The 105,064-nt window shown below is 44.9% G+C and carries 104 protein-coding genes (1 of these 104 cut by a window edge); 69 read left to right on the top strand and 35 right to left on the bottom strand.

The window, feature by feature from the left end; genetic code table 11:
• Positions 1 to 273: 273 nt before the first annotated feature.
• From DFP81_RS05100 to DFP81_RS05090, 3 genes are read right to left on the bottom strand one after another with little or no spacing between them, the layout of a single operon-like run.
• On the bottom strand, positions 274 to 1,131 hold the full coding sequence (locus DFP81_RS05100; protein WP_220342816.1) for an ABC transporter permease: 858 nt from the start codon (positions 1,129 to 1,131) through the stop codon (positions 274 to 276).
• A 2-nt stretch (positions 1,132 to 1,133) separates the two neighbouring features.
• Entirely contained in the window at positions 1,134 to 1,943 is an 810-nt protein-coding gene (locus DFP81_RS05095) for a taurine ABC transporter ATP-binding protein (RefSeq protein ID WP_115896670.1), read from the bottom strand.
• Between the two features lie 24 nt (positions 1,944 to 1,967).
• Complete coding sequence (locus tag DFP81_RS05090) at positions 1,968 to 2,969, bottom strand: taurine ABC transporter substrate-binding protein (RefSeq protein ID WP_115896669.1); 1,002 nt, start codon at positions 2,967 to 2,969, stop codon at positions 1,968 to 1,970.
• A 532-nt stretch (positions 2,970 to 3,501) separates the two neighbouring features.
• On the opposite strand from DFP81_RS05090, the gene DFP81_RS05080 reads away from it, so the two are divergent.
• The 7 genes from DFP81_RS05080 to DFP81_RS05050 all read left to right on the top strand — a co-directional run bounded on the left by DFP81_RS05080 (position 3,502) and on the right by DFP81_RS05050 (position 12,335).
• Complete coding sequence (locus tag DFP81_RS05080; RefSeq protein ID WP_115896667.1) at positions 3,502 to 5,154, top strand: electron transfer flavoprotein-ubiquinone oxidoreductase; 1,653 nt, start codon at positions 3,502 to 3,504, stop codon at positions 5,152 to 5,154.
• A gap of 282 nt (positions 5,155 to 5,436) precedes the next feature.
• Positions 5,437 to 6,183 (top strand): electron transfer flavoprotein subunit beta/FixA family protein, encoded by a 747-nt coding sequence (locus DFP81_RS05075; RefSeq protein WP_115896666.1) that lies wholly within the window; start codon positions 5,437 to 5,439, stop codon positions 6,181 to 6,183.
• Complete coding sequence (locus tag DFP81_RS05070; RefSeq protein WP_115896665.1) at positions 6,183 to 7,130, top strand: electron transfer flavoprotein subunit alpha/FixB family protein; 948 nt, start codon at positions 6,183 to 6,185, stop codon at positions 7,128 to 7,130. Before DFP81_RS05075 ends, DFP81_RS05070 begins: the two co-directional genes overlap by 1 nt.
• Positions 7,131 to 7,188: 58 nt before the next feature.
• Positions 7,189 to 8,046, top strand: a complete 858-nt coding sequence (purU, locus tag DFP81_RS05065) for a formyltetrahydrofolate deformylase (RefSeq protein ID WP_115896664.1) — start codon at positions 7,189 to 7,191, stop codon at positions 8,044 to 8,046.
• A gap of 52 nt (positions 8,047 to 8,098) precedes the next feature.
• Positions 8,099 to 10,552: a GcvT family protein gene (locus DFP81_RS05060; RefSeq protein ID WP_220342815.1), complete on the top strand. Its 2,454-nt coding sequence runs from the start codon at positions 8,099 to 8,101 to the stop codon at positions 10,550 to 10,552.
• Positions 10,553 to 10,634: 82 nt separating this feature from the next.
• On the top strand, positions 10,635 to 11,477 hold the full coding sequence (locus DFP81_RS05055; RefSeq protein ID WP_115896662.1) for a tetrahydrofolate dehydrogenase/cyclohydrolase catalytic domain-containing protein: 843 nt from the start codon (positions 10,635 to 10,637) through the stop codon (positions 11,475 to 11,477).
• A gap of 267 nt (positions 11,478 to 11,744) precedes the next feature.
• Positions 11,745 to 12,335, top strand: coding sequence for a helix-turn-helix domain-containing protein (locus DFP81_RS05050; protein ID WP_181903043.1), 591 nt, complete (start codon positions 11,745 to 11,747; stop codon positions 12,333 to 12,335).
• Between the two features lie 104 nt (positions 12,336 to 12,439).
• On the opposite strand, the gene DFP81_RS05045 is transcribed toward DFP81_RS05050, so the two are convergent.
• Positions 12,440 to 14,869 (bottom strand): GcvT family protein, encoded by a 2,430-nt coding sequence (locus DFP81_RS05045; protein ID WP_181903042.1) that lies wholly within the window; start codon positions 14,867 to 14,869, stop codon positions 12,440 to 12,442.
• A gap of 138 nt (positions 14,870 to 15,007) precedes the next feature.
• Between DFP81_RS05045 and DFP81_RS05040 the strand changes: the two genes are divergently transcribed.
• The 7 genes from DFP81_RS05040 to DFP81_RS05010 all read left to right on the top strand — a co-directional run bounded on the left by DFP81_RS05040 (position 15,008) and on the right by DFP81_RS05010 (position 21,921).
• Entirely contained in the window at positions 15,008 to 15,904 is an 897-nt protein-coding gene (locus DFP81_RS05040; RefSeq protein WP_115896659.1) for a LysR substrate-binding domain-containing protein, read from the top strand.
• A gap of 18 nt (positions 15,905 to 15,922) precedes the next feature.
• Complete coding sequence (locus DFP81_RS05035; RefSeq protein WP_115896658.1) at positions 15,923 to 16,840, top strand: LysR substrate-binding domain-containing protein; 918 nt, start codon at positions 15,923 to 15,925, stop codon at positions 16,838 to 16,840.
• Between the two features lie 548 nt (positions 16,841 to 17,388).
• Positions 17,389 to 18,165, top strand: coding sequence for an ETEC_3214 domain-containing protein (locus DFP81_RS05030; protein WP_147299433.1), 777 nt, complete (start codon positions 17,389 to 17,391; stop codon positions 18,163 to 18,165).
• On the top strand, positions 18,162 to 19,097 hold the full coding sequence (locus DFP81_RS05025; RefSeq protein ID WP_115896656.1) for an LPP20 family lipoprotein: 936 nt from the start codon (positions 18,162 to 18,164) through the stop codon (positions 19,095 to 19,097). The genes DFP81_RS05030 and DFP81_RS05025 overlap by 4 nt, the downstream gene beginning before the upstream one ends.
• A gap of 15 nt (positions 19,098 to 19,112) precedes the next feature.
• Positions 19,113 to 20,153: a hypothetical protein gene (locus tag DFP81_RS05020; RefSeq protein WP_115896655.1), complete on the top strand. Its 1,041-nt coding sequence runs from the start codon at positions 19,113 to 19,115 to the stop codon at positions 20,151 to 20,153.
• A 14-nt stretch (positions 20,154 to 20,167) separates the two neighbouring features.
• Positions 20,168 to 20,743, top strand: coding sequence for an LPP20 family lipoprotein (locus DFP81_RS05015; protein ID WP_115896654.1), 576 nt, complete (start codon positions 20,168 to 20,170; stop codon positions 20,741 to 20,743).
• Positions 20,744 to 20,820: 77 nt separating this feature from the next.
• Entirely contained in the window at positions 20,821 to 21,921 is a 1,101-nt protein-coding gene (locus tag DFP81_RS05010; RefSeq protein ID WP_115896653.1) for a transglycosylase SLT domain-containing protein, read from the top strand.
• Positions 21,922 to 21,986: 65 nt separating this feature from the next.
• Here the strand turns inward: DFP81_RS05010 and DFP81_RS05005 are convergent, their stop codons facing one another.
• Positions 21,987 to 22,565, bottom strand: coding sequence for a TetR/AcrR family transcriptional regulator (locus DFP81_RS05005; RefSeq protein ID WP_115896652.1), 579 nt, complete (start codon positions 22,563 to 22,565; stop codon positions 21,987 to 21,989).
• An 87-nt stretch (positions 22,566 to 22,652) separates the two neighbouring features.
• Between DFP81_RS05005 and DFP81_RS05000 the strand changes: the two genes are divergently transcribed.
• The gene (locus DFP81_RS05000; protein WP_245959088.1) at positions 22,653 to 23,771 is read left to right on the top strand and encodes a zinc-binding dehydrogenase; all 1,119 of its coding nucleotides are present in this window, start codon (positions 22,653 to 22,655) and stop codon (positions 23,769 to 23,771) included.
• Positions 23,772 to 23,847: 76 nt separating this feature from the next.
• Here the strand turns inward: DFP81_RS05000 and DFP81_RS04995 are convergent, their stop codons facing one another.
• The 3 genes from DFP81_RS04995 to DFP81_RS04985 all read right to left on the bottom strand — a co-directional run bounded on the left by DFP81_RS04995 (position 23,848) and on the right by DFP81_RS04985 (position 25,471).
• Positions 23,848 to 24,483: an OmpA family protein gene (locus DFP81_RS04995; RefSeq protein WP_245959087.1), complete on the bottom strand. Its 636-nt coding sequence runs from the start codon at positions 24,481 to 24,483 to the stop codon at positions 23,848 to 23,850.
• Positions 24,484 to 24,591: 108 nt separating this feature from the next.
• Positions 24,592 to 25,014 (bottom strand): VOC family protein, encoded by a 423-nt coding sequence (locus DFP81_RS04990; RefSeq protein ID WP_115896651.1) that lies wholly within the window; start codon positions 25,012 to 25,014, stop codon positions 24,592 to 24,594.
• Between the two features lie 88 nt (positions 25,015 to 25,102).
• Positions 25,103 to 25,471: a hypothetical protein gene (locus DFP81_RS04985; RefSeq protein ID WP_245959086.1), complete on the bottom strand. Its 369-nt coding sequence runs from the start codon at positions 25,469 to 25,471 to the stop codon at positions 25,103 to 25,105.
• Between the two features lie 32 nt (positions 25,472 to 25,503).
• Here DFP81_RS04985 and DFP81_RS04980 point away from each other — a divergent pair, with 32 nt between their 5' ends.
• Positions 25,504 to 26,526 carry a nucleoid-associated protein gene (locus tag DFP81_RS04980; RefSeq protein WP_115896650.1) on the top strand — a complete coding sequence of 341 codons (1,023 nt, stop codon included), beginning with the start codon at positions 25,504 to 25,506 and terminating at the stop codon, positions 26,524 to 26,526.
• Between the two features lie 26 nt (positions 26,527 to 26,552).
• Here the strand turns inward: DFP81_RS04980 and DFP81_RS04975 are convergent, their stop codons facing one another.
• Together DFP81_RS04975 and DFP81_RS04970 are read right to left on the bottom strand one after the other, a co-directional pair.
• Complete coding sequence (locus tag DFP81_RS04975) at positions 26,553 to 27,200, bottom strand: HAD family hydrolase (RefSeq protein ID WP_115896649.1); 648 nt, start codon at positions 27,198 to 27,200, stop codon at positions 26,553 to 26,555.
• Between the two features lie 176 nt (positions 27,201 to 27,376).
• Positions 27,377 to 27,556 carry a hypothetical protein gene (locus DFP81_RS04970; RefSeq protein WP_115896648.1) on the bottom strand — a complete coding sequence of 60 codons (180 nt, stop codon included), beginning with the start codon at positions 27,554 to 27,556 and terminating at the stop codon, positions 27,377 to 27,379.
• 150 nt (positions 27,557 to 27,706) lie between these two features.
• Between DFP81_RS04970 and DFP81_RS04965 the strand changes: the two genes are divergently transcribed.
• Positions 27,707 to 28,177, top strand: coding sequence for a DUF2947 family protein (locus tag DFP81_RS04965; RefSeq protein WP_115896647.1), 471 nt, complete (start codon positions 27,707 to 27,709; stop codon positions 28,175 to 28,177).
• 138 nt (positions 28,178 to 28,315) lie between these two features.
• Here the strand turns inward: DFP81_RS04965 and DFP81_RS04960 are convergent, their stop codons facing one another.
• Positions 28,316 to 29,056 (bottom strand): tRNA-uridine aminocarboxypropyltransferase, encoded by a 741-nt coding sequence (locus DFP81_RS04960; protein ID WP_115896646.1) that lies wholly within the window; start codon positions 29,054 to 29,056, stop codon positions 28,316 to 28,318.
• A gap of 271 nt (positions 29,057 to 29,327) precedes the next feature.
• Between DFP81_RS04960 and DFP81_RS04955 the strand changes: the two genes are divergently transcribed.
• A complete protein-coding gene (locus DFP81_RS04955; protein WP_115896645.1) occupies positions 29,328 to 30,089 on the top strand; it encodes a DUF1499 domain-containing protein in 762 nt (253 codons plus the stop codon).
• A gap of 61 nt (positions 30,090 to 30,150) precedes the next feature.
• Positions 30,151 to 30,735 carry a TetR/AcrR family transcriptional regulator gene (locus DFP81_RS04950; protein WP_115896644.1) on the top strand — a complete coding sequence of 195 codons (585 nt, stop codon included), beginning with the start codon at positions 30,151 to 30,153 and terminating at the stop codon, positions 30,733 to 30,735.
• Between the two features lie 6 nt (positions 30,736 to 30,741).
• On the opposite strand, the gene radD is transcribed toward DFP81_RS04950, so the two are convergent.
• Positions 30,742 to 32,499: a DNA repair helicase RadD gene (gene radD / locus DFP81_RS04945; RefSeq protein WP_115896643.1), complete on the bottom strand. Its 1,758-nt coding sequence runs from the start codon at positions 32,497 to 32,499 to the stop codon at positions 30,742 to 30,744.
• Positions 32,500 to 32,603: 104 nt separating this feature from the next.
• Here radD and DFP81_RS04940 point away from each other — a divergent pair, with 104 nt between their 5' ends.
• From DFP81_RS04940 to DFP81_RS04895, 10 genes are all read left to right on the top strand, one after another.
• Positions 32,604 to 33,305 carry a 2OG-Fe(II) oxygenase gene (locus tag DFP81_RS04940; protein ID WP_115896642.1) on the top strand — a complete coding sequence of 234 codons (702 nt, stop codon included), beginning with the start codon at positions 32,604 to 32,606 and terminating at the stop codon, positions 33,303 to 33,305.
• Positions 33,306 to 33,419: 114 nt separating this feature from the next.
• Positions 33,420 to 34,418, top strand: coding sequence for an oxygen-dependent tRNA uridine(34) hydroxylase TrhO (gene trhO / locus DFP81_RS04935; protein ID WP_115896641.1), 999 nt, complete (start codon positions 33,420 to 33,422; stop codon positions 34,416 to 34,418).
• Between the two features lie 171 nt (positions 34,419 to 34,589).
• On the top strand, positions 34,590 to 36,863 hold the full coding sequence (gene dnaX, locus DFP81_RS04930) for a DNA polymerase III subunit gamma/tau (protein WP_115896640.1): 2,274 nt from the start codon (positions 34,590 to 34,592) through the stop codon (positions 36,861 to 36,863).
• Between the two features lie 12 nt (positions 36,864 to 36,875).
• Positions 36,876 to 37,202: a YbaB/EbfC family nucleoid-associated protein gene (locus tag DFP81_RS04925; RefSeq protein WP_115896639.1), complete on the top strand. Its 327-nt coding sequence runs from the start codon at positions 36,876 to 36,878 to the stop codon at positions 37,200 to 37,202.
• Positions 37,203 to 37,211: 9 nt separating this feature from the next.
• Positions 37,212 to 37,805 (top strand): recombination mediator RecR, encoded by a 594-nt coding sequence (recR, locus tag DFP81_RS04920; RefSeq protein ID WP_115896638.1) that lies wholly within the window; start codon positions 37,212 to 37,214, stop codon positions 37,803 to 37,805.
• A 1-nt stretch (position 37,806) separates the two neighbouring features.
• Positions 37,807 to 38,961, top strand: coding sequence for a ribonuclease D (gene rnd / locus DFP81_RS04915; RefSeq protein WP_115896637.1), 1,155 nt, complete (start codon positions 37,807 to 37,809; stop codon positions 38,959 to 38,961).
• A gap of 21 nt (positions 38,962 to 38,982) precedes the next feature.
• On the top strand, positions 38,983 to 39,276 hold the full coding sequence (locus DFP81_RS04910; protein ID WP_115896636.1) for a YcgL domain-containing protein: 294 nt from the start codon (positions 38,983 to 38,985) through the stop codon (positions 39,274 to 39,276).
• Between the two features lie 2 nt (positions 39,277 to 39,278).
• Positions 39,279 to 39,758: a YcgN family cysteine cluster protein gene (locus DFP81_RS04905; RefSeq protein ID WP_115896635.1), complete on the top strand. Its 480-nt coding sequence runs from the start codon at positions 39,279 to 39,281 to the stop codon at positions 39,756 to 39,758.
• Positions 39,759 to 39,810: 52 nt separating this feature from the next.
• The gene (locus tag DFP81_RS04900) at positions 39,811 to 41,667 is read left to right on the top strand and encodes a VWA domain-containing protein (RefSeq protein WP_115896634.1); all 1,857 of its coding nucleotides are present in this window, start codon (positions 39,811 to 39,813) and stop codon (positions 41,665 to 41,667) included.
• Between the two features lie 16 nt (positions 41,668 to 41,683).
• Entirely contained in the window at positions 41,684 to 42,469 is a 786-nt protein-coding gene (locus tag DFP81_RS04895) for a class II glutamine amidotransferase (protein ID WP_115896633.1), read from the top strand.
• A 110-nt stretch (positions 42,470 to 42,579) separates the two neighbouring features.
• Here DFP81_RS04895 and cysK read toward each other — a convergent pair whose 3' ends face one another.
• A complete protein-coding gene (gene cysK, locus DFP81_RS04890) occupies positions 42,580 to 43,545 on the bottom strand; it encodes a cysteine synthase A (RefSeq protein WP_115896632.1) in 966 nt (321 codons plus the stop codon).
• A 195-nt stretch (positions 43,546 to 43,740) separates the two neighbouring features.
• Here cysK and hrpA point away from each other — a divergent pair, with 195 nt between their 5' ends.
• The 3 genes from hrpA (at position 43,741) to DFP81_RS04875 (ending at position 49,695) form a co-directional block, all read left to right on the top strand.
• Complete coding sequence (gene hrpA / locus DFP81_RS04885) at positions 43,741 to 47,616, top strand: ATP-dependent RNA helicase HrpA (RefSeq protein WP_115896631.1); 3,876 nt, start codon at positions 43,741 to 43,743, stop codon at positions 47,614 to 47,616.
• Positions 47,617 to 47,628: 12 nt separating this feature from the next.
• Positions 47,629 to 48,807: an MlaA family lipoprotein gene (locus tag DFP81_RS04880; RefSeq protein ID WP_245959085.1), complete on the top strand. Its 1,179-nt coding sequence runs from the start codon at positions 47,629 to 47,631 to the stop codon at positions 48,805 to 48,807.
• A gap of 186 nt (positions 48,808 to 48,993) precedes the next feature.
• Positions 48,994 to 49,695 (top strand): aspartate/glutamate racemase family protein, encoded by a 702-nt coding sequence (locus DFP81_RS04875; RefSeq protein ID WP_115896630.1) that lies wholly within the window; start codon positions 48,994 to 48,996, stop codon positions 49,693 to 49,695.
• 19 nt (positions 49,696 to 49,714) lie between these two features.
• Here DFP81_RS04875 and DFP81_RS04870 read toward each other — a convergent pair whose 3' ends face one another.
• The 4 genes from DFP81_RS04870 to DFP81_RS18195 all read right to left on the bottom strand — a co-directional run bounded on the left by DFP81_RS04870 (position 49,715) and on the right by DFP81_RS18195 (position 53,060).
• Positions 49,715 to 50,239 (bottom strand): sugar O-acetyltransferase, encoded by a 525-nt coding sequence (locus DFP81_RS04870; protein ID WP_245959084.1) that lies wholly within the window; start codon positions 50,237 to 50,239, stop codon positions 49,715 to 49,717.
• 89 nt (positions 50,240 to 50,328) lie between these two features.
• Positions 50,329 to 51,279 (bottom strand): transaldolase, encoded by a 951-nt coding sequence (gene tal / locus DFP81_RS04865; RefSeq protein WP_115896629.1) that lies wholly within the window; start codon positions 51,277 to 51,279, stop codon positions 50,329 to 50,331.
• A 5-nt stretch (positions 51,280 to 51,284) separates the two neighbouring features.
• Positions 51,285 to 52,322, bottom strand: a complete 1,038-nt coding sequence (gene dusA / locus DFP81_RS04860) for a tRNA dihydrouridine(20/20a) synthase DusA (protein WP_115896628.1) — start codon at positions 52,320 to 52,322, stop codon at positions 51,285 to 51,287.
• A gap of 579 nt (positions 52,323 to 52,901) precedes the next feature.
• The gene (locus DFP81_RS18195; RefSeq protein WP_181903041.1) at positions 52,902 to 53,060 is read right to left on the bottom strand and encodes a hypothetical protein; all 159 of its coding nucleotides are present in this window, start codon (positions 53,058 to 53,060) and stop codon (positions 52,902 to 52,904) included.
• On the opposite strand from DFP81_RS18195, the gene DFP81_RS04850 reads away from it, so the two are divergent.
• From DFP81_RS04850 to DFP81_RS18590, 8 genes are all read left to right on the top strand, one after another.
• The gene (locus tag DFP81_RS04850) at positions 53,060 to 53,269 is read left to right on the top strand and encodes a hypothetical protein (protein WP_115896626.1); all 210 of its coding nucleotides are present in this window, start codon (positions 53,060 to 53,062) and stop codon (positions 53,267 to 53,269) included. The two genes, DFP81_RS18195 and DFP81_RS04850, sit on opposite strands and share 1 nt — an antisense overlap.
• Positions 53,270 to 53,493: 224 nt before the next feature.
• The gene (locus DFP81_RS04845; RefSeq protein WP_115896625.1) at positions 53,494 to 53,718 is read left to right on the top strand and encodes a hypothetical protein; all 225 of its coding nucleotides are present in this window, start codon (positions 53,494 to 53,496) and stop codon (positions 53,716 to 53,718) included.
• A gap of 11 nt (positions 53,719 to 53,729) precedes the next feature.
• Positions 53,730 to 54,272 (top strand): hypothetical protein, encoded by a 543-nt coding sequence (locus tag DFP81_RS04840; RefSeq protein ID WP_115896624.1) that lies wholly within the window; start codon positions 53,730 to 53,732, stop codon positions 54,270 to 54,272.
• Between the two features lie 140 nt (positions 54,273 to 54,412).
• Positions 54,413 to 55,357: a hypothetical protein gene (locus DFP81_RS04835; RefSeq protein WP_115896623.1), complete on the top strand. Its 945-nt coding sequence runs from the start codon at positions 54,413 to 54,415 to the stop codon at positions 55,355 to 55,357.
• 269 nt (positions 55,358 to 55,626) lie between these two features.
• Positions 55,627 to 56,490, top strand: coding sequence for a hypothetical protein (locus DFP81_RS04830; protein ID WP_115896622.1), 864 nt, complete (start codon positions 55,627 to 55,629; stop codon positions 56,488 to 56,490).
• Positions 56,491 to 56,744: 254 nt separating this feature from the next.
• Positions 56,745 to 57,533, top strand: a complete 789-nt coding sequence (locus DFP81_RS04825; RefSeq protein WP_115896621.1) for an outer membrane protein — start codon at positions 56,745 to 56,747, stop codon at positions 57,531 to 57,533.
• 140 nt (positions 57,534 to 57,673) lie between these two features.
• Positions 57,674 to 57,952, top strand: a complete 279-nt coding sequence (locus DFP81_RS04820) for a phage tail protein (RefSeq protein ID WP_115896620.1) — start codon at positions 57,674 to 57,676, stop codon at positions 57,950 to 57,952.
• The gene (locus DFP81_RS18590) at positions 57,903 to 58,034 is read left to right on the top strand and encodes a DUF3892 domain-containing protein (protein ID WP_425453661.1); all 132 of its coding nucleotides are present in this window, start codon (positions 57,903 to 57,905) and stop codon (positions 58,032 to 58,034) included. Before DFP81_RS04820 ends, DFP81_RS18590 begins: the two co-directional genes overlap by 50 nt.
• A gap of 95 nt (positions 58,035 to 58,129) precedes the next feature.
• Here the strand turns inward: DFP81_RS18590 and DFP81_RS04810 are convergent, their stop codons facing one another.
• Positions 58,130 to 59,215, bottom strand: coding sequence for a PDDEXK-like family protein (locus tag DFP81_RS04810; protein WP_181903040.1), 1,086 nt, complete (start codon positions 59,213 to 59,215; stop codon positions 58,130 to 58,132).
• Between the two features lie 417 nt (positions 59,216 to 59,632).
• Here DFP81_RS04810 and DFP81_RS04805 point away from each other — a divergent pair, with 417 nt between their 5' ends.
• From DFP81_RS04805 to DFP81_RS04790, 4 genes are all read left to right on the top strand, one after another.
• A complete protein-coding gene (locus DFP81_RS04805; RefSeq protein ID WP_245959083.1) occupies positions 59,633 to 61,756 on the top strand; it encodes a methyl-accepting chemotaxis protein in 2,124 nt (707 codons plus the stop codon).
• A 267-nt stretch (positions 61,757 to 62,023) separates the two neighbouring features.
• Complete coding sequence (locus tag DFP81_RS18190) at positions 62,024 to 62,191, top strand: hypothetical protein (RefSeq protein ID WP_181903039.1); 168 nt, start codon at positions 62,024 to 62,026, stop codon at positions 62,189 to 62,191.
• Positions 62,172 to 62,417, top strand: a complete 246-nt coding sequence (locus DFP81_RS04795; RefSeq protein ID WP_115896616.1) for a hypothetical protein — start codon at positions 62,172 to 62,174, stop codon at positions 62,415 to 62,417. The genes DFP81_RS18190 and DFP81_RS04795 overlap by 20 nt, the downstream gene beginning before the upstream one ends.
• A gap of 35 nt (positions 62,418 to 62,452) precedes the next feature.
• Entirely contained in the window at positions 62,453 to 62,869 is a 417-nt protein-coding gene (locus DFP81_RS04790) for a hypothetical protein (RefSeq protein WP_115896615.1), read from the top strand.
• Between the two features lie 202 nt (positions 62,870 to 63,071).
• Here the strand turns inward: DFP81_RS04790 and DFP81_RS04785 are convergent, their stop codons facing one another.
• The 4 genes from DFP81_RS04785 to DFP81_RS04770 all read right to left on the bottom strand — a co-directional run bounded on the left by DFP81_RS04785 (position 63,072) and on the right by DFP81_RS04770 (position 68,116).
• Entirely contained in the window at positions 63,072 to 63,335 is a 264-nt protein-coding gene (locus DFP81_RS04785) for a hypothetical protein (protein ID WP_115896614.1), read from the bottom strand.
• 153 nt (positions 63,336 to 63,488) lie between these two features.
• Entirely contained in the window at positions 63,489 to 64,259 is a 771-nt protein-coding gene (gene trmJ, locus DFP81_RS04780; RefSeq protein WP_115896613.1) for a tRNA (cytosine(32)/uridine(32)-2'-O)-methyltransferase TrmJ, read from the bottom strand.
• A gap of 36 nt (positions 64,260 to 64,295) precedes the next feature.
• Positions 64,296 to 65,594, bottom strand: a complete 1,299-nt coding sequence (locus tag DFP81_RS04775; RefSeq protein WP_115896612.1) for a J domain-containing protein — start codon at positions 65,592 to 65,594, stop codon at positions 64,296 to 64,298.
• A gap of 83 nt (positions 65,595 to 65,677) precedes the next feature.
• Positions 65,678 to 68,116 (bottom strand): EAL domain-containing protein, encoded by a 2,439-nt coding sequence (locus tag DFP81_RS04770; RefSeq protein ID WP_115896611.1) that lies wholly within the window; start codon positions 68,114 to 68,116, stop codon positions 65,678 to 65,680.
• A gap of 162 nt (positions 68,117 to 68,278) precedes the next feature.
• On the opposite strand from DFP81_RS04770, the gene moaC reads away from it, so the two are divergent.
• From moaC to DFP81_RS04755, 3 genes are read left to right on the top strand one after another with little or no spacing between them, the layout of a single operon-like run.
• Positions 68,279 to 68,761, top strand: coding sequence for a cyclic pyranopterin monophosphate synthase MoaC (gene moaC, locus DFP81_RS04765; RefSeq protein WP_115896610.1), 483 nt, complete (start codon positions 68,279 to 68,281; stop codon positions 68,759 to 68,761).
• Complete coding sequence (locus DFP81_RS04760; protein WP_115896609.1) at positions 68,754 to 69,008, top strand: MoaD/ThiS family protein; 255 nt, start codon at positions 68,754 to 68,756, stop codon at positions 69,006 to 69,008. Before moaC ends, DFP81_RS04760 begins: the two co-directional genes overlap by 8 nt.
• A gap of 1 nt (position 69,009) precedes the next feature.
• A complete protein-coding gene (locus DFP81_RS04755; protein WP_115896608.1) occupies positions 69,010 to 69,456 on the top strand; it encodes a molybdenum cofactor biosynthesis protein MoaE in 447 nt (148 codons plus the stop codon).
• Between the two features lie 26 nt (positions 69,457 to 69,482).
• On the opposite strand, the gene DFP81_RS04750 is transcribed toward DFP81_RS04755, so the two are convergent.
• Complete coding sequence (locus DFP81_RS04750) at positions 69,483 to 70,730, bottom strand: tyrosine-type recombinase/integrase (protein ID WP_115896607.1); 1,248 nt, start codon at positions 70,728 to 70,730, stop codon at positions 69,483 to 69,485.
• Positions 70,731 to 71,287: 557 nt separating this feature from the next.
• Here DFP81_RS04750 and DFP81_RS04745 point away from each other — a divergent pair.
• The 3 genes from DFP81_RS04745 to DFP81_RS04735 all read left to right on the top strand — a co-directional run bounded on the left by DFP81_RS04745 (position 71,288) and on the right by DFP81_RS04735 (position 72,584).
• Positions 71,288 to 71,536, top strand: coding sequence for a hypothetical protein (locus tag DFP81_RS04745; protein ID WP_115896606.1), 249 nt, complete (start codon positions 71,288 to 71,290; stop codon positions 71,534 to 71,536).
• 385 nt (positions 71,537 to 71,921) lie between these two features.
• Positions 71,922 to 72,203, top strand: coding sequence for a hypothetical protein (locus tag DFP81_RS04740; RefSeq protein ID WP_115896605.1), 282 nt, complete (start codon positions 71,922 to 71,924; stop codon positions 72,201 to 72,203).
• A 90-nt stretch (positions 72,204 to 72,293) separates the two neighbouring features.
• Positions 72,294 to 72,584 carry a DUF3783 domain-containing protein gene (locus DFP81_RS04735; RefSeq protein ID WP_115896604.1) on the top strand — a complete coding sequence of 97 codons (291 nt, stop codon included), beginning with the start codon at positions 72,294 to 72,296 and terminating at the stop codon, positions 72,582 to 72,584.
• Between the two features lie 6 nt (positions 72,585 to 72,590).
• On the opposite strand, the gene DFP81_RS04730 is transcribed toward DFP81_RS04735, so the two are convergent.
• Positions 72,591 to 74,003, bottom strand: coding sequence for a M48 family metallopeptidase (locus tag DFP81_RS04730; RefSeq protein ID WP_115896603.1), 1,413 nt, complete (start codon positions 74,001 to 74,003; stop codon positions 72,591 to 72,593).
• 33 nt (positions 74,004 to 74,036) lie between these two features.
• Here DFP81_RS04730 and DFP81_RS04725 point away from each other — a divergent pair, with 33 nt between their 5' ends.
• Both DFP81_RS04725 and DFP81_RS04720 read left to right on the top strand, forming a co-directional pair.
• The gene (locus DFP81_RS04725) at positions 74,037 to 74,282 is read left to right on the top strand and encodes a sulfurtransferase TusA family protein (RefSeq protein WP_115896602.1); all 246 of its coding nucleotides are present in this window, start codon (positions 74,037 to 74,039) and stop codon (positions 74,280 to 74,282) included.
• A 10-nt stretch (positions 74,283 to 74,292) separates the two neighbouring features.
• Entirely contained in the window at positions 74,293 to 75,357 is a 1,065-nt protein-coding gene (locus DFP81_RS04720; RefSeq protein WP_115896601.1) for an AI-2E family transporter, read from the top strand.
• Between the two features lie 68 nt (positions 75,358 to 75,425).
• On the opposite strand, the gene DFP81_RS04715 is transcribed toward DFP81_RS04720, so the two are convergent.
• Positions 75,426 to 77,051, bottom strand: coding sequence for an alpha-amylase family glycosyl hydrolase (locus DFP81_RS04715; protein WP_115896600.1), 1,626 nt, complete (start codon positions 77,049 to 77,051; stop codon positions 75,426 to 75,428).
• A 172-nt stretch (positions 77,052 to 77,223) separates the two neighbouring features.
• Here DFP81_RS04715 and DFP81_RS04710 point away from each other — a divergent pair, with 172 nt between their 5' ends.
• Positions 77,224 to 78,378: an MFS transporter gene (locus DFP81_RS04710; protein WP_115896599.1), complete on the top strand. Its 1,155-nt coding sequence runs from the start codon at positions 77,224 to 77,226 to the stop codon at positions 78,376 to 78,378.
• On the opposite strand, the gene DFP81_RS04705 is transcribed toward DFP81_RS04710, so the two are convergent.
• Positions 78,329 to 79,249 (bottom strand): LysR family transcriptional regulator, encoded by a 921-nt coding sequence (locus DFP81_RS04705; RefSeq protein WP_115896598.1) that lies wholly within the window; start codon positions 79,247 to 79,249, stop codon positions 78,329 to 78,331. The genes DFP81_RS04710 and DFP81_RS04705 overlap by 50 nt on opposite strands.
• Before the next feature lie 93 nt (positions 79,250 to 79,342).
• Here DFP81_RS04705 and leuC point away from each other — a divergent pair, with 93 nt between their 5' ends.
• The 5 genes from leuC (at position 79,343) to hpf (ending at position 85,016) form a co-directional block, all read left to right on the top strand.
• Positions 79,343 to 80,770 (top strand): 3-isopropylmalate dehydratase large subunit, encoded by a 1,428-nt coding sequence (gene leuC / locus DFP81_RS04700; RefSeq protein ID WP_115896597.1) that lies wholly within the window; start codon positions 79,343 to 79,345, stop codon positions 80,768 to 80,770.
• 31 nt (positions 80,771 to 80,801) lie between these two features.
• Entirely contained in the window at positions 80,802 to 81,452 is a 651-nt protein-coding gene (leuD, locus tag DFP81_RS04695) for a 3-isopropylmalate dehydratase small subunit (protein ID WP_115896596.1), read from the top strand.
• Between the two features lie 80 nt (positions 81,453 to 81,532).
• Positions 81,533 to 82,624, top strand: a complete 1,092-nt coding sequence (gene leuB / locus DFP81_RS04690) for a 3-isopropylmalate dehydrogenase (protein ID WP_115896595.1) — start codon at positions 81,533 to 81,535, stop codon at positions 82,622 to 82,624.
• Positions 82,625 to 82,698: 74 nt separating this feature from the next.
• Positions 82,699 to 83,817: an aspartate-semialdehyde dehydrogenase gene (gene asd, locus DFP81_RS04685; RefSeq protein WP_115896594.1), complete on the top strand. Its 1,119-nt coding sequence runs from the start codon at positions 82,699 to 82,701 to the stop codon at positions 83,815 to 83,817.
• An 806-nt stretch (positions 83,818 to 84,623) separates the two neighbouring features.
• Entirely contained in the window at positions 84,624 to 85,016 is a 393-nt protein-coding gene (gene hpf / locus DFP81_RS04680; RefSeq protein WP_115896593.1) for a ribosome hibernation-promoting factor, HPF/YfiA family, read from the top strand.
• 179 nt (positions 85,017 to 85,195) lie between these two features.
• Here the strand turns inward: hpf and acnB are convergent, their stop codons facing one another.
• Together acnB and DFP81_RS04670 are read right to left on the bottom strand one after the other, a co-directional pair.
• A complete protein-coding gene (acnB, locus tag DFP81_RS04675; protein ID WP_115896592.1) occupies positions 85,196 to 87,796 on the bottom strand; it encodes a bifunctional aconitate hydratase 2/2-methylisocitrate dehydratase in 2,601 nt (866 codons plus the stop codon).
• 255 nt (positions 87,797 to 88,051) lie between these two features.
• Positions 88,052 to 89,782, bottom strand: a complete 1,731-nt coding sequence (locus DFP81_RS04670) for a formylglycine-generating enzyme family protein (protein WP_115896591.1) — start codon at positions 89,780 to 89,782, stop codon at positions 88,052 to 88,054.
• An 88-nt stretch (positions 89,783 to 89,870) separates the two neighbouring features.
• Here DFP81_RS04670 and DFP81_RS04665 point away from each other — a divergent pair, with 88 nt between their 5' ends.
• Both DFP81_RS04665 and DFP81_RS04660 read left to right on the top strand, forming a co-directional pair.
• Positions 89,871 to 90,482 (top strand): MiaE family protein, encoded by a 612-nt coding sequence (locus tag DFP81_RS04665; RefSeq protein WP_115896590.1) that lies wholly within the window; start codon positions 89,871 to 89,873, stop codon positions 90,480 to 90,482.
• Between the two features lie 105 nt (positions 90,483 to 90,587).
• Positions 90,588 to 90,899: a hypothetical protein gene (locus tag DFP81_RS04660; protein WP_115896589.1), complete on the top strand. Its 312-nt coding sequence runs from the start codon at positions 90,588 to 90,590 to the stop codon at positions 90,897 to 90,899.
• Positions 90,900 to 90,975: 76 nt separating this feature from the next.
• Here the strand turns inward: DFP81_RS04660 and DFP81_RS04655 are convergent, their stop codons facing one another.
• The 4 genes from DFP81_RS04655 to queC form a co-directional block, all read right to left on the bottom strand.
• On the bottom strand, positions 90,976 to 91,761 hold the full coding sequence (locus DFP81_RS04655) for a UDP-2,3-diacylglucosamine diphosphatase (RefSeq protein ID WP_115896588.1): 786 nt from the start codon (positions 91,759 to 91,761) through the stop codon (positions 90,976 to 90,978).
• Positions 91,761 to 92,264 carry a peptidylprolyl isomerase gene (locus DFP81_RS04650; protein WP_115896587.1) on the bottom strand — a complete coding sequence of 168 codons (504 nt, stop codon included), beginning with the start codon at positions 92,262 to 92,264 and terminating at the stop codon, positions 91,761 to 91,763. Before DFP81_RS04650 ends, DFP81_RS04655 begins: the two co-directional genes overlap by 1 nt.
• Positions 92,265 to 92,311: 47 nt before the next feature.
• Positions 92,312 to 92,962: a 7-carboxy-7-deazaguanine synthase gene (gene queE / locus DFP81_RS04645; RefSeq protein ID WP_115896586.1), complete on the bottom strand. Its 651-nt coding sequence runs from the start codon at positions 92,960 to 92,962 to the stop codon at positions 92,312 to 92,314.
• A gap of 127 nt (positions 92,963 to 93,089) precedes the next feature.
• Complete coding sequence (queC, locus tag DFP81_RS04640) at positions 93,090 to 93,749, bottom strand: 7-cyano-7-deazaguanine synthase QueC (protein WP_115896585.1); 660 nt, start codon at positions 93,747 to 93,749, stop codon at positions 93,090 to 93,092.
• 98 nt (positions 93,750 to 93,847) lie between these two features.
• On the opposite strand from queC, the gene DFP81_RS04635 reads away from it, so the two are divergent.
• The 5 genes from DFP81_RS04635 to cysS all read left to right on the top strand — a co-directional run bounded on the left by DFP81_RS04635 (position 93,848) and on the right by cysS (position 99,092).
• Positions 93,848 to 94,846, top strand: coding sequence for a helix-turn-helix domain-containing GNAT family N-acetyltransferase (locus tag DFP81_RS04635; RefSeq protein WP_245959082.1), 999 nt, complete (start codon positions 93,848 to 93,850; stop codon positions 94,844 to 94,846).
• On the top strand, positions 94,843 to 95,601 hold the full coding sequence (locus DFP81_RS04630; RefSeq protein ID WP_115896583.1) for an AzlC family ABC transporter permease: 759 nt from the start codon (positions 94,843 to 94,845) through the stop codon (positions 95,599 to 95,601). The genes DFP81_RS04635 and DFP81_RS04630 overlap by 4 nt, the downstream gene beginning before the upstream one ends.
• Positions 95,598 to 95,924, top strand: a complete 327-nt coding sequence (locus DFP81_RS04625) for an AzlD domain-containing protein (RefSeq protein ID WP_115896582.1) — start codon at positions 95,598 to 95,600, stop codon at positions 95,922 to 95,924. Before DFP81_RS04630 ends, DFP81_RS04625 begins: the two co-directional genes overlap by 4 nt.
• Positions 95,925 to 96,030: 106 nt before the next feature.
• Positions 96,031 to 97,704: a glutamine--tRNA ligase/YqeY domain fusion protein gene (locus tag DFP81_RS04620; protein ID WP_115896581.1), complete on the top strand. Its 1,674-nt coding sequence runs from the start codon at positions 96,031 to 96,033 to the stop codon at positions 97,702 to 97,704.
• Positions 97,705 to 97,709: 5 nt separating this feature from the next.
• Positions 97,710 to 99,092, top strand: a complete 1,383-nt coding sequence (cysS, locus tag DFP81_RS04615; protein ID WP_115896580.1) for a cysteine--tRNA ligase — start codon at positions 97,710 to 97,712, stop codon at positions 99,090 to 99,092.
• A gap of 49 nt (positions 99,093 to 99,141) precedes the next feature.
• On the opposite strand, the gene DFP81_RS04610 is transcribed toward cysS, so the two are convergent.
• The gene (locus DFP81_RS04610) at positions 99,142 to 99,579 is read right to left on the bottom strand and encodes a universal stress protein (protein WP_115896579.1); all 438 of its coding nucleotides are present in this window, start codon (positions 99,577 to 99,579) and stop codon (positions 99,142 to 99,144) included.
• A 59-nt stretch (positions 99,580 to 99,638) separates the two neighbouring features.
• Between DFP81_RS04610 and DFP81_RS04605 the strand changes: the two genes are divergently transcribed.
• The gene (locus DFP81_RS04605; RefSeq protein WP_115896578.1) at positions 99,639 to 100,121 is read left to right on the top strand and encodes a hypothetical protein; all 483 of its coding nucleotides are present in this window, start codon (positions 99,639 to 99,641) and stop codon (positions 100,119 to 100,121) included.
• A 4-nt stretch (positions 100,122 to 100,125) separates the two neighbouring features.
• Here DFP81_RS04605 and DFP81_RS04600 read toward each other — a convergent pair whose 3' ends face one another.
• Positions 100,126 to 100,908, bottom strand: a complete 783-nt coding sequence (locus tag DFP81_RS04600) for a DNA topoisomerase I (protein WP_115896577.1) — start codon at positions 100,906 to 100,908, stop codon at positions 100,126 to 100,128.
• A 205-nt stretch (positions 100,909 to 101,113) separates the two neighbouring features.
• Between DFP81_RS04600 and topA the strand changes: the two genes are divergently transcribed.
• From topA to DFP81_RS04585, 3 genes are read left to right on the top strand one after another with little or no spacing between them, the layout of a single operon-like run.
• Positions 101,114 to 103,744 carry a type I DNA topoisomerase gene (gene topA, locus DFP81_RS04595; RefSeq protein ID WP_115896576.1) on the top strand — a complete coding sequence of 877 codons (2,631 nt, stop codon included), beginning with the start codon at positions 101,114 to 101,116 and terminating at the stop codon, positions 103,742 to 103,744.
• The gene (locus DFP81_RS04590) at positions 103,741 to 104,211 is read left to right on the top strand and encodes a DUF6586 family protein (RefSeq protein ID WP_115896575.1); all 471 of its coding nucleotides are present in this window, start codon (positions 103,741 to 103,743) and stop codon (positions 104,209 to 104,211) included. Before topA ends, DFP81_RS04590 begins: the two co-directional genes overlap by 4 nt.
• Positions 104,212 to 104,213: 2 nt before the next feature.
• Positions 104,214 to 104,480 (top strand): hypothetical protein, encoded by a 267-nt coding sequence (locus DFP81_RS04585; protein WP_115896574.1) that lies wholly within the window; start codon positions 104,214 to 104,216, stop codon positions 104,478 to 104,480.
• Positions 104,481 to 104,525: 45 nt separating this feature from the next.
• Here the strand turns inward: DFP81_RS04585 and lexA are convergent, their stop codons facing one another.
• Positions 104,526 to 105,064, bottom strand: partial view of a transcriptional repressor LexA gene (lexA, locus tag DFP81_RS04580; RefSeq protein WP_115896573.1) — the 3' portion only. It continues 82 nt past the right edge of the window; the window shows 539 of its 621 coding nt (coding positions 83-621); the start codon falls outside the window, past its right edge — the gene reads right to left on this strand; the stop codon is at positions 104,526 to 104,528.

Raw genomic sequence — 105,064 nt, 5'->3', positions numbered from 1 at the left:
AGTATATATCCATGACGAGTTGGAGGAATGCGGCGAGTCCGTTAGCCAGTCACGCGATGCCAAACAAATGGTTCGATGAACAAGGTTTAGTAAATCTTGAAGAAGTGAAAACGGGGTATGTGTTCAGCGTACATGCTGAATGGACGTTTACATGAGCCGTATACGAGGTCCGTACGTACGGTTCTGTGAGAGGGATGAGGCGGTAACGCCTCACCCTACTCGATTCGTGATGCTGGTCAGCCGCAATTGGGCGTTTGAATCTTCTCTATGCGCTTAGGATTTGCCTTTCCAAGGCACCAATTTTGCTTCGATTTTGCGCATGATAATGTCAATGCTATAACCGATAAGACCGACAATGATGACACCCAATACGACAATATCGGTGGCTAAAAATTTACTGGCGACCATGATCATATAACCTACACCAGAGTTTGCTGCCACCAGTTCGGCAGCCACCACAGTGCCCCAGCAAACGCCCATGGCAACGCGCATGCCAGTGAAAATTTCTGGCAAAGAGTTGGGCAGTATAACGTGTTGCAGAATTTGTCTTTTGTTGGCACCTAAGGAATGGGCAGCATGGATTTTATTCAGTTTGATGCTACTGACTCCTGCACGGGCAGCGATTACCATGATCCATAGAGCGGCAAAGAAGATCAGCAAAATTTTAGAGCGCTCGCCAATACCAGACCAAATGATCACCAGTGGGATAAACGCAAGCGGAGGAATAGGGCGGAAAAACTCGACAATCGGGTCAAACCAACCACGAACCTTTTCTGATAACCCCATGGCAAATCCCAGAGGAATACCCACAAGACAACCTAAACTAAAGCCAATCAGAATGCGGTAAAGGCTAGCCCAAATATGCTCCCATAAAGTGAAACCGCGATAGCCGTCCTGAGAAATACTGATAAATTGTTGCCATACCGTACTAGGCGCGGGCCAAAAGATCGGGTTGATATAGCCTAAAGTGCTGCCAAAGTGCCACACAATAGCAAGGGTAATAACCGAGACGATGCTCCAAAAACGGCCTTTACCTATGGCTTCTGTATCACCAAAGGTGGAGGTTTTTTGATTGTTAATACCCGACTTACTCAAGCCTGAGTAATGTTTGAATGATTTAATTAAAGACATGTTCATAGTCCAACCGCCTGATTATTTCCCATGATTTCTTCTTCCATCCCCCAAATCATCGATAACACCTCTTCCCGTTTGGCAATGAACTCCGCTGAGGTTTTAACGTCTCTAGGGTCTTTTGTGAGTCCTTCTTCGGCAAAGGGCAGGTAGTATTCTTGCTTGATCCGGCCAGGTCTTGGAGCCATGACAAATAAGCGTTCTCCTAAAAACAGAGCTTCTTCAACACTGTGGGTAATAAGGATGATGGTTTTGCCTGTTTCCTTCCACAGCTTGAGAACGAGGCTTTGCATCTTTTCTCGTGTTAGTGCGTCCAAAGCGCCAAGCGGCTCATCCATTAAAATGATGTCAGGGTTATTGGCCAGACATCGGGCGAGAGCAACGCGCTGTTGCATACCGCCAGAAAGCTCGTAGATAGCTTTGTCGCCGAAGTCTTGCAAGCCCACTGTTTCTAACAAGTCGTCTACTGTGTGGCGAATTTTCTCACTGGCGACGCCTGCCATCTTAGGGCCGAAGGCAATGTTTTCGGCGACACTCATCCATTCGAATAAGGCGCCTTGTTGAAACACCATGCCGCGATCGGGACCGGAATGGGTGAGTTTGGTATTGCCATTTAGTACCGCGCCTGACGTTGGTGCTAGAAAGCCCGCGATAATATTTAATAGGGTGCTTTTACCGCAGCCAGAAGGCCCGAGGATCGCAAGTAGCTCCCCTTGTTTGAGGTTAAAGCTCACGTCTTGTAAGGCTTCAACTCGATTGCCATTAGGCTCATCGAAGGTCATTGAAATATGATTTGCGTTCAATTCAGACATTATGAATCCCTTATGCTGGTTGAATTAGTGAACGTTTTTGAAGTAGCTAGCGTCGATCGTGGCGCTGTAATCGGCCAAGGCTTTGGGGATTTGTTTTTGCTGAACAAAAAAGTCGGCAACTTCTTTGGTAAAGGTCTGTACGCCCCCGCCCATCCAGTAAGGTGAGACTTGTTCGTCTTTAACAGGGAAGGTAAAAAGATCGAGAATTTGATTCGTGTCTGTTAGTGATAACCCCGACGCTTTGGCAATAATGGGTTGTTGCGTTTGAGGCGATTCTTTATAGGCTTTATTGGCGTCGTTGGTAACCTGTAAAAATTCGCTTACCAGTTCAGGATATTGCTTCGCAAAGCTATTGTTGACTGAGATTACATCAAAAGAGCGGATGCCTGCCGCTTCTTGTTCTTTGGCGCTCATGAGTACCTCGCCATATTGCTTCATGCGGCGTAACGCGCCACCCCAGCCACAGGCCATGGAGACATCTCCGCGGGCGAGAGCGGCGGCGCCATCGGCAGGCGCCATGTCTAGTAGGTGAACTTTTTTGCTGTTAACTTCGAGCTGCTTCAGGGTTTTAAGCATTTTGTAATGGGACACTGTGCCAAAAGGCACCGCGATGTTTTTACCTTCCAGTTGTTTGGCATTGGCGCTGGTAATGTGGGCGTCTTTTCCAACTACGCAATTATCATTTTCAGCGTAAGACACCGCAATACCCACCATGGTAATAGGTAGGCCTTTGGAGACCGCAATAGTAAAAGGCACCAGCCCTTGAGAGTAGGCCATGTCGACACCACCTGACGCCATTGCGGCGGACATTGCTGTGCCAGAATCAAAGGCGTGCCATTCGACTTCTACGCCCATTTCTTTGCTGTATGTGTCATTTACTTGAGCGACTTGGTTTGCCGTAGGCCATTCTAAGAAATAGCCAATGGACACCTTGTTCGGTTTATCGGCGGCCAGTGCTAGGCAAGCAGAGGAGGCGACAGTGCCCACTGCCAGAGTGCTTATCAGTGTTGAAACTATCTTCTTCATAACAACCTCATTAAAACTTTCTGTTGGTGTGAGCGTCGAATAACGCTGCAAGGGTCTACTTTGCTTTTTAGCGTCCTTGTTTGGCCTCTAAAAAGGCGTCATCAAAATGACTTAAATCGATACTGCCGTGTAAAAAATATCCCTACAAATGATTAAAAATGCGCGTCTGTTAGAAAAACTAACACTAGAGTTGCGTGTTTTTTGTGCAAAACATGGCTTTTATATGCCACTTGATTGCGCACGTTTTGATCGGCAGTGGCTGCGCCTTTCAACTCGGTGCTTCGGCCGAAAGAGGTGCTGGTGTTATGGCTTTGTTTTGGTGCAAGCCATAATGCTGAGTTCCGTATGCTTGACTGGCTGCAAGGGGGAAGTGGGGGTAAAAAAATACAATAACTTGTGTTCACCCTTCTTCTCTAAATGTGAGAAAAGTAAAATTTCGTCTAAATGAAATTTTATATTGTAATTTCATTTTCTGTGTGTAATTTTCCTGTTAAGTTTTTTTATATGTGCAGTTTGATGATTAGGGGTTGGTATGACACGAGAAAGCATGGAATTTGATGTGGTTATTGTGGGAGCAGGACCTGCGGGCTTATCGACCGCTTGCCGATTAATGCAGCAGGCGAACGCAGCGGGTGAAGAGCTGATGGTCTGTGTGGTGGAAAAAGGCGCTGAGGTAGGAGCACACATTTTATCTGGTGCTGTGGTGGAGCCTAGAGCGTTGAACGAGCTGTTTCCTGATTGGCAAGCATTAGGTGCGCCGTTGACCGTTCCTGTGCTAGAAGACCAAATTTATTATTTAAACAGCGCTAAAAAATCAATCAAAATCCCCAATGCTTTAGCGCCTAAGCCGATGCATAACCAGGGTAACTATGTTGCCAGTGTGGGCAACCTTTGTCGTTGGTTGGCAGAACAAGCGGAGCAATTAGGGGTGGAGGTCTTTCCAGGCTTTGCGGCGGCTCATGTTATCTATGATGAACAAAGCGGCCGTGTGGCGGGTATTGGCACCGGTGATATGGGGGTAGATGCGGATGGCAATGCAAAAGACACTTACATGGCAGGCATGGATCTACTGGCGAAATACACGGTATTTACCGAAGGGTGTCGTGGCCATCTGGGCAAAGAGCTGATCAAAAAGTTTGCTTTAGATGAGGGGAAAGACCCTCAGCATTATGGCCTTGGTATTAAAGAGTTGTGGGAAATTGATGAGAGCCTGCATCAGCCAGGTTTGGTGCTCCATGGCACAGGCTGGCCACTGAGCGAGTCCAGTTCCACGGGCGGTTTCTTTTTATATCACAGTGATAATAACCAAGTAGTGGTTGGTTTGATTACCGACCTTAATTACAGCAATCCTAATCTAAGTCCTTACGATGAATTTCAGCGTATGAAGCATCACCCTTTGATTGCTCAGTATTTATCTGGAGCCAAACGTTTGTCTTACGGGGCGCGGGCAATTGCGAAAGGTGGTCTACATTCTTTACCGAAAATGACCATGCCAGGGGCTTTGCTGCTGGGGTGCGACGCAGGAACGTTAAATTTTTCTAAAATCAAAGGCACTCATACTGCTATGAAATCCGGCATGTTGGCCGCAGAAGTCTTATTTCCTGAGCTGATGAAAAAAGACCAAGGCGGGCATGACCTGGTTCAGTATGATGAGCATTTAAAACAATCTTGGTTATATGATGAGTTGTATAAAGGGCGAAATTTTGGCTCTGCTATGCATAAGTTCGGCACCTTTGTTGGTGGTATGTATAATGTTTTTGAACAAAATATCGTCAGTTTGCCTTTCACTATTCGTGACCCAAAGCCAGATTACTTGTGCTTAAAGCCAGCCAGCGAATGTTCGCCTATTGAGTACCCAAAACCAGATGGCAGACTGAGCTTTGATAAAAGTTCGTCGGTCTTCTTGTCAAATACCAACCATGAAGAGAGCCAGCCCTGCCATTTGCATTTGCAGGATGCCTCTGTGCCAGTGCTGCACAACCTGCCGACCTTTAATGAGCCAGCGCAACGCTTTTGTCCAGCAGGGGTATATGAGGTGTTGGAGAGCGAGGATGGGAGCCCACGTTTTCAAATTAATGCGCAAAACTGTGTGCACTGTAAAACCTGCGATATTAAAGACCCTGCGCAAAACATTACTTGGCGAGTACCTGAAGGCGGTGGCGGGCCTAATTATCCGAACATGTAGTCTGCTGATATAAGTAAACCGATTATCACAGATGAAATCTGCTGTTTGCTTTCATTGGCTGGCGTTTCTTGCGAGCCAATGAAAGTATCGCCTTATTTACCTGCCTTTTTTTAGCGCTTTATGCGTCTACGCCCCTTTGTATTTCAGTACTTTTTGCCTTGTTTAATATTTATTCGATAAAACTATTGACACAAAAAAATATATAAACAATCATGTAAATGAAATTATTAAAGTAAATTTCATTTACATGATTTTTGTTTTCTTCTTAGCTGGAGCGAAAAAATGAAAGTGCTAGTCGCCGTTAAACGAGTTGTGGATGCCAATGTGCAGATTCGAGTGAAGTCAGATAATTCTGGTGTCGATGTATCGAATGTCAAAATGTCGATTAACCCTTTCTGCGAAATTGCAGTAGAAGAGGCGGTTCGACTAAAAGAGTCAGGAGTGGCCGAAGAAGTGATTGTGGTCAGTGTGGGCGCCGATGCTTGCCAAGAGCAATTGAGAACGGCACTGGCGCTAGGAGCAGACCGCGCGATTCAAGTGCAAACCGAGGCGGACCTGGAGCCTTTGGCGATCGCGAAATTGCTAAATAAAGTCGTTGAGCGTGAAGACATTAGCCTTGCCATTTTGGGCAAACAATCCATTGATGGTGATAACAATCAAACTGGCCAAATGTTGGCGGCGTTAGCTGGGATGTCTCAAGGCACTTTCGCATCCAATCTAGAGATTGAAAATGGCGAAGCCATTGTGACCCGTGAAATTGATGGCGGGCTGCAAAAGGTAGCGCTGAAATTACCTTCTTTAATTACTACTGATTTACGCCTAAATGAACCGCGTTTTGCTTCATTGCCCAATATTATGAAGGCCAAGCGTAAGCCATTAGTGCAAATCACACCTGAAGAATTGGCCGTGGATATTTCTCCAAGGCTAACCACCTTAGAAATCAATACTCCGGCGGCGCGAGCGGTAGGGGAGCGGGTGGCGACTGTGAGTGAGCTTGTCGAGAAATTAAAAGTCGAAGGAGTATTGTAATGACCATTTTAGTAATCGCAGAACACAATAACCAAGCGCTAGCACAAGCGACGGCAAATACGCTAACAGCAGCACAAGATTTGGCCAGTAAAACCAATAGTGAAGTGGTGCTGCTCGTTGCAGGGCAAGCTTGTCAAAGTGTGGTAGAAGAAGCGGCAAGCACGCAAGGTGTTGCGAAGGTATTGGTTGCTGATTGTGCTGCGTTAAAACAACAACTTGCTGAGAATGTAGCGCCACTTGTGGTGGATTTAGTGAAACAAGAAAACATTACACATGTGCTGCTTTCTTCCACTGCCGCGGGCAAAAATATTGCTCCTCGCGTAGCCGCATTGCTTGATGTGGCGCAAATTTCGGATCTGATTGAAGTAATAGATGCAGACACTTTTGTACGTCCAATTTATGCCGGTAATGCTCTGGCGACGATCAAAAGTAGCGATGGGGTGAAAGTTTTGACGGTGCGCAGTACGGCGTTTGAAGCAGTCGAATTTAGCGCTGGTGACGCGACTATCCAGTCGTTACCAGAAGCGGCTGAGCAAGGTTTATCGCGCTTTATTAGCGAAGAAGTAGTGGCCTCAGATCGACCTGAGTTGACCTCTGCTAAGGTGATTATTTCAGGCGGCCGTGGCATGAAAAACGGCGATAATTTTGTCTTGCTGGAAAAAGTGGCCGATAAAATTGGTGCCGCAGTAGGGGCCTCTCGTGCGGCGGTAGACGCAGGTTTTGTCTCGAATGATATGCAAGTGGGTCAAACTGGGAAAATCGTGGCGCCGGATTTGTACATTGCAGTGGGCATTTCAGGTGCGATCCAGCATTTGGCCGGTATGAAAGATTCCAAAATCATTGTGGCCATTAATACAGATGAAGAAGCGCCTATTTTTAATGTCGCTGATTACGGCTTGCAAGCGGACCTTTTTGACGTATTGCCAGAATTTGAAGCCGCCCTTTAATTACTTAACTTATTAGCAATAGGGGCATTTTAACAATGCCCGATTCGGAGAGCATGAGATGTCGGACCGCACCTATCGTATTGTTTTAGATTGTCCTGATCGTATTGGTATTGTGACACGCGTTGGTGAAGTGATTACCAATAATGGCGGCTGGATTAAAGAAGCAGCTCACTATTCAGACGAAGAAAACAATTGGTTTTTCTCTCGCTTTGAAATTAAAGCAGAATCACTGTCGTTTAGTGCGGAAGTGTTAGCGCAAAAATTTGCTAGCTTGCAAAAAGAATTCAGTATGAATTTGCAGGTACTTGATACCAGCCGTCCTAAAAAAGTGGTGTTGATGGCGAGTAAAGGCAGCCATTGTTTATCTGATTTGCTAGACCGCTGGAAGAGTGGAGATTTGGAGTGTGACATCCCTTGTGTCATTTCCAATCATGAAGACATGCGTGGCATGGTTGAGTGGTATGGCATTCCTTATTTTTGTGTGCCAATCGACCCTAGCAATAAATCCGTTGGGTTTGCTGAAGTAGAGCGCTTGGTGACTGAGCATGAAACCGATTGTGTGGTGTTAGCGCGTTATATGCAAATTCTGCCACCTTCCTTATGCCAGACTTTGAAGCACAAGGTGATCAATATTCATCACAGCTTCCTGCCTTCTTTTATTGGTGCTAAGCCCTACCATCAAGCCGCTGAACGTGGTGTTAAGCTGATTGGTGCTACTTGTCATTATGTGACGGAAGACCTTGATGAAGGGCCAATCATTGACCAAGACGTGGTTCGTGTTAAGCACAGCGATAAAGTTGAAGAACTAGTTCGACGGGGTAAAGACGTTGAGAAAGTTGTCTTGGCGCGTGGCTTGCGAGCGCATTTAGAAGATCGTGTCTTAGTGCGTGGCAACAAGACCGTTGTATTCAACTAAGTGAATGGATTTATTAGGCGCTTTACCAACAGGGTAAAGCGCTTGGAGAAAGATGATGACTAAAACATTACCTAGTTCTGCTCAAGTTGTAATCGTTGGCGGCGGCGTTATCGGTTGCAGCGTGGCGTACCATTTAACCAAGCTTGGTTTTACCGATGTGGTACTGCTCGAAAGAAGACAGCTTACCTGTGGTACCACTTGGCATGCGGCGGGTTTAGTGCCGACCTTACGTGCCACATACAATATGTCTATGTTGGCGAACTACAGCGCCACCTTGTATGAACAGTTACAAGCGGAAACAGGCCAAGGAACTGGGTTTGTTCGTAATGGCTCGTTGACCATTGCGACCAATAAAGAACGCCTTGCAGAACTAAAACGTGGCGCATCTATGGCCAAGGTTGCAGGTTTTCCGTGTGATGTTATTTCTCCAGATGAAGCCAAAGCCTTATGGCCGCTGATGAATGTGGACGATGTGCTAGGTGCGATTCATTTGCCGATGGATGGTATGGCAAGCCCGGTGGATGTTACCCAAGCATTGGCCAAAGGGGCACGCCAAGGCGGCGCTAAGATTATCGAAGGCGTAAAAGTCTTGGATATGAAGGTAAAAGACGGCAAAGCGGTGGGTGTAATTACCGAGCAAGGTGATATAGACGCTGAGTATGTGGTGAATTGCTCGGGCATGTGGGCCCGTGAATTTGGTAAAAAAGCTGGCGTTAATGTGCCATTGCATGCGGCAGAACACTTTTACGTGGTGACAGAAAGCATGCCCGATTTACAACGTGGCTTGCCGACCATGCGAGACATGGATGGCTTTTGCTATTACAAAGAAGACGCAGGCAAGCTATTAGTAGGGATGTTTGAACCGAATGCTAAGCCTTGGGGCATGGAAGGCATTCCAGAAAACTTTTTCTTTGATGAATTACCAGAAGATTTCGATCATCTTGAACCCTATTTAGAAGCGGCCATGCACCGATTGCCGATTCTTGAAAAAACCGGTTTGCAGGTGTTTTTTAACGGCCCTGAATCCTTCACGCCAGACGATCGTTATCACCTGGGTGAGGCACCAGAGGTGCGTAACTATTTTGTTGCCGCTGGGTTTAACTCAGTGGGCATTCAGTCCGCAGGTGGTGCTGGTAAAATGTTGGCAGAATGGATTCATAAAGGACATGCACCACAAGATTTATGGGACGTAGATATTCGTCGTAATATGCCTTTCCAAGGCACTCAGAAGTACTTACAGGAGCGTACCACTGAATCGTTGGGGCTATTGTATGAAACACATTTCCCTTTCAAGCAGTTTAAAACAGCGCGCGGTGTCAGGCGCTCGGTATTGCATGAGCAGCTTAAAGCTCAAGGGGCGGTATTTGGCAGTGAAAATGGTTGGGAGCGCGCTAACTGGTTTGCCAAAGAAGGCCAAAAAGCCGAGTACGGATACTCTTTTGGTCGTCAAAACTGGTTTGAGAACAACCAAGAAGAACACCAAGCGGTCAGAACATCGGTGGGTGTGATTGATCAGAGTTCTTTTTGTAAATATAAGATAGAAGGCCCGGACGCTGAGGCGTTTCTTAACCGTATTTGTTGTAACAATGTATCGGTTGCCGTAGGCAAGATGGTTTACACCCAATGGCTCAATGAGCGTGGTGGAATTGAAGCCGATGTAACGGTAACTCGCTTGGCTGACGATCAGTATTTGGTGGTTTCTGGGGTGGCTTGTCAGACCCGTGATTTAGACTGGTTGCGCCGTCATAAACAGGCTGATACCGCGGTGGTTATCACAGATATGACGTCAGCTTATGCCGTGGTAACCGTGATGGGGCCGAAGTCTCGAGACACTCTTGCCAAATTGACCAAGGCGGATTTATCCCACGAGGGTTTCCCATTTGCCACGTCGCGTGAAATTGAGCTGGGTTATGCGATTGTTCGAGCGTCGCGTATTACTTATGTGGGTGAATTGGGGTGGGAATTGTATATTCCGACTGAGTTTGCGCCAAGCGTGTACGAGCTAGTATTTGAAGCGGGGGCTGAGTTTGATATCCGCCCTTATGGCTACCATACGATGAACTCATTGCGGATGGAAAAATGCTACCGCCACTGGGGTCATGACATCACAGACGAAGATACTGTGTTGGAAGCAGGGCTGGGCTTTACCTGTGATTTTGAAAAAGCAGGTGGTTTTATTGGTAAGGAAGCGGTGCTTGCGCAAAAAGCCCAAGGGCCGCTGAAAAAGCGCTTTGTGGCTTTCTTATTTGATGATGCAGAACCGCTTTGTTATCACGAGGAGCCGATTTATGCCGGTGGCGTTATTGTTGGCCGTACCACGGCAGGTATGTTTGGTCATACGGTCGGTGCGACTGTGGCTATGGGCTATATCGAGTCGGAAGCCGGTGTGACGAAAGACTGGTTAGAAGCGACCAGCTTTGAAATTGAAGTGGAGTGTGTGCGTTATAAAGTGACGCCTTCGCTGCGTTCTTTCTATGACCCAGCAATGGAAAATATTAAGCGCTAATACTTGGCGCTCCAAGGGCTGCTTGCAGCTCTTTGTTTTTTCTTTGATCGATAGACGATCACTTACAAGACAGGGATAAATGATGGCAGCATTGATATTAGATGGTAAAGCGCTAGCAAAGCACAGAGAATCTCAATTGAAAAGCGCGGTAGAGGCACTCACTAAGGCTGGGTCAGAAGTCCCTACCTTAGCGACCATTTTGGTGGGAGGCGATCCTGCCTCGGCAACCTATGTGCAAATGAAACAAAATGCGTGTCAGCGTGTGGGCATGGACTCGGTGAAAATTGAGATGCCAGAAGAGACCAGTACTGAGCAGTTATTGGCGCAAATCGAGATGTTAAATAAAGATCCTAAAATTTGCGGGATTTTATTACAGCACCCAGTACCAGCTCAAATAGATGAAAGAGCGTGCTTTGATGCGATTGCCATTGAAAAAGATGTAGATGGTGTCACCACGCAAGGTTTTGGTTTGATGTCGATGGGGGAGTTGGCATTTGGTTCGGCGACCCCAGCGGGCATTATGACCTTGCTGCACCATTACGATGTGCCTTTAGCAGGTAAACATGCGGTGGTGGTAGGGCGCAGTCCTATTTTAGGTAAACCGATGGCGGCAATGCTATTAAATGCCAATGCGACCGTGACAGTTTGTCATTCGCGTACTGAAAACCTTGCTGCACTAGTCGGCCAAGCGGATATTGTGATTGGAGCTGTAGGTCAGCCAGAATTAATAAAAGCCGAGTGGATCAAAGATGGTGCTGTGGTAGTTGACGCGGGTTATCACCCTGGTGGAATTGGCGACATAGATAAAACCGGCTTGGCCGAAAGGGTTATGGCGTTAACGCCAGTGCCAGGCGGAGTCGGCCCCATGACGATTAATGCTTTGATCAGTCAAACCTTAGAGTCTGCAAGGATAGCGGCACAATAAGGTGTTCTTTACAGTAGCCTGCTATTCGCGCTGCTGTGCTAAAAAACAAAGCCGCTATCATAAGATACGCGGCTTTGTTGTTTGTTAATAATCGATACGAAATAACGGCGTCTTACGTTTTGGGATGTTATCGGTTACTCTTATCCGTTTTTCATCAAGGTGAATTTCTCGTTTCGCTCTGCTCTTATTTAGCGAATGAAATTACCTACTTTAATACCTCGCCTTGGTGAAAGGGATTATTTTAAATACGGGCTAGTATGGGCGATTATGACAAATAAAATACGCAATGAAGCAGACGCTGAAAACCTAAGAATTGGTCATCAAATACGTGATTTACGTAAAGCCAAAGGCATTACCCTGGTTGAAATGGCTGAGCGTATTAAGCGCTCTGTTGGCTATGTTAGCCAAGTTGAACGAGGCGTTTCTGCCTTGCCAATACCGATTTTACAGGCCATTTGTAAAGTGCTCGATGTGCAAATGAGTTGGTTTTTTCATACCGACTTGGAAGCCCCATTAGAAGAAGTGAATCACATTGTACGTGGTGATTCGCGGCGCAGTTTAAACTTTGCGGGAACAGGCATTAGAGAAGAGTTGCTGTCACCACGTTTATCTGGCCAATTGCAGATGATTTTAACCACCTTTTCACCAGGCGCAGGCACGGTTGCGCGTGAGAGAAAAGGGGAAGAAGGTGGGTTATTACAGGCCGGCACTATAGAGCTCGGCATTGGTGAAAAGCGTTTTTTATTGAGTACTGGGGATAGCTTTATTTTGACCGGAGATGAACCCCATTGGGTACGCAACCCATCCGATAGTGAAGACGCTGTGGTGGTGTGGACTATTTCAGGTGGCGGCTATTAGCAGGTTTGTGCTGCTTTCGTTGGATTAACCCGCTTAATTAGCTCAGAAAAGAAAAGGCCCATCAGCGTTACTGATGGGCCTTTTTTAGTGTGCTGTAAGTTGGGTTAGTCGTCTGCTTTTAAACGTTGTGAATCAGCATCATAAGGCGCTTTGCTTAGGCAAGTTACTGGGTAATGGTCGCCAAGGATTTTTACCGTAAGAGATGACGTTAAATAGTCACTTTGGATATAGGCCAAAGCGAGGCTTTTTTGGCAGCGATGGCCGTAACCACCAGAGCTGACTTGGCCAACTACTTGATCATTGTGGTAAATAGGCTCCATGCCATTGGCGGCATCTAAGTCAGTAGCGTGCACTTCAATGAGCGTCATCTTCTGCTTAATACCGGCTTCTTTTTCAATGCTTAGTGCTGCTCTGCCTTCAAACTCACCTTTGCCCATTTTTACAAAGAAACTTAGGTTGGACTCTAGAATGCTAAATTCAGTGTTTAAATCATGGCCCCACATGGCGTAGCCTTTCTCAAGGCGCATTGAATCCATAGCGCGCAGTCCAAAGTTGCCAATATTAAACGCTTTTCCTGCCTCCATTAACGCGTCGTAGAGGGCAACTTGATGCTCAATCGGGTGATGTAATTCCCAGCCTAGTTCGCCGACAAAGTTCATACGAAGAGCACGTGTTGGCACCCCAGCCACCTGTATTTCTTGACCCGTGAACCAAGGGAATGCCGCGTTGCTTAGGTCTGTTTCAGTCAGCTGTTGTAGCACTTTTCGCGCATCTGGTCCTGCCAGAACAAGCGTGCCATAGTCACGGGTGATGTTGTTTAAGGTGACAGAGCCGTCGTTAGGTAATCGGCAGCGCAGCCAATCTTCAATCAGCAGTTCACCGGCAGCAGGTGCCATCATGTAATAGCTGCCGTTTTCGAGCTTGGTAATGGAGAACTCCCACGCAATGCCGCCATCGTTGGTCAATGGATGTGCAAGGGCAATGTTGCCGGTTTGTGTTGGGATGCGATTGGGAGAGAAAGATTCAATCCAGGCATGAGCGCCAGCCCCTGCAATTTCAAACTTAGTGAAAGGTGATAAATCTAATACGCCAACATGTTGCTGAACCAGTTGGCACTCAGCGGCAACTGGCTCGAACCAATTGCCACGGCGAAAACTGTGTTGCTCTTGCGCAGTGCTGCCTTCAGGGGCAAACCAGCTGGCACGTTCCCAGCCGAAATAGGCGCCAAAGACGGCATTTTGTTCTGCTTGGCGTTGGTAAATAGGTGTTTGTTTTTGTCCGCGTTTTGCTGGACGCATGGCATATTCATTGGGAAAGCCAAGTTGATATTCGTTAGCGTACACTTCTGTGCCTTTAGCGACTGTGTATTCGTGGGTTGCGTAGTCGCCAAAGCGACGAGGGTCAAGCTCAAAAAGGTCTAGCTCAGGGTGCCCATCGACTATCCATTGCGCCATGAAATGCCCAGCGCCGCCACCTTGCACTATGCCGAAGTTAAAGCCGGTACAGACAAAATAATTGTCATATCCGTGAACAGGACCAATCAAAGGGTGACCGTCTGGGGTGTAGGTAATAGGACCATTCACTGTGGTTTTAATGCCGGCATTAGCAACAATGCCAACTTGCTCCATGGCGGTACACATAATGTCTTCAATGCGGTCTAAAGAAGGTTGTAATAGTTCTTGACCAAAGGCTGTTGGTACGCCGTCCACCGCCCATGGAATACCGTCTTTTTCGTAGGGCCCTAAGATGAAGCCTTTGCCTTCTTGGCGCAGGTAATAAGATACATCTGGGTCACGCAGCATAGGTAGCATGGTGTCACGGGCTTCTAATTCTGGCACATTATCGGTGACAACAAATTGGTGTTCCATTGAGCAAACCGGCAGACGATGACCAATCATTTCGGCTACTTCGTTACAGCGAAAACCTGCGGCGTTGACTATCTTGCCGGCATCGATGACGCCTTTTTCAGTGGTGACTGTCCAGCGCCCATTGGCTTGTTGTTCGATGGATTTTACGGGGTTATTTCGCACAATAGTGGCCCCGGCAGCCCTTGCACCAGCGGCCATGGCGTTGGTCACACTGGTTGGGTCTATGTGGCCATCTGCTGGGTCCCATAGCCCACCGACTAAGCCAGTTGTATCTAGAAAAGGAAACAGTTCTTGCAAGCGCTCGTTGTCGACTATTTCTAAGTCTAAGCCGGCCATATCTGACATGGCGGCCACACGCTGGAACTCATCCATGCGCTCTTGAGTGTGTGCTAAACGGATAGCTCCAGTTTGATGGTGGTCAACTTGTTGGCCAGTTTCAGCCTGTAAGCGACTATAAAGATCGATACTGTATTGTTGCAGCTTCATGATGTTATAGCTGTTGCTAAAGTGGGGTAGATTTCCCGCTGCATGCCACGTAGACCCTGATGTTAGCTCCAATTTTTCGGTGAGCATAACATCCTTTAAGCCCATTTTAGTTAGATGATACAAGGTGCTCACGCCTGCAATACCACCGCCAATAATAAGAACGTCCGTCGTACTTTTCATAGTCTCTATTCTCATGTTGAGGCTCACAAATTGGAGCTTGTGTGTTGGGATAAACTGATGCTATAAAACAGTAAGCATTACCACAAACGATAAAAATTGTGACTTTAGATAAGCTGAACTTATTCGAAATGAGGGAATATGCATAAAGGATTAACCAACAACATACAGCTGAATTGGCTACGAACATTTGAGGCCGCAGCGCGGCAGTTAAGTTTCACCTTGGCAGCCGAAGAGTTGAACATGAGCCAGTCTGCGGTCAGCCAACAAATTCAGCTGTTGGAACATCATTTAGCGCAGAAATTGTTTGTCAGGGCGAATCGCGCCATACAGCTATCGGATGCAGGTCGTGCCTTCTTGCCTCTCGTGCAGGACTCCATGACATTATTAAATACTGGCGCCGCACAAATCTTCAGCCCAGTAAATGTCTCTGTGGTGGAAGTAAACGTTAACGAATCTTTTGGCGTGCTTTGGCTAGCCGCGCATATGGCGAAATTTCACGCTATTTACCCTCAAGTAGCGGTTCGTCAACTGGGCACGAATTGGGAAAGTGATTTTGAGCGCTCTACGACTGAACTTGAGATACGTTATGGCTTAGGAGATTGGCCTGGTTTTGAGACTCATCCCCTAATTACCCCTAATTTGCGCCCTTATTGCAGTGCGGAGAATGCAAAGCGTTTGCGTAGCCCTGAGGATCTGGCTTGTTTGCCATTGTTGGAAGTGATTGGTGCCAAACAAGGTTGGGACACTTGGCTAAACCAAGTGGGGCTGTCTGAGTTACTGGATTTGCCGCGCCACTATACGGATAGTCATGCTTCTGCAGCCAGTATGGCGGCCAATGGTTTTGGTATTTGCCTAATGTACGATGAAATGATGCAAGAGGGGGTTTTAGCTCAGCAGCTGGTGGCTCCCTTTATGGAAAGCATTGAAACCAAGGGCAATTATTATTTGTGTTACCGAAAGGGCTTGCCCTTGTCTGCCGCGTCGACTGTGTTCTGCGATTGGTTGCTAAGTGAATCTTTTGTTGGCCCTCAATAGTGCTTGGAATTTGTCAGTATGAAAAGACGATTACCTTCGTTAAATGCGTTACGAGCCTTTGAAGTGACGGCACGGTTGTTGAGTTTTCAGCAAGCGGCAAATGAACTTAATGTCACTCATTCGGCGGTTAGTCATCAGATAAAAAAGCTAGAGCAGGATTTAGCTGCGGATCTGTTTGTGCGGATGGGGCGTCGAGTCGCTTTAACCTCCCATGGTGAGCGCTATTACCAAGATGTGCATGATGCTTTGCAAATTATAGAGCGCAGCACGGAAGAAATTTTTGGTGAGCCTGATCATGGGAAATTGGTGGTGCAATTTTACATGGGAATTGCATCAAGGTGGTTAGTGCCGCGGTTAGGGCATTTTCGGCAACAGTATCCGAGTTTGAATGTGGAGCTGTTTAGCCCTTATTTTAGTTGGGAGTTCGAGAAAGGGGCTTCTGATTTAGGGGTGATTTATAGTGAAGAACAAGATCGTCATTTATCTTATCAGTATTTATTTAAAGGCAGCTTGGTGCCAGTCTGCAGTCCAGCTTTATTTGACGAGCAAGGCTGTGATTCGTTAACTAAATTATTAACCAAGCCTTTACTGCATGTTTCTGAATCCCCTAAGAATTTGGCGCACTGGTTGCACCAGCAAGGCGTCATGTCTATGGAGCAACTGGAAATTAAAGAGGGCTATGATAATTATCAATTGGCTTTAGAAGCGGCAATTGCTGGGCAAGGGGTGGCTTTCGTTCCGGCATTTTTCTGCTCTGGTGATATTGCAGGCGGTAAGCTGGTGGTGCCTCTGGATCGGACGGTGCCCGAGATCGGTTGCTGGTATGTTGTTTGCTCCGCCACTTCAAGGGCAAATTCAAGAGCGAATTACTTTGTTAGTTGGTTACACAAAATGATTGATCAGGATGCCATTTTGCAGCAATACCTGCAAAGGTAAACATCACCTTTTATGCCGTTTTTTGTTTTAAATCACTTTGTAGACTGTTGAATTCACCTTTATCGGTTTTTACTTCAGGTAGGGTGTTTTTTTATATAAGATAGAACTGAGTTTTAATTTTTTTTGAAAGGCACTTCATAAGACTTCTTTGTATTAGTGTCTTTTTATATCTCTTGTCTATTGTTTTTTCTTATCTATTATTTTTTCTTATCTATTATTTTTCCTTATCTATTATTTTTCCTTATCTATTATTTTCCCTTTTCAATATTTTTACTCTTTACTCATTAACATAATTTTTTGCCGATATGAGTTTTATTGTATAACGGCATGTATTTTTGGTTAAAAAATGCACAGCTCGTTTTTGCTGGAGGTTTTCAGCAGAATGATAATTTTTTGATTTTTGGTTGAAAAATCATCAGAGCATCATGTTTGTTAGTAAAGAAATCGTCATTACGCCTAAAATTTCTCTACTTATTTGTTGATCTGTATGAGTTTTTTGTAGTTAAATGGCCTTTCTTTACAAAAGTAAACGGAATTTTTACAAAAAGATGGACCACTCACCAAGCACAAAAGCTCCTTTTTATAAGCGCGTACAGGCCATTGCCGTTTTAATTGCTTCTGTCATGATTTCCTTCGGATCTTGGGGTGACACTAAAGAGCTGCTTACTGAACTTTACGATAGTGGTATCAGTCTCTTTACTAATAATGTCGAGTTTTCTCATTTAAACAGTGTGAAAGTAGGTGGTAATCTAGAGTTTATAGAGAAAACTTACGGTATCGCGAAAGTAATAAAGCTGTCTAAAACAAAAGACGGGGTTGAATATCGTTATTACACAGACCGCAAATATGTATTAGCGGTTGCCACTAAAAAATCCCGAATAATTGCTTATCAAGTAGTGAGTTTACGCACTTCATTTGACCCATCTGTACCTTTTTCTGATTTTACCTTAGGTTCTTTTTCCTATTCTGAATACGCCAACAATATTGATGATTATCGTCTAGATAACGCCAATATCACCTATTTCCTAGAGTCTCATTCCTTAGGGCGTGCGGGGTTGTTTTTGAATCTGCATTTAGCTTATGTGGGTTATGCGGCGGATTATTCTGCCGCGTCAACTGCGCATGTCACAAGCCAGCAAGCGGTGGCTTCGTTGGACCAGGCGGTTTTAGAGTCAAACAATAAAGCGCTAAACACTGCGCTGCAAACGCTTCGCAACAAGGTACGGCCAAATGTATATGTGGTAGGCGATGTTGATGCGTCTACCGCGGCGGATATGTTGCTGACCCGCTATGAATACGCAGTTTATTTTAAGGATCAACTATGAGAGTTATTGCCATTTTAGCTTTGGGTTTATTGCTCACGGCTTGTCAAACGTTGCAACCTACCACCCCGGATTGGTGGACTTCACCCATGGCGGATAGCGAGCAATGGATTTACGGTGCGGGTGAGGGCTACAGCCTGACCCAAGCGAATCAGCAAGCACTGGCCAATATTGCCGGAAAGCTGAAAACTGAGATCAGTGCTTCGCTTTCACATCGCACCCAAGAGACCACTATGGCGTTGGATGAATACGCCGACCGCCAGCTTAAATCGACTGTGGCAACCGTATCTTTGAGTCATTATGAAACCCTGAAAACAGCGATTTTCGAAGGAAAAACACTAACTTTGGTTCGAGTGGATCGTGCGGCTTTGGCGAAAGAGTGGTTACGCCAATATGATGCCACTGCCAATGATGTCCAGCGAATTATTAGAAATAAAAGTGACAACCCGTTTCAATGGTGGTTAACGGCGAAGGCGTTAGTTGCTGATGCTCGTTCTGCTGATCAGTTGGCGGTGATGTGGTCTGGTTTGATGAGCCAAGAAAAAACCAGTCATTTAGAAGATCAGCTTAATGCAACAATCGACAAAAGAAAGCCGAGCGTTAGGTTAAGTGGTACCCAATCCAGTATTAATCAGGCGATTCGATCCAGCTTGTTGGAAGACGGTTTGCGTTTAGGTCAGTGTCGCTTTTGTGATGTCACCCTTAAATATCAAACTCAGTTTAGTAGCGACACATTATTTGGACAAAATGTGGTCAACATGACGTTTGTTGGCACACTAACAGATCGTGACGGCGAGGTGTCTACAACTCGTTGGCAGGTGAGAGCTTCTTCTGCTTCAGGGGCGTCTGCGGGCAAGAAAGCCACGCAGATACTGGCTGTGCAGAAGCTAAAACGAGAAGGTCTATGGAAGGCCTTCGGTATGGAAACTAACTAGGTAGAGTCCTTAACTATGTTCAAGAAAAAACTTTTTGCGATGGCCGGTGTAGTCGGTGCGATGGCCCTTGCGGGTTGTACTCCAGAATTGGCGAAAACTCAGTTAACGTCAGCGCCTATGGCTGAACTTGCACCAACAAAACAACAGTTAGCAGAGCAGCTTAAAGGCCAGGGCAGTAAAATTATTGTCGCTCCTGTTGAGTATAGCACTCCTAACGGCAAATTCTTTGTCACTGAAGTCTATGATGACTTGACGCAACGAGTAATGAAATCTGGTAATACTGTTGTGGATCGTGAATTGGCGCTTAAGCTTAAGGATGAACTGATTGCGGCTGAGAAGTCTGGCAAGTTCCGTACTAGCGGACCCTCTGTTGCTGATGTTGCCTTGATGAGTAAAATTGTTAACCTGAACAGTAGTAAGTCTTTCCATAAAGCGCGCTCTTGGGTAGATGATAAGGGTGAACGCCATCGCGTTGAGGCTTACTGTAGTTTTTCTGCTAAAGCTAAAATGTATGTGCGTGCTTATACCATGCCTTCAATGGAGCTAATTAATACCTACGAATATGAAGGATCAGAAAACTTCAGTTCTGAGACAACCAATTCACGTTGTCCTATCTCTGATACCCAATTGCGTAGCTTATACAGTGAAACCTTGGCTGATGCCGTTAAATCAGGTTCTTTCCAGACGCTAAATGACCTTGCGCCAGAAGCTTATGTTATTGAGCGTCGTGATGAAATTGGCAAGCCTGGTGAAAGTGCTTTGTTCCGTATCACTATCAGTAAAAAACAAGGTGCAGTAGAAGGAGCAACCGTTAACTTCTACCACAAAGAAAAGCAAATCACTCCGATTACCAATGAAACACGCATTCAGCAGGTATTGATCGGTGAAGGTGAAGTGACCAAAGATGTTGATACAACTGGCGCTTATGTTTACGTGAGTGATGAAGAAGTGATCAATAAAATCAAGATAGGTGATGTTGCAAAATTGTCTCATGGCAAATGTGATGTGACTGAAACTGAAGTTTTGGGTTCTTGCATTAAAATCCCTGGTTTATAAGTAGGTCGAAATAGATGAAATTATTTAAAGTTGCTTTTCTTGCTGCCTCTGTTACTGCGGTTGCAGGTTGCAGCATGATTCCTGATACGTTTTCAGATTGTTCGTACCCAGACACACCGGGCGAGTCTGCACCTTCTTGGATTTGTAGCCAGCCTGTTGAAGGCCTTGAGCTACAAGCGGTGGGTTATTCTAAAAAAATGGCAGCAGGCCCAGGTATGATGCGCGATGTTGCCGCAACAGAAGGGCGCGCTCGCTTAGCTGGTGAGTTCTCTACTGACGTTAGTAGTCGTATGGCTCGAGTGACGCAAGACAGCACGGTTAATGGTGAGAACACCAACTCTGATGTGGCAGAGCGAGTGCAAAAAACTCTGGCGGCGATGACTCTGCAGCGTGCACGTGTTTACCGTACGCAGTTTAGTCCAGCGGGCAACTTATACTTGCTTGTAGGTTTGGATAAAGACGCTTACAACATGAATGTTGAAGCGGTTGCGAAATCGGCTATCGGCGAAGATTCTCCTGCGTTATACCAGAAGTTCTTGGCGGATGAAGCGGATAAATCGCTGGATAACATCCAAAAAAATATGAACTGATCGTCAGTTAATGAGAAAAGGGGCTTCGGCCCCTTTTTTTAGCTTGAATGGCAGGTTTACGTTTTAAGGTGTAAAAAATGAAAAAAATTTATCTTATATTACTTATGTTCGCGACGGTATCTGTGCAGGCGCAGAGCTATGCAGAATGGAAGCAGAGCAGACAAGAAGGCTATAAAGTCTATGCGCAAAACTACTTGGCTCGTTATGCTGGGTATCAAGAAAAGGTGACTAAACAGTGGGGGGATTATGCGCGAATGTCCAGTGCCCATGATTATGTGTTGTATAAGGAAGACCTTCATCAGCGCGTGGTCTTAGACTATGAGCATAATCAGATTTTGATTGAATCGCTTAATGGTAAGGACCTTGATGTTAAGCAAGCGCTTACTGAATTGGCGGAAACATCCGTTGGTGGTGCTCTGTCTAATGACCCTGTTTTGAGTAACGTTAAAGGACAGAAGCAAGCTGAAAGTTTGTTGCATACCATAACGGGTACAGATGATGTTGCCGAGGTGATGTCGAAAGTTGATGTAGCGCAAGCTGATATAGGTGATGCGACGAGTAAGCGTATTCAGCAGGTTAAAATTAGCTTGCCGACACAGATGGTGAGAGACAGAGCGGCGCCTTTTGTGCCCACTGCCACTAAGATGTCAGAAGAGTTTAGTGTGGATCGCAGCTTAATTCTTGCGGTAGCACAAACTGAGTCGAGTTTTAATCCGTTGGCCCAGTCGCCGATCCCGGCTTTTGGTTTGATGCAGATAGTACCTAATTCTGCGGGTAAAGATGTCAACGTAAAAATCAATAATAAGAATCAGAGCCCTGATGAGGAAACACTATTTCAACCGGATGAGAATATCCGTTTTGGGGCTGCCTACTTGCATATTTTGGACAGCCGCTATCTAAAAGATATTAAGAATGAAAAAAGCCGTTTGTATTGCACTATTGCCGCTTATAACACGGGGGCTGGTAATGTAGCGAGCGTATTTCATCCAGACAACAAGCGCTCGTTAAGCTTGGCGGTAGAGGAAATAAATAAGCTATCACCTGAACAAGTGTATCAAAAGCTTGAGCGTGAATTGCCATACCAAGAAACTAGGACTTACCTGAAGAAAGTCACAACCGCTTTAGGCCAATATCAGCAGCTGGAAGTAGCGAACAAGGCTCAGGCGAGCGCGCTGTAAGGAAGAAAGTTGTTTTATCGCAGTGTGCGATGTTGGGAGATAAAAAAGGGTCTAGCAAAGTTATGCTAGGCCTTTTTTGTTTCTTTGATGGTGTTGTTTTTCAGTGTGTTTTCTGCGCATTGATAGGCCTGTTGGCAAAGTTCGTTTGCCGTTTGCAATGCAGATAGCGCAGTGACGCCTTCTAGTAAAATCATTAGCGTGTTCGCTGTGGTTGTATCGCTAAAACCATCTTTTGATAACAGGCGTACAAACGTCGCTCGCATACGCTGTTTATGATTTTCTACGTAGTTTTCGATGGCGCTGTTTTTACCGCGATACTCAGCGAGCGCGTGCATAAAAAAACAACCGCAGCTGGCGCGGGTCTGATACCAATCTTGTAGTGCTTGGAAAGGTAGTAGAGCATAAAGCTTGGGCAGGGGGAGGCGCTGGTTAGCTGCTTCCAGCTGGTTTAACAAATGCCAATAACTGGTTTCTCTTCGCTCTAATATACACAAGATGAGCTCTTCTTTGCTGGCGAAGTGTTTGTATAGGGTTCGTTGTGTAGTGCCAGCGGTGTTGGCAATTTTTGCCACGCCAGTACGGTGAAAGCCTTCGTTATAAAACAGCCATTCTGCACTGTTTAATATGTCTTCATGTTTTGACAAAGCATCCTCGCAATGAAAGTATAGTGATCACTGTACTTCTATTCTAGCTCATAATCTAAAGGTTGTGGGGAAATGCGAGGTGTTATTGTGTTAAAAACAGAGGTTGTAACCGGTCAAAAAAATCTGCCGACGATGATGAAAGCGGTGGTAACAAAGGCTCAAGGTGGTTTTGAGCAATTGGTGTATCAAGATGTGCCAGTGCCTAAAATAATGCCAGGGCAGGTGTTAGTGCGAGTGCTGGCGGCAGGGGTAAATAATACAGAAATCAATACTCGTATGGGATGGTACTCTTCGAGTGTGGTGCAAGCGACAAATCAGATGGCAGATAATTGCGCTCCGCAAGTATCGTTAACGGATGGGGGGTGGGGAGCGCCAACACCATTTCCCTTAATACAGGGCACGGATTGTTGTGGGGAAGTGGTTGCTGTTGCCGAGCAGGCAAACGAGTCCTTGCTTGGTGAGCGCGTGCTGGTCCGACCTTGTACTCGAGTGAATGGTTTTGATGATTTGGAGGCGGTTTGGATGGCGTCAGATTTTGATGGCGCGTTTGCAGAGTTTGTGGTTGTTAATGCCACTGAAGTCTTGCCGGTTGACAGTCATTGGAGTGATGCGGAGCTGGCCAGTATTCCATGTGCTTACGGAACCGCTGAGAATATGCTGCAGCGGGCGCAAGTAAAAGCATCCGATGTTGTTTTGGTAACAGGAGCTTCTGGTGGTGTGGGGTCGGCAACGGTGCAGTTGGCAAAGCGCCGCGGAGCCTTTGTTATTGCTGTTTCTTCTGTCTCTAAGCATGAGCTGCTTTTGTCTTTGGGGGTGGATAAAGTGCTGGCACGAGAGGACGATCTGCTGGCTGCTCTGGGTGAGAATTCAGTCGATGTGGTGGTGGATAATGTGGCGGGGGCTTCGTTTGGTAAGGCTTTTGCTTTGTTGAAGCGAGGTGGTCGTCTCGTCACTTCTGGGGCCATTGCGGGGCCAATCGTTGAATTGGACTTGCGCCAGCTGTATCTAAAAGATGTGACATTGATTGGTACAACTACTTGGGATGAGTCGGTTTTCCCCAATTTAATGGGTTATATTGAAAGAGATGAGATCAAGCCTTTGGTTGCGCAATGCTTTTCATTGGCGGACATCGTTCAGGCGCAAAAAGTATTTTTGAAGAAACAGCATGTTGGCAAGATTGTGCTGATACCCGAGGGGCGTGCTTAGCTGTCTTAGCGGCGGCTTGTGGCACTAGAATGCGCTGTGTTTTCCCGCTCACGCAAAGGTGAGCGGGCTAAATGGGTTATTTGCGGAGGCTGTAAAGTGCGGTGTTGTGCTTTGTGTCCACGCTGTAAATTGTCCAGCGTTTAACATCTGCAGTTTGTTCGGCGAATACATTCGCCAATACGCGGCGGTTATTTGCTCGCCCTTCTGCTGAATCATTGCTGGCAATAGGGTCGCTTTCACCGTGGCCGATGGCTTGAACGCGCTTTGGTGATATTCTGAAACTGTCGATTAATACATCGGCAATTGCAGTGGCGCGTTTTTGTGATAATGCTTTATTAATATTCTCAGCACCAACATTGTCGGTATAGCCTTCGATTACCACCTTACTGCTTGGGTGTTCTTTCAAGAAGGTCGCCAACTTCATCACTTCTGGGTAAAACTTAGGTCTTACTATGGCTTTGCCTGAATCAAATAATATATTGAGGTCTATGCTTAATAGTGTCGATGAGACCTTTGGGCAGCCATAAGTGTCAACGGCGTCACCTTTTTCTGTGTTGGCGCAACGGTCGCGAACATCAATCACGCCGTCTTTATCATTGTCAGCAAGTCCAGCTCGAATGTTGCTGTCAAATAGGCTTTCTGCATGAGTTGTACTGCATAAAACGGTTAAAAAGCCAATCGTGAGTAGTCTTTTAATGGTAGTCATCATCATAATAATGAACTCCTTGTAAGTCTGTCTATGGTTGTAATATAGCGAGCCCCTTTCCGTGGGGCTATGTTATTTATGTAGCGTTATGATGGGTCTGTAATTTTTTGTAACTTACCAGCTCCCTGTGTTTTCCATGGAGGCCCATGGCTCTGCTTTTTCTAGGGCGGGGCCTTTTTGCAGTAACTCAATGGAGATGTTGTTTGGGTCTTTAATAAAAGCCATGTGCCCGTCGCGTGGTGGTCGAAGTATGGTGACGCCAAGAGACTGAAGTGTTTCACAGACTTGATAGATATTATCCACCTCGTAAGCTAGGTGGCCAAATTGGTCGCCCCCAGTGTAGCTACGGTCATCCCAGTTGTGGGTAAGTTCTACTTCTGGTTCGCCTACTGCCGTTGCGTAATAAATAAGTGAGAATTTGCCTGCTTCGCTATCGTAGCGACGGGTTTGCACCAAGCCTAGGCCTTGTGTGTAAAAGGTATGACTTTCTTCTGGTTTGTCTGTTCTGATCATGGCGTGTAAATAGCGGATGGTCATGATTGCTCCTGCAATATATTGCTTTACTTAATAATATCTATAGTAAATGGATTGGATCAGGAAGCATACCGGGGCAAATAAGTTTGCACTATTCCTCCCAAATCCAGCGTAACGGCTCACCGAAATCATCGTAAATAATTTTCTTTTTCGGTTTTTTTGACGGATTGAGCGGTGTAGAAGAGGCTGTTTTGCTGCCTTTGCGCTGCTGAATCGCGGCCACAACATGATTAAGTGGGGTTCGTTCTTTTCTTGGCTCGCTAAAGCCCATGTGTGCCGTGTTATACTTGCCGTCAACAAGACCGGATTCACCCATATCTACTTGCTGGATTTTTCCATTGGCCTTGATGAACTCCTCTACTAAAGAGTCTATCTCGTTTCGTGTGTCTTTTTTCGTAGTCTTTGGTTTGATCATAGCGTAACTATAGGTGTTGAATTTCCTCGCCAGAGGTTTGGTCACAATTTATCCATACTAAACGTAAGAGGTTGCTGGTGTCTATTACCAACTTGATTGTGCATGAAATACAAAAGCATGAAGGCGAACGCAAGGCGATACTTATTGCTCGTCCAAATGAAAACCCAATAGATGGTCAAGCAGAAGCGCTTTCAGAGCAAGTAACTAATTTGTTTAATCGGTCTGGAATGACAACAGGACGCTTTTCCAATCCTGAAGGGAGTGAAGAAGGCTCACAATTGCCTGCGTTATTAAATAAGCATTTTAAAGACAATGCATTTGAGGACTTTGAGACGTTTTCAAAAAATTGTGCGGCAGAGTATCTGAAATACCTTGAACCCGTGGAAGAAGCTGAAGGGGGGCTGTTGTGGTTTAATCATTATGAGCTTCATGATACGCACTTTCTCTACATTGTTATGCTTAAGCGTAAACAGGGCATTGGTTTGGGAGCAGACTTGAGCTTGTCTCAGGTTGAGCAAATTGAAGTGGAAAAACTGCACATGGCGTTGCGCATTAATCTAAACGCCTGGCGTGCTGGTGATGAGGGGCGTTATATTGCCTTTCGTTTTGGTCGGGCACCTAAGCCTGAGAGCGAGTATTTTACCCAGTTTATTGGCTGTGATGAGCCAAAAGTAGCGGCAAAAGAAACGCGAAAGCTGGTTGATTTAACCTCTGCTTTTTGTCAGTCAGAAGGCATTTCTAGCAAGCAGGCCAATGAGTTTAAAAAGGTAGTTTCTGAGCATTGTCAGTCAAAAGCAGAAGAGCGAGAGCCACTTGAAATCAAGCAAATAGCCAATGAGGTTGAGTCGCGTTTTTCTGTGGAACAGGCGAATAAGTTTTTAGAAATCGCGGAGTCTGAAAGCTTCCAAATGGAAAAAGAAATTTTCGTCGAAAAAGCGGCGTTAAAAAAGCTCACTCGACTTTCTGGTAGTTCACGAGCATTAACGCTTAGTTTTAATAGTGATTTGCTGGGAGATTCGATCCATTTTAATGCCGATACCGGCACCTTAACCATCAGTGATTTACCAAAGAGCTTGCTTAAACAGCTGCAAGCTCTTTAGTGTTGCGATGTGCTGCTAGGGCTTGTTTAACTCAGTCCTAGCAGTTCTTCTAGCTGTTTCATCGTGTCAAAGCACTGTGTCGCCCCAGCGCGCATTTGCAAATCCGCCTCAAGAGTTTCACTAAAGGCGAGTACTCTCATGCCTGCTGCCTTCGCTGCTTTGATCCCAGCGACCGAATCTTCAATCACAATGCAGTCTTCTGGTGCGACATTCAATGCGTCAGCGGCTTTGAGGTAGAGGTCTGGAGCCGGCTTGCCATGCACTACATCTTCCACGCAAAAGCGAATGGCAAATGTTTCCTCTAGTTGAATTTTGCTGAGTTTAAAATTCATCTCTTTGCGCCGCGCATTGGTTGCCATTGCAATCGGAGTGGTGACTTTTTGCAGTAATTCACGGACTCCCGTTATGGGTTCAAGATGTTGGTCGATGACGGCATGAAAGCGTTTTCTGTAATCGTCATCGAAGCTTTCTGGTAGCGATCGGCCTAGCATGGCTTCAGCGGTTTTTATATTTTCTCTGTTTGGGAATCCAGAAAAGCGTTCATGGAGTAGTTTGTCGTCTATCTGCAAGCCTTCTTGCTGCAGCATAGAGCGCATGATTGAGTTGGAAATATTTTCAGTGTCGACTATAACGCCATCGCAATCGAAGATGATTGCTTTATAAGAGTAAACCATAGAAAAACTACTTCGCTATAAGTGGAGTATGATAATAACGAATTTAGAGGGGGAAACGGAAGGGTTGAGTTTTATTGTTTTTCTCCCCTTTCAAAAGATCAATTACGTTATACTAGGCGCTAATAAAACGGCCGTTGGCGAGATGCAAATATTGTTCTTGCGGGCAAAATGCTCTGTTAAAGAGTTGCTGGTTTGTGTGCTGTGCTTTTGCGTACTGGAGTGAGTGCTTTTTTAGCGTATGCGACAGCGAATTTGGCTCTGCGTAACCATAGTTCACGGCGCGCGCGACGCTCGGCGCTACGATCTTCTAGTCCCCAGCGTTTTAATAGTGCTTCGTATTGCTCTTGAGAGTCCATGGTATTCTCCTGATGTTTAAAGTGTGGTTTTACATAAATGTTGTTTTATTACAACATTGTTAAGGTTAAATGCCGGTTAAGCGGATTACAAACGATCGTTTTTCATGCTTTCGGTTATTTTTTTTCATCTTTCTTATTGCGTAGGAAATAATGGCATATCAATCGCTAGATAGTTTTTCAAAAAGTTGGATTTTTAAGCGCGAGGATCCCAAGGTTGAGTCGCAAGATTTGGCGCAGATTCATCTTTTGGATGAAGCAAGGGCGGCAAGTGTTTGGCGCGATTATATTAGTGACTCACACATTCATCCTGATCATTTTGATGACACAGATTGGGCGAAAAAAAATGTATTGGCGCAAGTGAAATGGGAGTCGGCTTGGGAATCTGATGAGCCTGATCTGCCTGAATTGCTGCTTGAGCATGTTGCTCCATGGGGGGAGGAAACCTTAGTGTTTTTTTGCTGCCATAATGAGTTGGTTTTTGAAATGACGTGGTCGGTGTTTAAGCGGACTTGGAAGGCGTTTTTGTTTCTTGATAATGGCCCTGTGCTGGTGGCTAAAAAGAAGAAGCAAGCCGTGCAGTTTCATTCTACAGGTAATGCGTCTCTATTGAGTCGTGGTTAGTGATATTTAATTCCCCATCAACTTAGTAGCACGAACTGGGTGATGGGGTGTTTTGCCTTCTCTTTTATGAGTGAGCGGCTCTGTTTATTAGCTTTGTCCTTTTTTATTTTCTTTCTTTTTTAGTAGCTTCTCTCTTTTTTAATTGTCATCTTGTGTCATAGGCTCATTCTTTTTTGCTTGTAGATTGCCTCGCTTGCGGCTGGCTAAGCAGTGCTTGTTGAAGCGTTGGTAATAGTTAAGTAAATGCTCCCCGTGTTGTTCATAACCAAGGCTATCGAGCAGTAGAGCGACGACTTCAGCGGTTGCAAATTGCATATCATGTCCTGAATGGCGAACTAAGAATGAGCGCTGTGCTTGGCTGTTGATGGCGAGGTGTGGGATGTTTTTCAGCCATTCGCTTTGGTGGAACATTTTGCTGGCTTGCTTCCAGGTGCCATCTAACACAATAAAAGTGTGCTTTTCGTTTGTTGTGGTGGTTTCGAGTGGCAGGCTGCGCAGTGTTCTGCCTTGTTGTTGTGCCGTGATGGTATCTGGAAACAGCACAGTGCAGTGGTCTTTTCGCGCTTCAAGTAAGCTCAATAGCGGTTCGCTTGGTTGGGTTCTATCCCAGAGAAAGGCAAGGGTGTTATCTGGGTAAAGGTCGGCTATCAGTCTGCCGCTGTTTGTGGGTTTGAATATCTCATCGCGATGAAACAATAAGATGAAATTGATGTCAGCCTGCGCGGTTTTTCGAGCAGAACAAAAACACGCGAATTCCGCCATTAAACAAGATGGGCAGCGGGTGGCATTGGCGCCACGGGCAAGATAAGGGCGTCGTGCTTTTTCTAGGCATTCAGCGCGCAGAAAATCGACACAATGAAGCGGGTGTTTATGGCTCATAAAATTAACTCAACTGTTTTTCTGTGGGCGACTTGAATGGGGGCTTTTTAACGAGTTAAGCGTGGTTTCAATAGGAGGGCAGGTATCATACCTGAGACATTTATCTTTGCCACTTTTTAAACAGAAAAACAGTTATCTTTTCGGTGTATTTTTGCAACTCTGACGGGAACTATGCAAATATAAAGGAATCAAGGTTGAAGCGCTTCGTGCCCGCTGTTCGTTAGTCTCTTTGCAGGATAAGGTGAGCATATCAGTATGGCATGAGTAATCTATGAGTCGTTATATTTCTCCTGTGCTTTATATCCTATTAATGTTAGTTGGGTGCGCAGCGTTTATTTCTATTGCAGGTGTTAGGGTTGGCTTGTTCGAACCCATAACAGGTTTTAGCCTGTTAAGGCAGAGTGTCTTTGCATCACTCGCTTTGTCAGCTTTTGCTGCTTTATCGATGTTTTTTTGTCGCAAAGAATGCAATGTATCCAGTCAGCGTTTTTTTGGTTTGGTATTAACCGTATCGCTTGTTTATAGTTTGATGTGGATTGTTTTTTATGTCGAACGCTGTAATTTGCCACAGATCAATGATATTTCGACAGACACGGTTTCGCCGCCGCTGTTTATTAATGCGACTTTTTTGAGAAAATCGAATCAGAATAGTTTGGATTACAATCCCAAAGTTGCGGCCATTCAAAAAGCCAATTATCCAGAAGTTAAACCAGTATTTACCGATAAAGACATTAAACTGGCTTATCAAAAAACCCTTAAGTTAATACAAGATAAGGGGTGGCAGTTAAATGGTTCTTACCCAGAAGTAGGGATAATAGAAGCCACCGCCAGAACCCCTATTTTTGGTTTTAGGGATGATGTTGTGCTGCGTGTTGCTATGGTGGATGGTAAGGTTCGAATCGATATGCGCTCTTGTTCACGTGTTGGAACGGGGGATTTCGGTATGAATGCGAAACGTATAGTTAACTTTATGACGGATTTAGAGTTTAGTTTAAATAGTCGGCCGATGGATCGAGTGCATTACTTAAAATAGCACTCGTGTTCAAAATCAGTACGCGATAAACTTCAAGTACTTTTGGTACTGAGGAAGAGTCGTGACTTTACGCCAAACTCAAAAAGCGAACACGCGTGCGAATATTAAGCGAATTGCCAAACAGGCTTTTTTAACGAACGGCATTGAGGCAACCAGTACTCGCTTTTTGAGTAATCAAGCTGGGGTGGCCGTTGGCACCTTGTTTGTTCACTTCCCTGATAAACTTTCCCTCGTTAAAGAAATCTTCTTCGATGAAATGGATGCAGCGCTCACCGCTGCAGCCGATGACCAACAGACTTGCCAGTCTCCTTCTGATTATCTTCTTCAAATGGCAGATGTGCTGTTTTCCTTCTATGATAAATACGCTGAATTTGCCCGTCTGGTATTGTTTGATAGCCTTGCTCACGGTGGCTTTCATACCAAGCAGGTCGAGGTAATAGTAGATGGGGTATCAAGTCGTTTTAAACGGGTTGGTGTGGATGATAATACCGCCTCGATTTTTGCTCAGAATATGGCGGCTAATTATTGGATGGTATTGCTGCAGGGCATTCCAAGTGGGGTTTTAGGGCGTTCGGCGGTCGAGCATCTAGAGCGGCTTAATTTGCCTTTTGATGTGTCTTATAAAAACGCTTTGAAAAAAGCCTAGGCGCCGCTATTTTAAGTCATTGGCTTTACGATAAGGTCCTTGGTAATCAAATAACTTTTCCGTCACTTGCCAGTGGTGTTTTTGTTTTTTTGCGATAACAAAGTCAGGGACCGGTAAGTAGCTTTCAAATTTTACTGCTTCGTCAGCGTGCTCAAACACAATAGGGTGAGTGCTGTTGGCGACACGCCTCCCGAATATCTCATTAAATGTCCGTTTGGATTTCTTCTGCTTGAAATAAAACTGCTCGCTTAGCGTCGTGCCATCTTCGTCGTGGTAGGTGACTTTAATGCTGTCGTCTTCTGATTTGCTGGTAACTGTAATACCAGAACAGCGCAGTACCTTATTGTTCTTAAGGTTAAGTGCGTTTCTTAGTTGGTCGTCTGGGTCAATGAGCTTTTCTGAGCAGTGCTGGCATCGACGCGCCGCAATGTCGTTCTCTTCATTGCAGTGTGGACAGCGCTTGAAGCAAAAGCGGTAGTGACATTGCTCCTCTCCATGTGGTGTTTCCATTAGGCCATGGCAGCGTCGGCCGAAGTGCTCAAGAATATTGCCTTGCGCGTCCTTTCTTCCCCAAAAAGTATTGGCGAAATCGCATTCTGGGCAATGAATCTGCACGGCGACTGAGTCTTTGGTTGGCTTTTTTTCGCCTACTTCGGGTTGAAAAATGTCGTAGCCATTGTTGGTGTAATCCAATACCAGGCAATCTTTCTTGCCAGGGCTTAAGCGCAGTCCACGACCAACGATTTGTTGGAACAAACTGATCGACTGTGTGGGACGCAAAATGGCAATGACGTCCACGTGGGGCGCATCGAAGCCAGTGGTTAGCACTGACACATTCACCAGGTATTTAAACTTCTTTTGTTTGTATTCTTGGATCAGGCGATCCCGTTCCTTGTTATGGGTTTGGCCTGTAATCAGGGCGCACTCGCCATTGGGCAGGTAGGAAAGGATTTCTTTCGCGTGATCTATGGTGGCCGCGAAAATCATCACAGCTTGGCGTTGTTCGCTCAATTGCACAATTTGTTCGGTCACAGCGCGAGTAACTCTGGGGTGTTTGTGGATGAGTTCATTAAGGGCAACCGCATCACTGTCTTGTTCACCATCTAGGCTTTCGGTTAGTAGGCTAAAGTCATACTGTGCAACCGCGGCATCAAAATGAATGGGTGGCGTTAGGTAGCCATTTTTTACCATGTGTCTTAACGGGAGTTCAAAAATGCATTTTTTGAAAAAGCAGTCGGTTTCACTTCTCACAAAGCCGTAGTAATGATGTTGATAAATCCAGCCGCTGCCTAAGCGGTAAGGGGTGGCAGTGAGGCCGAGTATTTTGGTGTTTGGGTTGAGTGTTAAAAAATGCTCGATAGCTTGTTGATATTGGCTGTTGGGTGTCATGTCTATGCGATGACATTCATCAATGATGATGAGGCTGGCTGCTTGTGTAAAGTCCGCCAAGTTTGCGGCCAATGACTGAATGCTAGCAAAGGTGGTTTTTTCGCTGCTGACTTTTTGATTGAGTCCAGCAGAATAGAGCCCCGCTTGGTGTCCGGTTGCTAAAAACTTGGCGTGGTTTTGTTCGACCAGTTCTTTGACGTGGGCAAGGCAAACGACATGACCTCTGGCGAGACGGCTTAGTTCGGCAATAACAAGGCTTTTGCCCGCTCCAGTGGGTAAGACAATGACGGCAGGGTCATTGCTTTGGCGAAAATGATTGAGTGTTGCTTCGACAGCTTGTGTTTGATAGTCACGTAGGACAAAGGTTTGAGTCATCGTTTGTTGATTGCTAGCGGAGATAAAATGAGTGTGTCAATTGGGACGCTACAGTATCATAGAAAGCTTGGCAATAATGCCACCCAGTATGTGAGCTTTTATTTATGGCCCTAGATGATACTTTGTCTAACTGTTTGCCTGATGATCTACCGGAAGATTTGTTGCCTGCGTTTAGTCGTCATGAGCCTTTTGCCTTATTGCTAAGTGATTTGCAGGCCAAAGGTTGGAGTATTCAAGACGATTTTTTCTCTGCTGCCTTTACTGACAAGTTAATGGCGGAAGTGCAAGCAATTCAAAGTGAGAATATGTTGCAAGCGGGCGTGGGGCGCAAACAGTCCCATCAGCTGGACTTGAGTGCACGTCGTGATTATATCAAATGGATTGATCCCATTAATGACACCTGCAAAACCTTCTTAGACGAGATGGAGGCACTGCGGATTGTGCTAAATCGACAGCTTTTTTTGGGTTTGTTTGATTTTGAGGCGCACTTCGCTCGTTATGAAGACGGTGCTTTTTATGAAAAGCATTTGGACGCCTTTAAAGGGCAAAGTAATCGTATTCTCTCTACCGTATTGTATTTGAATGATGACTGGCGTGAGACCGATGGCGGGGAGTTGATAATTTATGATGAGTATGACGAGGAAGTAGAGTTAGGGCGCTTTTTGCCTAAAAAAGGGCGTCTGGCGGTTTTCTTGAGCGAGTGTTTTCCCCATGAAGTTAACGTGGCTAAGCGCACACGTCACAGTATCGCGGGCTGGTTTAGAGTGAACAACACGACAGCAAAAGAGCTCGATCCTGGGCAATAGGTAATGGCTGTATTTAACTCTTGGCTAGGCTCGAAATTTTGTAAAAAAATCACTATAATGCGCGGCTTGTTTAATTGCTCTGGTTTTACGTTCCAGACCGCATAGGAGATAGAAATGTCAAAAGTCGTTGTGTGTGCCCTTTATAAATTTGTTGAGCTTCCTCACTTTGAGTCTCTTCGTGAGCCACTGCAGAAAGTGTTAGAGGATAATGAGATTCGAGGTACTTTGTTGTTGGCCAGTGAAGGCATTAATGGCACAGTTGCTGGCTCCCGCGAAGGTATTGACGCTATGTTGTCCTGGTTAGATCAGCAACCTGGTCTAGACAATATCGTCAGCAAAGAATCTTACGATGAAGACATGCCTTTCTACCGCACAAAAGTAAAGCTGAAAAAAGAAATTGTTACCATGGGGGTTGAAGGTATTGACCCTAAACGCGTGGTTGGCTCCTATGTGAAACCAAGTGAGTGGAATGCATTAATTTCTGATCCTGATGTGGTGCTGGTTGATACGCGTAATGATTATGAGGTTCAAATTGGAACCTTTAAAAACGCAGTAAACCCCAAAACAGAAACCTTTCGTGAGTTCCCTAAGTATGTAAAGGAGAACATGGACCCTAAGAAACAAAAGAAAGTGGCCATGTTTTGTACTGGGGGGATTCGTTGTGAAAAATCCACAGCGTACATGTTAGAGCAAGGTTTTGAAGAGGTGTATCACCTTGAAGGCGGTATTTTGAAGTACTTAGAAGAAGTGCCGAAAGAAGAAACCATGTGGGAAGGCGAGTGTTTTGTTTTTGATAATCGTGTGTCGGTGAATCACAACCTTGAAAAAGGCGAGTATGACCAATGTCACGCATGTCGTATGCCAATCACAGAAGAAGAAAAGCAAGATGAGCGTTATGTTCAAGGTGTAAGCTGTGTTCATTGTTTCGATAAATTCACCGACGAACAGCGTCAGCGCTTTGTTGAGCGTGAGCGTCAAGTGCAGTTAGCGCGTGCACGAGGCGAAGAGCATATTGGTGCAGAAGTGTCTGAGGCAGTCGAAAAACACCGTTTAGAAAAAGCCTTAGAAAAAGAGCGTCAGCGTAAGATCCGTGAGCAGCGCGCACAGTCTTAATCACGACGAGTTTCGCTCAGCCCGGCTGAGCGAAATATAAATTATTGATCTAAAAAGTGATTTTTCTGCCTTTTAGCGTCTTTCTCGATGTGATCTCTCGCCATGAGTGGTTTCGAAATGGGTCCGACTGCCGTACAATGAAAAATCGCTTTTTATTAGCCAGTATCTATCATGAGTTATCAAGTTTTAGCACGCAAATGGCGGCCACAAACATTCCTTGAAATGGCAGGGCAAGACCATGTATTACAAGCCTTGGTCAATGCGCTTCGTCAGCAACGTTTGCATCATGCTTATTTGTTTAGCGGTACGCGTGGGGTTGGTAAAACCACCATTGCGCGTATTTTTGCCAAATGCCTAAACTGTGAAACCAATGGCATTTCTCCAGAACCCTGTGGTCACTGTGACAGCTGCGTTGAAATCGCAGAAGGGCGTTTTGTTGATTTGATTGAGGTGGATGCGGCATCTCGAACCAAAGTAGAAGATACCCGTGAACTGCTAGAAAATGTGCAATACGCTCCGACACGAGGGCGCTTCAAAGTCTATTTGATAGATGAAGTGCACATGCTCTCCACTCACTCTTTTAATGCATTGTTAAAAACATTAGAAGAGCCGCCAGCCCATGTAAAATTTTTGCTGGCAACCACAGACCCGCAAAAACTTCCTGTCACCATTTTGTCACGTTGTTTGCAGTTTAATCTTAAAAATATGTCTCCCCAGCGGGTCGTAGACTATTTGCAAACCGTGTTGACGACAGAGCAGGTTAGTTACGACCAGCCTGCGTTATGGCAAATCGGCCAAGCGGCGAATGGCAGTATGCGTGACGCGTTAAGTCTGACCGACCAAGCGATTGCGTTTGGTAATGGTACGGTTTCTGAATCCGGCGTGACGGCCATGTTGGGCTTGGTTAACCAGGCGCAAATACTGGATTTATTAGACAGTGTGGTGCAGAAAAACGCAGCGCAAGTGTTACAGAAAATAGAGGCGTTGGCTGATTATCAACCAGATTTCAGTGCCATTTGCGGAAGCTTATTGGACACCTTGCATCGAGTAGCGGTGGAGCAACAGGTGCCTGGTGCTTTATTGGATCAGCAAGGGGATTTGGCCCGCATCCAGCAAATTGCAGGGTCGGTAAGTTCTGAAGAGATTCAGTTGATGTATCAAAGTTTGTTGATTGGGCGGCGAGATTTGCATTTGTCGCACAACGCACGATCCGGCTTTGAAATGCTGATGCTGCGATTGATAGCTTTTCGCCCAGCACCGCCAATGACGGTCAGTTATGATGCGCCGCCGCAAATGGCTGCGCCCGTGATGGCGGCGCCAAATGAGCAAGACTCCGCTTATGAAGCAGGTTCTAGGCCACAGTCAACACAAAATATTTCTGCCGCTCAAGATCCTGCGCCAAAAAATACTCAGCAGCTGAAAGAAGAGCAAGAGCAGCAGATGGTTGATGCGGTCGCGTCAACGACTGTCGCTGCTGAGAAGGTTGCACAAGAAGAGCAAGTGGTAGCACAAGAAGAGCAAGTGGTAGCACACAGTGAGCCTTTGCCTGAGTCACAACGACCACCTTGGGAAGCAGCGCCAGAGCAAACTGTTGAGCCTGAAGTTGTTGAGCCTAAAGTTGTTGAGCCTAAAGAAGAGCTGACAGCAGAAGCGCTATTGGTAACAGAAGAGTCGTTAGGTGAAGAGTTGCTCGATGAAGACGTGCAAACAGACACTTTTGTCGAACCTGAAGCGCTTATGGAAACACCGTCAGCCATTGAAAAACCAGACTCAGTGCCGCATAAAGAAGTGGGCACCTTGCCGTTTAGTGTGCCTCAAGATGCCAATGATGAGGACGAAGAGGAGGATGAAGAAGAAGCAGAAGAGCGTGCTATTGCCGATGTTTCCGATCCTTTTAATCCGGCGGCTGATTTAGTGCAAGCATTAGGTGCGGTGGCTGATGAAAGCGAACCCGAACAGGCTGTTTTAGAAGTTGAAAGCACGGCTCCTAAAGCGCCAGATACGGTAGCTCAACCTGCTTTGGGTATGCCAATGCCAGAGTTGAATCATTTTAGTGAACTGACAATGAAGCTTTGGTGGTTGGTCGCGCCACGTTTGCCATTGACAGGTTTGGTGCAAAATATATTAATGAATTCCAGTTTGATTTCTGCCAGCGAGCAAGGGGTGAAATTGGAAGTGCCGTTAGAGTATGGGCACATGTTAAATCAAACAAGATACGAACAAATTCAAGGGGCGTTGAGCGACTTTTTTCAACTCAGTGTTCCCTTGATTATCGATACGGTCGAAGAGACGAGTGGTGTGACAGCAGAAGAGTTTGCCGCCAGCAAGAGAGCTGAAGCATTGCAAGTTGCTATTGATCATTTAAATTCACACCCAGTTGTGCAAGCACTTGCGAATACAATGGGTGCGCAACTGGTTTATGATACTGTTAAAGTTAAAGCTTAATTGGAGAGAGTTATGTTTAAAGGTGGAATGGGCAACATGATGCGCCAAGCGCAGAAGATGCAGGAAAACGTGCAAAAGGCACAAGAAGAAGTGGCTAACATGGAAGTGGAAGGTCAATCTGGTGCAGGTCTTGTTAAAATTGTGATGACAGGCCGTCATGATGTTAAGCGTGTTTCTATCGATGACTCTTTGTTTGAAGACGATAAAGAAATGCTGGAAGACCTTATCGCTGCTGCAGTTAATGATGCGGTTCGCAATATTGAAGTAAGCCAAAAAGAGAAGATGGATGCCGCTACAGCAGGTATGTCTTTACCGCCTGGCTTTAAAATGCCTTTCTAGGAGCACGGCTTGTTTAGTCCCTTAATTAAAGAGCTTATCGAGTCATTACGTTGCTTGCCTGGTGTTGGTCCGAAATCGGCACAGAAAATGGCTCTGTACCTTTTGGAGCGAGAGCATAAAGGGGCAGACAGACTGGCAGGGGCGTTGCGTGAAGCGTTGGATAAAGTTGGACGTTGTTCAGGTTGTCGAACGCTAACAGAAGAGACTGAGTGCAGTATTTGCGCCGATCCAGAACGTGACGCCACGCGCTTATGCATAGTGGAAACCCCAGCAGATGTGCTTGCTATTGAATCCGCAGGCACTTTTGATGGGCGCTATTTTGTACTATTAGGTCACCTTTCACCTATTGATGGTATTGGCCCAGAAGAACTAGGCTTAGATCATTTAGACAATGTGGTACTTCATAATCAGGTAGAAGAAGCAATTATTGCCACGAATTCAACGGTTGAAGGCGAGGCGACGTGCCACTATATCGCTGAACAATTAAAATCCAAAAACATCAACGTTAGTCGCATTGCTCATGGGGTTCCTATGGGTGGTGAACTAGAATACGTCGATGGCAACACTCTGGCGCTGGCGCTAGAGGGTCGGAAAACACTCTAGAATGGAAAACCAAGATCAAGATTTGAATATTGTATGGGTAGCGGATAACGATGCGCTGGCTGAATGGTGTGCCTATTGGGCTGAATTGCCAGTTATTGCGGTTGATACCGAGTTTATTCGCCGCACGACTTATTTCCCTATTACTGGTCTTATTCAAATCAGTGAGGGTGAGAAGGCGGTATTGATTGACCCATTGGCCATTGATCAATGGGCGCCTTTGCGCGATTTGTTGGTTAATCCCTCTGTGATGAAGGTCTTCCATGCTTGCTCAGAAGACTTAGATGTTTTTGAGCGTTTGTTGGGGGTTCTACCGACGCCTTTTTACGATACACAAATTGGCGAAGCTTATGCGGCTGCCCAATGGTCTTTAAGCTACGTTAAGTTAGTGGCTGCGTATTTGGGTATCGAGGTAGCGAAAGACGAGACTCGATCAGACTGGACACAGCGTCCATTGACTGAGGCTCAGAAGCGTTATGCGGCATTGGATGTGGTTTATCTTGCGCAACTTTATCCGCTGCAAGTGGCAAAGCTTGAACAGAAAAACATGCTTAGCTGGGCACTAGAAGATTGTGAGTCTTTAAAGTGGCAGCATCAAATGAATGCTGACCCAGAACAAAACTGGACAGGGATAAAAACAGCGTGGCGCTTATCGCCGGCTGGGCTTACTTTGTTACGCTTATTGTTTATTTGGCGCGACCAGCAAGCACGTAAAGAGAATGTGCCCAAAGGGCAGATACTAAAAGATCGCACTTTATGGGCGCTCGGTAAAACGTTACCAGATTACCATAAAGCCATTGCCGAAACAGAAGAGCTGACCGGCAAGCAGCATCGCTTATATGGCGATGTCATTCTAAAAAACGTTGCCTTAGTCAAAGGTTTATCCCAAGACGAATTGCAGTTGCCTTTACCTGTGCCTTTGCCATCGCAAGCTGGTGAGCTGACGAAAGCGATAAAAGCTTATATTCGTGAGCGCGCTCAAGAGTTGGAGATAGCGCCAGAGGCAATGTTGAAGCGTAAGTTGTTGGAGCCATTGGTACATCATTTGTATGATGGTTCTACGATTGATTGGCAAAACCCAGCGATGACTGGATGGCGCCGCGAGATCATTATTGAGCCTGTGCTTGAGCGTTTTAACAAAGACGCAACAAAGCCGTAAAAATAGAGCATTGAGAATAGTATGAAACAGCATTTAATTGTCGAAGTTTTTCGCTCGTCTAAGCATGATGGAATGTACTTGTACGTGGAAAAAAGCGTGGGGTTGAAGGATATTCCGGAAGCATTAATGGAACGATTTGGTTCGGGTATTAGTGCGATGACTATGTTGCTAACTAAGGATCAAAAACTTGCTCGAGCTGATACAGAGAAGGTTATTAAGGGTATCCGTGAAACAGGTTATTACCTGCAACTTCCGCCAGTAAAGGAAGAGTATTTGCTAGACCTTTATAAAACGCCAACCGAGGCGGCTTACTGATTATGATTGCTAAGCGTTACGAGCCATTTTGGAAAACCACGGCCATGAGTCAATTGAGCCGCCCAGAATGGGAGTCCCTATGCGATGGGTGCGGAAAGTGCTGTCTGCAGAAGTTAGAAGATGAAGAAACCGACAGGGTTTACTATACCAATCTTGCGTGTGAGCAGCTTAATATTGGCGCCTGCCAGTGTAAGGTGTATGAAACGCGTCAAGAAAAGGTGGCGTCTTGTATTACGTTAACCGCGGATCAGCTTGAAGCGTTTGACTGGCTTCCTGATACCTGCAGTTATCGTGTGTTGCACGAGACGGGTGACTTACCCAATTGGCACCCATTGGTGACGGGTAGTGATAAAGAAATGCAGCGTCAAGGATTGAGCGTTCGACATTATGCGGTAAGCGAAAACAGTGTCCCAGAAGAAGACTGGGAAACGCATATCATCAAGTGGGTTCACGGTATGCCAGAGCCCTATGACTTTGGTTGAACTAACATGGATAACGTGATTCAACCCACATAACTCGAAGAGGTGACTGCAAGTGAAACAGTTAAAGATAAGTGCCGTACTTTGTTTTGTTTTTCTGTCTTTGTGGTCATCTTTTGGTCAAGCTGATACTCAGTTTCGTATCATTATTGATGCATCTGGAAGTATGCAAAGCAACGACCCAGATCATATTACCTCCGAGGCGCTCCGCCTCATTGCCGATTTATCCCCAGAAAATACAGCTTCCTTAGGAGTTTGGCTGTTCGGTGAGCAGGCCAGAGTTCTGTTCCCTGAAACTGTGCTCAATGGCGCTTCAAAAGCACAGCTGGCAAGCCATGTTAATCAATATGTGAGGCAAGATTTAAAAACAGATTTAGAATCGATTCTAAAGCTGCTGCTTGCTGCGCCGGATACACCAGACTTAGCGCCTGGATATCGTCGGGACTGGATTCTAGTCACCGATGGAATGGTAGACATCAGTCGTGATCAGCAAGTCAATGATGCTTCTCGACAACGTATTTGGGGGCAGATTACACAGCAGTTGGAAGCCAAAGGCATTCACCTTCATACCATCTCTTTAACGGGTTATACCGACAAAGCGCTATTGGATCATTTGTCTTACCGTACTAATGCGACACACACTGACTTGGCTGTGCCGGACGATTTGTTAGACACTTTTGAACAGATTTATAGCCAAGCAGCTCCCGCTGCGGAATTACCTTTGACAGAGGCGGGTTTTAAAGTTGACCCAAGTATCAATGAAATGACGATAGAAGTGCTGCATGAGGTGGGTCAATTGCCCAAGCTGGTGCAGCCGAATGGTGAAGTGCTGCCGCTGCTTAGCCGGCCAGGTCTTTATGTGGCGGATGCGCCTCATTATACCCTGTTTACCGTGACGAATCCGGCCATCGGCCAATGGCGATTAGAAAATGCGGACATACAGCGTAGCCATGTGCGCATTGTATCTAGCTGGTTGGCTAACGCCACCAAGATCCCTGAGTGGGTTTTTACTAAGCAGGGAATTGATTCGAGTGTGGCGCTTTTTCAGCATGAAAAGGCGCTAACAGATGCCTCTATTTTAGCTAATACCAAGGTTACTCAGCGCCTCTTTCGAGTGGCAGGAGGGCAGCAGGAGCCCTTGTTGACTTGGGACATGACACGAACCGGTGATGTGTTTAAAAGCCATATTAATGGGCTTGAAAAACCGGGTATTTATCAGTTAATCAGCACTGTCCATAGTGATTTTGCCGATCGCTCAGTACGCCAATACATCAGAGTGCAGCCGGCGGTGAGTTTTTATGTCAATAACGAGGGGGCAAATCTGGTCACCTTTTTTGCCAGTGCAACCAATGCTGTATTAGATACGGCCAAATCCAGCATGACGTTAAAGCTGCTTTATGGGGACGGTACGCAACAAATCGAGACTATGCCATTTATCGACGAAGGCTACTGGGAGAAAATCGTGCCGCTTGGAGCAGACAGTTTTGCGAAGGCCAGTGCGACATTAAACGGCGTGACCTTAAGTGGTAACAAAGTGCAGTATACGACTCCTGTGTGGAGTATTGAGCGCCAAGGCAGTCGTGATGTATCGATTCAATTGGGTGATTTAACGCCATCTCAGGTCCGCGAGGAGTTTGACGCGAGTGTTGCCAGTAACCAGCAAGTGGCTGCTTTGCAGGTGTCGCCAAGTGTTGAAGTCGTCAATGATGGCAACCAGCAGACAGAGCCAGAACCGACTTCACAAGTTCCTCCTGCCGCGCAGACCAATGTGGTGGCGCAAGTCACTAAAGAAGTGCAGGCGGTGACCCAAGCCAGTTGGTTTATTTATGCTCTGATCGCGCTGGTGGCGTTGGTGCTTATTATATTGGTGTTTATTTTTTCTCGGCCTGCCAAAGAAAAAGGCCGTCATTAAGGCGAAGAGTCAAACGATGTGTGAGTTATTAGGAATGAGTGCTAATGTCCCGACGGACATTTGCTTTAGTTTTTCAGGATTACGTGCCCGAGGAGGGCGTACCGGCCCACATAAAGATGGTTGGGGAATGGCTATGTATCGTGATGGCCATGTGTGGGCAATGCACGATCCGCGTCCGAGCTCTGATTCGGATTTGGCTGAAGTAATGAGTAAAACCTCGCTCAAATGTGACATTGTGATTAGTCATATTCGCCAAGCTAATGTGGGGGCAGTAAGCTTGCCAAATACTCACCCATTTAGCCGTATTCTGTGGCAGAAAACTTGGACTTATGCACACAATGGTCAGCTCGAAGGTTCAGAGAAATTGCCTGTGGGTATTCATCAGCCATTGGGAAGTACCGATTCAGAGCGTGCCTTTTGCTGGATTATTGAGCAGTTGACTCAACGCTTTGGCGAGCAAGAGCCTGAATTAACTGTTTTGGCCAGTGCGATTACTGAGTTGGCCCTGCAGTTAAAAGATAAGGGTGTGTTCAATATGATGCTGTCTGATGGGGCTGTGTTGTATTGTTTTTGTACCACCAAGTTGCATTGGATAGTGCGTCGTGCGCCCTTTAAAAAGGCGACCCTGTCAGACGAAGACGTGAGTGTGGATTTCCAAGAAGTGACCACCGATAAAGACGTGGTGACTGTGATTGCGACTCAGCCTCTGACTAATAATGAAGAGTGGGCGCAGATGGTACCTGGAGAGTTGTGTGCTTTTCAGGGTGGTGAAGTGGTGTTTCAGAAAAAGCCTAGCCCATAAAAGCGTTGAAGTGGTCGCAGCATAAAGCATAAAAAAACCAGACAAGTACGTATCTCGTGCCTGTCTGGTTTTTGTTTGTTTAGCTAATCTCTATAGTTCCAATAAAAAGATTACTGGACCAATTCGTTGTCGCTGAATTCGCCTTCAAATAGAGCGGTGGACAAATAACGTTCACCTGAATCCGGCAAAATTACCACGATTTTCTTGTCTTGAAATTCTGGCATCTGATTCAGTCTTTGTGCGGCAACGACCGCGGCACCACAGGAAATACCGCACAAAATACCTTCTTCGCGCATCAGGCGTTTCGCCATCTCAATGGCGTCTTCGTTAGTCACTTGCTCGACGCGGTCAAGCATTGCCAAGTCTAAGTTTTTCGGGATAAAGCCAGGGCCAATGCCTTGGATTTTGTGTGGCGCTGGCGTTGGCGTTTCACCCTGCAGCGTTTGTGTAATAACAGGGGAGCTGGTTGGCTCTACGGCGACACTTAAGATGGCTTTTTCTTGGGTGTTTTTAATGTAACGGCTGATCCCTGTGATGGTGCCGCCTGTGCCAACACCAGAAACCAAAATATCAATTTCACCATTGGTGTCTTTCCAGATTTCAGGTCCGGTGGTTTGCTCGTGAATTTCAGGGTTAGCTGGGTTGTCGAATTGCTGTAGTAACACGACATTTTCGTCTTGGGCTATTTCTTCGGCTTTTTCGATTGCGCCTTTCATGCCTTTAGCGGGTTCGGTTAATACAATGGTTGCGCCTAGGGCTTTCATTACTTGGCGGCGTTCTACGCTCATGCTCGAAGGCATTGTAATGGTGATTGGGTAGCCACGGGATGCTGCAACAAAGCACAAGGCGATGCCAGTATTGCCACTGGAAGCTTCAACAATGGATTTGCCTTTTGCTAAGATGCCTTTTTTCTCTGCGTCCCAGACCATGTTGGCACCGATGCGGCATTTTACAGAAAAAGCAGGGTTACGAGATTCCACTTTTGCCCATATGTTTCCATTGCCAATTTTGTTTAGGCGTACGAGGGGCGTGTTACCTATGGTCAAAGAGTTATCTTCGAATACTTGCTGAGACATGTTATTTCCTTATTCGTTGATTTATTAAAGGGCGCTACACACTAAAACTCGTACAGCAGATGGTGTTCACTATAACCCCTTGATAGGGATTAATGTTAGAATTTCCAACTATATAGATAGAAACGGTGCGAATTTTTCCGAGTTTTTGCAAGTCTTGTATTAGCACCAATTGACCAGGATATCAGTTTACTTACTATGCCAATTACCGATGTAATGACGCGCGACCGTCATTTTATAACTCGTAAACAAGAGCAATTAGCCAAGCGTAAAAAAGACGGGTTGCCGTTTGATCGTATGGCGTCAGAACTTGATGCTATGATGGAGAAGTCAGCCGCCTTGTATCAGGCTCGGTTAGGAAGCTTACCCAAAATTACCTACGATGAGAGTTTGCCTGTAGCGGCTCGATCCGAAGAGATTGTTAAAGCCATACAAGACAACCAAGTGGTGATCATTGCAGGGGAAACCGGTTCGGGTAAAACCACACAGCTGCCGAAGATGTGTCTTGAGGCAGGGCGAGGAATTGCGGGTTTGATCGGCCATACTCAGCCGCGCCGTATTGCGGCGCGCAGTGTGGCCGAACGCATCAGTGATGAGATGCAGGTAAAGCTTGGCGAGCAAGTGGGTTTTCAGGTTCGTTTTAACGACGAAAGTAATGAAGAAACCCTGATTAAATTAATGACGGACGGTATTTTGTTGGCCGAAATCCAGCAAGATAAGCTGCTCTATAAGTACGACACCATCATTATTGATGAAGCCCATGAGCGCAGTTTAAACATCGATTTCCTGCTGGGGTATTTAAAGCGTGTATTGGCGTTGCGCCCTGATTTAAAAGTGATTGTGACGTCAGCGACGATTGATGTTGAACGCTTCTCTGCTCACTTCAATAACGCGCCTGTTATTGAAGTGTCGGGGCGTACCTACCCTGTAGAAATACGCTATCAACCCTTGTTGAGCAAGTCTGACTCCGAAGCATTAGACGAAGATCAGAGCATGGAGCAAGGTATCTTGGATGCGGTTGAGCAGCTGATCCAAGAAGAAAGACAGTCAGGTTACCGTGGGGCTGGTGATATTTTGGTGTTTCTGGCGGGGGAGCGTGAGATACGTGAAACCGCTGAAATCTTACGCCGTGCCGAGCTGAGAAATACCGAGGTGTTGCCTCTTTATGCGCGTCTAAGCACCAGCGAGCAGCAACGAATTTTCAAATCTCATTCTGGTCGACGTATTGTGTTATCGACCAACGTGGCTGAGACCTCGCTAACAGTGCCAGGCATTCGTTACGTGATTGACCCGGGGTTAGCTCGCATGAGTCGCTACAGCGTGCGTTCTAAAGTACAGCAATTACCCATTGAGAAGATCAGTCAGGCCAGTGCCAATCAACGTGCTGGTCGTTGTGGTCGTGTTGCAGAAGGTGTGTGTATTCGTTTGTATGACGAGGCGGATTTTGCTGCTAGGTCAGAGTTTACCGACCCTGAAATCTTTCGCACCAATCTTGCCTCAGTTATTTTGCAGATGGCGAACTTGCGTTTGGGTGCGGTAGAAAAGTTTCCTTTTGTAGAAATGCCTGAACGTCGCATGATCAATGACGGTTATCGTGCGTTGACAGAGCTTGGGGCATTAAAAGGTGAGCAGCTAACGCCGATTGGCCGCCAGTTGGCGAAATTGCCGATTGACCCTAAATTTGGGCGTATTTTGATTGCCGCAGAACAACATTCAGTTTTAAAAGAAGTTGCTGTTATTGTCAGTGCTTTATCGGTTCCTGACCCACGAGAACGCCCTCAAGATAAGAAAACTCAGTCAGATCAGGCCCATGCTCAAGATAAGGACGAAGATTCTGATTTTGTGGTACTGCTAAATTTGTGGGAGCGTTTTGAAGAACAGCGCCAGACTTTGTCGCAAAATCAATTGCGTCAGTATTGTCGGAAACAATTTTTAAACTTTATGCGCATGCGAGAGTGGCGTGATATTCACCGCCAAATCTTAATTGCCTGTAAGCAGTTAGGTTTTAAAGAAGTTGACCATGAAAATCGCAACTACGAAGCAATTCACCGCTCTTTGTTAGCTGGCTTGTTCACCCATGTGGCGAACAAGATGGACGACAGCAAAGAGATGTTAGGTTGTCGTTCCCGTAAAGTGTCGATTTTTCCTGGCTCTATGTTATTTAAAAAGCCGCCGCAATGGGTGATGGCGGCAGAATTGGTCGAGACAAGCAAGCTATACGCACGGGTGACGGCGCGTATTGATCCAGAATGGATTGAAGAGTTTGCTAAGCCGTTTGTTAAACGTCAATATTTTGATCCGCATTTTGAGCGCAATCAAGGTCGGGTTATGGCGCAGGAGCAGGTGTCTTTGTATGGTTTGATTATTGTTGCCAAGCGCCGTGTGGACTATGGCCAAATCGAACCAGAAGAAGCACGCGAAATATTGATCCGTGCAGGCTTGGTTGAAGGTCAAATGCGAACCAAGCAAGCCTTCTATCGTCATAATAAGGCATTAGTCGAGGCCCTTGAAACGCAAGAGGCAAAGCTTCGTACCAGAGATATTTTGGTGGATGACGAAGCTGTATTTGCGTTTTATGATCAGCGTATTCCAAAAGAGGTGCGCAATCAAAAAGGCCTTGAATATTTTGTTAAGCAGTCGCCAGATGCATTGCTTATGACCCGCGAAGACCTCATTAATCAAGAGGTCAGTGTGGATGACATGGCCTTTCCAGATACCTATGGTTTGAACGGTGTGGCATTGCCGATTGATTACCGTTTTGAGCCGGGTAAGGTGACCGATGGCGCTACATTAAAAGTGCCCGTTGGGTTGCTGCGTCAATTGAGCCTGGATGAGTTAGGTTGGGCAGTGCCTGGCTTTATTAAAGAGCGCTGCGAAGCGTTGCTGCGAGCCTTACCAAAAGCGTTGCGTCGTCGTTTTGTGCCTATCCCTCAATTTGTTGAGCGTATTTATCCAAATCTTTCTAAAGATAAAGGGGACTTACTTGAGCAATTGAGTTTGCAGATCAAGCGTGAAACCTTAATCGACATTCCTTTAAATGAATGGGCGCCTGAGCGTTTGGAAACCCATTTAACACTGACTTTAGAGGTGGTGGATGAGCGCGGCAAGGTATTGGGGTTTGGCAAAGACCTTGCAGAGTTACAGGCGCGATTTAGTGACCTAGTAGAAGAGAGTTTTGCGAAATTTGGCACCAAACAACACGAGCAAGAAGATTTAACTCAGTGGCCTGAGCAGGATATCCCTGAGCGTCAAGAGATCAAGCAAGCGGGCATTAAAGTGACGGCGTTTCCTGCCTTGGTTGCACAGGGTGAAGCGGTCTCTTTAAAGATGTTTGATGACCATAGCACGGCTCAAGAAGCCCACCGGAAGGGGGTGATTGCGCTGCTTAAAATAGCCTTGCAAAAAGACGTGCGCTATTTGCAGAAGAATTTGCCACACCTTAGAGAGTCCATGTTGATTTTTGCGCCCTTGGGTCAAAAAGAGGTGCTGCTTAATGATCTGCTTAATGCCATCTTAGATAAGGTGTTCCTCGATGGTCGGGCTCTACCTCGTACTCAGCTTGAGTTTGAACAGTGCATTAGTGCGCATAAGCCGCAATTGGTGAGCGTAGCGAATGAGATGGCGAATCAGCTGTATCGGGTTTTGTCTTCTTATCAAGGTGTAGCGAAAAAAATGAAAGGCAGCATACCTTTGCCTTGGACACGGGTATATGGGGATATTAAACTTCAGTTAGAGAATCTTATATATCCTGGCTTTATTGGTAGTACGCCATTGTTTTGGTTAGGGCAGTTGCCGCGTTATTTTAAAGGGATTGAGGTGCGTTTGGAGCGTTTCCAAAATCATTTGAATAAAGAAAACAGCTATGTAACTCAGCTAGAAGGGCTTTGGCAGAGCTATTTGAAACAGAAAAAAGCACACGATGAAAAGTCGCTTTATGATCCAGAATTGATAAAGTATCGCTGGATGTTAGAAGAGTACCGAATTTCGCTATTCGCTCAGTCTGTGGGCACTTTAGAGCCTATTTCAGATAAGCGATTGGGCAAACAATGGCAAGCCGTTAAAAAACTTGTTTAGGATGCAAAATTAATGAAAGCAATGGTTAGTAAGAGATCGACGAGTTGGTTAGTTGCGGCGTTGCTCAGCGTGACTCTGAGTGCATGTGCCAGTAAATCTCCTGAAGCGGCAGGTACGGAGAAACCCAGTTCAGAGGCGTCAAGCTTAGTAGAAACTAAGCAACCAGAGCCTGATCAAGAGCCTGCATTGGCAAAGCCTTCTGCTGAGGCAAAAGACAATGAAGCCAATGATGTGGCAACGGCTGATAACTCAGGGGATGAAGCCGGTTCTTGGGGGGATGACGAGGATGTTAGTGATCCTGCTGACCCTTGGGAAGGGTTTAACCGTGCGATGTTTTCTTTTAACGATACTCTGGATGTGTACTTTTTAAAGCCCGTTGCAAAAGGTTATAAAAAAGTCACTCCTGAGTTTATGCAGACAGGCGTCAGCAACTTTTTCTCGAACTTAGGGGAAATATCGAACCTAACTAACAGTGGGCTACAAGGTAAAAAGAACGCTTTTGTTGGCTCTACTTGGCGTTTCGTTATTAACTCGACCGTAGGGGTGTTTGGCTTATTTGATGTGGCTTCATCGCTTGGCATACGTAAGTATGATGAGGATTTTGGCCAAACATTAGGTTACTGGGGAGTCTCTTCAGGACCTTATCTGGTGTTGCCTTTCTTAGGGCCATCGACGGTGCGTGATGCTGGCGGTACAGCAGTTGACTTCTTTAATTACGATCCTGTGGATGAGTTTGACCTTAATAATGAACAAAACCTTGCTCGATGGGGATTATACATAGTACAAAAACGAGCCAGCTTATTGTCAGCAGAATCTTTGATTATTGGTGATCGTTACAGTTTTATTCGTGATGTGTATTTGCAGAACCGTGAAAACCAAGTTTATGACGGTCACCCGCCACAACCGGGCGCAAAGGCAAAATCGGCGTCAGATGATAGCTGGGGAGATGACGCGGACAGTTGGGGTGATGAAGATCAGACAGACAGCTGGGGTGATGAAGATCAGACAGACAGCTGGGGTGATCAAGCAGATGATGCACCAGTAGAAGCGGCCGATACTCACTCTGAGGCGGCTAGCTCGGAACTAACCGATGTTGGCTACGAAGCGAATAGTGTCGGAACCAAGGTAGTCGAGAAGTCCGCAAACCCAGAGCAGGATGTGTCGACTGAAAGTGATGAGAGTGGCGATTAATCTTGTGTTGAGTTTGCGCTAAGTCATTCGTTGTTGGTATCACAATCATAATGTAAAGCCTGATAAGTAAGCTTATCAGGCTTTTTTATGCGGCTGACTTTTTGCTGGCTTGTTTTCGTAGGTCGCTTATTGTGGTGAACTTAGGTTACAGTCATCGCTCTTAGGGGGCATAAAAAAGGACGAGTTATGAAAACGATTGGCATTATTGGTGGTATGAGTTGGGAGTCTACAGCGAGTTATTATTCCGCCTTGAATCAAGGAGTGGCGCAGTCTTTAGGGTCATGGCATTCAGCTAAAGTGATCATTAATAGTGTGGATTTCAAAGACATTAAAGAGCAGCAACAAGAGGGCAAATGGGAGGAGATGGCAGAGACTCTTTCACAGGCGGCGATCTCATTGGAAAAAGCCGGTGCAGATTTTTTCTTGATAGCGACCAATACCATGCACAAGATTGCTCATCGGGTCGCAGACAGTGTGAATATTCCTTTGCTTCATATTGTAGATTCAACTGGCAGCGCGTTAGTCGCGGCTGGCGTTACCAAAGTAGGCTTGCTCGCGACACGTTTCACCATGGAAGAAGACTTTTACACGGGTTACCTCGAAGAAAAATTCGCCATCCAATCTCTTGTGCCGAATGAGTCAGACCGGCAATTGGTTCATGAGGTGATTTATAATGAGTTGTGTCTTGGTAGAATCCAGCCTGGTTCTCGGCAAGCCTACTTGCGTATTATTGATGATCTTGTAGATAAGGGCGCGCAAGCCATTATTTTAGGGTGTACTGAAATTGCCTTACTGGTCAAACCGGAAGATACTTCAGTAAGCTTGTACGATACCACGGCGCTGCATTGTGACGCAGCGCTTAAGCTGGCATTAGAAGCGCCTAAATAACCCTGGTGTTTGGTATAAGCTAGCCTAAATAACGTTCATGGTCAGCAACGTCCCTTGTGACGACCGCATTGGCACCTATGATGGCATTGTTGCCTATGGTGATGCCTGGGAGGATTTTTGCGCCTCCGCCGATCCAGACTTTATCGCCAATGACAATGGGTTTGGCATGGCATTCGCCCGCCGCTCTTGCTAGCGCATCACGGGGGTGATCAACGGTGTAAAGATGAGCACCTGGGCCAATTAATACGTCATCGCCAAGGGTAATCTGAGCGCTGTCTAGGAAGACACAGTTGAAATTAATGTAGCAACGTTCGCCTATATGGATTTGGGTGCCATAATCGCATTGAAATCCAGGTTCGATCACGAGACTGCCAAATTGTGCGAAGAGGCGAGTGATATGGCGTAGATTGCCTTTGCTTGGATGGGCGTTGTATTTTGCGCAAGCTAGGCGGGCCGCTTCACGGCGCAGTCGTAAGTCGGTGTCTATGCCATTGAATGCGAGCCCTTGGCGCATCTTCTCGAATTCTGTTTGGTTGTCGCTCAATGTTTTTTTCCTATGGCTTGAGTAGAGGGCACAAAAAACGCGACCTAGGTCGCGTTTTTACATGGTTTACTTGTTAGCGGGTTAGGCTATTACAGCATTTCAACCAAGGTTTTTTCAAGTTTGCGTTGGTCAGCAGCGAAGTTACGGATACCCTCCGCAAGTTTCTCAGTGGCCATAGCGTCTTCGTTCATTGCCCAACGGAAAGCTTGCTCAGAAATGGCTTCTGGGGCAGGCTTGATGTCTGTTGCAGGGATCAATTTACGCTCTAGTGGACTTTCGTCTTTCTTCAGCTCTTCAAGCAGAGCAGGGCTGATGGTCAAACGGTCACAGCCAGCAAGTTGCTCGATTTCACCTATGTTACGGAAGCTAGCACCCATTACCACTGTGTTGTAACCGTGCTCTTTGTAGTAGTTGTAGATCTCAGTAACAGAAACAACACCAGGATCCGTTTCCGCAGTGTATTCTTCGCCAGTTGATTTTTTGTACCAATCAAGGATACGACCAACAAATGGTGAGATAAGGAATACGCCAGCTTCAGCACAGGCTTGTGCTTGAGCGAAAGAGAAAAGCAAAGTTAGGTTACAGTTGATGCCGTCTTTTTCAAGTTGCTCAGCCGCTTTGATGCCTTCCCAAGTAGAGGCTGCTTTGATCAGGATACGGTCGCGAGAAACGCCAGCTTCTTCATAAAGCTTGATCAAGCGGTGTGCTTTTTCAATAGTGCCTTGTGTGTCGTATGACAAACGTGCATCTACTTCTGTAGAGATACGGCCTGGTACATATTTAAGGATCTCTGTACCGACGATTACCGCTAGTTTGTCACTGGCGTCAATCAGTTGTTGCTCTTTGTCGTCGCTTTGTTGTTTCGCCCAGGCAACTGCTTGGTCTAGAAAAGGCGCATATTCAGGGATTTGTGAAGCTTTAAGCATCAAAGAAGGGTTTGTGGTCGCATCTTCAGGCAAAAATTCTTTGATTGCCGTGATATCACCGGTGTCAGCCACAATGGTAGTGAACTCTTTTAATTGAGATAACTTGTTGCTCATTGCTCTTATCCTTTACGTTGATGATTTTGGACCAATTCAATGGCCTCTAATAATACGTCTATCTTTGCGTCAAGTTGATGACCATTTTCTGAAAGATAGCGTCGGAATTGTTTGCCTCCAGGCTCGCCTTGGAAAATACCTAAGATATGACGAGTCAGGTGAGACAGTCGGGCACCTTCAGCCATTCTGCCTTTCATGTGTTCGACAAATTGTTCAAGTGCTTCAAATCGGTTGTTAACTAAAGGCTGCCCACCAAAAAGCTGCTCATCAACTTGGCTGAGTAGCCAAGGGTTGTGATAAGCCTCTCGACCTACCATAACACCATCCACATGGGTGAGTTGCTCTTGGCATTCTTCTATGGTTTTAATGCCGCCATTTATAATGATTTCAAGGTCTGGAAAATCTTGCTTTAACTGATGGACATAATGGTATTTAAGCGGTGGTATTTCGCGGTTTTCTTTCGGACTTAAACCCTGAAGAATAGCCTTACGTGCGTGCACAATAAATGTCTTGGTGCCAGTGGTTGCGATATCGCCAACAAAGTCGCGTACCACACTGTATCCTTCTTGATCATCAATACCAATACGATGCTTGATGGTAACAGGGATGCTACAAGCGTCTTGCATAGCGCGCATGGCGTCTTTTACCTTGTCAGGGTGTTCCATCAAACAAGCGCCAATCATGCTGTTCTGCACACGATCGCTTGGGCAGCCAACGTTTAGATTTACTTCATCAAAGCCTGCTTGTTCGGCAAGTTGTGCGCACTTACTTAAATCCACTGGATTAGAACCGCCAAGTTGCAAAGCAATAGGGTGTTCACATTCATCATAATGTAAAAAGCGTTCTGGGTTGTTGCCATACAACAAAGCCCCAGTGGTCACCATCTCGGTATAAAGTAACGTATTTTTGCTTAACGTACGTGCGAAGACCCGGTAATCACTTGTCGTCCAATCCAACATGGGTGCAATGGAAAAGCGTCGATCAAGTGTGTCCCTTTTTTCAGAAGGGTTCGAGCTTATAATATTTGTAGTTTCATTTAGCATTTATATTGTCATTTTGGGGTGAAATTTGGCTTTTGAGGTAGTCTAGTGCTAACAAAGTGCTAAAAATTATGTTTTAGCACTTATTATGAATTATCACCAAATGTTCAGGTTAAAAAACTGACTCGATTATGTCATAAAATTACAAGGTTATGTATGGCTAGTTATCGTAAATACCTTAAAGAAAGGTGAAACTAATGTGTTGTATCGCCGAGTAGTCAGAATGCATATGCCAATCATGTCATAAACTTACAAGCTCATGTGTGGCGAGTTATCGATAAGACAGAAGAAAGATGGAGCTAGCGTTGTATATGCCCGGATCTCCACTAAAAAGTTAGGGAGAGTCGCTTTTAACGAAAGTGAGGCGCTCAATTCCACAAGTAGCATGATTTTTGGGGCATCGCTCTTGGAGCAATTTATCGAGATAGGCCAAACCCTAAAGGGGCGAATTATGGTAGGTGGTATGCTTAAAGGTGCGGGGAAGCTCTTTAGACCGTTAGACATCGCCCTACAAGGCGCTGGCCCTGCCTCCGTCATATCCCAAGGAACAGCACCGAAATAGGCGTAACCGCAGGCGACATATCAGGGCTTAGGTGGTGCGGCCGCAGGCGGGTTAGCCGGTGCCACTATTGGTGGAATCGTCGGTTCCATATCAGGCGGCATGGTCGGAGGCTCTTTAGGAGAATGGATAGGCGGCTGGTTTAAGGGCGATAAAATCGACCAATCTGCACCAGACGCCATTGTCAAGCCAACAGCTACAAAACAACAACCAAAGCATTACCTTCTCGCCAACCTTTCACCTAACGCCAACAGGCAACCCAGCCTACGACCAACAAGTCAGCGACCAAGTGATAGAACACCTCAAAGCCGAATTTGCCCAAGGCATTATGGGCAACATGGACGTCGCTACAAGGGCTGATGGAAGTTTGACTGATAAGTGGGGGAGTTAGTTAAAGCTTCTGTATGAACAGTGTTAGAGGTCTCATAAAAATAAGAAAATCACTTAATTGTATTAATATAAATGTTGACGACGCCGTCACTTTAGTGCGAAATACTCATTGTGTGTAGGTAACTAGTTTCATCATCTTGGTCTGCTATGTAGCTAGTTGCAATAAGTTTTGCCAGTTTATTTGCACTATATAGTGCATAATAAATTGACTATGGAGTACGTGAAATGAGTAATTTTTTAAGAGGAATGGGGAGTGTTTTTAACCTTTTTCCTGATACAGATTACATGGCGATGGTGCCGGATGAGGGTGAAATGTTGCAACGAGCACGAGCAGATGTAGTACGCTCGATGAAGTCAACTTATCTAAGAACGAAATTAGATTATGGTGTTGATGATGCTACGCTAAAAACTCTTCAACGTGCCAATAAAGCTAAGATTCAAAAAGCGTAAGGGATTGAACGTTGTCAGATAAAGTAAATAGCGATATCGAAGAAGAGGATATTGAGAGCTTTACGAGTTCACCATCAGAGCTTTTGGAAGAAATTGAAGAGGAAGATCCTGTAATAAAGGAGCTTTTGAAAGATGACCCTGCTTTAGAAGGTGCTCTTCTTAACAATCCTAAGAAGTTAAAAGCGTTAATTAAGCTAACCAGAACGGAAATAAGAGCAAGTAACTTCCCTCCAGCAGATGAAATGATAAAAATTGAGTCTGTATATCCAGGATTTATTGAAAGTTATGTGAAATCAAATAAGCAAGAGCAGTCAAATCGAATGATCTTAGCAAAGAAAAGTATGAACTTCACATTGACTGAGAGAATCATCGGGCAAGTTTTTGCTTTCATTATCGTTATGACTTGTATTCTAGGTGGGCTTTATGCAACTTTTAACGAGCACGAAACCTTTGGTGCTACGTTAATTGGCATTAATTTAGTCGGAATTGCGACCACGTTCATTGTTGGACGTTGGCAAAATAAGAAAAGAAATGCTGAAAATTCAGAAGAGTAAACCCGCAGTAGTGGGTTTTTTTATGCCTGTAATTTTTGGTAATCAGATATAAGTTTTGGATCAAATTAAAAATAGATTAGTTTTTCATCTGGCACCAATTTCATGACCCTAATTTCAAATTGTTATATTCTAGAGAAAGCATGAGCTTAATTAAGCGTGGGCCCTTCAAGGTTCCTAAATTAACGGAAGAGCACCCCTTGTATGGGCGACTGCTTGCAAGAGAAGCTGAGAAGCTTGTCTCTCTTCCTGATTTTTCTAAAGACAAAGGACTTTTTATCCTTTCCGATTTTGGAGGCGAGCACAAAGGTGCAGACTTTACAATTTACTCCTTTTTGATTTGCTCTGCTGACAAAAGAATTGCTTTTGAAGAGAAAGCCAAAGAGTTAAGAGTCAAACACGGACTAAATGATCCTTGGAAAGAGTTTGGTTTTAAAGATCTAAACTATGGCCCTATATCTAGATCACTGGAGGAGTTTCTTAGCTTTTCTGACAATTTTATTCATGGTGCTTTGATTACAATTTCTGTGGATCAGAGAATCCCGAGCCTTTTTGGTCTTAATAAAAGAGAGGCTCACGATCAAATTGTAGAACTATTTCGAATGAACGACTTAGGCGAATGGAAAGGTAAGGAGTCAGAAAAAATTCTTCGTGTATGCCACGCAATAAGTGTTTTTATGTCACTTATTGCGTACTCAGGTCAAAAGATATTGTGGTTATGCGATCACGATTCTATAAATGCTGATGGGAAGAAGCGAGACTTTACGCACACACAAAATATATTTGGACGGTGCCTTGCAATGTACAGCGACAATCTTTACGAGATATATGGTTTTGCAAAGCCGTTTAAAAAGGATGCAGGAACGACGGATTTACTTAGCTTGGCAGATTTCTCAGCTGGTATTATGCAAGAGATACTTCAACACGAAGTGTTAAAGAAAAGTGTAGAGCTTTCGGATGAGAAAGCTAGGCTGGCCAGATGGATGGGAACTAAGAGTTCGCTCCTCACTAAAGTGAACTTGGCTTTCATCCAGAAAGATGATGGTGGTTGGGGTGTTCGATCTGTCAACATCCAAGAAAAAATATAACAATCACAATCACTCTGAGTAATTTTATGATGCGCTACAAATGGTCCAGTATTGTGGGCGTTCGAGATTTTCCCCGTTTCTTGATTGGGTAAACGACCACATCACCCGCGTCACAAACTACGCCCAACGCAACTTCTAAACGACAGACAACCAAAGCTTACTTAAGTGGGCTTTGGTTGTGTTTTTCTGGTGGTAATGTCAATAACACCTTAAAGTTGATAATGTGCTGTGTAATATTATACGTCAATAAATGGTTGAGCTTTAGTTATATGAATAAAAAATTAAGTCAAGATGTTTGGTTTAGGCTTAGCTTCTGGGGAGGGTTATTTCTTGGAGGTTTATTGTCGTTACTGTTGACCTTAAATAATGATTTTGAATTTTGCGCTCAATTGACTTGTTACAGCTATTTTTTAGAGTTATTTGCATTACCTATTCATGTAGTAGCTAGTGGGATGGCACTTGCAGCCTTTAGAGCTACTATCTTTAGAAGTGACCAAACAAATACACAGATAGAAGCGGCAATAGTACAGAATAGATTTAAAAATTATATCGATCATAAGAAGGAATTTATGAATCTGCTGGACGCTTTTGAGTCTTCTTACGATGTACAAATAAAAAGTAGGCTTTATTTGTACAAAAATATATTTCCTGAAAATAGTCCAACACGCATGAAATTTGATTCTAAAAATTTGAATAATGATAAATCTTGGATTGACAACTTACTTAAACAATTTAATGAATCTATTAAAGAATTCAAAGGTCTAAATATGAGGATTAGCGTAAATTATAATTCTCCTTCTGATAATGAGATTGCAAGATGGTTATCCAGTTACTTAATACTAATACATCAACTCGATATAAATTTTCCAAGAAGTCAGATGGTTTCTGAAAGTTTTAAAGGTCTGTTCTCTTCTTACGATCATATTAATATGATTCCGCCAAATATAGGGGAAAGTCTTTTGGTTATATCTGCATACTTCAAAGACTTAGCGTCATTTTGTTTACCAAGTAGAATTGAAGGTCTAAAGATTGATGGTATCGTTACAACTGGCGGTAGATTTGATGAAAGATTGAAAGTGTTTATAGATGATCAGAACTTGGATAAAGATAAAAAACACCCCTTAACCTCTTAATCCCAAACCAAACCAAACATCTCCAAGCCCATCCTCCGATGGGCTTTTTCGTTTCTGTCCTTCCATTTTTAACTAAGGAGTAATCATGCGTCAGATGATGTCGCTCGGTGGTTTTGTGTTTTCGCTCAGCGAAGGTGCGCCATACGAGGGTTTTATGTGCATCAAGAAAGTCTATTTAAAATGCTGTTCCAATGATAGCGTTCTCAGTGCTCTAATCTTATAGTATTAATACTAATAAAGGAGTAAGTAACAGTATGAATGATATTTTAAAGCGTTCTATCGTTAGTATGGTTGTCATTGGGTGTGGTAATACGATGGCTTTCGCGGAATCTGATAACAGCGCTGAATCAAACTGGGAAGGTTTTTATGTCGGTCTGTCTTTAGGTATCTTGTCTGGTTCAGCTAGCCCTGATACAGCAATTGAACATGCAGGGTATTTTACAGCGAATTCAACTAGCTCAGATAAAGAACAGATTAACCCTATTTTGCAGCGTAAAGTTGAAGGCAGCAGCGTGGCGGGTTCATTGCTACTGGGATATAACATTCGATCAGGTAATCTTGTTTATGGTGTTGAGGCGGATCTTACTGGCCCAACGTCTGCAATGTCAGAAACAGCTTCCAATGTAGCCTACGATACTGCGCCAAGCTCGACGTTCACAACGAAAACAACGGTCGAAACAGACTTTACTTTTAGTATTCGACCTAAAATCGGTTACATAAATGGCGATTTCTTACTTTATGCTTCTGCAGGACCAACAATAGGGCGTTTCAAGACAACCCATCGTTATACTGACACCTTCTCATCTGGTGTAGATTATCAATTTAAAGATGAAAAAACTTCAGTAGGACTTTCTGTCAGTCTTGGTGCTGAGTACGCAATTTCCGATAGCTGGATGGTTCGTGGTGATTATGTCTACAGTAATTACTCAGATATTCTCGACGGAGAAGGGGATATAGATAATGATGGTGCTACTGACGATATTAATTATGACTCAAGTTTTGTTTCGCAAAATGTTCGTATCTCAGTGATTAAACAGTTTTAACAGCTTCTAAAAGCGTAAAAGTGGTTCAAAGCGTCAGATAAAAGAACAGCCTTTAACCACTTCAAAACCAAACACCCCAAGCCCATCTCTCCGATGGGCTTTTTCGTTTCTGTCCTTCCATTTTTATCTAAGGAGTAATCATGCGTCAGATGATGTCGCTCGGTGGTTTTGTGTTTTCGCTCAGTGAAGGTACGCCATACGAGGGTTTGCAGCGCACTAGCGACGGCGGTTGGGTCGCGGTGGCTTGTTACGGCCAAAAGCCGATGAGCCAAAATACGGGCCAACAGTTGGAAAACATCACGGTCACAGGCTCGTGGTTTCAAGGCCATGGTATAGCGAATCTTAACGACTTACGAGCCTTACAAAACCATAGAGCGCTATTGGGGTTGGCCTATAGCTACGGTAGTCATTTCAACTAATGCGAGCGGAAATAAATACCTTAAAGCGGAAAATGATAGTGAGCAGCCAAATCATTTACTTAGCTTATCTGAATGCCCGTAACAGATTTTGAGTTAGGAGGGAAATATATAATCAGGTAAATATAGCGATTTTTCTCAATAAAAAAGCCCACAGTCGTGGGCTTTTTTAGTAGATAATTAGTGTCTATTCTTTTCGAAACTGTCTAAAAGTTCTAGTTTTTCGATTAATGTTTTTTTTATCTTGTCTTCATTTAAATGTTGTATGCCAGTGCTGTAGCATCGAAAAGTATTTTTTACTTCATTCCATACGTTATCACAATCATCTGTTTTCAGTTTTGAATCGGCTTCACTGCGCATGCTGTCGGTTATCACATCGCTTGCATAATAATGAAACTTAAAACTACAATTTTCTGAAGCTTCAAGAACAAGTACAACATCTGATTCTGTGTTCCAGGAATCGTAGGCAAATCGTATTGCCGGAGAGCCTCCCCAGTTTTGCAATTTTGATGTAACTCTACTATTCAATTGAGAGTTTAAAAATGATAGTAGCTTGTTCTCGTAAGCCTTAATCGACTGCTCTTTGAGTAATTGTGCTTTGTTGAATTGAAATAGGTTGTTTAAGACAAAGCTAATGTTCTCTTCAGGATATGCGGGTTCAGACACAATACTCTCCATATGTAGGATGAATTCACGTAATAGTACAGTCCATTTGTTTAGTGGCTGCTTATAAAATTGCTCGGCAAGCTTTCTTTTGACTGATTTTATAAGGTTTGTATAACTAATCCCGGTCCAATTTTTTGAAATTGGAGGGACGTCACCAGAAGGAGACAGTACAATAAAAAGCGTATTTTTGTCTTTAAATCGTTCTGGATAGTCGTTTTTAACGAAACTTTCATAGTCTTCAAAAGGGTTGTTTTGTTCATGATAAATTTTATTTTCAATCACCATAGCCCAATCCGAGCTTTCTAAAAGCAAATCGATTCGCTTGTTAGATTTAGTCCAGACTTCTCTTTGCGGTTGGGTTTGAAGTAAGGGGCTAAGATATTGATTACCCTTTGGTACAATATCAAGGAATGCCTCTAGTACTAGGGAGCCTAAGCCATGTTCAGCGCTGTCGTTTAGAAAAAAAGCCAAAATATCTGTTGTCGGATTTTCATAATAGCCTTTACTTCCTATGCTAAAAATAGTGGCTTCGGGGGGGGCTACTTTGGGTAATTTTTCTAGATTACTAAAAAAAAACTCTATCTCTTTGTATGTTTGCATCATCCATCCTTATTAATCCAAAGTCTGTATTTTACTCATTATGATGAGTTGTTTGTTTTTTTAACTTATGAAACATACCCATAAAACGCACTGGTTTAAATCACAGCTACTTCTATAGTGTTTTGTTTTAATTGAATATTTCTTTTAAATCGCTCTCTTATGGGGCAAAAAACCGACACATGCTCCAAGATCGATCACCGTCTTCAGCTGTTTGATTTTATAAAATACTGCTTAAAGCCAGAGATAAGGCTGGATCATTCTGGTGCATCCAGTACTGACAGAATATTGCACTAAAGATTGAGGGGCTAAGTTAGCTGGCCGCGTAATTGCATTTTAACAAGCTTCACCATTCGCATTGTTACGATGTAATGCGTCTTCAGCGGAGAAAATTTGCACATGAGTTTAAAAAGCAGTCACATGTCTTTATCACAAAAAGAGCGTAAGTGGTTACCTTGGTTGGGAAGTAATGGACGCCTTTCTCTTTTCAGATCCTGTTATTTAAACAAAAGCATGTACGCTAACGTCGAAAAAACCTTTGAGAACATTGCCGAGACTAGAGTTAGGTTATTGAATAATTGGGTTGACAGTCAATGGTCTCAGTTAGAAGTGTTGTCAGATATTGTTACTGATACTTTTCCAGAAATAGAGGCAGGTGTTTTAGAAGAGCGGCTTAGTATTGTGCCAGATGTGTCTGAATATTTTGTTATTGATCTTCAGGGGCGGGTTGTTAAAAGTACTACGCAGTCGCGACAAGATAAGTCTGATTTACCCGCTAATGCAGTAAAATCAGGCTTGGCGTCTCAATTTCTTCATGGTCCTTATGTTGACCAAAATACTCTGAATATTGGTGCATCCAGCTCCAAATTTCATGATGCTGTTACTCTGATGTTTTATTTGCCTGTTGTACAAAATGGTCTCACTGTCGGTGCTGTTTGTGCTCGTATTCCAAACGACGTGATCGGCGATCTTATTCAGCGCGAAGCGGGTCATATTTATAAAGAGTCGGGTGATAACTATTTGTTTATGGTGAACTCGGTATTTGATCCCAGTATACAGTCAGGGGTCGCACTTTCTCGTTCTCGTTTTGAAGATAACGCCTTTAGTCATGGGGAAAACCTTAAAGGTGGGGTGAATACAAAATTTGGCACAGTAAAAATTCAGCAGCATACGGAGTTTGAGATCCGTTTTACGGACCCAGCCACAAAGGAGCTTCACCCTGGCGTGCGCGAAACCATCGCTAAGGGCGAGAACCTGTTTGTCACTTACCCAGGGTATTCTGATTATCGTCATATTCCAGTGATAGGTAAGGGGGTTACTTTTCAATTAAAAGGCAGTCCCGACACTTGGGGAATGATGTGTGAAGGCGATTTAGAAGAGGTCTATCGACGTCGTTCTATTAATTTGAAACTGATGAAAAGCTATGTGTTTGCCGCGACGGTACCGCTTGTCATCAGTACCGCTTTGCCTGCGTTTACTGCTTTGTCTCCAGTGGTGAGTAATACGCTGTCCTTCGCCAGTTTGGCTTTGGCGGCCTTGTTATTTAATCGGTTAAGTACCCGTAAGATCAGTCAGCGAATGAGTGAAATGACTGAGGTTATACAAACTATTGCAGAAGGTGAGGGGAACTTAAGGCAGCGTCTTGATGATACAAAGCTTGCGCATGATGAAACGGGCGATATGGGGCGCTGGATGAACAGCTTTATCGACAATCTTGATAACACCATGGGGCAAGTTATTTCGGCGAGTCGCAATGTTGAAAAATCGAATGATTTTATGGCGCGAACCAATGAAGAGGCGCGTCAAGCATCCGAATATTTGGAGTCAACAGTCAGTAGTATGCTTGGTGTGTTTAAACAACAAATAACGGATGTGAAAAGTGCTTCTGAGACAGCAGAGGCCTTGAAGAAAGCCATGGATCAAGTTGTTGAAGGCACGCAGTTGAGGTTGGCAGATGCTAAAACAGGGACGCAAGAGATACGTAATGTGGTCAGTGCGACAGCCGAGTCAGTAAAGTCATTGGATCAAAAAACCAACGAGGTGTCCGGCATCATTGGTACCATTTCTGATATCACAAACCAAACGAATTTATTGGCGCTTAATGCGGCCATAGAGGCCGCTCGTGCAGGTGAGCATGGTCGGGGGTTTTCAGTGGTGGCGGATGAGGTGCGTAGTCTTGCTTCAAAAACAGCAATGGCGGCAGAAGAAATACAAGTCATGCTAGAGGGGATTCAACAAGAAACCCGCAGTGCGGTTAGCTTTATGGAAAAAGGTGCTGAAGATGTGGATAAAAACCTTGCAGCAAGCGAGCAAACAACGAACGGAGACAAAGCGCTATATGACTTAGTAGACGCTATTTTTGACGCGATTCTACTGTTAAATGACGGTAATCATAAAAACACCAATACCGTTCAGGATATGGGAGCTGCGACTGAGCAAATGCATCGCTCGATTGCCGCTCTACAGCGCCGCTCATCACGTGTCGGCTTGTCTGCGACTAAGCTAAACTCATTGGTCGGACAATTTCAGGTAACGGATAAGTAGGTGTGATCATCAGGTGATGTTATGTTGTCGTTAGGTCGTTTGATTCAGGTGTAAGCTTGACAAGGAAGAGGGGTGGCTTGCCAAGGCGGAAGGCGAGAGCTGCGATTACTTGTTTGTTGGTTGAATAAAAAGTGATTTTTCTGGTCAATAAATAGACACCCAGACCCTTTTGAAAGTATTGTGTGTGAATAAAGCGCATTTGTATTCTGGTTTCTAGGAATGAAGCTGATTAGAATGATTTATATCAATACGTTCATGGAGGAGTACATGGAGCAATTGAGACAACTACTCACGGATCTAGAGTGTATTTCCCTTCAAGATATTTCTGAGATCCCCGAAGACCAGCAGCATGAGATTGCCCGAGCGATCGAAGAGCTGCAGGATAGACTGGTTACCCTTGAACAGAAGAAAATGAATGTCAGTGCTGTCGACTAGTCGCTATGAAATTGCTTTGTATTTTGCAAAGAAAGAAAAGTTCAATTGGTACAAAGCGAGAGAGTCTTCTTTTAAAGATTATAGCGCCTATGTTGGGCGTGAAATAATGTTGAGTGAGATCAGCGATATTGAGCAGAATTTACAACGTATCTTTGATCGTGAAGTCGAACGGCTGTCTTCATTAAAAGAAGAGGCTTATAGAAGAATTCGCGGCGACTCTCTCTAGTTTAGTGTGCTTAAGAGGGCGCTACAGGAGGGTGTGTGTGCCGTCTAACTAGACTGGTTGCGTGTCTACTGACATTGCTGTTTTTGGTGTCCTGTAGCAGTCACTCGACTCAAAGAGAGGCGCAACCTGGCCTTTTTCTGAGCAGTAATAATCTTCCTGTGTTTATGTCATCGCCTCAGGTTTCCTTTGTCTTGATCACAAAAATACAGGTACCAGTGCAAGAGGGGTTTGATCAAGAAGCTCGCTTGCGCAACACGCTTGCTGTATTGACTGAGATGGCTGCTGAGGTTGGTGCAAACGCCATTATAGTGACAAACGCGGAAGAGTTTGCTGCTGCTTACAATAGGGTGAGTACTGGCACCCACTTCTTAGCCGGAGCTTCCTTCGATTTGTCGCCAGATGCTTTTAAGCATGTTCAGCTTAAGGCGCAAGCCATTTACCTTAACCGCTAAAGTAGTTGAGGGCTTTGTTTCACTTAAATTCATCATTTAAATAAAATATTTACTTTTATTATCAAAGGCGTGTGAACGCGTCATCCAGTAAGTTCGATGTCATTAGTGTAAGAGAAAGGGTTTGCTTGATTAAGTGATAATCCCCCCTTTCTCTTTAGGTCGTTATTTTGCGCTCTAGTATGTCTTTATGGGTGGTTCTGGGCTATTGGCAGACGGTATCAGTTTGACTTAGTAGTGTTGCTGTATAGTGGCAGTGGTAGGTTTTATCCAGCACCGATGCTGTAAATTCTACTCTTTCTCCTTCCGCTTTTTTGTTGGTAATGACGATGTTATCTGGATTGGCGTGTATGGCTGCGCTGGCTTTGTTTTGAAGGCTTTGTTCTGTGGTCAGTGTGTTGTTTATATTAGCGCAACCGCCCAGTAAGCTGGTGGCAGTGAGAAGGGTAGTGATAAAAAGGGTTTTCATTACAATTTTTGCTCCTTAGGGTCCTAGCAGAGGGTTATTGAAACAAAATTATCGCCCTTTAACATTGGCTTTTCAGTGGTTTACGAGAATTTTACTTAAGCACAAAAAAACACAGCTTACGCTGTGTTTTTATTATTGCTAAATAGATTTATTTTAGTTTTTATCGCTGTCTGACTTGGCTTTTTTATCGGGATGATTGTTCGCATCCGTTAGTCCTGCCTCACGTTGAACCGCTGCAAGTACACCGCGTAAAATCCCCAGCTCTTGTTTTTCAGGGCGAGAACGATTGAAGAATCTATGTAGCTTATCTAGTACCTTTCCTGGGTGATTACGGACGATAAAATTGATGCCGTAAAGTGTTTCTTCTAGGTGGTCGTAGAACAAATCCATGTCTTTTTTACGAGGGTATTCTGCCACGTTTTTATCGTATTGGGTTTGGTTCTGGTTCGCCATCCAAATCTCATAAGCGACGATTTGCACGGCTTGAGAGATATTTAATACTGGGTATTCATCGTTGGCATCAATGTAGACTTGGCGATGGCATTGGGCGATTTCTTCATTTAATAAGCCCGTGGTCTCGCGGCCAAAAACGATAGCAACATCGTGTTCTTTGGATTCTGGAATGACGGTTTGAGCACACTCTCGAGCGTTCATGATAGGCAGTTGAAAGGTGCGATGACGTGCACTGGTGCCAATCACAAGGCTACAATCGCCAATGGCTTCCTCAAGGGTGCTTACAATGGTGGCATTTTCAAGCAGGTCGACAGCGCCAGCGGCGCGGCTGGTTGCTTCATCTGATGGGTAATCGTTAGGGTCTACCAAATATAAATTGGTGAGCCCCATGTTTTTCATGGCACGGGCAATGGCGCCAACATTTCCAGGGTGAAAGGTATTGATTAAAACAATCCGGATGTTACTCAGCATGGGCGTTTAATTACTCAGTGTTTGATCGTCTTGGTGTTAGTTTCTCAGTGTGAGCGATTGCTCTGTACTGGCAAATTCTACATCGTTCAAGACGACTTGGTTGGTGTCGTTGAATAGGAATTGATTACAGGCCTGATGATACAGGGATCCGGTCTCCAACACCAATCGATAACGGCCTCTAGGGATAAAGTTAGCGGCGTAGGCTTGCCCGGCGCGCAAATAAATAGAGAACGGCGGCAGCCCATCGTAAGACTGAAACTGCAAAATGCTGGTTTGTTGTAATTGGTTGAGGATCCGCAGCCGACTGTGGCCTGTTGCGCTACCCATTAGTTGGCCGTGTCTTGGGGCTATTCCTGGCTGTCCAATACATCCTGTTTCGAGGGCGTTCTGGGCAGAGCCAAAGCCTATGTCTTGTGCTTGAACCCAGCCACTAATGCCTTGATAGCGTACGGTTAACCAATCGCCTTGTTCTTTGATACCTTGCAAGTCTACTAGGGCGGGAATGCTAATAAGCTGTTTTGTGTTGGTGTCTGGTTCGGCAAACAGTTTGGTGTTGACTAGGGTGTAATTTATGCCGCTGCGATACTGTGGATACAAGCCTGAAATGTAGGGCGTTGTGTGGCTTTCTGGTGAGTTACTTTGTGCTGAATCTTGCCAATATAGCGTGGCGTAAATACCGGCTGCAAAACAGGCTAAATAAGTGACAGTGCGAAAGGCGGCTTTGGCGGCATGCAAGCGAATCGGTTTTTTGACCGAGTAGTGTGCTGATGGTGCAGGTTCGTCAACAAAATTGTCATAAGGGGGGATGTCAAACTGGGTGAAGGGTGCAGCATCCTCTGGTTGCCTCTCTTTGTGCTCTTCTGAGTGAAAGCCCTTTGATGAAAAGCCTTTTGAGGCTTTAAAGGCTTCTTCATATAGGGCTTTAACACGTTTTTCATTAAAAGTATTTCTGGCGTTTTTAATGGCTTCATTGCGTGTTTTTTCTTGCTGGGCGCTGTTACGCTTCATTTCCTCGTAAGCTTGTTGCCGCTCTTTAATAAAGGCGGCTTGTTCCTTATCTGAAGAAGATGAATAGTGAGCGTATCTTGGTGCGTGTGTCGCGCTGGCTTGAGTAAACTGATAGGGCTTCCAATTCGTATTGGGAGTATTGGTTTTAATGGCGTCTAACACATTTTGATAGGCTGCTTGCAGACGCTGGAAATGCTCCGTGGTATCAATGCCAGGGTTTTTGTCTGGATGATAGAGTCTTGCCAAGCGGCGAAAAGCCGTTTTCGCTTCATGGGCGCTGGCGTGAGTTGGAATCTCTAGTAGTCGGTAATCGTCTATAAGGCTCATGCTATCCTAGAAAATAAGCGTGTGGGCAAAAAAAGCAGCCGTTAGCATTATGCATGATTTGTAAGCTTCGACAAAGTCGCAATTTAAGACCTTAATAAGGAAAGATAGTCATCGCATGGCATCGGGCGATACAGGTGATAGCCTTGACCGATTAAGCAGCGCCACTGTTCAAGTTGTAATGCGACTTCTTCGTTTTCAATGCCTTCGGCAACACTGCTGATGTTCATTTCTGAGCTTAACTGAATCATGTTGCGACAGAGAATGGCGCTGCTTTTGTCGGTTAAGCTTTGTGCAACGAAAAAACGGTCAATCTTCAGTTCGTTGGTTTGTAACGCAATCAAGTTCTGCATTGAGCTGTAACCAACCCCAAAGTCATCGATAGAAAGTTTAAAACCGGCTTTGTGTAATCGGTTTACATTGTCAAAAACCACATGGCTGTTTTCAAAAATGCTGGTCTCAGTCACCTCCATAACAAGTTGTGAGGCTGGAATTTGGTAGTATTGTTGTAGTGCAATAACTTTAGTCGCAAACCCTTCGTGCAGCATGTCTAAGGCAGATATGTTGATCGAGAGTGTTCTTTCTAATAAGAGTTCAGGGTGCTGTGCTGCCCACTTAAATACTCTGAAAATCACAAAGTCGGTGAGCTTGCAGATTAATCCAGCTTGCTCGGCAAGCGGAATAAATTCACCGGGAGAAACCATGCCAAGTTGTGAGTTTTTCCAGCGCAATAATACTTCCCCTCCGATGATTTTCCGACTGGTTAAACACACTTGAGGCTGTATCTCAAAATACAGTGCGTCATTCTTCAAATCCTGAGTGAGCAAAGTAAGCAGGTGTAACTGATGGGCGTAGTTTTGTTTTAGGGTTTGGTCAAAAGACTGCCAAGTGCCAATGTCTACTCGAATGTGATTACAGGCGATTAATGCATTTTGATACAGGGAGTCGAGGCTGTTGCTCTGGGATGGGTAGAGTGCACTGCCAATATTGTATTGGTAATGAAAGTCTAAATGACCGATTAAAATAGGCGTATCTAAAAACTTTTGTACCGTGTCGATATGACCAGTTAGCTCTGCTTTCGATAGACTAATAAAGGCCACTTTATTAGTGGAGATACGAATTAATTTCTTACTGGTGTGATTAGGCAGAGGTAAGGAAAGCACAGATTGTATCTGAGCGAGGGTGTTATCCAGGTTCTGAATAAGTGTGGATGTGGCTTGTTCGGCCTGTTTTGGTCCATAAGCCTGGCTCAGTTGGCTGTGACTGGTGATTTCAATCATCACCAAGGCTAAGTCAGAGTGTTTTAGCTTACTCAGCTGCAGGGGTAAGACATCGAAATAATAATAGCGATTAGGTAGGCCGGTACTGCTGTCGGTTTGGATTTTAACAGTGGTGTCCAGCTCAATTTGTTTTGCTTTATCAGTAAAGGCAATGGCAAAACCAAGTAGCTCAAGAAAGCTACATAATGGGAAAGCCGCTCTAGTAATGTCGTTAAACGGAATAAGGTCCCAATACATCATGGAGTTTATGGTGCTTCCAACACTGAGCATGATGATGGCAAATAGGTAGAAGCGAGCAGCAGTGAAACCTTTTCGGTATGAACTTATCCCATAACGCAGACAGAATAGGATCATTGACAGCTGCATGAAGACAAACAATATAGCGGATATTTTCTCTGAAAAAACCACACTGATAATAAAGTAGATACAGAATATCCAATCAACCCAAGTGAAAAACTTAGTCGATGTGGCCGGGGAAGAATTTGGTAAAAAGCCTAAGGTAAAGCGGTAAAGGCTCCAAGCAGCGAGAACAAATAAAGTAACTTTGGTTTCAATTAGCCAATGATGTACAAATTCAGGAAAAAACCAACGACTGGCGCCTATCATCATGGCGAGTGAGAGAAAGACGAGGCAGTGAAAGGCCAGATAATAGCCAAATGCGGCATAACGAAACTGTAAGAAGATGATGAAGTTGAAGGTGAGTAGGACGAGTACCCCCGTTAGTGCTACGGTCCAGAATAACGTGGTTGATAATTTTGCATGGGCCGTCTCTTCCCCTTGATAAAGTTGGATTGGGGTTAATAAAGGGCCGCGGCTATGCTTGCGAATGTAGAGCGAATTCTGTTGCTCGGGCTGGAGGGTTAGGTTCACCCAAATGCCATTGTAATAGGACACGTGATTTTGCCAGACTTGATTTGCACCACGTCGCCAATGTTGGGTTTGTTGGCCATCTTGTACCAGGTAAAAATCTAATTCATCAATTAGGTGGTTGCTTACTTGAAGGTCAATTGAGGTTGTTTTTTCAGGTGTAGGAAAATCAATCTTATGCCATATAACCTCATCTGAAAAGCGCTGTGAGGGGCGGTAAAGTGCTCTGTCAAAAGTGGCTTGGTTAAAAATATAAGGCAAAGATGAGGGGGTGTTTTGAACGTAAGTGGGGAGTACAGACAGTGGTATATTGTCTACATTATAGGCATGGCTTAACGAGCCAAAGAATAACATCAAAAAAAACAGAATAGACTTCATTCAGTTGGGTCCTAACGATCCATATGTCGCGAAATATTCGCTTCTTGTAGCAAGCTTGCGTGGAGACTTTTTAATCACTCGAGATTAATCTGCTTGCATTCCTATCTTGTTTCTTAAACCATAGTAGATATATCACCATTTGCTTTAATTATTGGACAAATTATGACGGATACACTTACGCATTTAGACCATCAGGGTAACGCTCACATGGTTGATGTGTCTGAAAAAATCATTACGAAACGCACAGCAACAGCGCAAGCTATTGTGGCTATGAAGGCGTCAACATTGACGAAAATTGTTGAGGGTGGTTTGCCCAAGGGTGATGTCATTGCAACCGCTCGTATTGCGGGGATACAGGCTGCCAAAAAAACGCCGGATTTGATTCCATTATGTCACCCGCTCATGTTGAGTAAGGTCAGTGTCGATATTAGTATTTTGAACGACCATGAAATTCAAATACTTTGTACTTGTGCGCTCAGTGGTAAAACTGGTGTTGAGATGGAGGCCTTGACCGGAGCCAGTGTTGCGGCTTTAACTTTATACGATATGGCGAAAGCCGTTGATAAAGGGATTGTTGTAAAAGAGGTGTGCTTGCTTGAAAAGCAGGGCGGCAAAAGCGGTGATTGGAGCAAAGCCAATGACTAATGTAAATGTGCTTTTCTTTGCTTCACTTAAAGAGACATTGGGCATTAGTGAATACCAGTTGGCGGGCAACTTTCCGATGACAATTAGGGCGGTTAAACAGCAATTGTCTGCAGAACTGGCAAAGGGTGACGCGTTATTAGGCGTCGGGATTCAGTCTTCTATTGATTATGAGTTTGCCCGAGACGCAGATTTAGTGGCGAGCTCGGCGCAAGAGATCGCGTTTTTTCCACCGGTTACCGGAGGGTAAGATGATCCGCGTACAACAAGAAGATTTTGATGTAGCAGCGCTTTACCAGGCGTTGTTGGTTGCCAATAAAACAGGTGCCGTGGCTATGTTTGTTGGTTTGGTGAGGGAGTTTGCCGAGCTACCGCCTGATGAATGCACGTTTGAATTAGAGCATTACCCCGGCATGACTGAGCACAATTTACAAAGCATAGTGGATGACGCTAAGTCGCGTTGGGATTTGCAAGAGGTGCGAGTTGTTCACCGAGTAGGGCGATTGTCTATCAATGATCAAATTGTCTTTGTTGGGGTCAGTTCGAGCCATCGAGCTGAAGCATTCCAAGCGTGCGATTTTATAATGGATTATTTAAAGAGTCGTGCCGCATTCTGGAAAAAAGAAACACAAGGAAGTCGCAGCCAATGGGTTGAGGCAAGTGAAAAGGACAAAACCCGCTTAGCAAGATGGCAATAATCTAAGCCGGTTTTGAACCTTGTTACTCAATGTGGTCGTAATGTTTTTTTACGGCCACTAGCGTGCCTTTCTCGGTATTCAGTGTCTATGTAGCGATCTGTTGTTGCCATACTGGCATGGCCAGCATCTTCGCGGACATGTTCTTTAGGTCGGGTTTTAACGTCTTCTGAAATGCCGGTATGACGTAGCCAATGCACGGTTGCAACGCGTAGGTCTTCGGCGTCTGAGCGCATGCCATCTTGACACATTCTTTCGTAAGCTTGATCAAAGCAGAACTGCACTATATTTCTAACTTGTCGTGAGCTTGTCATTGGGCCTTGACCACGATTTTTAGGGATCAATGGCGTGTGTTCGGCAATGGTGGGCATATCAGGAAGGTCGCGAAAGCGACGGTAGCGAACCAATGCCGATAACATGTCGTCTGACACGGCAATCAATCTTTCTTTATTGCCTTTTGAAAGTACTTTAAACCACCAGTGACCATCTGTGTCCTTGGTAAAGTCGCCCATAACAGGGGCAGAACGTTCATCGGCAACTAACTCTGAGATACGCAAATACATGCCTAATAATGCATTCATGATAAACAAGGTTCGCTCATGCATGTTTGGGTCTTCTTCGGCCAGTAATTCGGCTGTCTCAATAACGTAATCCCATTGCAGATTTGAAATGCGGCGGACTTGGCGCCGAGTTACTTCTTTTTTTACAAATTTACTTTTTTGACGAATTAAAGCAACTGGGTTTTGAGCAACGGCTTCTTCTTGCATGAGAAAGCCATAGTATGAAGATAAAATAGAAAAAGTGGCGCGTATTGCTGCTTGTGACAGCGAATGTTGCTTGGTGACAGGCTCGGCGCCGTTTTTAAACTCTAGCTTAGAAATATGACTGACAAAGGGCTTCCATTGTTTGTTTGGAACACGAGCACCTCTGTGCAGTTTAAAGCGAGCGACATTTTTAATGCCAATCCATTCTTCAGGGGGAGACATGCAAAAATGGATGAATTCTTCAATTTGGTCGCGACGTAGATGGGTGGTCGGCGATGACTGTATGTGCCATGACCATAGTAATAGGCGCTCTACTTCTCTTCGGTAAGCATTGAAGGTGGCTTGTGAGCCGTTGTAGCTATAGATAAAGCAAAGGGCGAGTTGCAGGTCTCGTTTGAAATCAGGGTTGCTTAGTAGTGGGGTGCTAGGCAGCATTTCCGCCACAATATTATCAAACTGCGTAAAGGGGTTTGGGAGGTGTTCTAGATTGTCTATTAAGGCTGCTGGTGTCATCGGGTTACTTTATTTATAAGCTCTTGTTAGCGTAGCAAAAAAACTCTTGCACCATCATAAATGACTATCTTTTTGATTCCTATAGTATTTTCAATAATTGTGTAGCACGACCTTGGTTATTTGAAGTGTGTAAAGGGTAAAAAATAGCTTATTGGGAAAAGGTAAAATGTGCAATCAATGGGAAAACTAAGGATGAAATAAGTGCGAAATAAGGTCTTATGTGTTTGTATTATTTTTGATCAGTTATGAGGGCGGGAAGCGAAATCTCAATGTTATATCATAGAAAAGTAACCGTTTTGTGACAAAAAAAGCCTATATTTGCTGTTTTTTGGTGAGTTTTTCTTTTTGACTTCGATTAGATCGCTCATTTTAGCGAGGTCTGTGGGCTGTGTTGCTGTCTTAATTGGCTAAATTTTGCATGTTAATGTGAATAATTGAATGTAAAAAGAAACCATCCTATCCCACCTATTTATTTCAATCTAGAGTGCTATTATCCCTCCCATAGAAATTAGGCCTGAAGTTAGCGGCCTATGTAAGAATAGGTAAGGAGATACAGGATGACAATTTACACCAAAAGCATTGTTGCTTTTCTGGCGTCCTTAGCACTGGCATCAACCGCTTTGGCATCTGCTGGTGACTTAGGTCACGGCACTATCAAGCGTGCACAGGCAAACATTGGTTCATTAGAAGCAAGAATTTCAAATATTGAATTAAGTGTTGATACCAATACCGCTTTTATTACACAAGATGAAAGCACTTCTGTTAAAAATGGTAGAGCTAATTTATTTAGTAATATACTGAACTGATTTATTTTTTTTAGAAAGAGGCCCAATTTTATATTGGGCCTTTTTTTTGTCTTAAATATATTTTACTGGTTTATTTTAAAATACGTGCTTGACGTTTTTTCGTTAAACCTAATTTAGTGTGGGGTTAATAAGATTGTGTCATAAATAAGGAGGATTTCGCATCTTGGTTCTTATTTTTTGATGTTGTTTTTGTATTGTTTCATTAAGTAAGAAGCTAGATCAAAATATGCTCAATTCGATCGAAATTTCATGTTGCTTTGAATAGTTGAAGGTAAAGTGACACTGTCGGTTATCGCCTATTTATTTTTATATTTAATGTTATTATTTCTCTTATCGAAAAACGAGAAACATTAACTTCTCATTAAATATATCAAAGGAGATATAAATGAAACTTTTTACTAAAAGCGCACTTACTATTCTAGCAGCTTCTTCTATCGCTTCTGTTGCTGTAGCAGCACCTGGTGATAGTACTTACGGAAAAATTGCTAAAGCTGAAGCGCAAATCCACTCCCTTGAATCACAGCTAAACAGTAAAGGTGTTGCTGTAGATGTCAATGCAGACACTAATGCTGCGATCTCTCCAAGTGAAAAAGTAGCTGATCTTAACAAACAAGTAAGAAGTCTTCAGTCTCAGCTAGACGCAGTGACAGCGCAACGTTCTGAATAACGTTTAGCGTACTAAGAGCAGGGGTTGGGGAAGAGCGAGATGTAGGTTTTTCCCCAATGTCATTTAACCGCTAGAGAATAGGGAGTTTACATGCAAAAGATAAAATTATTACTGCCGATACTTGTTCTTGTATTGAGTACTAATTTATATGCATCAGAGTCCGATCAATATAATAAACGTCTTGATCAAGACCGTGCCTTACTGAATCAACTGGTTAGTCAATTAAAGCAGCATGGTGTTAAAGTAAAGGCGACGGTTACTCCAAATTCATTGTCTTCTAAAATGGAAGAGCATGCCGTTTTACAAGCAAAGATTTTACATTATCAAAGAAAGCTTCAGAAAATAATAGCATCTTCATATTGTGCTAATGCAGATTACTGATTCGTTTTATTTTATATCTTGCCTTTTTTCTACCTCTTTTATTCTTTCGAAATACTCTTCTGTTTTTTTGACTATCTCCTTGTCTTGTAAGGAAATATCCCTGTATGCTCGGGATATCAAGTTTTCTGCTTGTTTGTCTTTCCCTTGGCTGAACTCATATAAAGCTTTGTAATTAAGCGCCATTGGTATATTGCTAATACCTTGGTAGTAATTCATATAGGCTTCCCACATTTGTTTTTTCTGGTACAAGTAGGGCGTTTTTAAAGTTTCTGGCTTTTTGTTGGTGAGTTCTGCGTACAAGGTCGAAAATACAATATCCTTGGGAGCCAAACTCAATTTGGCTTTGAGTATTGCCAATGCGTTACTCTGTTGATTGTTGGCGGCAAATGATTTCACCCGTAAATAATCAATGAAGCGATTACTGTGATTAACCTTGCTTAACGAGTTGAGCGCTTGATCAGGTGATTGATCCAGATAATGCAAAAGGGCTTTGGCATAATGTCCAACATCTGACTGCGAATCTGGGAAAATGCTTGCTAGATAGTGATATGGATCGTCAGCCAGCATGGCGCGGTAGGTGAGTAGTGTCGCTCTAAAATAGTCGAAGTCACTGTGGTTACGAGTTTCAAGAATGCTTTTTGGTGAGCTAGTCGAAAGTGAGTCAGCCATGCGAGTTTGTGGTAATGGGTGACTGGATAAAAATTCAAGCTGTGGGCGGTGCGAAGAAGCTTTAGCCAGCGCGCTAAATAATGTGTTCATGCCTTTGGGGTCTAACCCAGCATCAACAAGATATTGACGCCCATGGCGATCTGCTTCTTGTTCTTGGGTGCGGCTATAAGACAGTAGACCATCAACTTGATTGGCCATACCCCCCATCCAAAGTGCTGCACTGGCATCCGGGTCAGCGCCAGCGAGTGCAGCCGCAAAGCCTGCGCCAATCAGCAATAAGTTTTTGTGAAACTCTTCACCAGCATGTTGAGTTTGGCGCTCATAATGGTTTAGATCTAAATGAGAGACCTCATGCGCCAGTAAGCCATAAAAGGTGTCTTCGCTAGTGATGATCTCCATAATGTCTGAGTAAATAAAGAGATGATTGCCAGGAATGACAAACGCATTGGTTTGTGTGCTGTTAAGTAGCGTCATTTCAATCATCTTATTGTATAAGCTGGTCTGGGGTAAAATTCTGGATAATGCCCCTTTGAGATAGTCATAAGCGGGTGGGAAATCGATGACAGAAGCGCTGCCGTTTAGTTTTCGAAACCAATGTTGCCCAACCACATAGCTTGGGTTGGAGAGGGATCGCTCATCTTTGGTCGCGGTTAGGTCGGGCAGTATGGAATAGGCTGAATTAGAAAAACTAATAGAAAAAACAACAAGCAAGATGCTCAACTTAGTTGTAACGGCTGAAAATAGTCTCATAATATGGCACATATACTCATCGTGGAGATGCGAATGGTTGTCAAGAGTTGTTACGAGTATGACGTAATATTAGATGCAAGAGAAGATCGATGTCCTATGCCATTGTTAAAGACCAAGATGGCACTGAGTAAAATGCAAGCAGGAGAGAGTTTGTGTGTTATGACACAGGACGCAGGCTCGCTCAAAGACATTCCCCATTATTTTAATCTTGTTGGTCATCGGCTGATCGATCAACAAGAAAATGGCGGCGTGTTTACCTTTATTGTTCAAAAAAAATAAGACGGAACCTATGTTTAAGATAGTCGACACCCTGATAAAGCGTTATCTCTCAAATGAAGAAGTGGTGGTTTTTTTACTCTTGTTGGCTACGACGCTGATTGCCTTAGCGTTTTGGGGGGGGATACTCGCCCCTGTGTTGATTGCTGTGGTGCTGGCTTTTTTGTTGCAAGGCTTGGTTGAGCGTTTACAAAAAATAGGCATTGGCCATACCATGTCGGTGTTATTTGTGTTTCTCTCCTTTATCGCCGCTTGCGGTGCCTTTATTGGCATCATGGTGCCGATTATTTGGCAACAAGCGGTCCGTTTTATTAATGATTTACCGCGTATGATCAAAGGAATTCAAGGGGGGATTGAGCACTTCGCACAAGGGCATTCTGATCTAGTCAGCCAAAGTGCAGTGGATGAAGTGGTAAATACGTTAGCCACCGAATTTACTAATATTGGACAATGGTTGGTGTCGTACTCTATCGCCAGTATCCCTTCGATATTTTCCCTGATGATTTACCTAGTGTTGGTGCCATTGGTGATGTTCTTCTTGTTAAAAGATCAAAAAAAGATCGTTGCATATTTAACCTCTTGGTTGCCAAAAGAGCGCATGATGATGCGTAACATTGCCCATGAAATGAATGAACAAATAGCGAATTATATTCGCGGTAAAGTCATTGAAATGTTGGTTGTGGGAGTAGTGACCTATGTTGTCTTTGCTGTGATGGGATTGCGTTACGCCGAGTTGTTGGCATTGTTGGTGGGGTTGTCAGTGCTGATTCCCTACATTGGTGCAGCTGCGGTGACTATTCCGGTGGTTTTGGTGGCGTTTTATCAATATGGCACGGGCAGTGATTTTATCTATTTGGTGGTTGCCTATTTAGTGGTGCAAGGCCTTGATGGGAATGTTTTAGTGCCTTTGTTATTTTCAGAGGCGGTGAATTTACACCCTGTGGCGATTATTGTTGCCGTGTTGTTTTTTGGTGGCGTGTGGGGCTTTTGGGGGATCTTTTTCGCGATTCCACTGGCGACATTGGTGAAGGCAATTATTAATGCATGGCCGCGTCAGGATCGTTTGCCCAGCCTCTAAGGACAATCAAATAACAGCCTTATATGAAAGCCCCTTGCCAATTTGGTAAGGGGCTTTTTAGTGTCCTTCTATGGTAAAACGTGTGCTACTACAACACTGTATGGGGGGAGAATTACTTGTTGATTTTTCAAATATCCTGCCGGTAGTGCTTGAGGAAGAAGAAGGGGGGATAAGTTTAGCTCAGGTATTAATATCTTAGTTTGCCCTGAGGTGTTTAGCGCAATATACAAGCTGCTATCCTGGTGACTACGAGTAAAGGCAAGAGTGGTTTCGTCGTCGTATAGAAACGCAATATCACCATGAATCAGCTCTGGGTGTGCATGCCGTAAATGCAAAAAGTCACGATAAGCGTGCAGTACTGATGAGCGGTCACCTTCTTGCTCTGTTACTGCTAGTGGAAGGTGGCGCTCATCCACGGGTAACCAAGTCTGCTTGCTTTGAGAAAAACCTCCTGCGCTGCTATTCGACCAAGGCATTGGAGTACGGCAGCCGTCTCGTCCTTTGAATTCGGGCCAAAAATTAATTCCATAAGGATCAACAAGTTGGTCATATTCAAGCTCGGCTTCCGGGAGCCCAAGTTCTTCTCCTTGATACAGGCAGATACTGCCGCGCAGTGACAAAAGCATCACCATGAATACTTTGCTTTTGTTTGCGCAACTGTGCTCTGCGCCCCAGCGAGTCGCCACACGTTCTACGTCGTGGTTGCCAATTGACCAGCAAGGCCAGCCATCGCCCAACCCCGCTTCAATGGTTTCCATCGTGTGTCGGATGTGCGTCATGGAGGCATCGTGGGTTAATAAATCAAACGAATAACACATATGCAATTTGTCATTGCCCTGGGTGTATTGTGCCATTGTTTTTAGTGAGAAATCACAGCCCACTTCACCCACTGTGGTGGTATTAGGGTATTGGTCTAACAAGGCGCGTAACCTTTGTAAGAAGGCGATGTTTTCAGGTCGTGATTTATCGTACAGGTGTTGCTGGTAGGCGTAGGGGTTGTCGAGTCGAACACCGATACTGCCTTCGACAATTTCTTCTTTGGCTGGGTTGTCTCTGAGCTCAGTGTCATGGAAAAAATAGTTTGAGGTATCCAGTCGAAAGCCATCAACACCGCGTTTTAGCCAGAACTCAACGGTGTCTAGTATGGTATTGACGACATCTGGGTTGTGAAAGTTAAGGTCTGGTTGGCTGTCGAGAAAATTATGCAAATAATACTGTTTTCGGCGGCTGTCCCATTGCCAAGCTGGACCACCAAAAACAGATAACCAGTTGTTGGGTACTGTGCCATCCGGTTTGGCATCAGCCCAGATATACCAATCGGATTTGTCATTATCATGACTCTGTCTAGAAGCTTCGAACCAAGGGTGTTTATCAGAGGTATGGTTTAGTACTTGGTCAATAATTACTTTGAGGCCATGTTGATGGGCGGCAGTTATAAGAGCGTCGAAGTCATCTAAAGTGCCAAAAATAGGATCTACATCGCAGTAATCAGAAACATCGTAGCCAAAATCTTTCATTGGAGAAGTAAAGAAAGGTGAAAGCCATATTGCATCTACGCCTAGGGTGGCAATATATTCCATTTTTTCAGTGACCCCTGGTAAGTCACCAATGCCATCGTTATTAGCATCATAAAAACTGCGTGGATACACTTGATAAATGACTGCGCCGCGCCACCAATCCAATTTGTTTTTCATATAGACCTCATTTAAAGTAAAGCTAGCTAATTAATATGATGGTACATTCTTATTTCTATGCAAGGTTTTATGCATGACTAATGCCTAAAACCATCATCGCCTCTTCGTTAATTAATATGCTTTGACTGTGGCTCAACCTGGCCAGTAAAAAAAGTATCTCACTGGAATGATTATGTTTGCAGCTAAAGCCCGCCCCATTGCGTGGCCCTTGTTTAGTTTTTACTTCTTTTTTTGTTGCTTGATTGGCGTCATGATGCCTTATATTTCAATTTACTATAAGTCGATAGGTCTCAGTGCATCAGAAATAGGGCGTTTAATGTCCACTTTTACACTGTCTGGCATTTTGGTGCCACATTTCTGGGGCTGGTTGACTGCAAAAGTTGGCTTACCCAAAAAAGTACTGCAGCTGGCTGTATTTGGGTGTTTTATTTGTGTTATTCCATTTAATTGGAATGACCAGTTTGAATCCCTGTGGCTGTTGACCTGTGCGATGGCGCTGTTCTATTCCGCTTTGATCCCAATGACAGACGCTTTGGCGGTTCGCAGTATTCGTGATTTAAATGTGCCCTACACACGATTGCGTGTTGGGGGCTCTATTGGTTATGTCGTCGCGGTCGCCAGCACAGGTTTTCTAATTGGCCATTTTGGGCCCAGTGTTGTGATTCCTGTTATGTGCAGTTATTTGCTGCTGGCACTGATTACTACTTTTTTTATTAAAGAACAGGCTTATGGAGTCGTGATTCATAAAGAAACGGTTTCATTTGTCTCCTTATTGCGCAGCAGAGAGTCTGTATTTTTCTTTTTATTGGCGTTTTTGTCGTTTATGGCGCACGCGCCTTTTAATGTCTTTTTTGCCGTGCATTTAGAAGACGCTGGCTATAGTGGTCAGCAAATAGGTTTGTTGATTGCCCTTGGCGTGGTAATGGAAATTGTCTTGTTTTTGTTTGGCGGCAATATGGTGAAAAAATTTCACCTGTTTCATATTATGGTTTTGTGTTTTATATGTGGTGCCGTTCGATGGTTTTTAGTGGGCTGGTTTGCAGAGATTCTCTGGGTCCTAGTTTTTACTCAATTACTTCATTGTATTACTTTTGCGCTGTTTCATATGGTGTCTATTGAGCGCGTTCGGCTTTTGTTCCCTGAGCGCTACGCAAGCCAAGGGCAGGCGATGTACAGCGCCTTTGCCATCGGTCTGGGTGGTGGATTAGGGATGGTGGGCGCGGGCTACCTGTGGGAATGGTTAGGTGACGCTTGGGTATTTACCATTGCTGCCAGTATTAGTGTGTTGGCGGTGATGATTCTTTGGCTGAGTCAGCGTCTGCGTTAAGGCTATGCGCTCGTAATAGCTCGATAAACGCGAGGGCGGCACGGCTCAGGGTTTTTTGCTTATGATGAATGATGCCTAAGCGTCGCTCTACATTAAGGTCAGGGTGGTTAAGCGTAATCAGCTTGTCGTCAACTAATGTAGACGGTAATAGAGACCAGCCCCAGCCAATACTGACGAGCATAGCAAGGGTTTCCAAATGGTTAGTGTTCATTCTCACTTGGGGCTTGAGGCCTTGCTTGCCAAACACCTGTTCTGCAATTTGACGGGTAAAAGTGTTTTCATTGGGCAGTACGCAAGGATGATTGGCAAGTTCTGCTAATTTCAGATCGCTTACTTTAGCCAATGGGTGGTCACGGCTGACGACACAGGTGAGCGGGTCAGACCAAATAGGAATGGACTCAATCAAATGATCATCTTTATTCGATAAAGTAATAATCCCCAGTTCCACTTCACCCCTTAAAACTTGCTGATAAGCCTCTTCGGATTGGGTGAAATCAATGTCGAGCTTGGCTTGAGGGTAGTGAACTTGAAATGCTTTTAAAATGGTTGGCAGTCGTCGTAGTCCAATATGGTGGCTGGTGGCTAATCTTAGCTCTCCGTTAACATCTTCCATTTGCAGTGTCATGCTGTGTTGGATGTCTTTTAAGTCATCGGCAATTTTTTGCGCTTTAGGCAGTAATTGAATGCCGGCTTCAGTGAGCACTATTTGTCGTCCGATACGATCAAATAGCCTTACGCCAAGTGTGTTTTCTAGTGCTGCAATGCGTTTACTAATGGCAGGTTGTGTGACAAATAAACGCTGTGCGGCTTCTGAAAAGGATTTGGTTTCAGCCACTTTTATAAAGGTAAGCAGTTCGGCAATGTCCATCATTCCAAAAAATTATCCAAAACATGAAAAATATGAATTTGAGTAATTTAAGCGAAAGTTTTAGGATAGCGCAATAGGTTATTTAGGAGAGAAGCTATGTCAGGTAAAACCCTTTACGACAAGTTGTGGGACAGCCACCTTGTTCAGCAGCGCGATGATGGTAGTGCATTGATTTATATCGATTTGCAATTACTTCATGAAGTAACTTCACCACAAGCGTTTGAAGGATTGAGACTAGCTGGTCGTAAGCCTTGGCGTGTGTCGTCAAGTCTTGCTACGCCAGATCATAACGTGCCAACCACACAGAAAGAGCGTGTTGATGGTGTGAATGGTATTGAAGACCCAGTATCAAAAATCCAAGTAACCACTTTGGATGACAACTGTAATGAATTTGGAATCACCGAATTCAGCATGAAAGATATTCGCCAAGGGATCGTGCATGTTGTTGGGCCAGAACAAGGTGCAACGCTTCCTGGTATGACGGTAGTGTGTGGGGACTCTCATACTTCTACTCACGGTGCGTTTGGGGCATTGGCGCATGGTATCGGTACTTCTGAAGTCGAGCATGTACTAGCGACCCAATGTTTGGTGCAAAAGAAAAGCCGCAATATGTTGGTTCGAGTGGACGGTGAGTTGTCCCCTTGGGTATCGGCAAAAGATGTTGTGTTGGCGATTATCGGCGCCATTGGCACCGCAGGTGGTACAGGTTATGCCATTGAATTTGGTGGCACAGGGATTCAGTCGTTATCAATGGAAGGGCGTATGACCGTCTGTAATATGGCCATTGAAGCGGGTGCTCGTGTTGGTTTGATCGCAGTAGATGATACTACAATCGAATACGTGAAAGGCCGCCCATATGCGCCAAAAGGCGAGCATTGGGATATGGCTGTAGAAGCATGGCGCGATCTAGTGTCTGATAAAGATGCCCAATTCGATGAGGTTGTGGTGTTGAAATCAGAAGACATCAAACCACAAGTAACATGGGGAACATCCCCTGAAATGGTCATTGCCATTGATGAAGCCATTCCTCGCGCAGAAGACCAAACCGATCCAGTGAAAAAAGAAGGTTATGCACGCGCCTGGAAGTACATGGGCCTTGAAGGTAAAACGACCTTAGCTGATGTTACCTTGGACCGTGTGTTTATCGGCTCTTGTACGAACTCACGTATTGAAGATTTACGTATTGCTGCGCAAGTGGTTAAAGGTCGTAAAGTGGCGTCAACGCTTAAGCAAGCGATTGTTGTGCCGGGCTCTGGCTTGGTAAAAGCGCAAGCTGAAAAAGAAGGTTTGCACACCATTTTCGAAGAAGCCGGTCTGGAGTGGCGTGAGCCGGGTTGTTCCATGTGTTTGGCAATGAATGCGGATAAATTAGGGGCTGGTGAGCATTGTGCTTCTACTTCTAACCGTAACTTCGAAGGACGTCAGGGCTTTGGTGGGCGTACCCATCTTGTGAGCCCTGCAATGGCGGCTGCCGCTGCGATTGCTGGTCACTTTGTAGATGTAAATGAGTTTGTTAAACACTAGGAGCTCTCTCTAGCAGAGAAGGAGAATGTAAATGCGTCCTTTTACTAAGCACACAGGGTTAGCCGCTCCTTTGGATTTGGCAAACGTTGACACTGATATGATCATTCCAAAGCAGTTCTTGAAATCCATCAAGCGTACTGGTTTTGGTAAAAATTTATTTGATGAGCTTCGTTATGAAGACGAAGGTCAGCCTGACCAAGAATGTACTGGTCGTCCGATCCGTAAAGACTTTGTGCTCAATCAAGCGCGTTACCAAGGTGCTAGCGTGCTCTTGGCGCGCCAAAACTTTGGTTGTGGCTCGAGTCGTGAACACGCACCTTGGGCATTAGATGACTATGGCTTTCGTGCCATTATTGCACCTAGCTTTGCTGATATTTTTTATAATAATTGCTTTAAAAACGGCCTTTTACCTATTGTTTTAGCGCCGGAAGAAGTGGATCAATTATTTGCTGAAGTGGCGGCCAGCGAGGGTGCTGAAGTAGTGGTTGACCTTGAGGCGCAAACAGTAACGTCACCATCAGGAGATGTGTTTGAGTTTTTGGTTGATACTTTCCGTAAGCATTGCTTGTTAAACGGCTTGGACGATATTGGTTTGACGCTACAGCAAGAAGATAGCATCCATCGTTTTGAAGAAAAACGCATGGCGGCAGCGCCTTGGTTGTTTTTGTCTCGTGGTCAATAGGCACTGAAATACTAATCGATTTGTGCCAATGGCTTGTAATAAGTCATTGGCGGCACAGAGAAAAAATAAAGGGTTAAGTAATGTCTAAAAATGTATTGGTATTGCCGGGTGATGGCATTGGTCCTGAGATTGTTGAGCAAGCAGTTCGTGTGCTTGATTTAGTCAACACTCAATTTAATTTGGGTATTAGCCATGAGAGTGCGTTGGTTGGTGGTTCTGCTTATGATGAAACTGGCTCTCCATTGCCGGAAGCAACCTTAACCAAAGCCAAAGCCGCGGATGCTATTTTGCTGGGTGCGGTTGGTGGACCAAAATGGGATGGCCTTGATATGGCTGTGCGCCCAGAAAAAGGCTTGTTAGGGCTGCGTTCTAATCTTGAGCTTTTTGCTAATTTGCGTCCTGCGATTCTTTATCCGCAATTGGCGGATGCATCTAGCTTGAAGCCAGAAATTGTGGCGGGCTTGGACATTCTTATTGTGCGTGAGCTAACGGGCGGTATTTACTTCGGTCAGCCGCGTGGCATTCGTACGTTAGACAACGGTGAGCGCCAAGGATTTAATACCTACGTTTACAGTGAGTCTGAAATCCGTCGTATTGCCCGTTCTGCTTTTGAAGCGGCTCGTCAGCGCGGAAAGCGCGTCTGTTCGATTGATAAATCCAATGTGCTTGAGGTAACGGTACTTTGGAAAGAAATCATGGAAGAAGTGGCAAAAGAGTATCCTGATGTCGAATTAACGCACATGCTAGTAGATAATGCTGCAATGCAGCTGGTTCGTGCACCAAAACAGTTTGATGTAATGGTTACTGGCAACATGTTTGGTGATATTCTATCTGACGCAGCCGCTATGTTAACTGGCTCTATTGGTATGTTGCCTTCGGCTTCATTGAATGCAGAAGGTCGTGGCATGTATGAGCCTTGTCATGGTTCAGCGCCAGATATTGCAGGCCAAGGTATTGCTAACCCGTTAGCAACCATTTTATCTGTGGCCATGATGTTGCGTTACTCTTTAGATGCGAAAGAGGCTGCAGATGCTATTGAAGCGGCAGTTAGTCGAGTTCTAGATCAAGGTCTAAGAACCGCTGATATTGCTTCTCAAGATTGTCAAACAGTCAGCACGCAAGCCATGGGCGATGCGGTGTTGGCTGCATTAGAAGCGGTACTTAAAGCCTAGTCAGAATGACTAGGTGTTCACTCGGGATATTGCTCTTGGTATGAGTGACCCCACAAAAAAAGGTAGAGATAACCATGTCAAAACACACTGTAGGTTTAGTCGGCTGGCGCGGAATGGTTGGTTCCGTGCTGATGCAACGTATGCGAGAAGAAAAAGACTTCGATCACATTGATCCGATCTTTTTTACCACCTCTCAGACGGGGCAAAAAGGGCCTGAAATTGGTAAAGATATTCCATTACTTCAAGATGCGAATGATATTGAAGCTTTGAAGAAAATGGACATTATTATTACCTGCCAAGGTGGGGATTATACCAAGGCTATTTACCCTCAGTTGCGTGATGCGGGTTGGAAAGGCTATTGGATTGATGCGGCGTCTTCTTTGCGCATGGACAAAGATGCCATCATTGTCTTGGATCCAGTAAACCAAAACGTCATCAAGCAAGGTTTGAAAGATGGCGTAAAAACCTTTGTTGGTGGTAACTGTACGGTCAGCTTAATGTTATTGGCTTTGGGTGGCTTGTTCGAAAAAGGCCATATCGAGTGGATGACGTCGATGACCTATCAAGCCGCGTCTGGTGGCGGTGCTCGCCATATGCGCGAATTGATCAATCAGATGGGCATGCTACAAGGTTCGGTTGCGGCCGAATTAGCAGACCCTGCCAGCGCTATCTTGGACATCGATCGCAAAGTGGCAGAACAAATGCGTTCTAACACTATGCCAGTCGATCAGTTTGGTGTGCCGCTAGCGGGTTCATTGATTCCTTACATTGATTCTCAGCTTGAAAACGGCCAGAGTCGTGAAGAGTGGAAGGCGCAAGCTGAAACAAACAAGATTCTTGGTAATACAGGCTCTATTATTCCTGTGGATGGCTTGTGTGTCCGAGTGGGTGCGATGCGTTGTCATAGTCAAGCGTTTACCATCAAGCTTAACCAAGATATCCCAGTGGCGGATATTGAAGGCATGCTGGCTCAGCATAATGACTGGGTGAATGTTGTCGCTAATGATAAAGAAGCGACTATGGCGGGGTTAACGCCGACGGCAGCGACTGGTACTTTGAATATTCCTGTAGGGCGTATTCGTAAGCTTAACATGGGGCCTGAATACATCAGTGCTTTCTCTGTTGGTGACCAGCTTCTATGGGGGGCTGCTGAGCCTCTACGTCGTATGCTGCGAATTCTTCTAGAGGCTTAATGGCTTCTAGTTAAGTAATCACTGCTAAAACGCTGCCCTTGGGTAGCGTTTTTTTTGACTAAAATGCAGCCTCAAGGCTTAAGAGGGGGTTCTTTTTTGTGAGCTGGCGCTGAGCATGGCAAATCGGAAAATCCAAACTAAGAGGGCTGGATGGCTTCTGTCAGGCACTTTGCGCTGTGATTATTAGTGTGCTTTGGTGTCTTCTAGAGGTTTAATTAGTACTTGTTAATGCATTGGTTGGAAAACGCTGTCCTTGGGTGGCGTTTTTTTTGACTAAAATGCAGCCTCAAGGCTTAAGAGGGGATTCTTTTTTGTGAGCTGGCGCTGAGCATGGCAAATCAGAAAATCCAAACTAAGAGGGCTGGGTGGCTTCTGTCAGGCACTTTGCTTTGTGATTATTGATGTGCTGTGGTGCTTTATGATTGCGCTGGAGTGCTATGTCGAAACCTAGATGGATAATTATGCATCTATGGCTAAACCATGTTTTTCTGCTCTTGTCGAACGGCTCAAAAGAAAAAGAGTCGGTGCTTCTGTTTTATCTGGTCTACAGTAAGCTAATGATTGTCTGCTTTTTTGCCTAATCAGGTCCTAATTTTATTTGTTTAGATGCTTATAGTTGTTTGTTTTTTAAACAAATATTGGTGTTTTTTTGTAATTTAAGCCGTTTTCATCAAAGATATGAAAGTATTTACATTTTTAGGATTGAAATTAGATCCATTAGTCCATAGGTTATAGGTATGTACAGAAGAGGGGAGAGATTAAAAATACGTTTAAAATAATTTTCCAAAAACGAAAGGAAATTCTCTATGTATACATTGAATATTAGTGGTCATCACGTTCAGTCTGGTGAAGAAGTACAAGAGCTAGTTAAAGAAAGAATGGATCGTTTAACTCGAATTAACGATCAAATCACCAGTATTAAGGTGATTTTAAATACAGAGAAACATGATATTCATGAGCTAATTGTAGAGGCCAGTGTGCACATTCCTGGTCATGATTTATTTGCTACTGTTAGAACGGATAAACAACTTAAGCCAGCAGTGGATTTGTTGGTGGGTAAATTGGAAAAGCAACTCGTCAAATATAAAACCAAACACACCGGCCGTCAGCATCAGATAAATGCTCAAGACCTAGAGAGCAGTGTGGAGCGAGAAGAGCAAGCCGAATTCAATGAGCTGGTAGAGCGCGAAGTTCTATAGTTCAGCCCAGTAAAAAACTAATAACAGAGAGGAGCCTCGCTATAGCGGGGCTTTTTTGTATCTGTAGTGCAAGCTGCCCCTCACCCTTAAAGGGGGCGTTTGTACAAAAAAAGGGCCCTAATAAATAGGGCCCTTTTTGCTATGGCTTAGTGCCAGAGGCTAGCGCTGATCACAAAGGATTATGCGGTAGCGTCAGTAGCAATAACCGTGTTGGCTTTCTTAACGTACTCGCCCATCTTGTCGAAGTTTAGGTATTTGTAAACTTCAGAAGACATGCTGTTGATCTTGTCAGCGTACTCACGGTATTCAGCAGGCGTTGGCAGCTTACCAAGAAGGGCTGCAACAGCGGCAAGCTCAGCAGATGCTAAGAAAACATCAGCGCCATTACCTAGACGGTTCGGGAAGTTACGCGTTGAGGTGGAAACCACTGTTGCTTTTTCTGCAACGCGTGCTTGGTTACCCATACATAGAGAACAACCAGGCATTTCCATACGAGCGCCGGCTTTACCGAAGATGCTGTAATAGCCTTCAGCTGTAAGTTGCTCAGCGTCCATCTTAGTTGGTGGTGCTACCCATAGGCGAGTAGGAACCACTTTACCAGCAGCATCTAGCAATTTACCTGCAGCACGGAAGTGACCGATGTTAGTCATACAAGAACCGATGAATACTTCATCGATGTGCTCGCCTTGAACATCAGAAAGTAGACGTGCATCATCTGGATCGTTTGGCGCACAAAGAATAGGCTCTTTGATGGTTTCAAGGTCGATCTCAATGATGGTGTGGTATTCAGCGTCTGCATCTGCACGCATTAGGCTAGGGTTTGCTAACCATTCTTCCATTGCGTTCGCACGACGTTCAAGTGTACGAGGGTCACCGTAACCTTCAGAAATCATCCAGCGTAGCATAACAATGTTGGATTTAAGGTATTCAGCAACAGACTCTTCAGACAGGTTGATGGTACAACCAGCAGCTGAACGTTCTGCAGAAGCATCGGATAATTCGAACGCTTGCTCAGCTGTTAAGTGCTCAAGACCTTCGATTTCTAGGATACGACCAGAGAAGACGTTTTTCTTGCCTTTTTTCTCAACTGTTAGGTGGCCTTCTTGGATTGCTTGGTAAGGGATAGCATGAACAAGGTCACGTAGTGTGATACCTGGTTGCATTTCACCTTTAAAGCGAACAAGAACAGACTCAGGCATATCAAGAGGCATAACACCAGTTGCTGCTGCAAATGCAACCAAACCAGAACCCGCTGGGAAAGAGATACCTAGAGGGAAGCGAGTATGGGAGTCACCGCCCGTACCTACTGTGTCAGGAAGCAACATGCGGTTCAACCAAGAGTGGATGATACCATCGCCTGGGCGCAATGAAACACCGCCACGGTTCTTGATAAAGTCAGGAAGAGTGTGGTGAGTGGTTACGTCAACTGGTTTAGGGTAAGCAGCGGTATGACAGAAAGACTGCATAACTAGATCAGAAGTAAAGCCTAGGCAAGCTAAGTCTTTTAGTTCGTCACGTGTCATTGGACCCGTAGTATCTTGGGAGCCAACGGTTGTCATTTTTGGTTCGCAGTATGTGTTCGGGCGAATGCCTGGAAGACCACATGCTTTACCAACCATTTTCTGAGCCAGTGTGAAGCCTTTAGTGGATTCAGCAATAGCGCCTGGTACAGTGAATAGGTCTGTTGCGCCAAGGCCTAGAGATTCACGAGCTTTCGCTGTCAAACCACGACCGATGATCAAAGGAATACGGCCGCCTGCACGTACTTCGTCTAGCAGTACTTGAGTTTTTAGAGAGAAAGTACTGATGACTTCATCTGTGCCGTGTTTTTTAACAACGCCTTCGTATGGGAAAATGTCGATGACATCGCCCATTTCCATTTTATCAACGTCCATTTCGATTGGTAGTGCACCAGCGTCTTCCATTGTGTTGAAGAAGATAGGGGCAATTTTATTACCAATACAGATACCGCCAGCACGTTTGTTAGGGATGAACGGAATGTCATCACCCATGTGCCATAGTACAGAGTTAGTCGCTGATTTACGGCTTGAACCAGTACCAACAACATCACCAACGTAGGCGAGTGGGAAGCCTTTTTCTTTTAGTGCAATGATTTTGCTGATTGGGCCTACTTCGCCATCCACATCAGGTGTGATCCCATCACGTGCCATTTTAAGCATTGCATTGGCGTGCAGTGGAATATCTGGGCGAGACCAAGCATCTGGTGCAGGAGAAAGGTCGTCGGTGTTTGTTTCACCCGTTACTTTGAAGACAGTAAGGGAGATTTTTTCAGCCAATTTGTTTTTCGCTGTGAACCATTCGCCATCGGCCCAAGATTGGATGATTTGTTTCGCGAATGGGTTACCTGCTTTGGATTTCTCTTCAACATCGTGGAAGGCATCGAAAATAAGCAGTGTATGAGATAGGGCTTTTGCCGCGATTGGGGCCAGCTCTTCAATATCAAGGCAAGCGATCAATGGCTGAATGTTGTAGCCGCCAAGCATGGTGCCAAGCAGTTCGGTTGCAAATTCTTTACTGATAAGTGGAGAGCTTGCTTCGCCAGTTGTGATGGCAGCAAGAAAGCCTGCTTTTACATAAGCAGCTTCATCAACGCCGGCTGGGATACGGTTTTTAAGAAGATCAAGAATAAAATCTTCTTCGCCAGCAGGTGGGTTTTTAAGAAGTTCAACCAAGGCAGCAACTTGTTCTGCGTCAAGTGGTGTAGGAGGGATGCTTTGTTTTGCGCGTTCCTCGACATGTTTACGGTATGCTTCTAACACAATAGTTCCCCTTAAATTTCTACATCAAACCTGTGTTCGATGTGTTGAAACGGAGGCTTAGCAATACACTAAATTTGTCTATATTGCTAAGCCAAACGATAATCACGGTTTTATTATTTAATTATTTTATATAAAAAATGCGTGAAAGACTTAATTCACCCCATAACAATTTAGAATAGGGGACATTTAGCGGAATTATTCTGATTTAGAATTGCTCCGCTTATCACCTCACGCACGTCCTTTATTTCTGTTTTTTTAGGTTTTTAGTTTGATAATCCTGACTACTCTAAATCCCCAGTTACTGGCTTTCAAATCGGGTTCTGCACGGTAGCGTGTGGAGCTGCGGCCGACTCTTGGTATGTCAAACCAAGATCCGCCACGAATGACGCGACTGTCGCATTGGTCAGAGAGCCATATTTGGTTTTTTGTTGGGGCATCTTGATAAGAGTCGTGATAACAATCTTCCACCCATTCGGCGACGTTTCCGTGCATGTCATATAAGCCTAGCGGGTTGCTGGCTTGACTGCCAACGGGGGCGCTGGAAACGCCATCCCATTGGCTGCCGCAACTATCGCAAACACTGTAGCCAGGTTGCACTGAGTTACCATACCAAAAAGCCGTGCTAGCATTGCCTCGTGCCGAATATTCCCACTCTATTTCAGTGGGTAAACGATAAGTTTGATTGGTTTGTTCTGAAAGCCACGCCGTATAAGCTTTGGCATCATACCAATTGATATTGATTACCGGGCGTTTGCCTCTCCCCCAGCCATTGTCAGCAGGTAGATTGCGTCCGGTGGCATTGGCAAATCGATCGTACTGATCAAAAGTGACTTCGTATTTGCTGATGTAAAATCCATGGGGAATGTCGACTTCGTGAACTGGCTTTTCATTATCGTCGCCTAGGTTGTGTTGGTCTCCCATGAGGAATTTTGCAGGCGCTATTTTTTCAACTTTTGGTGCATTGCCGCCGGACTTTAACGCTTCTTCTAGCACTTGAGGTAAGGCGTCAAATTGCTCTTTCTCAATTTGTTTTGGTGTTTTTTGCGGCGTAACGACCACCTTGTCGGCAGCTTGCTCTTCGGGCCATAGAGCAACAGCGGCCGCGGCTCCTCCAGCAATAACTAAGCCAGCGGCAAGGTAAATCGCTCGGCGTGAATTGCCCTTACGTGGCGTTGCTGGTGGTTGTGTTTTGACCGGTTCTGGTTTGTAAAGGTTGGCGCGCAGTATGCGCATCACCTCATGTAAGGATTTTGGCCGATAGCGCTCGTGCTTTCTGCACCATTTTTGTAGTTTTTTCCAGGCAGCATCACTTAGGTAGGGGTGAGAGCTTGGTAGGCTACCGGGTAAGTCTTTATCTAATATGGATTCGCCTAACAGAGCTGCCATCAAAATGCGCATAAAGTTAAAGCGATCTGAAGCGGGCGTTCTCTTTTGTGTTTTGCGTTGGTATTCAGGAGGAAAGAGTCGGGGATCTAGTTCTTTTTCTGAAATGCGGTTCATCCAGTGGTGTGCACCTAGTCCTGTCATTATCCCTAAACCGTTAACCACATGAATGGCGCTCAAGTCTAAATGGCCATGAAATAGACCTTTGGCGTGGATCTGATCCAAGGCTTTGGCAATATTGTCGAATAAACTAACCACCACATTAAGAGGGGCGCCGTCTGGGTATTTGCCTAAAAAGCTGTAAAGATTTTCACCACCGCACACGGCAGAGCAAGAAAAGACCCATAATTTAGAATAAAAAGGAGGGTAGTTAGGCGTAATTGCTTGGTGTTTAATGCCTGCGTATTTGCGTGATACTTGTAAGAAATCTTCTACTTTGCCCCGTTCAGGCTCGTAGAAGCGCACAACGAAAGAGCGGCCGCCATGATCGGCTACCCAAGCGGCTTTATGTTGGGACGCCGGGTAGTTCAGCACGTAAGGGTCTAGTTCAACGCCCACGTGTTGGCCGATTTTTAATTTATTAATGTCGTAGAATTCATTCATTAGGAATTTGATATCCAAATCAAGACGTTGCTGCCTAAGTGTTTAATAGAGAGTATAATCTCGTTTTTTAAGATAAAAAGGTAGAGTAATGTTATCAGCGTATCCAGAGCTTGTTGATTTTCTTCCCTGTCCGTCTCCCGAGGCGTGGGTGAATTGGGCAATTGAGAATCAATCTTTGCTGCTAAATGATCATGCCCATTGTGAGAAAAAAGCCGCCTCAACAGCGATGAGTCTGATGTATCGTTATGTGGATCGTGATAATTTGCTTCATAAAATGTCTCGCTTGGCCCGTGAAGAGCTGCTGCATTTTGAACAAGTCCATAAAATTATGCGTAAGCGCGACGTGGCTTATGAGCATTTGACTGCGTCCCGATATGCCGATGGGTTGCGAAAATACATTCGTACTCATGAGCCGGCACGCCTGGTTGATACATTGATTATCGGTGCTTTTGTTGAAGCGCGTTCTTGTGAGCGTTTTGCTATGTTGGCACCGCATTTGGATGAAGAGTTGTCTAAGTTTTATATCTCACTACTCAAGTCAGAAGCGCGTCATTTTGAAGATTATTTGGCGTTAGCAGAAGAATATGCGGGTGAGCCTATTGATGAGCGCGTCGCATTTTTCCGCGAGTTGGAAGAAAAGCTTATTACCGAGCCCGATGTTGAGTTTCGCATGCACAGTGGGCCGCCAACCTTAAGCTGATTCAAATGCTTACGAAAGATAACAGCTAAGTAACGTTTTTTTGAGGTAACTTCTTGATTAGCTGCTAATATCATTAGTATCAACTCAACAACGGAGGGGGTCGACATGGGCAAGCAGGTGAGCGATGAATTATCGGATGTTACTTATTGGCTGGCGTTGCAAATAGCGAAAGACGAACATGTGATCGATCTAGATAGTGCTTATCAGGGATCCGCTGAACTGGATGTTCTATATCAATTGCTAACCAGTAAAGCTCAGCTATATTGGTGGCGTCATTATGGTATTGAGTTGAGTCCAGTAATGGTAAACAACGCTTTTTTTCGGGCGGTGGCTATGCTGCATGAGCGCCGCTTAGAGTTTAACCGTTCTCGGCACGGTGCTGATACCAGTTGGGTAAAGGAGTTGTTGCATTTATAAGCGGGTGAGCAGTAACGCTATTATCTTGGTCAATAAAAAACCATTGCATGAAAATGTAATGGTTTTTTTGTGCTTGTTATAGCGGCAGTTTCAGGCGCTGCGCAGGCGCTAACCCTGACAGGCCTTGTGCTAAGAAAGTGGCTGTATCGCAGCCAGATTGATACAGCTCTTGGTCATCTAGATAAGCCAGCCAAACTTGTTTATCCCAGTCCCCAAGTACGCAGCGGGCATATTGCTGATGAATATGAAAGGCCGGTCTATGGGTGTGGCCATGAATCACAACTTGGCTGTGATTATCTGCAAGAGAGTCTTGTACGCAGCGTTCCGTTACATCCATAATGCCTTGGGATTTTTGCGCCGACATGCTTTTACTGTCGTCACGTAATTGAGCGGCTAAGGCGATTCGCTTTTCAAGCGGCATTGACAAAATTTGTTGCTGCCATTGCGGGTTTCGCACCATACGGCGGAAGGTTTGATACTCGACGTCTTCTTGGCAATATTCATCGCCATGGGTCAGCAATACGGAAAACTCTGATGTGGTGATGAGGGTTTGCTCGTCAAGAAGCGTCGCGCCAACGCGTTGACACCAGGCATCGCCAATTAAAAAGTCGCGATTGCCATGGAGGAAAAAAAGCCCCATCCCGGAATCGGAGAGTTTTTTTAGGCTCGCCTCGATAGGGAGATTCCAAGCGGGTTGATCATCGTCACCAATCCAAGCTTCATAAAAGTCGCCGAGTATGTACAAAGCGGCGTCATTCTTAGGGTGCTTGGCAATCAGCTCATCCATCATTTGAACAAACGCCCGGATCAAGTCCGGGCGTTTGTCGCTGAGATGCAAATCCGAAATAAAATAACGAATCATTAGTCTTCGTTTTTGATCAGTTCAGCGCTTTCAATAACAACGTCTTCTGCTGGCACATCTTGGTGGCCTGCTTTAGTTGTTGTTTTTACTTCTTTGATTTTGTTAACAACGTCCATGCCTGCCGTCACTTTACCAAATACCGCGTAGCCCCAGCCGTCTGGTGTTTTGCTGCGGTGGTTTAAGAAAGCATTGTCTGCCACGTTGATAAAGAATTGTGCAGAAGCGGAGTGAGGGTCCATAGTGCGAGCCATCGCCAATGTGCCGATTTCGTTTTTAAGGCCGTTGTCTGCTTCGTTTTCAATTTGTGTGCGTGTTTCTTTTTGCGTCATGCCTGGCTCAAAACCACCGCCTTGAACCATGAAGCCATTGATGACACGGTGAAAAATAACGCCGTCGTAAAAGCCAGAAGTAACATATTCTTCAAAGTTTTTTGCTGTTTTAGGGGCTTTTTCGTAGTTAAGTTCGACGTGAATGTCACCGTAGTTAGTGTGTAGGATGATCATTTTATATTCCTTAAAGTTATTAATGGCTAAAAATGGCGTTCGGACGCCTAATCGATGTTGAGCATTTTATGTGTTTGTAAGCTAAGACGCCACTGTGGATGTGATAAACAAAAATTTAGTGTGGCTTGTTGGGTGTTGGTTAGCGGTATTTGGTCCTTTGATAAGTGGCTTTGATCCATGGGTTGCAAGTAAAAATGGTCAAATGACAAGGATTCAAATCGTGCTGGTGGTAAATGTGCTTGTGGAAAAACCAACTTCAGCTCATTGCCTGAGGTGACTTTCAGGGGGTGAGTTGTTTTTGGGCTGACACAAATCCAATCAATGCCTTCGGGCAGTGCTAAAGTGCCGTTGGTTTCAATGGCGATGGTGTAGCCATGAGATTTCATTTCTGCAATCAACTCATCATCGAGTTGCAGCGCCGGTTCACCGCCGGTAAATACCACATACTTATGGCCTTGTTCTGCAGGCCATAGAGCATCAATGTGTGTGCGTAAAGCTTGTGCGGTTTTAAATTTCCCGCCATGTTGTCCGTCGGTGCCGATAAAATCAGTATCACAGAATTGGCAGTCAGAAGTGGCGCGTGTTTTTTCTTGGCCTGACCAAAGGTTACAGCCAGTGAAACGACAGAATAAAGCAGGTCGACCTGCGTGAGCGCCTTCCCCTTGTAAGGAGTAGAAAGCTTCTTTGATAGAATACATGTGTTGTGCCTATTACATCTCGAAAAACAGTTCGAGGTAAGGGTGATCACTTTAGTTGTCCATTGGGAATCTGTGGAACAGAAGCCAATAAAGACTAAATTGAATGAATATGGGTATTTATTAGCGCTTATGCTTCGTAAGCCAATGGGTCGGTTTTTCCAAGCTCCGCGAAGGCTTCTAATCTTTCGTTGCATGCGCCGCATTTGCCACAGGATTTCTCGCGACCATTGTAGCAGGTCCAACTGTTGGCATAATCCAGGTTCATGGCTAAGCCGGCTTGCAGTATTTCACCTTTAGAGGCGTGCAAGAAAGGAGTGACGATCTCAACAGACTGGTAGTTGGCAATCTTGGAAACGGCGTTCATTGCGTCAACAAATTCCGGTCGACAATCAGGATAAATATGGTGGTCGCCAGAATGGGCACCGTAATATACCTTGCCTGACTCTAGTGATACCGCATAAGCGATGGCCATCGAAAGCAAGACCATGTTGCGGTTGGGTACCACAGTGGATTTCATGCTCTCATTTTCATAATGCCCTTCAGGGATATCGCTATCGCTGGTCAGAGACGATCCTGCCATAAGGCTGTTTATTGCCGTAATATCCACAACTTTATGGGGGATATTTAGGTTTTTGCATACTTCGGCTGCAACAATCAGCTCCTTGCTGTGTTTTTGACCGTAGTTAAAGGATAGGGCATAAACCTCTAAGCCTTCTTGAATAGCGGTATTTAACACGGTAAATGAATCCATTCCTCCGGAATACACCACTACGGCTTTTTCTGACATCTTCAATTTCCTCTCGGGTTAGCGTTTTGCAGAGTTAACTGGCGAATTATACCAGATGTGCACGTCTGCTCACTCTTTTAAAGACATTGATTTTCGTAATGAAAGTGAATAACATCAATATCCGTAACTGGTTACGGATATTAGGGCGGATTATGGAGCAATTTGGTGTTTTAACCTTGGGTAGTCGGTTGAAACGGTTAAGTGATTTTTTGTTTGCAGAAGTACAGGTCATTTATGAGGCGTGCGATGTGCCTATTTCTTCAACCTATTTTCCTATTTTGAGCTTGCTTCAGGTAACTCGGGCGATGTCAGTGGTGGAGTTGGCTGACAGTTTAAAGGTTAGCCATCCAGCCATCAGTAAGCAGGTCAGTAAGATGTTGCAAGAGTCATTGCTGATTAAAGTGGCGGACCCACAGGACCAGCGTCGTACCCGTTTGGCGTTATCAGAATCAGGGCGCGCAGCGATGAAGTGTGTACAGCCTGTACTAAAAGAGATGGCTGTGGTGTTAGAGCAAGCGACACAAATGCCTAGTTCGCATTTTATGGCGGCGCTGTTGCGCCTCGAGCAGGATTTATTTGACGGCGGTCTTGCGCAAAAAGTGCTGGACAGGTTGCGTAAGGTAGAGGTTGTGGATTTTCAGAGTCATCATCGGCAGGCTTTTCATGACTTGAATATGGCTTGGTTAATGGGGTTCTTCCCGGAGCAGATTAATGCCTATGACAAAGCGCTATTGGCAGACCCTGAGGAGCATATATTGCAACGTGGAGGGCATATTTTTTGCGCGCTTGGCCGGCATGGCAAAGATGAAAAAGTACTGGGCACAGTGGCAATCCTACCTAACGATGACGGTGCTTCCATTAGCATGTTGAAGTTGGCAGTGGCGGAGCATTGTCAGGGTAAAGGCATTGCACAACAATTGATTGATTGTGTCGTTGAGTATGGAAAAAGGCAGGGGGTGACGTGTATTTCCCTTGAAACAGCCTCAAATTTGCAGGCTGCCAATGCTTTGTATGTCAAAAATGGCTTTATTACTAAGCCTGCCCCTAAACCTTCTTGTTATTCAAGAGCGGATAGATACATGGAAAAAAGTTTATGACTCGGTTTAACGAAATGCGTCTTGGTGTCGTGGCGTCCATTCCGATGATAGTTGGCGGCATTCCTTTTGGTTTACTGTTTGGATCATTGGCGTCCAGTTATGGCTTAAGTCCATGGTTTGCCATTGCTATGTCATCTATGGTGTTTGCAGGCTCAGCACAATTTGTGGCGATTGGTTTAATCTCCATTGATGCGCCTTTGTGGGTCATTGTGTCTACCACTTTTATTGTCAATCTAAGGCACCTTTTGTATGCCGCTGATCTGGTCAAATATGTTAAACAACTGCCCATGAGGCTGCGTATTTTGATGGGTTTTGGCCTGATCGATGAAACCTATGCGGCGGTTCGTCCCTTGTATGGTAATGGTGTGATTAATACTGTCACTGGGCATCGGGCTTATATAGGCTCCTTTTTGGCATTTTATGTTATGTGGAATGTCACGACCTTGCTTGGGGTTTTGTCGGGTGAGTTGATTCCTGGAATGAGTGAATGGGGGCTGGAGTTTGCCATGGTAGCGACTTTTATCAGCATTATTACACCTTATTTAAAAGCGGCACCTTTCTGGCTGGCAGCGGTGAGTGCGGCGCTAGCGTCTGTTGTGCTGGTAGATTTGCCGAATAATCTCGGTTTGTTGGTATCCGCCATTATTGCAGTGTCTGTTGGCTATTTTGCGGATCTTGCGTTGCAAAGGGCAAAGGCATCAAAGGACTCAGCTAGCCGTTCAACCACCAGTAAAGACGTGGAGGTTGAATTGTGAGCGCGTTGGACTCTTTGTGGGTGATTGCCGGTATGTTTGTGGTGACTTTTGGGGTGCGATTTGTGTTGTTTGCTCGAGCGCACAAGGTCGTTATGCCAGGGTTTTTAGATAGGGCGTTAAAATTTGTGCCTGTCGCTGTGTTAACCTCCATCATTACACCTATGATCTTTGTATCGCAGCATCAGCTAAATGTGTCATACGATAATCCTTGGTTATTAGGGGGCGTAGCGGCATTTGTTGTCGGTTTGTGGAAACAGCAACAGTTGCTCACCATAGTGGTGGGTGTGGTGGTGTTTTTTATCGCGAAATATGCCTTTTCATAAAGGATTTTTTTACGCCTTAATATCCCTACGAAAGCGAAATCGGATATACTTGTCCGTCAAAGTAACAATACTGTTATAAGAAAATTTATCGGGACTTACATCAACCATGTCAGAAACGTCAAAACCAGGTAATTTTATTACCCAAATCATTGATAAAGATAACGAATCAGGTAAACACAATGGCGTTGTTATGACGCGCTTCCCACCTGAGCCGAATGGCTACCTACACATTGGTCATGCAAAATCTATTTGCCTAAACTTCGGCATAGCGCAGCGCTACAATGGTCAATGTAATCTCCGTTTTGACGACACCAATCCTGAAAAGGAAAGTGTTGAATACATTGAGTCCATTAAACGTGATGTGGAATGGTTAGGCTTTGAATGGAAAGACGAGCCAAAATTTGCCTCAGACTATTTTCAAGCGCTTTACGACTTCGCGGTTCAGTTGATTGAAATGGGCAAAGCCTATGTTTGTGAGCTAAATGGCGAGCAAATGCGTGAATACCGCGGCACCTTGAAAGAGCCGGGGAAAAATAGCCCTTACCGTGATCGTTCTGTTGCCGAGAACCTGGCCTTATTTACCGACATGAAAAACGGTAAGTACAAAGACGGTGAAGTGGTGTTGCGTGCGAAAATCGATATGGCAAGCCCGAACATGAATCTGCGCGACCCAATTATTTATCGCGTGCGTCATGTGCATCACCACCAAACGGGGGATCAGTGGTGTGTTTACCCAATGTACGACTTTACCCATTGTTTGTCTGATGCGATTGAAAATATCACACACTCAATTTGTACCCTAGAGTTTCAAGATCATCGCCCTTTGTATGACTGGGTGTTGGATACGCTGGGTACTGTGCATCCGCAGCAAATCGAATTTGCGCGTTTGAACCTAAACTACACGGTGACTAGTAAGCGCAAATTAAAACAGTTGGTAGATGAAAAACACGTAGATGGTTGGGATGACCCACGAATGCCGACTATTTCGGGCTTGCGTCGCCGCGGTTACACCGCCTTAGCGATTCGCAACTTCTGTGAGCGTATTGGTGTTACCCGTTCTGATGGTGTGGTCGACGTCAGTATGCTTGAGCATGCGATACGCGAGGATTTGGACGCAAACGCCAATCGAGCTATGGCTGTACTTAACCCAATTAAGGTGACATTGACCAACTACCCAGAAGATAAAGAAGAAATTTTCACGGTCAATAATCATCCAAAAAATGAAGACGCTGGTCAGCGCAAAGTGCCTTTTAGTAAGACGCTTTATATTGATGCGGCAGACTTTGCTGAAGAGCCACCACGTAAATGGAAGCGTTTGACTCTAGAGGGTGCTGTTCGTCTTCGCGGTGGTTATGTCATCACTTGTGATGAGGCGATTAAAAACGAAGCAGGTGAGGTTGTTGAACTGCTGTGCCGTTACGATGAAAACACTTTGGGTGTTAACCCTGAAGGCTATAAGCCAAAAGGTGTTATTCACTGGGTGAGTGCACAACATGCGGTAGATGCGACGGTTAATCTATACGATCGTTTGTTCAATAATGATGCCCCAGATGCAAACTATGAAGACAAAACCTTCCTAGATTTTATCAATGAAGAATCATTGACCGTACTGACTAACGCAAAAGTGGAGCCATCCTTGTTGGCGTCGGAAAAGGGTCAGGGCTTCCAGTTTGAGCGCGAAGGCTACTTCTGCCGAGATTTAGAGAAAGATGGCATGGTGTTTAACCGCACTGTGACGCTGCGTGATTCTTGGGCCAAAATTGAAGCGAAAGGGAAATAATTAAGATGTTGAAGATTTACAACACCCTAACGGGGAAGAAAGAAATTTTCACGCCAATCGAAGAAGGTAAAGTGGGCATGTATGTCTGTGGTAACACGGTGTACGACTACTGTCATATTGGCCATGCTCGGGCGATGATCTCTTTCGACGTTATTTCTCGCTTTATTCGCCATTTAGGGTACGAGTTGAACTATGTGCGCAATATTACCGATGTGGATGACAAAATCATCAAACGCGCAGAGGAAAATAATGAATCGACTCAAGCATTAACAGAGCGAATGATTGCTGCGCAACGTGAAGATGAGCTGCGACTTGGCAATAAAATGCCAGACCGCGAGCCCAAAGCCACTGAGTTCATGCAAGAAATTATTGATATGATTCAAGTGCTAATTGATAAGGGTTTTGCTTATCATGGCGCATCTGGCGACGTGTATTACCGCACCGAAGCCTTTAAAGATTATGGCAAGCTGAACAATCGTAAGCTTGAGGATATGTTGGCCGGTGCGCGCATTGATGTGGAAGCGGCAAAAGAACATCCTGCTGACTTTGTTCTCTGGAAACAGGCGAAAGAAGGCGAGGTTTCTTGGGCATCGCCTTGGGGCGCAGGTCGTCCTGGATGGCATATTGAGTGTTCTGCGATGTCGACAAATTGTCTGGGCAGTCACTTTGATATTCATGGTGGCGGTCCTGATTTGAAATTTCCTCACCATGAAAATGAGATCGCTCAATCTGAAGCGGCTACCGGCAAGGACTATGTTAACTACTGGGTTCACTGTGGTGCGGTTCGCGTTAATAATGAGAAAATGTCCAAGTCTTTGGGCAATTTCTTTACCGTGCGCGATGTGCTTGAAAAATATAACCCTGAGGTAGTGCGTTACTTGATGGTGTCGAGTCAATATCGCAGCGCGATTGATTATTCTGACCAAAGTTTAAATGAAGCCAAGGTGGCCTTAGAGCGCCTGTATACTGCATTACGTGGTCAGGCTGCAGCTGATCGGTATGAGCCAACACGCTTTACTGAGCGCTTTGAGGCGGCGATGAAGGATGACTTCAATACGGCGGTTGCTGTGTCTGTGTTGTTTGAGTTGGTGCGAGAGCTGAATAAAGCCAAAGCAGAAGACGCTAATCAAGCAGAGCAATTGGCGGCGGAGCTGTTGGTGTTGGCAGACTTGTTGGGGTTGCTTAAGCAAGATCCAGAGTACTTTTTGCAAAACAGCACGGTATCGCAAGGCTTGACGGAAGATGTGATTCAGGCATTAATCGATGAGCGAACTCAAGCCCGTAAGGATAAAAACTTTGCTCGCAGTGATGAGATTCGTGATGAGTTGGCAGCGCAAGGTATTGAGCTACTAGACAGTCGAGAAGGTACAACCTGGACTCGAAGCTAGCGTAAGTGAAAATACAGGCGATACCTGTGTTGCAGGTATCGCCTTTTTTTTATTGCTCTTTTTGTACTCTGACAGCCAGTACATCACATGGTGCGCCGTGCAGTACGCCATTGGCGGTAGAGCCAAGCAGTAGGGCTAAACCATGACGACCATGGCTGCCGACGGTAATCAGGTCGACTTGTTTCTCTTCTGCAATGCGGTGAATTTCGCTTTCAATGCCGCCTTGGGTGACGCAGGTTTCAGCGATATTGATGTCGAGTTGTTCTTGCAAGATGGACATGCGCTCTTTGGCGGTGTCTTGGAGTTGTTTTTGAATGTCGGTTATATCAATGGGAACATCGCCGCCATAGGCGTAGTTTAGTGATTCTATGACGTGCACTATGATTAATTCGGCTCCTAATGAGGAACATAAAGTGGCCGCTTTGTTGGCTACCTTGATGCTTTCGTCTGTGAGATCGACAGCTAGTAATACTCTTTTGTACAACATAAAAACCTCCAAATTCAACGCTATAATCAATTTTAGTTTAAAAAATAAAGAGACGCTTAATGACTGCGCTAATTGTTGTGTTTATTACACTATCCCTAATGGGTTCTGCTCTGTGGATCGTACCACCTAAACAAGAACGGCGTCGAATGGCATTAAGAATGCTTGCCAGGAAGCATGGTCTTACCGTTCAGCTTACATCAATCGAGCTGCCAGACAAGTGGGATAAGTCAAAGGAGAAGCATAAATCGTGTGGATATGGCTTTTATCGTGCCAAGCCTGTACAGGAAATGACCGAGAAGACGTTATTACTCAAGCATGAGATATGGAAGTATCAAGTGATCACCACAGGTTGGTGGGCAAATGCGGCCTTGTTGCTTAGTGAGCAGGATCAAAAAGATTTGGCAATTTTGCATGATTCGGTGACGGCCATCGAGATTACCCGGGATGCTGTGATTGCCTATTGGCATGAGGGGGGGGCAGAAGTAGAGGTTGAGGTGATGGGTAGATTGCTGCCGTCCTTAGCAAAATGTTCATCTAAATAGGATATTATTGATCGGGCTTATCATTGATTAAGCCTGAAATGTCCTCTTTCGTTTGCAAGTTTTGTATTAGTTCGCTGAGTGCCTCTTCTTGGTTTTCAGTGTCTTGAATGGCTTCTATTTTTGGGGCAATTATCTGCTTCATCTTGTCAGTGACAAAGACTAGCAATGCTTGTTTTTCAGGTCTTTCGATAGGGTCAGACTTGAGGTGAGAGAGGATTACGCCGTAGAGTGTTTGTGCCACTCGGATATCACCGCTTTCAAAGTTTTTATTGGCTTGGACGATTTGGCGATTAAGCTGTACCCATAGGTTTAACCAGCGTAAATAGTCGTAACATGCCTTGTAATGGGCGTTACTAATGCGCCCTCGGCGCCGTAAAAATAACAGCATTTTGGCCGCTTTTGTTAGCCGCTCTTTATAATTAGCCTTTTGTTGAAAGCTAAGTGGGCTGGGGTTTGGGTTGAACTCAATGGGTTCAGCGTTGCGATCGTCTTCCGCTTTGGCGATGCGTACCTCAGTGCGCTCAACGTCGTCAGTATACTGCAGCAATTCACGCAGGGTGTCGATGTAGTAATCATACAGTACATCGCTGGCGATGGTGTCTGTGTCTATATCTTTTAAGCTCTGTAAATGATATTCAACTCGGTCTGCTCTGTTAGAAAGTTGGAGTTGTCGAAAGCGACGTTCAGTTTGCTCTTTTTCTTTTTGGTGCGCACGAGTACCAATGACGACAGAAAGCACCACAATAATCATTAAAATAGCAATTGTAAGAATTTGTAGGAGTGCCATGATTGTCCTTATACAATGAATTCAGTATGTTAAATAAGAAATACTGGATTCAGCAAGTGATAATATGTGAAACAATACAGTGATCACTTGTCATATAAAAGGTGTTTGCTTAATATCAGCGCCCCGAAAGGCTAAACTACACTCACGTAGATTTGCAGACGTACATACATTTTGCAGACGGACTTAATAAGGCTTATACAGTTCAATGGGAAAATCACTGGTTATCGTGGAATCGCCAGCTAAGGCGAAAACCATCAATAAATACCTAGGCAACGATTATGTTGTTAAATCGAGTGTGGGTCACATTCGAGACTTGCCTTCGGGTACAACCGCAAAATCAACACCGCAGGAGCGTGCGAAACAAGCCGCCTTGACGCGTAAGATGAGTCCGGAAGAAAAGGTCGTATACAAGCGTCGCAAATCTCGCCAACAGTTGATTTCGCGCATGGGTGTCGATCCTGAGAATGGTTGGGAGGCGCACTATGAAGTGTTGCCAGGCAAAGAAAAGGTTGTCGACGAACTACGCCGCCTAGCCAAAAACGCTGACACTATTTATCTCGCAACCGATTTGGATAGAGAGGGGGAGGCTATAGCTTGGCACCTGCGTGAAGCCATCGGTGGTGATGACAGTCGCTATAAGCGAGTTGTTTTCAACGAGATTACTAAAAAAGCCATTCAAGCGGCTTTTGAAACGCCTTCTGAATTGGATATGGACCGCGTTAATGCCCAACAGGCGCGTCGCTTTTTGGATCGCGTAGTGGGCTTTATGGTGTCGCCTTTGTTATGGGCGAAAGTCGCACGCGGTTTGTCTGCAGGGCGGGTTCAGTCCGTGGCAGTGCGCTTGATCGTAGAGCGTGAAAAAGAAATTCGCGCCTTTGTCCCAGATGAGTTTTGGGAGCTGGACGCACAATTAAAGACGCCAGCGCAAGACACAATAAAATTTGCCGCGGTAAAGTATCAGGGCAAAGAATATCGACCAGAAAGCCAGGCGCAGTCTGATGAGCATGTGGCGCGTTTAGCACAAGCGAGCTATTTGGTTAGCAACCGTGAAGATAAGCCCACAAGCAGTAAACCTTCGGCGCCATTTATTACCTCCACCTTGCAGCAAGCGGCAAGTACCCGACTTGGTTATGGTGTGAAAAAGACCATGATGTTGGCTCAGCGTTTGTATGAAGCGGGTTATATTACTTACATGCGTACCGACTCGACGAATTTAAGTGTCGAGGCTGTTGATGCCTTGCGTGGTTATATCGTTGAGAAGTTTGGTAAAGATTATTTGCCTGAAGAGCCAATTCGTTATAGCAGTAAAGAGGGGGCTCAAGAGGCCCATGAGGCAATTCGCCCTTCAGACGTGACCGTGCGTCAGGAAGATTTGCTCAGCATGGAAAAAGATGCTCACCGTTTGTATGAGTTGATTCGTGCGCAGTTTATGGCGTGTCAAATGACACCAGCTTTATATACCTCGACTACGGTTACAGTGACCAGTGGTGAATACGAGTTTAAAGCCAAAGGGCGTATTTTACGCTTTGATGGTTACACCCGAGCAATGCAAGGTGTGGTGAAGAAAGGTGATGACAACATTTTGCCTGATGTATCGAAAGGCGAAACCTTGTCGTTAGAGTCTCTCTTGCCAGAGCAGCATTTCACTAAACCGACGGCACGTTTTAGTGAGGCGAGTTTGGTGAAAGAGCTTGAAAAGCGCGGCATTGGTCGTCCATCTACCTATGCATCTATTATTTCTACGATTCAAGATCGTGGTTACGTGCGGGTTGAAAATCGCCGTTTCTATGCTGAAAAAATGGGTGATATCGTTACTGAACGCTTGGTGGGTAGCTTCCATTCTTTGATGAATTACAGCTTCACAGCTCAAATGGAAGAGCAGCTTGATGCGGTGGCTGAAGGTCGTGAGAACTGGATAGAGGCGCTCAACGCTTTTTATAACGGTTTTAGCACCATGTTGGCAAAAGCTGAGGACCCAGAAGAGGGTATGTTGCTGAATGAGCCAACGCCAACTGATATTGAGTGTCCTACTTGTTCGCGCCCAATGCAGATACGTACGGCGAGTACTGGCGTGTTCATGTCTTGTTCTGGTTACGCTTTGCCTCCTAAAGAACGTTGTAAAGCAACCATCAACCTAACCCGTGGTGAAGAAGCGGTGGCGGTTGATGATGATGAAGCCGAGTCTAAAGCGCTTATTAACAAGCGTCGCTGTGAAATTTGTGGATCAGCAATGGACAGTTACCTAATGGACGAACATCGTAAATTGCATGTCTGTGGTAATAATCCAACGTGCCCAGGTTATGAGGTTGAAGAGGGAACGTTTAAAATTAAGGGCTATGACGGTCCGGTGCTTGAGTGTGATAAGTGCGGATCAGAAATGCAGCTTAAAACAGGGCGCTTTGGTAAGTATTTTGGTTGTACCAGCGAGACTTGTAAAAATACTCGTAAGTTGCTGAAAAATGGCGAAGCTGCGCCGCCAAAAATGGATCCAGTGCCGATGCCTGACCTCGCTTGTTTAAAAGTTGAGGACCATTATGTACTGCGTGATGGTGCGACAGGCTTGTTCTTGGCCGCCAGCCAGTTCCCACGCAAGCGTGAAACGCGAGCGCCATTGGTGAAAGAGCTGTTGCCTTATATGGAGCAGATTGACCCGAAATATCACTTTTTCGCGACTGCGCCGGTAGTAGATGGAGAAGGGCGTCCTACGATTGTTCGTTACAGCCGTAAAACCAAAGAGCAATATGTAATGACCGAAGAAGAAGGCAAGCCAACAGGCTGGAAGGCGTATTATGTTGGTAAGCAATGGGTGATTGAAGAAGGGAAGAAAAAGAAATGAGTGCAGCGACCCCAGCGAGTATCACCAACCAAAAGTTAGATTCGGCACGTCGCTTTTTGCGTCAAAGCCAAGAGGGAACGGAGTCTTGGCTTAATTCAGGCTTGGAGAGTGCGGCTGTCTTTCATTTGCGTAGTGCGCTGAACGGTCTTTTGCAAGAAGTGAGTCTGGCTTACCAGCTCACTTCTGGCGTGCAGTTAAGTGATTTGTTAGAGCAAGCACAGGCGAAAGATGTGGTTGTGCCTGTGCTGGTGGAGTTGCAAGATCTGTCTTTGCAATCTGGTTCTTGGTTGAATCAGCTTGAGCAGGCCTATTTGGTGCAATTTGAATGTCGGTCATCGACGTTTGCCCAAGCTGGTGATGCAAATTTAATTGGTCGTGGCGGTGATGACGGCGCATCGGTGAATTTGTTTTTATCAAAGCTTACGGAGTTGGTGTTGCGTTTTAGAGAAGAATCCTTAGAGTATTAAATATGAAAGAAGCCTATCTAGAAATTGTTGAGCTGGATAACGGCGACATTGTTTTGCGACCTGTTGGTGATGATGGTGAAGTGACTGAAGCTTTGGCCACGTTATCCATTTCTGATGATACAAAAAGTTATTTAAAAGAGCGTTATTTTGAATTGGCAAAGTGCATGTTTCATGCGGGCATTGATTTCATTTATTCTGAAGAGCCAGTTTTTGGTGGGGAAGCAGAAGCATTGGATGATATGGATCTAAGGCCTAAAATTCTTCATTAAAAAAAGGCGAAGTGCTTGCTTCGCCTTTTTTATGGCTTGATGAGATTAGATGGTCTGGCGAATCACGCCGACAGAGAGGCCTTCTATGGCAAACTCTTCGCTTTCTAAGTCGACAATGATGTCGTCAAATTCTTCATTCTCAGGTGCCAGTCGTATCACGCTGCCTTTCTGGAAGAAGCGTTTTACGGTTACCTCTTCGCCGATGCGAGCAACGACAATTTGTCCATCGCGAATGGTGGTGGTTTTATGTACCGCCAGTAAATCGCCTTCCATAATGCCGACGTTTTTCATGCTGGTACCAGAAACAGAGAGTAAGTAATCTGCTTTGGGTGAAAACATGCTAGCTGGCACGTCGACGTGAGAGGCGATATTTTCTTGTGCGAGAATCGGAAAGCCAGCGGCCACTTTACCAATCACAGGTAAGCCGGATTCAATCACTTCAACGGGGGCAGGCTCTTCAAGTAAGCGAATGCCTCGGGAGGCACCGGAAAGCATTTCTATCGCGCCTTTTTTAGCGAGTGCTTTTAGGTGTTCTTCAGCTGCGTTGGGGGATTTAAATCCTAGGCGACTGGCGATTTCTGCGC

It is taken from the genome of Marinomonas pollencensis (assembly GCF_003387375.1).
In the GTDB taxonomy this organism is placed as follows: Bacteria; Pseudomonadota; Gammaproteobacteria; order Pseudomonadales; family Marinomonadaceae; genus Marinomonas; species Marinomonas pollencensis.
This window is presented reverse-complemented; position numbering and strand designations above follow the sequence as displayed.

Coding starts and splice junctions, on each gene's coding strand:
- DFP81_RS05100 (WP_220342816.1), bottom strand. CDS start 1,131: ATGTCTTTAATTAAATCATTCAAACATTACTCAGGCTTGAGTAAGTCG.
- DFP81_RS05095 (WP_115896670.1), bottom strand. CDS start 1,943: ATGTCTGAATTGAACGCAAATCATATTTCAATGACCTTCGATGAGCCT.
- DFP81_RS05090 (WP_115896669.1), bottom strand. CDS start 2,969: ATGAAGAAGATAGTTTCAACACTGATAAGCACTCTGGCAGTGGGCACT.
- DFP81_RS05080 (WP_115896667.1), top strand. CDS start 3,502: ATGACACGAGAAAGCATGGAATTTGATGTGGTTATTGTGGGAGCAGGA.
- DFP81_RS05075 (WP_115896666.1), top strand. CDS start 5,437: ATGAAAGTGCTAGTCGCCGTTAAACGAGTTGTGGATGCCAATGTGCAG.
- DFP81_RS05070 (WP_115896665.1), top strand. CDS start 6,183: ATGACCATTTTAGTAATCGCAGAACACAATAACCAAGCGCTAGCACAA.
- purU (WP_115896664.1), top strand. CDS start 7,189: ATGTCGGACCGCACCTATCGTATTGTTTTAGATTGTCCTGATCGTATT.
- DFP81_RS05060 (WP_220342815.1), top strand. CDS start 8,099: ATGATGACTAAAACATTACCTAGTTCTGCTCAAGTTGTAATCGTTGGC.
- DFP81_RS05055 (WP_115896662.1), top strand. CDS start 10,635: ATGGCAGCATTGATATTAGATGGTAAAGCGCTAGCAAAGCACAGAGAA.
- DFP81_RS05050 (WP_181903043.1), top strand. CDS start 11,745: ATGACAAATAAAATACGCAATGAAGCAGACGCTGAAAACCTAAGAATT.
- DFP81_RS05045 (WP_181903042.1), bottom strand. CDS start 14,869: ATGAAAAGTACGACGGACGTTCTTATTATTGGCGGTGGTATTGCAGGC.
- DFP81_RS05040 (WP_115896659.1), top strand. CDS start 15,008: ATGCATAAAGGATTAACCAACAACATACAGCTGAATTGGCTACGAACA.
- DFP81_RS05035 (WP_115896658.1), top strand. CDS start 15,923: ATGAAAAGACGATTACCTTCGTTAAATGCGTTACGAGCCTTTGAAGTG.
- DFP81_RS05030 (WP_147299433.1), top strand. CDS start 17,389: ATGGACCACTCACCAAGCACAAAAGCTCCTTTTTATAAGCGCGTACAG.
- DFP81_RS05025 (WP_115896656.1), top strand. CDS start 18,162: ATGAGAGTTATTGCCATTTTAGCTTTGGGTTTATTGCTCACGGCTTGT.
- DFP81_RS05020 (WP_115896655.1), top strand. CDS start 19,113: ATGTTCAAGAAAAAACTTTTTGCGATGGCCGGTGTAGTCGGTGCGATG.
- DFP81_RS05015 (WP_115896654.1), top strand. CDS start 20,168: ATGAAATTATTTAAAGTTGCTTTTCTTGCTGCCTCTGTTACTGCGGTT.
- DFP81_RS05010 (WP_115896653.1), top strand. CDS start 20,821: ATGAAAAAAATTTATCTTATATTACTTATGTTCGCGACGGTATCTGTG.
- DFP81_RS04995 (WP_245959087.1), bottom strand. CDS start 24,483: ATGATGATGACTACCATTAAAAGACTACTCACGATTGGCTTTTTAACC.
- DFP81_RS04990 (WP_115896651.1), bottom strand. CDS start 25,014: ATGACCATCCGCTATTTACACGCCATGATCAGAACAGACAAACCAGAA.
- DFP81_RS04975 (WP_115896649.1), bottom strand. CDS start 27,200: ATGGTTTACTCTTATAAAGCAATCATCTTCGATTGCGATGGCGTTATA.
- DFP81_RS04970 (WP_115896648.1), bottom strand. CDS start 27,556: ATGGACTCTCAAGAGCAATACGAAGCACTATTAAAACGCTGGGGACTA.
- DFP81_RS04965 (WP_115896647.1), top strand. CDS start 27,707: ATGGCATATCAATCGCTAGATAGTTTTTCAAAAAGTTGGATTTTTAAG.
- DFP81_RS04960 (WP_115896646.1), bottom strand. CDS start 29,056: ATGAGCCATAAACACCCGCTTCATTGTGTCGATTTTCTGCGCGCTGAA.
- DFP81_RS04955 (WP_115896645.1), top strand. CDS start 29,328: ATGAGTCGTTATATTTCTCCTGTGCTTTATATCCTATTAATGTTAGTT.
- radD (WP_115896643.1), bottom strand. CDS start 32,499: ATGACTCAAACCTTTGTCCTACGTGACTATCAAACACAAGCTGTCGAA.
- DFP81_RS04940 (WP_115896642.1), top strand. CDS start 32,604: ATGGCCCTAGATGATACTTTGTCTAACTGTTTGCCTGATGATCTACCG.
- trhO (WP_115896641.1), top strand. CDS start 33,420: ATGTCAAAAGTCGTTGTGTGTGCCCTTTATAAATTTGTTGAGCTTCCT.
- dnaX (WP_115896640.1), top strand. CDS start 34,590: ATGAGTTATCAAGTTTTAGCACGCAAATGGCGGCCACAAACATTCCTT.
- DFP81_RS04925 (WP_115896639.1), top strand. CDS start 36,876: ATGTTTAAAGGTGGAATGGGCAACATGATGCGCCAAGCGCAGAAGATG.
- rnd (WP_115896637.1), top strand. CDS start 37,807: ATGGAAAACCAAGATCAAGATTTGAATATTGTATGGGTAGCGGATAAC.
- DFP81_RS04910 (WP_115896636.1), top strand. CDS start 38,983: ATGAAACAGCATTTAATTGTCGAAGTTTTTCGCTCGTCTAAGCATGAT.
- DFP81_RS04905 (WP_115896635.1), top strand. CDS start 39,279: ATGATTGCTAAGCGTTACGAGCCATTTTGGAAAACCACGGCCATGAGT.
- DFP81_RS04895 (WP_115896633.1), top strand. CDS start 41,684: ATGTGTGAGTTATTAGGAATGAGTGCTAATGTCCCGACGGACATTTGC.
- cysK (WP_115896632.1), bottom strand. CDS start 43,545: ATGTCTCAGCAAGTATTCGAAGATAACTCTTTGACCATAGGTAACACG.
- hrpA (WP_115896631.1), top strand. CDS start 43,741: ATGCCAATTACCGATGTAATGACGCGCGACCGTCATTTTATAACTCGT.
- DFP81_RS04880 (WP_245959085.1), top strand. CDS start 47,629: ATGAAAGCAATGGTTAGTAAGAGATCGACGAGTTGGTTAGTTGCGGCG.
- DFP81_RS04875 (WP_115896630.1), top strand. CDS start 48,994: ATGAAAACGATTGGCATTATTGGTGGTATGAGTTGGGAGTCTACAGCG.
- tal (WP_115896629.1), bottom strand. CDS start 51,279: ATGAGCAACAAGTTATCTCAATTAAAAGAGTTCACTACCATTGTGGCT.
- dusA (WP_115896628.1), bottom strand. CDS start 52,322: ATGCTAAATGAAACTACAAATATTATAAGCTCGAACCCTTCTGAAAAA.
- DFP81_RS18195 (WP_181903041.1), bottom strand. CDS start 53,060: ATGGCGTCTGGTGCAGATTGGTCGATTTTATCGCCCTTAAACCAGCCG.
- DFP81_RS04845 (WP_115896625.1), top strand. CDS start 53,494: ATGAGTAATTTTTTAAGAGGAATGGGGAGTGTTTTTAACCTTTTTCCT.
- DFP81_RS04835 (WP_115896623.1), top strand. CDS start 54,413: ATGAGCTTAATTAAGCGTGGGCCCTTCAAGGTTCCTAAATTAACGGAA.
- DFP81_RS04830 (WP_115896622.1), top strand. CDS start 55,627: ATGAATAAAAAATTAAGTCAAGATGTTTGGTTTAGGCTTAGCTTCTGG.
- DFP81_RS04825 (WP_115896621.1), top strand. CDS start 56,745: ATGAATGATATTTTAAAGCGTTCTATCGTTAGTATGGTTGTCATTGGG.
- DFP81_RS04820 (WP_115896620.1), top strand. CDS start 57,674: ATGCGTCAGATGATGTCGCTCGGTGGTTTTGTGTTTTCGCTCAGTGAA.
- DFP81_RS04810 (WP_181903040.1), bottom strand. CDS start 59,215: ATGCAAACATACAAAGAGATAGAGTTTTTTTTTAGTAATCTAGAAAAA.
- DFP81_RS04805 (WP_245959083.1), top strand. CDS start 59,633: ATGTCTTTATCACAAAAAGAGCGTAAGTGGTTACCTTGGTTGGGAAGT.
- DFP81_RS18190 (WP_181903039.1), top strand. CDS start 62,024: ATGGAGCAATTGAGACAACTACTCACGGATCTAGAGTGTATTTCCCTT.
- DFP81_RS04795 (WP_115896616.1), top strand. CDS start 62,172: ATGTCAGTGCTGTCGACTAGTCGCTATGAAATTGCTTTGTATTTTGCA.
- DFP81_RS04785 (WP_115896614.1), bottom strand. CDS start 63,335: ATGAAAACCCTTTTTATCACTACCCTTCTCACTGCCACCAGCTTACTG.
- trmJ (WP_115896613.1), bottom strand. CDS start 64,259: ATGCTGAGTAACATCCGGATTGTTTTAATCAATACCTTTCACCCTGGA.
- DFP81_RS04775 (WP_115896612.1), bottom strand. CDS start 65,594: ATGAGCCTTATAGACGATTACCGACTACTAGAGATTCCAACTCACGCC.
- DFP81_RS04770 (WP_115896611.1), bottom strand. CDS start 68,116: ATGAAGTCTATTCTGTTTTTTTTGATGTTATTCTTTGGCTCGTTAAGC.
- moaC (WP_115896610.1), top strand. CDS start 68,279: ATGACGGATACACTTACGCATTTAGACCATCAGGGTAACGCTCACATG.
- DFP81_RS04760 (WP_115896609.1), top strand. CDS start 68,754: ATGACTAATGTAAATGTGCTTTTCTTTGCTTCACTTAAAGAGACATTG.
- DFP81_RS04755 (WP_115896608.1), top strand. CDS start 69,010: ATGATCCGCGTACAACAAGAAGATTTTGATGTAGCAGCGCTTTACCAG.
- DFP81_RS04750 (WP_115896607.1), bottom strand. CDS start 70,730: ATGACACCAGCAGCCTTAATAGACAATCTAGAACACCTCCCAAACCCC.
- DFP81_RS04745 (WP_115896606.1), top strand. CDS start 71,288: ATGACAATTTACACCAAAAGCATTGTTGCTTTTCTGGCGTCCTTAGCA.
- DFP81_RS04740 (WP_115896605.1), top strand. CDS start 71,922: ATGAAACTTTTTACTAAAAGCGCACTTACTATTCTAGCAGCTTCTTCT.
- DFP81_RS04735 (WP_115896604.1), top strand. CDS start 72,294: ATGCAAAAGATAAAATTATTACTGCCGATACTTGTTCTTGTATTGAGT.
- DFP81_RS04730 (WP_115896603.1), bottom strand. CDS start 74,003: ATGAGACTATTTTCAGCCGTTACAACTAAGTTGAGCATCTTGCTTGTT.
- DFP81_RS04725 (WP_115896602.1), top strand. CDS start 74,037: ATGGTTGTCAAGAGTTGTTACGAGTATGACGTAATATTAGATGCAAGA.
- DFP81_RS04720 (WP_115896601.1), top strand. CDS start 74,293: ATGTTTAAGATAGTCGACACCCTGATAAAGCGTTATCTCTCAAATGAA.
- DFP81_RS04715 (WP_115896600.1), bottom strand. CDS start 77,051: ATGAAAAACAAATTGGATTGGTGGCGCGGCGCAGTCATTTATCAAGTG.
- DFP81_RS04710 (WP_115896599.1), top strand. CDS start 77,224: ATGTTTGCAGCTAAAGCCCGCCCCATTGCGTGGCCCTTGTTTAGTTTT.
- DFP81_RS04705 (WP_115896598.1), bottom strand. CDS start 79,249: ATGATGGACATTGCCGAACTGCTTACCTTTATAAAAGTGGCTGAAACC.
- leuC (WP_115896597.1), top strand. CDS start 79,343: ATGTCAGGTAAAACCCTTTACGACAAGTTGTGGGACAGCCACCTTGTT.
- leuD (WP_115896596.1), top strand. CDS start 80,802: ATGCGTCCTTTTACTAAGCACACAGGGTTAGCCGCTCCTTTGGATTTG.
- leuB (WP_115896595.1), top strand. CDS start 81,533: ATGTCTAAAAATGTATTGGTATTGCCGGGTGATGGCATTGGTCCTGAG.
- asd (WP_115896594.1), top strand. CDS start 82,699: ATGTCAAAACACACTGTAGGTTTAGTCGGCTGGCGCGGAATGGTTGGT.
- hpf (WP_115896593.1), top strand. CDS start 84,624: ATGTATACATTGAATATTAGTGGTCATCACGTTCAGTCTGGTGAAGAA.
- DFP81_RS04670 (WP_115896591.1), bottom strand. CDS start 89,782: ATGAATGAATTCTACGACATTAATAAATTAAAAATCGGCCAACACGTG.
- DFP81_RS04665 (WP_115896590.1), top strand. CDS start 89,871: ATGTTATCAGCGTATCCAGAGCTTGTTGATTTTCTTCCCTGTCCGTCT.
- DFP81_RS04660 (WP_115896589.1), top strand. CDS start 90,588: ATGGGCAAGCAGGTGAGCGATGAATTATCGGATGTTACTTATTGGCTG.
- DFP81_RS04655 (WP_115896588.1), bottom strand. CDS start 91,761: ATGATTCGTTATTTTATTTCGGATTTGCATCTCAGCGACAAACGCCCG.
- DFP81_RS04650 (WP_115896587.1), bottom strand. CDS start 92,264: ATGATCATCCTACACACTAACTACGGTGACATTCACGTCGAACTTAAC.
- queE (WP_115896586.1), bottom strand. CDS start 92,962: ATGTATTCTATCAAAGAAGCTTTCTACTCCTTACAAGGGGAAGGCGCT.
- queC (WP_115896585.1), bottom strand. CDS start 93,749: ATGTCAGAAAAAGCCGTAGTGGTGTATTCCGGAGGAATGGATTCATTT.
- DFP81_RS04635 (WP_245959082.1), top strand. CDS start 93,848: ATGAAAGTGAATAACATCAATATCCGTAACTGGTTACGGATATTAGGG.
- DFP81_RS04630 (WP_115896583.1), top strand. CDS start 94,843: ATGACTCGGTTTAACGAAATGCGTCTTGGTGTCGTGGCGTCCATTCCG.
- DFP81_RS04620 (WP_115896581.1), top strand. CDS start 96,031: ATGTCAGAAACGTCAAAACCAGGTAATTTTATTACCCAAATCATTGAT.
- cysS (WP_115896580.1), top strand. CDS start 97,710: ATGTTGAAGATTTACAACACCCTAACGGGGAAGAAAGAAATTTTCACG.
- DFP81_RS04610 (WP_115896579.1), bottom strand. CDS start 99,579: ATGTTGTACAAAAGAGTATTACTAGCTGTCGATCTCACAGACGAAAGC.
- DFP81_RS04605 (WP_115896578.1), top strand. CDS start 99,639: ATGACTGCGCTAATTGTTGTGTTTATTACACTATCCCTAATGGGTTCT.
- DFP81_RS04600 (WP_115896577.1), bottom strand. CDS start 100,908: ATGGCACTCCTACAAATTCTTACAATTGCTATTTTAATGATTATTGTG.
- topA (WP_115896576.1), top strand. CDS start 101,114: ATGGGAAAATCACTGGTTATCGTGGAATCGCCAGCTAAGGCGAAAACC.
- DFP81_RS04590 (WP_115896575.1), top strand. CDS start 103,741: ATGAGTGCAGCGACCCCAGCGAGTATCACCAACCAAAAGTTAGATTCG.
- DFP81_RS04585 (WP_115896574.1), top strand. CDS start 104,214: ATGAAAGAAGCCTATCTAGAAATTGTTGAGCTGGATAACGGCGACATT.